This is a genomic window from Acinetobacter sp. YH12236 (assembly GCF_013417645.1).
Classification (GTDB): domain Bacteria; phylum Pseudomonadota; class Gammaproteobacteria; order Pseudomonadales; family Moraxellaceae; genus Acinetobacter.
Genome location: NZ_VPDM01000015.1, coordinates 1 through 82,744, shown reverse-complemented (window position 1 = coordinate 82,744; position 82,744 = coordinate 1). Strand labels below are relative to the sequence as shown.

General features: G+C 44.5%; 78 protein-coding genes and 1 pseudogene. 23 read left to right on the top strand and 56 right to left on the bottom strand.

The window, feature by feature from the left end:
* From FTV14_RS08675 to FTV14_RS08655, 5 genes are all read right to left on the bottom strand, one after another.
* On the bottom strand, positions 1-784 hold a 784-nt coding region (locus FTV14_RS08675), incomplete at its 3' end, for an elongation factor Tu (protein ID WP_180053773.1).
* Between the two features lie 94 nt (positions 785-878).
* Entirely contained in the window at positions 879-3,014 is a 2,136-nt protein-coding gene (gene fusA, locus FTV14_RS08670) for an elongation factor G (protein ID WP_159123545.1), read from the bottom strand.
* Positions 3,015-3,145: 131 nt separating this feature from the next.
* Positions 3,146-3,616, bottom strand: coding sequence for a 30S ribosomal protein S7 (gene rpsG / locus FTV14_RS08665; RefSeq protein WP_004783282.1), 471 nt, complete (start codon positions 3,614-3,616; stop codon positions 3,146-3,148).
* Positions 3,617-3,796: 180 nt separating this feature from the next.
* Positions 3,797-4,171 carry a 30S ribosomal protein S12 gene (gene rpsL, locus FTV14_RS08660; RefSeq protein WP_004783283.1) on the bottom strand — a complete coding sequence of 125 codons (375 nt, stop codon included), beginning with the start codon at positions 4,169-4,171 and terminating at the stop codon, positions 3,797-3,799.
* A gap of 155 nt (positions 4,172-4,326) precedes the next feature.
* Positions 4,327-5,829: an EcsC family protein gene (locus FTV14_RS08655; RefSeq protein ID WP_180053772.1), complete on the bottom strand. Its 1,503-nt coding sequence runs from the start codon at positions 5,827-5,829 to the stop codon at positions 4,327-4,329.
* A 275-nt stretch (positions 5,830-6,104) separates the two neighbouring features.
* Here FTV14_RS08655 and FTV14_RS08650 point away from each other — a divergent pair, with 275 nt between their 5' ends.
* Positions 6,105-7,334 (top strand): beta-ketoacyl synthase N-terminal-like domain-containing protein, encoded by a 1,230-nt coding sequence (locus FTV14_RS08650; RefSeq protein WP_005234293.1) that lies wholly within the window; start codon positions 6,105-6,107, stop codon positions 7,332-7,334.
* A gap of 23 nt (positions 7,335-7,357) precedes the next feature.
* Positions 7,358-7,810: a CopD family protein gene (locus FTV14_RS08645; RefSeq protein ID WP_179992879.1), complete on the top strand. Its 453-nt coding sequence runs from the start codon at positions 7,358-7,360 to the stop codon at positions 7,808-7,810.
* Between the two features lie 54 nt (positions 7,811-7,864).
* On the opposite strand, the gene FTV14_RS08640 is transcribed toward FTV14_RS08645, so the two are convergent.
* From FTV14_RS08640 to FTV14_RS08625, 4 genes are all read right to left on the bottom strand, one after another.
* Positions 7,865-9,304 carry an amino acid permease gene (locus tag FTV14_RS08640; protein WP_180053771.1) on the bottom strand — a complete coding sequence of 480 codons (1,440 nt, stop codon included), beginning with the start codon at positions 9,302-9,304 and terminating at the stop codon, positions 7,865-7,867.
* A gap of 152 nt (positions 9,305-9,456) precedes the next feature.
* The gene (locus tag FTV14_RS08635; protein WP_180053770.1) at positions 9,457-9,819 is read right to left on the bottom strand and encodes a RidA family protein; all 363 of its coding nucleotides are present in this window, start codon (positions 9,817-9,819) and stop codon (positions 9,457-9,459) included.
* Positions 9,820-9,857: 38 nt separating this feature from the next.
* Entirely contained in the window at positions 9,858-10,970 is a 1,113-nt protein-coding gene (gene alr / locus FTV14_RS08630) for an alanine racemase (RefSeq protein WP_180053769.1), read from the bottom strand.
* Between the two features lie 35 nt (positions 10,971-11,005).
* Positions 11,006-12,265: a D-amino acid dehydrogenase gene (locus tag FTV14_RS08625; protein WP_034701616.1), complete on the bottom strand. Its 1,260-nt coding sequence runs from the start codon at positions 12,263-12,265 to the stop codon at positions 11,006-11,008.
* 140 nt (positions 12,266-12,405) lie between these two features.
* On the opposite strand from FTV14_RS08625, the gene FTV14_RS08620 reads away from it, so the two are divergent.
* Positions 12,406-12,873 carry an Lrp/AsnC ligand binding domain-containing protein gene (locus FTV14_RS08620; RefSeq protein WP_180002408.1) on the top strand — a complete coding sequence of 156 codons (468 nt, stop codon included), beginning with the start codon at positions 12,406-12,408 and terminating at the stop codon, positions 12,871-12,873.
* Between the two features lie 124 nt (positions 12,874-12,997).
* Here FTV14_RS08620 and lysM read toward each other — a convergent pair whose 3' ends face one another.
* The 6 genes from lysM to FTV14_RS08590 form a co-directional block, all read right to left on the bottom strand.
* A complete protein-coding gene (gene lysM, locus FTV14_RS08615; protein WP_034701613.1) occupies positions 12,998-13,507 on the bottom strand; it encodes a peptidoglycan-binding protein LysM in 510 nt (169 codons plus the stop codon).
* A gap of 182 nt (positions 13,508-13,689) precedes the next feature.
* Entirely contained in the window at positions 13,690-13,926 is a 237-nt protein-coding gene (acpP, locus tag FTV14_RS08610; protein ID WP_004783299.1) for an acyl carrier protein, read from the bottom strand.
* A gap of 86 nt (positions 13,927-14,012) precedes the next feature.
* Positions 14,013-14,747: a 3-oxoacyl-ACP reductase FabG gene (fabG, locus tag FTV14_RS08605; RefSeq protein WP_159123542.1), complete on the bottom strand. Its 735-nt coding sequence runs from the start codon at positions 14,745-14,747 to the stop codon at positions 14,013-14,015.
* Entirely contained in the window at positions 14,744-15,730 is a 987-nt protein-coding gene (fabD, locus tag FTV14_RS08600) for an ACP S-malonyltransferase (RefSeq protein WP_180053768.1), read from the bottom strand. Before fabD ends, fabG begins: the two co-directional genes overlap by 4 nt.
* A 245-nt stretch (positions 15,731-15,975) precedes the next feature.
* Positions 15,976-16,158, bottom strand: a complete 183-nt coding sequence (gene rpmF, locus FTV14_RS08595; RefSeq protein ID WP_004783304.1) for a 50S ribosomal protein L32 — start codon at positions 16,156-16,158, stop codon at positions 15,976-15,978.
* Between the two features lie 77 nt (positions 16,159-16,235).
* Entirely contained in the window at positions 16,236-16,793 is a 558-nt protein-coding gene (locus FTV14_RS08590; protein ID WP_004783305.1) for a DUF177 domain-containing protein, read from the bottom strand.
* Positions 16,794-16,892: 99 nt separating this feature from the next.
* On the opposite strand from FTV14_RS08590, the gene FTV14_RS08585 reads away from it, so the two are divergent.
* The 3 genes from FTV14_RS08585 (at position 16,893) to FTV14_RS08575 (ending at position 18,568) form a co-directional block, all read left to right on the top strand.
* A complete protein-coding gene (locus FTV14_RS08585; protein WP_125278772.1) occupies positions 16,893-17,555 on the top strand; it encodes an elongation factor P hydroxylase in 663 nt (220 codons plus the stop codon).
* 84 nt (positions 17,556-17,639) lie between these two features.
* A complete protein-coding gene (locus FTV14_RS08580; protein ID WP_004783309.1) occupies positions 17,640-18,257 on the top strand; it encodes an L-threonylcarbamoyladenylate synthase in 618 nt (205 codons plus the stop codon).
* 38 nt (positions 18,258-18,295) lie between these two features.
* Entirely contained in the window at positions 18,296-18,568 is a 273-nt protein-coding gene (locus FTV14_RS08575) for a hypothetical protein (protein WP_125278773.1), read from the top strand.
* A gap of 26 nt (positions 18,569-18,594) precedes the next feature.
* Here FTV14_RS08575 and FTV14_RS08570 read toward each other — a convergent pair whose 3' ends face one another.
* Positions 18,595-19,158, bottom strand: a complete 564-nt coding sequence (locus FTV14_RS08570; RefSeq protein WP_125278774.1) for a hypothetical protein — start codon at positions 19,156-19,158, stop codon at positions 18,595-18,597.
* A gap of 449 nt (positions 19,159-19,607) precedes the next feature.
* Between FTV14_RS08570 and FTV14_RS08565 the strand changes: the two genes are divergently transcribed.
* From FTV14_RS08565 to FTV14_RS08550, 4 genes are all read left to right on the top strand, one after another.
* Entirely contained in the window at positions 19,608-20,402 is a 795-nt protein-coding gene (locus FTV14_RS08565) for a ScpA family protein (RefSeq protein WP_180047965.1), read from the top strand.
* Positions 20,399-20,989, top strand: a complete 591-nt coding sequence (gene scpB, locus FTV14_RS08560; RefSeq protein ID WP_005234269.1) for an SMC-Scp complex subunit ScpB — start codon at positions 20,399-20,401, stop codon at positions 20,987-20,989. The genes FTV14_RS08565 and scpB overlap by 4 nt, the downstream gene beginning before the upstream one ends.
* Before the next feature lie 42 nt (positions 20,990-21,031).
* Positions 21,032-22,075, top strand: a complete 1,044-nt coding sequence (gene rluB / locus FTV14_RS08555) for a 23S rRNA pseudouridine(2605) synthase RluB (protein WP_004783318.1) — start codon at positions 21,032-21,034, stop codon at positions 22,073-22,075.
* A 79-nt stretch (positions 22,076-22,154) separates the two neighbouring features.
* The gene (locus tag FTV14_RS08550; protein ID WP_166136674.1) at positions 22,155-22,655 is read left to right on the top strand and encodes a hypothetical protein; all 501 of its coding nucleotides are present in this window, start codon (positions 22,155-22,157) and stop codon (positions 22,653-22,655) included.
* A 47-nt stretch (positions 22,656-22,702) separates the two neighbouring features.
* Here FTV14_RS08550 and FTV14_RS08545 read toward each other — a convergent pair whose 3' ends face one another.
* Genes FTV14_RS08545 through FTV14_RS08520 form a run of 6 tightly spaced genes read right to left on the bottom strand, consistent with a single transcriptional unit; the run spans position 22,703 to position 32,158 of the window.
* Positions 22,703-24,430: an ABC transporter ATP-binding protein gene (locus FTV14_RS08545; protein WP_180053767.1), complete on the bottom strand. Its 1,728-nt coding sequence runs from the start codon at positions 24,428-24,430 to the stop codon at positions 22,703-22,705.
* A gap of 10 nt (positions 24,431-24,440) precedes the next feature.
* Positions 24,441-25,589, bottom strand: coding sequence for an ABC transporter permease (locus FTV14_RS08540; RefSeq protein WP_180053766.1), 1,149 nt, complete (start codon positions 25,587-25,589; stop codon positions 24,441-24,443).
* Between the two features lie 7 nt (positions 25,590-25,596).
* The gene (locus FTV14_RS08535) at positions 25,597-26,535 is read right to left on the bottom strand and encodes an ABC transporter permease (RefSeq protein WP_004783323.1); all 939 of its coding nucleotides are present in this window, start codon (positions 26,533-26,535) and stop codon (positions 25,597-25,599) included.
* A gap of 17 nt (positions 26,536-26,552) precedes the next feature.
* Positions 26,553-28,556 carry a M3 family metallopeptidase gene (locus FTV14_RS08530; RefSeq protein WP_180053765.1) on the bottom strand — a complete coding sequence of 668 codons (2,004 nt, stop codon included), beginning with the start codon at positions 28,554-28,556 and terminating at the stop codon, positions 26,553-26,555.
* 19 nt (positions 28,557-28,575) lie between these two features.
* On the bottom strand, positions 28,576-30,378 hold the full coding sequence (locus FTV14_RS08525; protein WP_180053764.1) for an ABC transporter substrate-binding protein: 1,803 nt from the start codon (positions 30,376-30,378) through the stop codon (positions 28,576-28,578).
* A gap of 22 nt (positions 30,379-30,400) precedes the next feature.
* Complete coding sequence (locus FTV14_RS08520) at positions 30,401-32,158, bottom strand: ABC transporter substrate-binding protein (protein WP_180053763.1); 1,758 nt, start codon at positions 32,156-32,158, stop codon at positions 30,401-30,403.
* Between the two features lie 725 nt (positions 32,159-32,883).
* Between FTV14_RS08520 and FTV14_RS08515 the strand changes: the two genes are divergently transcribed.
* The 5 genes from FTV14_RS08515 (at position 32,884) to FTV14_RS08495 (ending at position 38,188) form a co-directional block, all read left to right on the top strand.
* Positions 32,884-35,541: a TonB-dependent receptor gene (locus FTV14_RS08515; RefSeq protein WP_180053762.1), complete on the top strand. Its 2,658-nt coding sequence runs from the start codon at positions 32,884-32,886 to the stop codon at positions 35,539-35,541.
* Between the two features lie 137 nt (positions 35,542-35,678).
* The gene (locus tag FTV14_RS08510; RefSeq protein WP_180012860.1) at positions 35,679-36,383 is read left to right on the top strand and encodes an energy transducer TonB; all 705 of its coding nucleotides are present in this window, start codon (positions 35,679-35,681) and stop codon (positions 36,381-36,383) included.
* A 39-nt stretch (positions 36,384-36,422) separates the two neighbouring features.
* Positions 36,423-37,307, top strand: a complete 885-nt coding sequence (locus tag FTV14_RS08505; RefSeq protein ID WP_180053761.1) for a MotA/TolQ/ExbB proton channel family protein — start codon at positions 36,423-36,425, stop codon at positions 37,305-37,307.
* 15 nt (positions 37,308-37,322) lie between these two features.
* The gene (locus tag FTV14_RS08500; protein ID WP_005234255.1) at positions 37,323-37,748 is read left to right on the top strand and encodes a biopolymer transporter ExbD; all 426 of its coding nucleotides are present in this window, start codon (positions 37,323-37,325) and stop codon (positions 37,746-37,748) included.
* A 20-nt stretch (positions 37,749-37,768) separates the two neighbouring features.
* Positions 37,769-38,188: a biopolymer transporter ExbD gene (locus FTV14_RS08495; RefSeq protein WP_004783336.1), complete on the top strand. Its 420-nt coding sequence runs from the start codon at positions 37,769-37,771 to the stop codon at positions 38,186-38,188.
* 53 nt (positions 38,189-38,241) lie between these two features.
* Here the strand turns inward: FTV14_RS08495 and bfr are convergent, their stop codons facing one another.
* Positions 38,242-38,706: a bacterioferritin gene (gene bfr, locus FTV14_RS08490; protein WP_004783337.1), complete on the bottom strand. Its 465-nt coding sequence runs from the start codon at positions 38,704-38,706 to the stop codon at positions 38,242-38,244.
* Between the two features lie 336 nt (positions 38,707-39,042).
* Here bfr and FTV14_RS08485 point away from each other — a divergent pair, with 336 nt between their 5' ends.
* On the top strand, positions 39,043-40,110 hold the full coding sequence (locus FTV14_RS08485; RefSeq protein ID WP_180053760.1) for an aldehyde reductase: 1,068 nt from the start codon (positions 39,043-39,045) through the stop codon (positions 40,108-40,110).
* Positions 40,111-40,230: 120 nt separating this feature from the next.
* On the opposite strand, the gene rlmF is transcribed toward FTV14_RS08485, so the two are convergent.
* From rlmF to FTV14_RS08455, 6 genes are all read right to left on the bottom strand, one after another.
* Positions 40,231-41,205 carry a 23S rRNA (adenine(1618)-N(6))-methyltransferase RlmF gene (rlmF, locus tag FTV14_RS08480; RefSeq protein ID WP_159123532.1) on the bottom strand — a complete coding sequence of 325 codons (975 nt, stop codon included), beginning with the start codon at positions 41,203-41,205 and terminating at the stop codon, positions 40,231-40,233.
* Between the two features lie 222 nt (positions 41,206-41,427).
* Positions 41,428-43,467, bottom strand: coding sequence for an NAD-dependent DNA ligase LigA (gene ligA, locus FTV14_RS08475; RefSeq protein WP_180053759.1), 2,040 nt, complete (start codon positions 43,465-43,467; stop codon positions 41,428-41,430).
* A 96-nt stretch (positions 43,468-43,563) separates the two neighbouring features.
* On the bottom strand, positions 43,564-44,571 hold the full coding sequence (locus FTV14_RS08470) for a cell division protein ZipA C-terminal FtsZ-binding domain-containing protein (protein WP_180053758.1): 1,008 nt from the start codon (positions 44,569-44,571) through the stop codon (positions 43,564-43,566).
* A gap of 1 nt (position 44,572) precedes the next feature.
* Positions 44,573-48,025 carry a chromosome segregation protein SMC gene (smc, locus tag FTV14_RS08465; RefSeq protein WP_180053774.1) on the bottom strand — a complete coding sequence of 1,151 codons (3,453 nt, stop codon included), beginning with the start codon at positions 48,023-48,025 and terminating at the stop codon, positions 44,573-44,575.
* 11 nt (positions 48,026-48,036) lie between these two features.
* The gene (locus FTV14_RS08460) at positions 48,037-48,732 is read right to left on the bottom strand and encodes a GntR family transcriptional regulator (RefSeq protein ID WP_180053757.1); all 696 of its coding nucleotides are present in this window, start codon (positions 48,730-48,732) and stop codon (positions 48,037-48,039) included.
* Positions 48,733-48,926: 194 nt separating this feature from the next.
* Entirely contained in the window at positions 48,927-49,730 is an 804-nt protein-coding gene (locus FTV14_RS08455; protein WP_004783347.1) for a sulfite exporter TauE/SafE family protein, read from the bottom strand.
* Positions 49,731-49,757: 27 nt separating this feature from the next.
* On the opposite strand from FTV14_RS08455, the gene FTV14_RS08450 reads away from it, so the two are divergent.
* Both FTV14_RS08450 and FTV14_RS08445 read left to right on the top strand, forming a co-directional pair.
* Positions 49,758-50,513, top strand: coding sequence for a biotin--[acetyl-CoA-carboxylase] ligase (locus FTV14_RS08450; protein ID WP_004783349.1), 756 nt, complete (start codon positions 49,758-49,760; stop codon positions 50,511-50,513).
* Between the two features lie 14 nt (positions 50,514-50,527).
* Positions 50,528-51,268 (top strand): type III pantothenate kinase, encoded by a 741-nt coding sequence (locus tag FTV14_RS08445; protein ID WP_179992864.1) that lies wholly within the window; start codon positions 50,528-50,530, stop codon positions 51,266-51,268.
* Here the strand turns inward: FTV14_RS08445 and FTV14_RS08440 are convergent.
* The 3 genes from FTV14_RS08440 to ffh all read right to left on the bottom strand — a co-directional run bounded on the left by FTV14_RS08440 (position 51,222) and on the right by ffh (position 54,106).
* The gene (locus tag FTV14_RS08440; protein ID WP_180053756.1) at positions 51,222-51,827 is read right to left on the bottom strand and encodes an alpha/beta hydrolase; all 606 of its coding nucleotides are present in this window, start codon (positions 51,825-51,827) and stop codon (positions 51,222-51,224) included. The genes FTV14_RS08445 and FTV14_RS08440 overlap by 47 nt on opposite strands.
* A gap of 137 nt (positions 51,828-51,964) precedes the next feature.
* A complete protein-coding gene (locus FTV14_RS08435) occupies positions 51,965-52,540 on the bottom strand; it encodes an alpha/beta hydrolase (RefSeq protein WP_179992862.1) in 576 nt (191 codons plus the stop codon).
* A 159-nt stretch (positions 52,541-52,699) separates the two neighbouring features.
* On the bottom strand, positions 52,700-54,106 hold the full coding sequence (gene ffh, locus FTV14_RS08430) for a signal recognition particle protein (RefSeq protein WP_004783356.1): 1,407 nt from the start codon (positions 54,104-54,106) through the stop codon (positions 52,700-52,702).
* A gap of 138 nt (positions 54,107-54,244) precedes the next feature.
* Between ffh and FTV14_RS08425 the strand changes: the two genes are divergently transcribed.
* Positions 54,245-55,054: an inner membrane protein YpjD gene (locus FTV14_RS08425; protein WP_004783358.1), complete on the top strand. Its 810-nt coding sequence runs from the start codon at positions 54,245-54,247 to the stop codon at positions 55,052-55,054.
* A gap of 55 nt (positions 55,055-55,109) precedes the next feature.
* Here the strand turns inward: FTV14_RS08425 and FTV14_RS08420 are convergent, their stop codons facing one another.
* The 11 genes from FTV14_RS08420 to paaA all read right to left on the bottom strand — a co-directional run bounded on the left by FTV14_RS08420 (position 55,110) and on the right by paaA (position 65,219).
* Positions 55,110-55,889 (bottom strand): class I SAM-dependent methyltransferase, encoded by a 780-nt coding sequence (locus tag FTV14_RS08420; RefSeq protein ID WP_180053755.1) that lies wholly within the window; start codon positions 55,887-55,889, stop codon positions 55,110-55,112.
* Positions 55,890-56,029: 140 nt separating this feature from the next.
* Positions 56,030-56,629, bottom strand: coding sequence for a gamma carbonic anhydrase family protein (locus tag FTV14_RS08415; RefSeq protein ID WP_180053754.1), 600 nt, complete (start codon positions 56,627-56,629; stop codon positions 56,030-56,032).
* A 42-nt stretch (positions 56,630-56,671) separates the two neighbouring features.
* Positions 56,672-57,613, bottom strand: a complete 942-nt coding sequence (gene paaX / locus FTV14_RS08410; RefSeq protein ID WP_159123525.1) for a phenylacetic acid degradation operon negative regulatory protein PaaX — start codon at positions 57,611-57,613, stop codon at positions 56,672-56,674.
* A 60-nt stretch (positions 57,614-57,673) separates the two neighbouring features.
* Complete coding sequence (gene paaK / locus FTV14_RS08405; protein ID WP_180053753.1) at positions 57,674-58,966, bottom strand: phenylacetate--CoA ligase PaaK; 1,293 nt, start codon at positions 58,964-58,966, stop codon at positions 57,674-57,676.
* A gap of 58 nt (positions 58,967-59,024) precedes the next feature.
* Entirely contained in the window at positions 59,025-60,236 is a 1,212-nt protein-coding gene (pcaF, locus tag FTV14_RS08400) for a 3-oxoadipyl-CoA thiolase (RefSeq protein WP_180053752.1), read from the bottom strand.
* A gap of 441 nt (positions 60,237-60,677) precedes the next feature.
* Positions 60,678-61,469, bottom strand: coding sequence for a 2-(1,2-epoxy-1,2-dihydrophenyl)acetyl-CoA isomerase PaaG (paaG, locus tag FTV14_RS08395; RefSeq protein WP_180031824.1), 792 nt, complete (start codon positions 61,467-61,469; stop codon positions 60,678-60,680).
* Between the two features lie 64 nt (positions 61,470-61,533).
* Positions 61,534-62,592 (bottom strand): 1,2-phenylacetyl-CoA epoxidase subunit PaaE, encoded by a 1,059-nt coding sequence (gene paaE / locus FTV14_RS08390; protein ID WP_180053751.1) that lies wholly within the window; start codon positions 62,590-62,592, stop codon positions 61,534-61,536.
* Between the two features lie 65 nt (positions 62,593-62,657).
* Entirely contained in the window at positions 62,658-63,158 is a 501-nt protein-coding gene (paaD, locus tag FTV14_RS08385; protein ID WP_180053750.1) for a 1,2-phenylacetyl-CoA epoxidase subunit PaaD, read from the bottom strand.
* Positions 63,159-63,186: 28 nt separating this feature from the next.
* Positions 63,187-63,942 (bottom strand): 1,2-phenylacetyl-CoA epoxidase subunit PaaC, encoded by a 756-nt coding sequence (gene paaC / locus FTV14_RS08380; protein WP_180011960.1) that lies wholly within the window; start codon positions 63,940-63,942, stop codon positions 63,187-63,189.
* A 16-nt stretch (positions 63,943-63,958) separates the two neighbouring features.
* Positions 63,959-64,246, bottom strand: coding sequence for a 1,2-phenylacetyl-CoA epoxidase subunit PaaB (paaB, locus tag FTV14_RS08375; RefSeq protein WP_004783374.1), 288 nt, complete (start codon positions 64,244-64,246; stop codon positions 63,959-63,961).
* A 28-nt stretch (positions 64,247-64,274) separates the two neighbouring features.
* A complete protein-coding gene (gene paaA, locus FTV14_RS08370; RefSeq protein ID WP_180053749.1) occupies positions 64,275-65,219 on the bottom strand; it encodes a 1,2-phenylacetyl-CoA epoxidase subunit PaaA in 945 nt (314 codons plus the stop codon).
* 262 nt (positions 65,220-65,481) lie between these two features.
* Here paaA and paaZ point away from each other — a divergent pair, with 262 nt between their 5' ends.
* The 3 genes from paaZ to FTV14_RS08355 all read left to right on the top strand — a co-directional run bounded on the left by paaZ (position 65,482) and on the right by FTV14_RS08355 (position 70,371).
* Positions 65,482-67,593 (top strand): phenylacetic acid degradation bifunctional protein PaaZ, encoded by a 2,112-nt coding sequence (paaZ, locus tag FTV14_RS08365; protein ID WP_180053748.1) that lies wholly within the window; start codon positions 65,482-65,484, stop codon positions 67,591-67,593.
* A 205-nt stretch (positions 67,594-67,798) separates the two neighbouring features.
* Positions 67,799-69,238: an MFS transporter gene (locus tag FTV14_RS08360; RefSeq protein WP_180052842.1), complete on the top strand. Its 1,440-nt coding sequence runs from the start codon at positions 67,799-67,801 to the stop codon at positions 69,236-69,238.
* 197 nt (positions 69,239-69,435) lie between these two features.
* Positions 69,436-70,371 carry a tRNA-dihydrouridine synthase gene (locus FTV14_RS08355; RefSeq protein ID WP_180053747.1) on the top strand — a complete coding sequence of 312 codons (936 nt, stop codon included), beginning with the start codon at positions 69,436-69,438 and terminating at the stop codon, positions 70,369-70,371.
* Positions 70,372-70,390: 19 nt separating this feature from the next.
* Here FTV14_RS08355 and FTV14_RS08350 read toward each other — a convergent pair whose 3' ends face one another.
* From FTV14_RS08350 to FTV14_RS08290, 13 genes and pseudogenes are all read right to left on the bottom strand, one after another.
* The gene (locus FTV14_RS08350; protein WP_180053746.1) at positions 70,391-71,065 is read right to left on the bottom strand and encodes a nuclease-related domain-containing protein; all 675 of its coding nucleotides are present in this window, start codon (positions 71,063-71,065) and stop codon (positions 70,391-70,393) included.
* 33 nt (positions 71,066-71,098) lie between these two features.
* On the bottom strand, positions 71,099-71,581 hold the full coding sequence (locus FTV14_RS08345) for a methylated-DNA--[protein]-cysteine S-methyltransferase (RefSeq protein ID WP_180053745.1): 483 nt from the start codon (positions 71,579-71,581) through the stop codon (positions 71,099-71,101).
* Between the two features lie 69 nt (positions 71,582-71,650).
* Positions 71,651-71,968: a quaternary ammonium compound efflux SMR transporter SugE gene (sugE, locus tag FTV14_RS08340; RefSeq protein ID WP_034170625.1), complete on the bottom strand. Its 318-nt coding sequence runs from the start codon at positions 71,966-71,968 to the stop codon at positions 71,651-71,653.
* 627 nt (positions 71,969-72,595) lie between these two features.
* Positions 72,596-73,282, bottom strand: a complete 687-nt coding sequence (gene rpe / locus FTV14_RS08335) for a ribulose-phosphate 3-epimerase (protein WP_034170624.1) — start codon at positions 73,280-73,282, stop codon at positions 72,596-72,598.
* Between the two features lie 252 nt (positions 73,283-73,534).
* On the bottom strand, positions 73,535-74,674 hold the full coding sequence (locus FTV14_RS08330; protein WP_180012887.1) for a M48 family metallopeptidase: 1,140 nt from the start codon (positions 74,672-74,674) through the stop codon (positions 73,535-73,537).
* Positions 74,675-74,685: 11 nt separating this feature from the next.
* Positions 74,686-75,732, bottom strand: a pseudogene (locus tag FTV14_RS16190) (YjgN family protein).
* A gap of 160 nt (positions 75,733-75,892) precedes the next feature.
* Complete coding sequence (gene fghA, locus FTV14_RS08320) at positions 75,893-76,729, bottom strand: S-formylglutathione hydrolase (protein ID WP_179993140.1); 837 nt, start codon at positions 76,727-76,729, stop codon at positions 75,893-75,895.
* Between the two features lie 39 nt (positions 76,730-76,768).
* A complete protein-coding gene (locus FTV14_RS08315) occupies positions 76,769-78,169 on the bottom strand; it encodes a C13 family peptidase (RefSeq protein ID WP_166136755.1) in 1,401 nt (466 codons plus the stop codon).
* A gap of 124 nt (positions 78,170-78,293) precedes the next feature.
* Positions 78,294-79,112: a class I SAM-dependent methyltransferase gene (locus tag FTV14_RS08310; protein WP_159124259.1), complete on the bottom strand. Its 819-nt coding sequence runs from the start codon at positions 79,110-79,112 to the stop codon at positions 78,294-78,296.
* The gene (locus FTV14_RS08305) at positions 79,106-79,930 is read right to left on the bottom strand and encodes an undecaprenyl-diphosphate phosphatase (RefSeq protein WP_034705726.1); all 825 of its coding nucleotides are present in this window, start codon (positions 79,928-79,930) and stop codon (positions 79,106-79,108) included. The genes FTV14_RS08310 and FTV14_RS08305 overlap by 7 nt, the downstream gene beginning before the upstream one ends.
* 16 nt (positions 79,931-79,946) lie before the next feature.
* Complete coding sequence (gene tsaB / locus FTV14_RS08300) at positions 79,947-80,612, bottom strand: tRNA (adenosine(37)-N6)-threonylcarbamoyltransferase complex dimerization subunit type 1 TsaB (RefSeq protein ID WP_180053744.1); 666 nt, start codon at positions 80,610-80,612, stop codon at positions 79,947-79,949.
* Positions 80,613-80,752: 140 nt separating this feature from the next.
* Positions 80,753-81,283 carry a gamma carbonic anhydrase family protein gene (locus FTV14_RS08295; protein ID WP_180017106.1) on the bottom strand — a complete coding sequence of 177 codons (531 nt, stop codon included), beginning with the start codon at positions 81,281-81,283 and terminating at the stop codon, positions 80,753-80,755.
* A 14-nt stretch (positions 81,284-81,297) separates the two neighbouring features.
* On the bottom strand, positions 81,298-81,912 hold the full coding sequence (locus FTV14_RS08290; RefSeq protein ID WP_034705731.1) for a CoA pyrophosphatase: 615 nt from the start codon (positions 81,910-81,912) through the stop codon (positions 81,298-81,300).
* A 123-nt stretch (positions 81,913-82,035) separates the two neighbouring features.
* Here FTV14_RS08290 and FTV14_RS08285 point away from each other — a divergent pair, with 123 nt between their 5' ends.
* Positions 82,036-82,584 (top strand): NUDIX hydrolase, encoded by a 549-nt coding sequence (locus FTV14_RS08285; protein ID WP_166136775.1) that lies wholly within the window; start codon positions 82,036-82,038, stop codon positions 82,582-82,584.
* Positions 82,585-82,744 lie beyond the last annotated feature (160 nt).

Here is an 82,744-nt window from a genome sequence, read left to right as displayed (position 1 = left end):
CAACGCCAGTTACAGTAGTCTTAACTGTGTCTTTGATACCCACGATTTCAACTTCTTCACCAACTTTGATGATACCAGTTTCAACACGGCCAGTTACAACTGTACCACGGCCAGAAATTGAGAATACATCTTCGATTGGCATCAAGAATGCTTGGTCGATTGCACGTTCTGGTTCTGGGATGTAAGAGTCAAGCGCTTCAACAAGAGCTACAACTGCGTCTTCACCGTATTGACCAGCTTCACCGTTCAGTGCAGCAAGTGCTGAACCACGGATTACAGGAGTGTCATCACCTGGGAAGTCGTAAGTAGAAAGAAGTTCACGAACTTCCATTTCAACCAGTTCAAGAAGCTCTTCGTCGTCTACAAGGTCGCATTTGTTCAAGAATACAACGATGTAAGGTACACCTACCTGACGAGAAAGCAGGATGTGTTCACGAGTTTGTGGCATTGGACCGTCAGTCGCAGCACATACAAGGATCGCACCGTCCATCTGAGCAGCACCAGTAATCATGTTTTTAACATAATCGGCGTGGCCCGGGCAGTCTACGTGAGCATAGTGACGAGTTGGAGAATCGTATTCTACGTGTGAAGTATTAATTGTAATACCACGTGCTTTTTCTTCTGGTGCAGAGTCGATTGCAGCGTAGTCTTTCGCTTCACCACCGAATTTTTTAGCACATACAGTTGCAATCGCAGCTGTTAAAGTTGTTTTACCATGGTCAACGTGACCGATTGTGCCCACGTTAACGTGTGGCTTATTACGTTCAAACTTAGCCTTAGCCATGTTCATCTTCCTTTGTAGATTACTCATGCAGTAAACCTGCATGAGTATTAGATTTTAACTATAAATTTAGTTAGGCAATATAGTAATCGAAAGATTACTCGTCGTCACCTTTTTTGCCGCCAGCTTGGAACTTAGCAATGATGCCTTCAGCCACGTTACGTGGAGTTTCAGCATATTTAGCAAATTCCATAGAGTAAGTCGCACGACCTTGAGACATAGAACGCATGTGAGTTGCGTAACCAAACATCTCAGAAAGTGGAACTTCAGCACGGATTGCTTTAGTACCGCCAGGAAGATCGTCCATACCTTGAACCATACCACGACGACGGTTTAAGTCACCCATGATATCGCCCATGTAGTCTTCTGGAGTTTCTACTTCAACTTTCATGATTGGTTCAAGAAGAACAGGATCTGCTTTCATGAAACCGTCACGGAAGGCATAAGAACCCGCCATTTTGAACGATAATTCGTCAGAGTCGACATCATGGTAAGAACCGTCGAACAATGTCGCTTTGATGCCAACTACTGGGTAACCAGCAAGGACACCATTCTTCATACGTTCTTGGATACCTTTGTCAACCGCACCGAAGAATTCTTTCGGTACTACACCGCCGACAACTTCTTCAGCGAACTCGTAGTCTTTACCAGATTCAGGGTCCATTGGCTCAAGACGTACGTATACGTGACCAAATTTACCTTTACCACCTGTTTGACGAACGAATTTACCTTCTTGTTCAACAGATTTTTTGATCGTTTCACGGTAAGCAACCATTGGTTTACCAATGTTTGCTTCAACGTTGAACTCACGTTTCATACGGTCAACGATGATGTCAAGGTGAAGCTCACCCATACCAGCAATGATGGTTTGACCAGATTCTTCGTCAGTACGTACGCGGAACGATGGATCTTCTTTCGCCAAACGACCTAAAGCAACTGACATTTTTTCTTGGTCAGCTTTAGTTTTAGGCTCAACTGCAAGTGCAATTACTGGCTCTGGGAATTCCATACGCTCTAGTGTAATTACGTGGTTTTCATCACATAATGTATCACCAGTCGTTGTATCTTTAAGACCTACACATGCCGCGATGTCGCCCGCACGAATTTCTTCGATGTCGTGACGGTCATTTGCGTGCATCTGTACGATACGGCCGATACGCTCACGTTTCATTTTCACTGGGTTATAAACCGGGCTACCCGCTTTAAGAACACCAGAGTAAACACGTACGAACGTTAAGTTACCAACGAATTTGTCGTTCATGATTTTGAACGCTAACGCAGCAAACGGTGCATCATCAGACGCTTCACGAGAACCTTCAGTTTCGTCTTTGTCGTCTAAGATACCTTTGATTGCTTCAACGTCAGTCGGCGCTGGAAGGAATTCAATTACTGCGTCCAACATACGTTGAACACCTTTGTTTTTGAACGCCGAACCACACATCATCGGTTGAATTTCGTTTGCAAGCGTACGCGTACGTAAACCAGCTACGATTTCTTCTTTCGTCAAATCACCTTCTTCAAGGTATTTGTCCATAAGCTCTTCAGATGCTTCCGCAGCTGCTTCAACCATGTTTGTACGCCATTCATTAGCAGTATCAACTAGGTCAGCTGGGATGTCGCCATATTCGAACTTCATACCTTGAGATGCTTCATCCCAGATAATCGCTTTCATTTCGATAAGGTCAACAACACCTTGGAAGTTTTCTTCAGCACCGATTGGAACAACGATTGGCACTGGGTTAGCACCCAAGCGAGTTTTCATTTGTTCAACCGCACGGAAGAAGTTCGCACCAGTACGGTCCATTTTGTTAACGAACGCAATACGTGGAACTTTATATTTGTTCGCTTGACGCCATACAGTTTCAGACTGAGGTTGTACACCACCTACAGCACAGTAAACCATACACGCACCGTCAAGAACACGCATAGAACGCTCAACTTCGATTGTGAAGTCAACGTGTCCTGGGGTGTCAATAACGTTAATACGGTGTTGTTCGAACTGGTTGCCCATACCTTTCCAGAAGCATGTTACAGCTGCTGAAGTAATGGTAATACCACGTTCTTGCTCTTGTTCCATCCAGTCCGTAGTTGCCGAACCTTCGTGAGTTTCACCTAGTTTGTGGCTCTCACCTGTGTAGAACAAAATACGTTCAGAAGTCGTTGTTTTACCAGCGTCAATGTGCGCTGAGATACCAATGTTACGGTAACGAGAAATTGGGGTTTGACGAGCCATGATTTCTTGCATTCCTAAATTTTGTTGTTTAAAACAGGACGCTTTAAGCTGCTGGGCAGCTTAAAGCGATTCGATGACAAAACAGCGAAAACTGGCTCATCATCCTCCTGAATAGGGGCTGTTTTAACCGCTTAGAAGCGATAGTGAGAGAAGGCTTTGTTGGCTTCAGCCATACGGTGCACATCTTCACGTTTTTTAACCGCTGCGCCTTTACCTTCAGCTGCATCAAGCAACTCGCCAGCAAGACGTAAAGCCATAGTTTTTTCAGAACGCTTAGCAGCAGCATCTACTAACCAACGCATAGCCAAGGCAGTACGACGGGATGGGCGCACTTCCATAGGTACCTGGTATGTAGCACCACCAACACGGCGTGCTTTTACTTCGACCATAGGACGAACTTTTTCAAGAGTAGTCTCGAAAAATTCAACTGGATCTACTTTAGATTTTTCTTGAACGCGGTCTAAAGCACCGTAAACGATACTTTCAGCAATAGATTTTTTACCATCTTGCATTACGTGGTTCATGAATTTAGCGATTGTTTGGCTGCTGAACTTAGGATCCGGAAGGATTTCACGAGCAGCGACTACGCGACGTCTTGGCATTTTAAAACTACCTATAAATATGACACTTCAGGTTAATCCAGCAGTAGCACAAAGTGTCGTGTGCATTCGCTGGCCTTACTACACGTCGCTTGAATTTTCACAAAATTAAATGCAGAAATCAGACAAGCGAGACGATAAAGGATTGCAGTTCTAGCGAACTAAGAGCTTAATCTCGAAAGATTATTTCTTAGGACGTTTAGTACCGTATTTAGAACGAGCTTGGTTACGATCTTTAACACCAGCACAGTCTAAAGAACCACGAACGGTATGGTAACGTACACCTGGTAAGTCTTTAACACGACCACCACGGATAAGAACAACACTGTGCTCTTGTAGGTTATGGCCTTCACCACCGATGTAGCTAGAAACTTCGAAACCTGAAGTTAAGCGAACACGGCAAACTTTACGCATTGCTGAGTTAGGTTTTTTAGGTGTAGTTGTGTAAACACGTGTACAAACACCACGGCGCTGTGGACAAGCCTTCAACGCAGGAACTTTAGATTTTTCAACTAAAGTCGTACGACCCTTACGGATCAACTGATTTGTTGTTGCCATGTGGCAATTCTCCCGTTAATAAAAAGCCCCAAAAAAATACTACTTTTTGAGGGCATGCAATTGTATGTCAAGATGCAAAATCGGTCAATATGCCGAAGTCAGGCAAAACACGATCGCATCTCGACTTTAAGCGTTTATTTTATGGCGAAAATCACTTATTTTTTCGATTTCGTGGCAGCATTTTTTGTAACATCTTCCGTAGTTTCCTTAGCTTGCGTTTGTTTGTCTGCAGTCTCGGAGTTTTCTGGATTGTTTGTATCCGTCTCTTCTTCAGCGGCTGCCTGTAACATTTCTGTGTCATTTTCCTGCAAGCCGAGCTCTTCTTCTAGGGCTGCATCTGCATCAAAAGAATCTTTTGGAATAGCCGGTTTTTGTTCCTGTCTAGCGTCGGCATGTTCAACCAGTTTATCGGTCAATTCATCCAGACCTTCACTGACCTTTTCATCTTTTTTCACTTCAGCTTCTTCCGGGCTCAAGCTTTCCTGCTCTTTCTTAACCAGTTTGACTTGCTTGATGGTTTGATTGCCTTCAATTGGGATTTCTTTATCCAGAATTGGCTTATCTTTATCAGCGGCTGAATGATCAAGATTTTCCATCAGCTTCGGGGTCGCCTGCTGGAGCAGGTCAACGGCTTTTTCATAGGCAGCATATGGCGACAAACCTAGATCCTGATGCTGCTGCAAATACTGACGAGCATGCGAGAATACTTCTTGAGCTTTCTGGTTCACATCATTCACAAAGCGATGGCTATAGACTGCACCAATCCCTGCACTTGCCAATGGAGTCAGTTTGGTTAGCTGCTCTAATAAAGACAGTTTCGGAAAATGGTTCATCCATTCCCACTTCATGCTGCCATCCTGATTACTGAGCCATTTTTTCAGTGTTTCTATATCATTGCTTGACCCGAGCATGGTCTGTAGCTGGGACAGGTCATGTGTCTTTAAGGTACTGCTCAGCGCTTTAAGCCCCATTAAGAGCGCCTGCTTTTCTGCAATCAGACTGAGATCAATCTGTCTAAAGATATGCTGTACGATTTCCTGATCGTCTTCCTTGCTCAGATCAAAACCATAAGAACGTCCTACTTGATAGATGGTACGCAGTGCCATCAATAAAGAAGCTGGAATATCAATCGCGGTTCCCAATACGCCAGTGACGCCACTTACAGCACCTTGTACTGTCGCCATCCATTTATTTTGTTCGGCAAACGCCTGAGAAATGCGTTGTGAACGCGTAGTATCCTGAGTCAGTTCTTCTAGATCCTTCGCCCCTGCTTCATTCAGGATGGCATCAACCGAACTCATCTGGTTGCTGAACTGATTCAGGTGATTATAAAAGTAGTCAGATACTTTGTCGGCCAACTGGGGAGAAACAAAATGCGCGACATTATTCACGGTATTAAAACGACGGCCCAGCAGCTGACGGGAAACATTTGGAAGATGTTCGCGTAGCATGTCTTTAGGATTTTCATATTTTTTTGAAGCAAAAGGGCTTTTGACTTTTGCCGAGCCATCAACAGCATGATCGGTATTGAAGGTTTTAGTCACAGAATCTGGTGCAACATGATTTAACAGTTCCAAACCTGTTGAACTGAACTTTTTCGCCACTCCAAAGGCATTCGAAATCAGACCATTAGATTGTTTATTATTAGCATTTACCATTTTTTACCTCAGCATGCACGTGCTTGTATTTGGTATAAATACTAGGTGTAGTCAGCATTTATCTCAACCTTATTCTGTTTCATTTAGTAAAAGCTCTACACAGTACTTTATAAACTCAACCTACTGTCACACGGCATAACATTTGCCATAAGATTTCAAAAATCTTTCTGCTATGATGTTCTGCATTGTGAAATAGGGGTCAGCGCTATATTTTGCTGTCTTATCAACGCCAAATATCTCCCGCTGCCCCAGAGATAAACTATAAGGATCTGTAGATGAAACGTGTTGTCATCACTGGTATGGGTATTAACTCGTGCATTGGTAATACATTAGAGGATGTGAATCACTCTTTACAAAACGGGATTTCAGGAACACGTTTTAATCCGACTTATGCTGAACTGAATTTCAAGAGTCATGTTAGCGCTGCTGCTGAACAGGATTTTGATGGTATTGACCGTAAGCTGAAACGCTTTATGGGCGTGTGCGCGATGTATGCCTATAATGCTGCTGTGGCTGCTGTTGAGCATGCGGGTTTAAAGCAGGAAGATCTGGCGAATAATCCACGTTATGGTATTGCGGGTGGTTCAGGTGGCAACTCGACAGCTTCTGTAGTAGAAATGACAAAATTGCTGGAAGAAAAAGGCGCACGCAAAGTTGGTCCATTCTTCGTACCACGTAACATGTCGAATACCATTACAGCAAACGTCGGTGTGGCATTCAAATTACAAGGGATTGCCCACTCGATTACCAGCGCCTGCGCAACTTCTGCCGATGCCATTGGTTATGCTTATAACCTGATTCAATTAGGCAAACAGGATCTAATGCTTGCCGGTGGTGGCGAAGAAGATCACTGGTCTCAAAGCCTGCTGTTTGATGCGATGGGTGCACTGTGCTCTAAATACAACGACACACCTGAAACAGCTTCTCGTCCATATTCAGCAGACCGTGACGGTTTCGTGATTGCTGGTGGTGGCGGTTTTGTGGTGCTTGAGTCACTGGAACATGCTCAGGCACGTGGCGCGAATATTCTGGCTGAGGTTGTAGCTTATGCAGCCAACTCTGATGGTGCTGACATGGTTGCTCCATCTGGCGAAGGTGCAACACGTTGTATCCTGATGGCTCTAGAAGAAGCCAAACAGCATGGTGTAGATAAAATTGACTATGTGAATACACATGGTACTTCTACTCCAGCAGGTGATGTTACTGAACTTAAAGCCATGGCACGTGCCTTCGGTGAAGGTCAGGTTCCTCCACTCAGCTCGACTAAATCTATGACAGGTCACAGCCTGGGTGCTGCAGGTGTACAGGAAGCGATCTACTCTATCCTGATGATGCAAAATGACTTTATTGCACCAAACATCAACGTGACTGAACTGGATGAAGGCGCAAAACCATTTGATATCGTACTTGAAAAACGTGACGCAAAATTGAATACTGTGATGAGTAACAGTTTCGGTTTCGGCGGCGTAAATGCTTGTCTCGTTTTCAAAAAATGGGAAGGCTAAGCCGCCCATTTTAGGGTGACTTGATGGATGCTCCTTCTGATGCTTTCTTGTGGGTAAAAGCATTACATATTATTGCTGTGGTTTGCTGGTTTGCTGCATTGTTCTATCTGCCACGGCTTTATGTCTACCATGCCATGAGCGAAGATGTCGTAAGTCATCAACGCTTTGAAATTATGGAACGCAAGCTGTATCGCGGGATTATGTGGCCAGCTATGGTCGCCACGCTGATCACAGCACACTTTCTGGTCGATTGGGGTGATGCAACGCGTCATTACCATGAAGCCTTATGGTTCTATCTGAAAGTCGGCTTGGTTGGCTTGCTGGTCATTTACCATTTGGTATGTGGTTATTATCGTAAGAAACTGATGGGAAATGCCCATTACAAGTCACACAAGTTCTGGCGCTTCTTTAATGAAATGCCAACGCTGATTTTATTTGCTGTGGTGATTTTAGTGGTGGTAAAACCTACTTTCTAAAATTCCCTAAAATAAAAAATCCCCGATTGATCGGGGATTTTTTATGTCTGCACTTTATTCTCCGGAGAGAATTTGCTGACGTTTACGAAGACGTGGTTTATACAAAGTATGATAGGTGGTAAACAGAATCACCAACCACAGCGGACTAATCATCAGTGCCTTCATGGTATCTGCTTCCAGACTTAAAATAACTAAGGCAAAGAACAAGAAGATCAACACCAGATAGGACATCCAGATTCCGCCCGGCATCTTGAAGGTCGAAGTGGCATGTTTTTCAGGTTGCTGTTTACGGTAACGGATATAACACACCATAATCAGCCCCCAGATACTGATAAACAGAATCACACAGAGTGAGCTGGCCAGCGTAAAGGCTTCCATCGTGTTCGGCACAAAATACTGGAAAGCTGCACCCGCCATAATAAAGGCACAAGAAAATAACAGACCTTTAGCCGGAACTGCACGACTTGAAAGCTCAGCCAAAGCCTGGGGTGCCTGACCATCACGTGCCAGCCCAAACAGCATCCGGCTGGTAGAGAACACGCCACTGTTCATGGAAGACATTACAGAAGACAGCACCACCAGATTCATGATAATGGCTGATACGGGAATACCCGCATGCAAGAAAAGAGTCACAAAAGGACTTTGATCAGCAGGAATTTCTACCCACGGCGTTACAGACATAATCACCAGCAGAGACAATACATAGAACAAGATGATCCGTGTAGGAATCGCATTCACTGCTTTAGGCAAGTTCTTTTCTGGATCCTTGGTTTCAGCCGCCATCGTACCCAGCAACTCTACCCCTACAAAAGCAAACATCGCAATCTGAAAACCAGCCAGAAAGCCCATTGTGCCCTTAGGGAACATACCATCATAGGCCCAGACATTGGTCAGGCTGGCAGCCGATCCACTTGGTGCCTGGAAGTCGCTGAAGATCATATATCCGCCAATCACAATCAGGCCCAGAATCGCCAGAATTTTAATCAGGGCGAACCAGAACTCGATTTCACCAAACAGCTTCACGGTCAGCAGGTTAATTCCCAGTACCAGCAATACACAGCCCGCACTGATCATGGCCTGTCCCATGGGTGTAAAAGCCATATCGGGTGGCAGCCAGAAATTCAGATAATTGATAATTGCCGCTAAGTCGGCAATACCGACCAGAATCCAGCCCAGCCAGTACGACCAGCCAATATAATAGCCAGCCCCCGGACCAATCAGGTCATGCGCCATATCAATGAAGGATTTATAGTGCAAATTGGATAACAGGATTTCCCCTAATGCACGCATCAGGAAAAAGAACATGGCTCCAATAATCATGTAGATAAACAAGATTGAAGGCCCTGCCAGTGCAATCGTTTTACCAGAACCCATAAACAGGCCTGTACCAATGGCACCACCAATGGCAATTAACTGCAAATGTCGGTTAGAGAGCTTACGCTGTAATTCACGGGGAGATGATGATGCATCATTTTTAGAAGAGGCTGTATTCATATTCAGTTCCTTTTTCACATCAGACCCTCGCTTATCTGATCGGATTTCTTCCTGAAATCCTGACTACAGATGCAGTTTCATTTAATGAATTAAATGATCAGGCCTGATGTGCTTACAAAATCAAGTTGGGAGATATAAAAATCTGAAGCAACTTAAGGGAGTGCTGCAATCACTGCAATTTCAATTAACCAGGCGGGATTCACCAGATCCGCCTGAATGGTTGCGCGTGCTGGTGTGCCACATCCTTCGAGCCATTCAATCCAGAGTGCATTGACGGTTTGAAAGTCTTCCAAGTTTTTAACAAAGAGCTGTGCAGATAACAGACGGCTTTTGTCTGTACCTGCCAGTTTAAGGAGTTGATCAATCTTCATGAGCACTTCACGCGTTTGACCACGAATATCCAGACTGGTGCTGTCTGGCACCTGCCCTGATAAATACACGGTTTGATTATAAATGGTGACAGCACTCATCACCTGATTGCTGTTCAAACGCTGAATATCTGCATGTTCCGTCATAATTTTATCCTCTCTTATTTCTAATATTTGTTTAATCTTTAGCTTTCAATCTGCACGGGCACACGTTGAGTAATGGCACACATCAGCTCATAGCCAACCGTACCCGAACCCGCGGCCACTTCATCAATCGGCAATACTGTGCCGTGTATGGATTGTCCCCACAGCACAACTTCGCTACCAATCTGCGCATCAGGTACAGAACCTAGATCAACCGCCAGCATATCCATACTGACGCGACCGACCGTTTGGGTTCGAATCCCATCTACCAAAACTGGTGTTCCAGTTTGTGTGATTCGCTGATAACCATCCGCATAACCACAGGCCACAATTCCAATCTGCATATCTTGCTCAACTATAAAAGTAGAGCCATAACCAATGCTGTCTCCTGCCCGAACCTGCTGAATCGCGATCAGTTCGCTACGCAGACTCATGGTCGGCTTTAAGTTCCAGTGATCAATCGTATGGGCGGGATAGTCAGGTGAGCTGCCGTAAAGCATGATGCCGCTACGTACAATGTCTGACTGTATATGCTGATGATGACGCAGAATGGCAGCACTATTGCTGAGTGAGGTTTTGCCAGGCAGATTTTGAATGGTTCCGGTAAAGACCAGCTGTTGATGTTCAATACCTTCCTGTCCAAGTCGCATGCCATCCGCATCAGAAAAATGCGTCATATGACTGATAGAGCGCACTTGCTGAATATTTTTTAATTCCTGCAAAGCGGCAGGATACTGCTCAGGTAAAAAACCGAGCCGATTCATTCCGCTATTCATTTTTAAAAAGACATCAAACTGTACGTCTGGTTGTAAGTCGACAAAGGTTTTTAACCATTCCAGTTGATGCTGGGCATGAATTGCAAAACTCATCCCATACTTGGCACAGTCGAATAAATCTTCAAGGCCAAAAATGCCTTCCAGCAACAATAAGGGCTTGTCACAGCCTAATGCACGCAAACGCTTTCCTTCAGTAAGATCCAGAAAGGCAAAACCATCGGCACTTTTTAATGCGGCATAAACTCGCTCAATACCGTGCCCATAAGCATCAGCTTTAACCACTGCAAAGACCTGGCTTTGAGGTGCACAGGAACGTGCAATCTGCAGGTTATGTTGCAATGCCTGTTGATGAATCACCGCATGTATTGGACGTGGCATAAATTTCTTCCCTGAAACTGATAATCCTTAAAAGCTTAAGCAACCTGCTGATAACGATTCAGCGACAAGCCTTCAGTGCTAATCTCAGGTGCTTGGCCCAGTACCAGATCACTGATCAGCTTTCCTGAGCCACATGCCATAGTCCAGCCCAGAGTACCGTGCCCAGTATTCAGGAACAGATTGTTAAAGCGTGTCGGTCCAATAATTGGTGTGCTATCCGGAGTCATTGGACGTAAGCCGGTCCAGAAACTGGCCTGCGCCATATCACCGCCCGGGAACAGGTCACGAGTGACCATTTCCAAGGTTGCACGGCGATCCTCATTCAGGCCCAAATTAAAGCCTGTCAGTTCTGCCATACCACCGACACGGATGCGCTGATCAAATCGAGTCAATGCAATCTTGTAAGTTTCATCCAGCACAGTCGATTGCGGTGCATGAGTCTGATCCACAATTGGAATGGTCAATGAATAACCTTTGACTGGATACACCGGCAGATCTAGATGCAGCGGCTTCAGGAAATCACGGGAATAGCTGCCGAAAGCTAGCACATATTTATCTGCGGTCAACACCTGACCATTGACCAGTACACCTTTGATCTGGTCGCCTTCAAACAGCAGTTTTTCAACATGCTGGTTAAACTTGAATTGTACGCCCATGCCTTTGGCGTAATTGGCCAGCGCATTGGTAAACAAGTAGCAATCACCGGTTTCATCATTTGGCAGATGCAGACCACCCACCAGTTTATCTTTGGCTTCTGCCAGTGCCGGTTCAACTTTGGCTAGCTGCTCACGATCCAGCAACTCAAAATCCACGCCGGTTTCTTTCAGCACTTCGATATCACGTTGCACTGCATCGAGCTGTGCTTCCTTACGGAAAATCTGCAAGGTTCCTTTAGAACGGTTTTCATAAGAGATGCCGATATCACGACGTAGATTACGTAAACAGTCACGGCTATATTCAGCGACCCGCACCATACGTTCTTTATTCACTGCATAATGTTGAGCATTACAGTTTTTGAGCATCTGGGCCATCCACTGTAGCTGCCACAGACTACCATCAACATTAATCGCCAATGGTGCATGATGCTGGAACATCCATTTCACTGCTTTAAATGGAATGCCAGGTGCTGCCCATGGTGTCGAATAACCAGGAGAAATCTGGCCTGCATTGCCAAAACTGGTTTCTTCAGCCGGACCTGCCTGACGGTCAAGGACAGTCACTTCTGCTCCCTGCTGCGCAAGATAGTAGGCACTCGTTACACCAATGACACCACCACCTAATACAATTACGCGCATGACATTACCCTCAATGACATTTATAGTTTATTTCACCAGTATATTTTTGGATCAATAGTGAATTTCACTGTTTTAAACTGATATATTCAGTAAATTCACTAGATTTTTCGCGTCATTTTTAAAAATTAAGGGAATAATAGATGCGCAAATTAGACCGCATTGATCGCATGATTTTAGATATCCTACAGCGCGATGGACGCATTGCAATCAGTGAACTCGCCTCTCAGGTCAACCTCTCCACCACACCCTGTTCCGAGCGAGTGAAGCGGCTAGAACGCGATGGAATCATCATGGGTTACCATGCCCGGCTCAATCCGGAAAAGCTGGAAAAGAACTTACTAGTATTTCTGGAAATCAAACTTTCTGCCAAATCGGGCGATGTATTTGAACAGGTCGCGCGTGACTTAAGTGAAATTCCTGAAGTGCTGGAATGTCATCTGATCTCGGGAGATTTTGATTACCTGGTGAAAGCCCGCCTAAAGGAAATGAGTGCTTACCGGCGTCTGCTTGGGGATTTATTAAAAAAGCTCCCCTCTTCTGCTTCCTCACATAGTTATGTGGTGATGGAAGAAGTAAAGGAAAGTTCATATCTGGATGTAGGAATCTAATTCTGACCCGAGTTCAAGTGGTAGACACAACAAAACCCCATAAGGGGCTTTGTTGTGAACCGTTTATCTGAATCAGATAAGTTTAAAATAAAATTTTATTATTTATATTGATGATTATTTAAAACTAGGCAGGAATACGTAGTACCTGACCCGGGAAAATATCATCCGCATTTTTCAGTAAAGGGCGATTCGCCTCGAAAATCTTGTTGTACTGATTGGCATCACCATAAAACTCTTTCGAAATTTTAGACAAAGTATCACCCGATTTAACCGTATAGAACTTACTTTCAGGTTCCGGATTCGCCACAGTCAGCTGGTCATCCACTTTAGCGACATGATCAACATTTCCTACCGCTAAAATAATCTTTTCACGATCCGCCTGACTTTGTACCTGTCCGCGTACGGTTGCCAGATCTGAGGTTGAGTTATAGCTGATCGACAATCCTGTAATTGGCAGTCCTAGGCTTTTGACATGACCTAACAACTTATTTGCTATTTCCTGTGCAGAAGGTTCAGCCGGTGCTGCCTTAGGTGCAGCTGCAGGCGCTTGCTGAGTTGCTGCAGGTGTTTGTTGTGGCTCCGCAGCTGCAGTGTTCTTTTTACCAATGCCTTTTACAAAATCAAAAAGACCCATAGTGGACTCCATTCTTGTTATTCATCAGATCATTCTTATTTGTACAAGGAAAGCAGCAGATACAAAGTTAGTCATTGGTAAGCAAAAGGTTATCGATTGTAAAATCACCCTATATCTATTCTACAGGCACAAAAAAACCACCTTGCGGTGGTCTTTAGGTTCAGCAAAGCTGAAAATCAGCATTAACCAAGTTTTTTAGTAACATAGTCAATAGCAGATTGAACAGTTGTGATTTCGTTAGAATCTTCATCAGGAATAGTGATGTCGAAGTCATTTTCGAAAGACATAACAAGTTCAACTAGGTCTAGAGAGTCAGCACCTAAGTCATCCATGAAAGATGCTTCGTTTTTAATCTCTTCGACTTTGATACCAAGTTGTTCTGCAACCGCTTGTTTAACGCGTTGTTCGATATCGCTCACAGGAATTCTCCTCATTGCTTGTGGCGTTTTTAATGCCGTTAGTTTAATTGAATCTATAAAATTTGGAAAGTTAATACATGTGCCGTTTAGCTCATGTATAAACCACCATTAACGTGAATGACTGTACCTGTAATGTAACTGGCTTTGTCCGATGCCAGGAAACTTACGGCATTCGCGATATCTTGTGGATCACCTAAACGGTTTAAAGCCACTTGATCACTCATTTTTTTGCGAATTTCTTCACTTAACTGTTCAGTCATTTCAGTTGCGATAAAGCCAGGTGCAACAGCATTGACTGTAATCTGACGACTACCCATTTCTTTAGCCAGACTGCGACCAAATGCTTCAATACCTGCTTTGGCAGCTGAATAGTTCGCCTGACCTGGGTTAGCAAAATGCGCCACCACAGAACTGATATTAATGATACGGCCGAAACGCGCTTTGGTCATACCTTTCAACACACGTTTAGAAAGACGATAAACAGCTTTCAGATGGATATTTAAAATATCATCCCAGTCGTCTTCCGACATACGCAATAACAGATTGTCTTTGGTAATACCGGCATTATTCACCAGTACCAGCACAGGACCATAGTTTTGCTCAATATCGCTGACCAGTGCATCAATCGCAGCACCATCACGTACATCTAAAACTTTACCGGCACCATGTTCAGCAAATTGTACGTTAAGTTTCTCTGCACCCGCTTCAGAAGTTGCAGTACCTACGACAAAATAACCGTCTTGAATTAATTGTTGTGCAATTGCAGCACCAATGCCGCGGCTTGCACCTGTCACCAAGGCAACTTTACGTTCCTGTGTCATGCAATTTTCCCTTCTGCCACCAATACGGTGTTAAGCGCATCTTCCAGACGAGATTGAGTATCTAATGGAAGTGCTTTTTCGATATTTGGTAAACGTTTTGCCATATTGGCCAGTACATTACCTGGGCCACATTCTACAATGTACTCAACGCCTTCATCTTGAAGGAATTGTAGTGTTTTAGTCCATTGTACTGACTCATACAGCTGCTCAGTCAAAGCCTGACGAAGCTCACTCACGTCCGCAGCTGCTTTTGCGCCTACATTTTGTAATACAGGTATGCGTGGCATCTCAATGGCAGTTTGTTCCAAAGCTGTTGCGAACTGCTCAGCGGCAGGTTTCATCAGTGAACAATGTGAAGGAACTGAAACTGGCAGTGCAATCGCTTTACCGCCATTTTCTTTGGCCAGTGCCATCACGGCTTCTACACGTTCTTTATTACCGGCAACTACGACTTGCCCCTGAGCATTATAGTTGGCTGCTTCAACTGAACCTTCGCCTGCTGCTGTTGCTTGTGCACAAAGCTCGATCACTTTGGCATCATCCAGACCCAGAATCGCTGCCATTGCACCTACGCCTTGAGGTACAGCAGTTTGCATCAACTTACCACGCAGGTTCACCAGCTTGACTGCATCACTCAGACTTAAAGCACCCGCTGCAACTAACGCGCTGTATTCACCGAGTGAATGGCCCGCCATATATTTTGGTGCTACCCCACCCAGCTCTAACCATACACGCCATAATGCGATGGATGCTGTTAATAGTACCGGTTGAGTAAATTCGGTTTGATCCAGACCTTCACCCGTCTGTGCAATCTGCCACAGATCAAAACCCACCGCTTCAGATGCTTCAGCAAATGTATCGCGGATACCACTAAACTGTTCTGCAAGTTCAGCGAGCATGCCGACTTTTTGTGAACCCTGACCTGGGAACACAAATGCAGTTTTAGTTGCTTGAGCTGCTTGTTCGAGTTGTTTAGCAGACATAAATAAAATCCTTTCATTCAAGAGGTGCGAATCTTTTCTTAGACCTAAAATTGGCCGATCAGATCACCTTACCCATTGTGGAGCGCAATTTAACACGTAATTTTGGCTTGGGTAATTGCCAAATACAACAAAAACCGCGACTTCACATGATGGCCGCAAAACCTGAACATAAAATCAGGCATAAAAAAAGGGAGCTTAACGCTCCCATTTTTTCTACTAAGCTTTAACGCTTAATACATCATCAATTATTCAGCAGATGCTTTAGCGAATAATTGACGACCACGGTAGATACCATCTTTAGATACGTGGTGACGACGATGAGTTTCACCAGTAGTTTGGTCTACAGTTAATGCATTCTCAGTTAAAGCGTCATGTGAACGGCGCATGTCACGGCGAGAGCGACTTTTACGGTTTTGCTGAACGGCCATGATGGCTCCTTACAAATATCGAAAAAATGGATCAGAACAAATTCGATTGTCTTATACGCATGAGTATAACACAAAAATTAGTTAAGTTTACCCTTCAAAGCTGCCAAAACTTCAAACGGATTATCCCGTTTTTCTTCAACAACTTCTTCTGCGGCAGGTTGATGCTTATGCTCACAAACGTCATGCTTAGGAGACAGCGGCATCAACAATAACAATTCATCTTCTATCAGTGCGAGTAAGTCAGCGGTGGCAGGTGCATCATATGAACCCTTCGTCGTTGCTTCACTTTCACCTAAGACGATGAAATCAGCATCCTCATCCAAGCGCTCTATCAGTGACTCATCATCCACAAGAGCTAGATGAAAATCTGAAACGAGTTCGATTTCAACGGTCTCCAGACAACGCTGGCATTCCATTGGAACTTTCGTTTCAACATGACCATCCAACCATGCAATGCGATGATAGGCATCCATTGATAGCTTACAGTCTATGTTAATCAATTGATCATCAATTGATCCAACAGCTTCACGAGCAATACGAACAAAGCGGGATAAAGGCAGTTGACCTGACCATTTAAAGCCCTGTTCAGCCCATTTAAACGGCTCAATCTGTGCCGGAAAGGTATTTGCTGACATAATTAAGGCGGCAATTCTACAAATTCATCAGAACTCTGTCAAAGATTAAGATACAATTTTGTACTTATTTTTAGACAGACCAATTGGGTAATTTCAGTCATGCATCTGTTGCAGCCGCAAACAGAAGTGAATGTTTCATCACTCGTTAGCACACTTTCAACCTCCGATTCTGACAGCTCACTACAGCAAGTGCAACGCTTACCGTGGGCGAATTTATCCTCAGAAGCGGAACAGGTTGATTGGCTCATCTTACACTTTAATCACTGGTTTTCCCACCTAAATGTCACTTTAGTCCGTGGTGAGTTTGAACCGGAGTATTTCCCGGCAACAAAAGATAGCCCTGCCCGAATTCAGTTTGCGCATGGCTTCTTTAATAGTGCCCTGCATGAAATCAGCCACTGGACCATTGCCGGTGACAAGCGTCGTCTGCTGCCAGATCTGGGCTACTGGTATGCGCCAGATGGTCGCACCAAGGAACAGCAAGCATTATTTGAGCAGGTCGAAATCAAGCCACAAGCGATTGAATGGATGTTTTCCAAAGCATTTGGCCGTAAGTTCCGTGTGTCCCTGGACAATTTAACCGGCGATGGTGGCGATGGCTCCAGCTTTAAAGATAATGTTTATGCTCAGGTACAACGCTATTTTAGTGGTGAAGCCAAACTGCCACGTGATGCCAAACGTTTCATTGATTGTATCTGTGTCTGCACCCGTGCGGGCAAAAGTTTACAATCTGATGAATTTCAACGTGAAATGCTTGATTAAATTACACAAATCTACCTGTTTGTCATTGTTACTTTATACAAAGGCATTTCATAATAAGTTTAGGGCAGGTTGGGAGGAATATTTATGCTGCATTTACGTGTACACCCGGATAATCCGCAAGCTCGTCTGATCAGTCAGGCAGTAGAACGTATTCGTGCCGGTGATGTTGTGGTTTATCCGACCGATGCAGCCTATGCGATTGGCTGCCAGATCGGGAATAAACATGCGATGGAGCGAATCGCACAGATTCGTGGTCTAGGACCTAAGCACCAATATGCCATTATCTGCTGTGACTTATCCGATCTTGCGACTTATGCCAAAGTCGACAATGCCGTCTATCGTTTGCTGAAAAATAATACACCTGCTGTGACCACGTTTATTCTTCCGGCAACCAGCGAAGTGCCTAAACGTTTAATGCATCCAAAGAAAAAAACCATTGGTTTGCGTATCCCTACCAATCCTGTGTGTCAGATGCTGCTTCAAGAGCTGGGCGAACCGCTGCTCACTTCAACGCTCATCCTGCCAGACCAGACGGATCCTTTAGATGATCCTTATGACATTGAAATGCAGCTTGGTAAGCGTATTGATGTGTTTATCGACAGTGGACTAGGCACATTAAGTACGACTTCTATTGTGGATTTATCAGGAGATCAGCCTGAAGTGATTCGTCGTGGTGTTGGTGATGTCAGTGCTTTTGAATAAATAAAGCTGCTTCTAATGAAGTCTCAGAAGAAAATAAAATGGATTTGTTTTATATCCTCCTGAACCTGAATGAATTTCCTGCCGATCATCTGATCTATGCTGAATTGCCTTGGACACTGGAATCCAAGGCAATATCTATCGATAAAAATTCCAAGCCAGAATTAAATCTGAATATCAACAATATTGAATACTCATACTTTCTTGAGATCGCGATGGCAAGAAAACTTCTACAAGTTTATTCAACAAGCAATGTTTGTCTGGCAGCTACCTGCCAACGTATCATCGAATATGTATTGCGAGAGCAGAATTAAAATAACCTTATCACGCATGCCAAGATTTAATAGCTCGCTGCACGCTCCTGAGTAGATGTACTGACCGCTGGTGCAACCGAAGGAACCTGATTATTCAAACTTGGCATTGGGGGTAACGGATCACCTTCTTTATAATGTTTTAACTGCAAGAAGTTTGGACATTCCGACAGTTTTTGCTGATGAGTTGCAAGTTCAGCACCAAACCTGTTTTTGACTGAAACATGAAAAGTGATTTGATCCTCTTCAAGCACATTCAATAACGCAGTCCGGGCTGTGGATTCCATAGTCCTAAAAGAATCAATAGAATTACAGCTCATGGTTTTGACCATTGCAGTAACACCGTCGGGTAAATCTTTGCCCGTATAAAGCGTATTACGCATATAGAAACGAATATGAGGATACTGGTCCAGTACGCTAAAATCCAGTTTCATGGCCTGCATCACTGGTTTGGCCTGCTCGACAAAGCTGGAAAAGCCGCCAGACTTCAGATTGGTACGCATTTCATTTTCAAGCTGCATGAGCTGATATTGAGGATAGCCCCAGAATACCCCTAAGCCGATGACGCCGATTAACACAAGTATGATTGGCATTTTTATAATTAACCTGATCTATGATTGTTATTTATCAATATTTTTTTGGCTATATTAGTTTATTTTTTAGGCGATAGATAACTATTTTTTCTTATTTTTATCACATATTTCCTGATGAGCTTTAACTCAGTCACTATTTAATAGGTGTTGAGAATCTTTTAAAAATTCTCTATATGAAGTTACAGTTTCTTAAGCCACTCAGGCTATATTGTATTTAATTTTAGCTAATATGCTGTTTAATATCAGACTTGTGCGTTTTACCCAATTAAAAAAATAAAATTTCCCCTTAAATAAATATGGATTTTTTGCTTTTGAATGCATATCTATTTTATTTAACGACAATTTTCCAGTACAATGCCAACTACTAAATTATGTGCTTTTTCTCCTGACAAGAGCTCGGGGAATAAGCCATTTCATGCCTTTGAAAATTCGCGTGGCTTATAATTGTAATGACTCAAATGCCCCATAACGCTATGGAATCTGCTCCAAACATCCGGGTTCTGGATGAATGGCAAAATACGATTCCAGAGGATCTGTATATTCCTCCAGCAGCGTTTGAAATTCTGTTAGAACATTTTGAAGGCCCCCTCGACTTTTTAATCTACCTGATCCAGAAAAATGGTTTTGACCTGTTACAGGTTGATATCGCGCCCATTGCCTCCCAATATCTGTCCTATATGGATGCGATGAAATCCCTGAATATTGAACTAACCGCGGATTATATGGTGATGGCTGCTTTACTGGCCGATCTCAAATCTCGTTTATTGTTACCTAAACCGAAAAGCGTGGCTGCGGTTGAACAGGATCCAAAACAAGACCTGATTGAGCGCCTGGAAAATTATTTACGGATCAAGCAGGCTGCAGAACGTCTGGGTCAGATGACGATTCTGGAACGTGATACCTTTGAGACCAATGTTCACTTAGGCGAGTTTATCCAACCCAATGAAGGCCATAGTGCTGATCTGCTGCGTGATGCCTTGCTTTGCGTCTTTAACCGTCCTGAACCGGTCATTCATCAGGTGCAACAGGAGCCTGTTTTACTGGAAGAACGGATTGCCTATATTGAAAGCTGTCTGGAATCCGGTGAAGTCTTGTCTTTTGATAACTTACTCAAGCCAAGTCAGGGACGCATGGGTGTAGTCGTGACCTTTATGGCCGTGCTAGAACTTACCCGCCAGCAAAAAATTCAAATTATTGCCTCAGGCATTGAGGCACCGCTCGCAATTCAAGGAGCACACGTATGAACACAGAACACAATATCTCCTTGTCTGCGGAAGATAATCTGCATGAAATTCTGATGCAGCTGGAAGCCATTATTTTTGCCAGTGACTCCCCAGTTTCCTTAGCTCGACTGAAAGAAGCATTTCAGGATCGCTATAGCAAGCAGGAGCTGCGCCAGTATTTACAACAGCTTTCCATGCTGATGCATGGCCGTTCTATTGAACTGGTTGAAACTGTGCAAGGTTACCGTTTTCAAGTGCGTGTAAAATATCGTAATATTATTGCACAGACCTGGCCCGAGCGACCGACACGCCTGTCACCTTCATTACTGGAGATGCTTGCGGTGATTGCTTATCATCAGCCAGTGACCCGAGCTGATATTGAACAAATTCGTGGTGTCACGAATAACAGTCAGATTTTGCGTACGCTGTTTGACTGGAACTGGATTAAAGAATCCGGCTTTCGTGAACTCCCTGGAAGACCTGCGTTGTTAGTGACAACGCCACAATTTTTAAATGCGTTTGGCTTAAATTCTTTAGGCCAATTGCCTCCCCTGCAGGATGCCAAGGAAGCTTTTATGGCGCTCGATGCGAATGCACCGAAGTCATAAATAGGTGAACTGTTGAATAATTATTTCTAAGGTTATGCTGTCATGAGTGAAAAGTTGCAAAAGGTGCTTGCACGTGTTGGTTTGGGTTCTCGCCGTTATATGGAAGAAGTCATTGCCGCAGGTCGTGTGAGTGTGAATGGGCAGATTGCCCAAGTGGGTGAACGAATCGAACCGGGTGATGAGCTTCGCATCGATGGTCGTAAAGTGCAGTTCCAGATCGAAGACGAAATCCGTCGTCGTGTCCTGATTTACTATAAGCCAGAAGGCGAAATCTGTTCACGTAATGATCCTGAACAGCGTCCAACAGTATTTGACAACCTGCCATCAATTCAAGGCGATCGCTGGGTAATGGTCGGCCGTCTGGATATTAACTCGACCGGTCTGTTACTGTTCACAAATGACGGTGAACTAGCGAATCGTTTAATGCACCCATCAAATGAAATCGAACGTGAATATGCGGTTCGTGTCATGGGTGAAGTGACTCCACAACTGAAAAACAACATGCTGAAAGGCGTGGTGCTAGATGATGGTCCTGCGAAGTTTGAATCATTCTCTGAACTGGGTGGTGACGGGATCAACCGTTGGTATCAAGTTGTCGTGAAAGAAGGTCGTAACCGTGAGGTTCGTCGTATCTTTGAATCACAAGGCCTGAAAGTCAGCCGTTTATTACGTACCCGTTACGGTACCGTGATTCTGCCACGTGAACTTCGTACAGGTCGCTGGATTGAACTGGATAAACAGGATATCGATAACCTGACCAAATCAGTTGAGCTGAAACCGCGTCAAGGTACCGGCTTATTCGGCATGGCGAAACGTCGTAATGAGCGTATGCAGGAAAAACCAATGGCAGCGCGCCGTGGTGGTTACTTGCGTCAGCAACGCCGTGATACCGATGAGCAGCAGCCGCAATACAACAACCGTGAACGTCGCGATGATCAAGGCTTTGGTCGTCGTGAAAACCAGAATGGCACCCAGTTTGCACGTCGTGACAACCGTGAAGACAACCAGTTTGGCCGCCGCGAAAACCGTGAAGGTAATGCACCACGCGGTTTATATGGTGCGAATAAAGGCTTTAAAAAGTTCTAAGCTTTGAATAAGATAGAGTCACTTCGGTGGCTCTTTTTTTGCAAGAACAATAATAATGACAAACCAATATTATAAACCTATGTCTACTAAGACTAACCGGCTTTACGGCTTCTATATATTGATGCTGATCCATTTTATGCTGGTTCATTACAACATCTGGCAAAGAGCTGATCCAGAGCGCAGCCCTATCCCTTTTAGTGATTTTCATTTTATTCGTGATTTTAGTACGCATCCTTTGCAAGTGCTGGATCTATGGACCTGTATCCTAATCGGTTCCTCCCTCTTATTGGTTCTTGTCATCCATCTTATAAAAACATACCGGGCACTGGTCATTTCTGAGCATAGTATCTACTGGTTTCTCTTTGAGCATCCTTACCGCAAGGTATGTAAATTGAGTGAAGTTCAGCAGCTTGAATATATTGCAATTCCTCCCAATGACCAGCATCAAATGGTATTGCTCCGCTTACATACAGCGGCACAAAACTATGATCTTAATCTCAGTCAATTTAATATGCTAGACCAAAAATTAATATATGAGCAGTTGGCTCAGCGATTTCCTGAAAGTGAATTCCCATCATAAAAAATGCCCAGCAATGTGGACATTTTTTTATTTCGTGCTTTAGCAAGTTACTGCGGAATACCCTGGGGAATCGCACTTAGCAGACGCTTGGTATAGTCGTGTTGCGGAGACTGATACAGGTCATCTGAGTTGGCAATTTCCACCAGATCACCATGATTTAGCACCATGATCCGATCAGCAATATATTTCACTACTGACAAATCATGCGAAATAAAGATATAACTCAGACTAAACTCATCCTGTAAATCCTGCAATAAGTTCAGTACCTGCGCCTGTACGGATACATCCAGTGCGGACACTGATTCATCACAGATCAAAATCTCAGGCTTTAAGGTCAGACAGCGTGCAATTGCAATCCGCTGACGCTGGCCACCTGAAAACTCATGTGGATAGCGATAGAAGGCCTGAGCCGGTAAGCTGACCCTTTCTAATAAATCAAGTGCCATCTGTTTACGTTCTGCATCATCCTTGCCAATATGATGAATCTGCATCGGCTCCATCAGGATTTGTCCCACGGTAAAACGCGGATTCAGCGAAGCATACGGATTCTGGAAAATGATCTGAATTTTACGTTGATAGGCCGTAAACTCTTTTTCCGTCATCGACAAGATATCTTTACCCTGAAACAACGCCTTGCCGCCTGTGGCCTGCTGTAAACGCATCAATAGCAAACCGATTGTAGTTTTGCCAGAGCCTGATTCACCAACCAGTCCTAAGGTTTTACCTTTAGCCAGCTGAAAAGACACCCCTTTCACGGCCTGAAATTCATCTTTGCCAAATAGGCCTTTACGGCTATAGAAAGATTTTTTCAGATCGCGCACATCCAGAATAATCTCTTCATTACCTTTTAAACCACGAGAACGCTCCTGTTGTAGCGGAGCGTTCGCATGCAGGTCATGCGCCAGACTATCCTGTTTCATAAAGTCGCTAATCACCGGCAAACGCAAAGGACGGTGCGACAGCTGTGGACGGCAATGCAACAAGGCTTGGGTATAAATATCCTGAGGATTGTTCAGGACTTCTGTCACCGAACCTTGCTCACGAATCTCGCCATAACGCATTACAATGACCTGATCCGCAATTTCACCAACTACCGCTAGGTCATGACTGATGAATAACATCGACATTTGACGGCGCTGACGCAAGGATTCAAGCAGGTCCAGAATCTGTTTCTGGATAGTCACATCTAATGCCGTCGTTGGTTCATCAGCAATCAAGAGTTTCGGTTCACAGGCAATGGCCATGGCAATCATGACCCGTTGCTGCTGTCCACCAGATAACTGACTCGGATAAGCATCAATCTTGGTTTCCGGTGAAGGAATACCGACTTCCTGCAAAAGTTCCAGTGTTCTTTGACGGGCCTGCTTTTTATTCATGCCCAAATGCAGGCGTAGAATTTCAGAAATCTGCATGCCTACGGTAAACACCGGATTTAATGAGGACATCGGTTCCTGGAAGATCATGGCAATTTCTTTGCCACAGATCTGACGCATTTCACTCGACTTAAGTTTCAATAAGTCCCGACCTTCAAACAGGATCTGACTGTCTTCAGCGACCTTAGAATTTTCTGGCGCCAAAAGTCCCATCACTGCTAATGAAGTCACAGATTTACCACTTCCGGATTCACCGACTAACGCCACTGTGGTATTGGCCGGAATTTCAAATGAAATTCCTTTGACCGTTTCCACATACTGTTTATTTTCACCTTTAAAACTGACACGTAAGTTATCTACGCGAAGTAACGCGGGTGCTGTGCTTGGATTCATTTCAGACATCGCTGCGCTCCTATTTCAGTTTTGGATCTAATGCATCACGTAATGCATCAGTAAACATTGAGAAAGCTGTCACCAGTACCGCCATCGCCACCGATGCCGCAGTCAACTGCCACCATTTGCCTAAAATCAGCTCGCTTTGCGCTTCATTCAGCATACTACCCCATGACACCACACCAATCGGTACGCCAAAGCCTAAGAAGCTGAGAATGACTTCGGACTTGATAAAGGCCACTGCAAGAATGGACATTTGAACCAAAGCGATATGACTGACATTCGGAAAAATATGCACGAAGATACGGCGCATATTGCTTACCCCAATGGCTTTCGCTGCCAGTACATATTCACGTGCAGTATGCTTCATATATTCCGCACGAACCAGGCGGAATACCCCGGTCCAGCCGGTCAGACCCAAAATCAGGATAATCGATAAGATCCCTTTTTGTTGCAGTACTGCTGCAATCGCTAACACCAGCAACAGATAAGGAATAGAAGTAAAGATATTGTAGAACCAGTTCAGCACATCATCGACCCAACCACCGAAATAGCCAGCAATCGCACCAAGTACTGTACCAATCACCACCGCAACCAGCGCAGCAATCAGGCCAACCAAGATTGAAGTTTCTGCACCTTTAATGGTTTTCAGTAGTACATCCTGACCCCATTTATCTGCGCCAAAGAACAGGCTCTGTTTAAGCTCACTACTCTGATCCAGTAACTGACCCCCTAATTCCTGATCAATGGCTTTCATATCTTCAGCCAGTGGATCGACTACACCATAATAATCAATCACACCTGCGCCCTGTTCAGCAGCAATTTCTGCTTCCAGTTCTGCAATCACATCTTTTAAAGGATCAACTGGATTAACTGGTACTACGGCAGATTCAGTACTTTGATCTTCACCTGCCGCTCCAGGCATAGACGGTGTATAGATAAAGCTTGGGGGTGCATAACTCACCGCTACTTCTTTATTCCAGTCCTTGGCAATCATACCGGTCATGGAAAGCAGCAACATCAGCAGATAAAACAGCACCACAAATAGGGAGAACATCGCAATACGGTCACGTTTCAGACGACGCAACGCCAGCTGCCATAATCCGGTTGAAGCAGACTCAGGCACTGCTGAAGCATGTTGCTCTTTTTTAAATATCGCACTCAGCATAATTCACCTACTTCAACTGTACACGTGGATCGACCCATTTATAGATCAGATCGGCAATCAGGTTAAATAACATGGTCGCAGCCGCAACATAGACCGTAATCGCTTTAATTACCGGAAAGTCAGAACGTTCAACTGCGATAATCACTTCACGGCCAATGCCAGGAATACCGAAGAAACGTTCAATCAGGAAAGCACCGATCAGTAAAGCCGGAAGTCCCGCCATGACATCAGTAATGATTGGAATCGAAGCATTGCGCAGTACGTGCACGCCCAGAATGCGGCTTTCGCCCAGACCTTTGGCACGTGCGGTACGGACATAATCCTGATTGACTTCATCCAGAACAAAACTGCGGTAGAGACGTAAAGTCGGTGCAATACTCACCACCAGCATGATTAATACTGGCAATAGTGCATATTTGAATAAATTTTCAGTAAAGTTATCGCTCCAGCCCTGTACCGGGAACCAGCTCAGTTCATAAGCCAAGACGTACTGGAATACGATGATATAGACCAGAATACTGATCGACATACCGATGGTACACAGCATCATGATCATGCGGTCAGTCAGTGAACCGCGCACTGAAGCTACCCCAAGTGCCAAAATGATTGAAACAATCGTTTGCAGAATCGTGAGTGGAATCAAAATGGTCAGTGATGGCCCCAAACGCGTGGTAATAATCTGGGATACCGACTCACCGGTACTCCAGCTCACGCCATAATCAAAGGTCAAAATCTGCTGGATGAAAATCCACAGTTGTACGTAATAAGGCTGATCGACCCCGAGCTGTTGGCGGATATTTTCAATCTGCTCAGCATTGGCCATTTTACCGGCCAGGATATAGGCCGGATCTCCCCCGACCCAGTTAAATAACAGGAATATCAGCAGAATCACCCCCAGCATGGTGGGGATCATTTGCCAAATCCTTCGAATAATATATGCCAGCATCGCTTTCCTTCCTTGACTTAATGTCCTGAAATTTCATTAAAGAAAGCTTTGCTGTCCGGATCACGGCCCAGAAAATCCTTAACCATCTGATCGCCCGGCTTTTGTCCGCCTTGTGCCAGTACAGTCTCACGATAGTGCATGCCGACTTTTGGATCCATCAGATGGTCACCATAAGCAGACAACATATCGAGTGCCAGCACTTCAGACCACATATAGCTGTAATAACCCGCCTGATAGCCACCCATCAAATGTCCGAACTGACCCGGGAATTGCTGACCTGGAACAGAGCCCAACGCAGTTTTACTTTCCATATCCTGCCAGAGTTTTAATGGATCAATACTTTTCGCATCTTTACCGTGCAGGGCCATGTCGTACTGAGCATATAAAGTCTGACGGGCATAATGCAGACCGCGACCATAATTTTTCACATTCTTTAAGCGCTCGGTCATGGCTTCATCGACACGAGGACAAGCAGGTTCACAGTAATCCGCTACTTTAGATAAAGTCTCGAAACGGCGCGCCCACTCTTCATACATTTGCGAAGGTGCTTCAACAAAGTCACGCTCTACCGATGTACCTGACTGCTCGGTATAACGGGTCTTCGATAATATTCCGTGTAGCGCATGACCCATTTCATGTACAAAAGTCTCCAGCTCATTACTGTTCAGACCTTTACGGTTGAAGTTGGTCACCAAAACAGAGACCGGACGGCGATGATTTAAACGGCTGCCACCATAAACGCCCCAGACTGCAGCATGGCCATATTTGCCTTCACGTGGATATTTATCGACATAAAGTCCGCCCATAAACTCACCGGTGGCTTTGTCATGCACGGCATAGTATTCAACTTCATCGTGCCAGGCTTTGACTTTTACCGGCTTGAATTCAATCCCATATAATTCGGAGGATACGGCAAATAACCATTTTTGCGCCGCTTCAGTCGGGAAATAATTACGCAGTTTTTCCTGATCCACCTTATATTTGGCCTGACGCAGTTTTTCACTCCAGTAGCCTTGGCTCCAGCGCTCAATCTCTGCTTTTTCCAGCGGAATTTTTAAGGTTTCTGCCTTGAACTGACGTAATTCTTCAACATCCTGCTTTTCTAATGGCGCAACTTTGGCATAGACCTCATCCAGAAAACTATTGACTGCTTCTGGGGTTTTGGCCATGCGATCTTTTAAGGCAACATACGCATAGCTATCTTTATCAAACAGCTGGGCCAGTTCATAACGCAGATCAATAGCCTTTTTCATGTATTCGAGGTTTTTCTCAGTCCCTCGGCGGGTATAGGCAGTCTGATAACGTTTACGAGCTTCATCACTCTCTGCCAGCTCCATAAATGGCTGATATTCCGGATAGTCGAAGCCGAGCAGATAATTGCCCTTTTCATTTTTCTTTAAACCGGCGATATAGCTCTCAGGTAAACCTTTCAGCTCTGCAACAGTGAATTCAACTTTTTCAGGGTTATCACGTACATTCTTGGAATAGTCCTGCCCCAGTTTGGTACTTTCTTCAATAATTTCCTTCAGACGCTTCTGTTTCTCTGCGCTGAGTTGTACCCCGGTTTTTTCAAATTGATTCAGAATATCTTTCAGGAATTTCTCATCGACCGGATCTGTGGCTTTCAGTTTCTTGAATTGGGCATACAGTTTTGGACTCTGATACATGGAAGTCAGGTATTTACTGATTTTCAGCTCACAGTCATCTGCTGCCTGACGCAAGGCCGGATCAGGATCGACATTACTATATAAACCGATAGGTGAAACAAAATCACCAATCGATGCCTGCAATGTATCCCAAGCTGCCAGATAAGGACGGGCTTCAGCCTTATTTTTGATTTTCTGGCTTTCAAATTTCTGGATATCTTTTTGCATTTTATCCAGATTGGCATCGCACAATGCCGGAATTTCTGCAGCCTTGAATAAAGGCAAAAGCTGGGTTTGGGTCTCTGCCATGACGGTTTGAGATCCCCCGATCATCGCCAGACAGAGTGTGGTAAATTTCAAGTGTTTTAATGTCATCATCATCTCCAGCTTTTTCTTACTTTTTAGTATCAATATCGATATACATCCATTCTGTAGACAGAATCGGATGGGACTTGTGTCCAATAACATGAGGTTGCGCTAATGCATTACGGTAGGTGCTATACAGCATCATGGTTGGCATATTGACCTCTAGAATACGGGTCATTTTGCGATAAACCAGATCCCGTTCAGGACCCGGTGGCATGCTCTGACTCTGTTCATATAAACGGTCATATTCCGCATGCTTGAAACAGGCATTATTGGTGACATTGACGTTTTTGCCATAGAACAGCTGCATGAAGTTGTCAGCATCCGGATAGTCGGCAATCCATGCAGAGCTTTTAAACATGGTTTTACATTGCTTTTCCAGCTTAATGCCTTCAGCAAATGGCATGGCCTTACTGGTCAGTTTGATATGAATATTATCTAAGGTCTTTTTCCAGAATTCGCCCTGTTGCTGACCACGACTGGTATTGGCCGTAATCAGTTCAATCACCAGAGGTTTACCTTCAGGAGTTCTCCGCCAGCCATCCGCACCGATCTTATAGTTATAGCGATCCAGCAACATGTTGGCTGCCTTGACCGAATATGGTGTACTGGTTTTATAAGCGGGTGAATAGCCTGCAACTCCTGGCGGAATAGGCATGTGCAGTTTTGCACCATCTCCTTTAAGGAGTACGCTAATCATATTTTCAACAGAAAAAGCCATTGCCATCGCACGACGTAAGGCTATTTTTTCTGGCGTAAAACCACCCACTACCGGATCTTGCATATTCCAGTAATGGTAGTTAATCGATGGCTCCAACATGCGTGACAGCTTGATGCCTTGCTTGACCAGCTCAGGTTTTAACTTGTCACCATCCAATGCCTGCACGACCAGATCGCCGTCGATTTCAACCAGATCCAGTTCATTTTTCTTGAATGACAACATCCGTGATTGGGCTTCTTCAATGACACGCACATCAATGGTGCCGATTTGAGGCATTTTTTTGCCCTGCATCGCACTGACAATCGCCTGGTCTTCTGCACTATTGGCTTTATAATTCCAGACAAAACCACGGTAAGCCGGATTTGGCTTTAAGATAATGCGTGATCCCGGTGTCCAGCGACTAAGTACATAAGGCCCTGTACCGACCGGCTTACTCATTACCCAGCCAGCTTTGTCTTTATACTTTTCAATGACTTCGCGTGCAACTGCGGCAGCTGGACCGTGGGCCAGCAACATCGGAAAGTTCTGATCCGGATTATTCAGCTTGAGTACCAAGGTATAGCGATCTGGAGTCTGAATACCTTCAAATAGATTTTCATAGACTTTGCCATTTTTTTTCGCCATGGCTGTCCATGCTTCCAGCCCTTTGATCCGACCATCCAGCAACCAGCTATTTGGTGAATTAAGTTTTGGATCTAAGAGACGCTTTAGAGAATAGGCATAGTCATAGGCGGTCAGTTCACGTTTTTTACCGCCAAAGACCGGATCATCTGCAAAGTAAATGCCCTTTTTAACTTTAATGGTATAAGTCAAACCGTCTGCACTGATTTGAGGCATATCTACCGCAGTCAATGGCACCAGTTTCGCTGGTGAGGCCAGATAATCATAGGTATATAAGGTTTCGAAAATTGCCGAGTTAATCTTGGCCGAATAACGGTCATGGATATAACCGGGATCGAAACCGGTTTCAGCCGCAGGAAAGACCGTTTTTAAGACTTTATTCGGATTGGCAGGATTGGCAGCCCATGTGGGTGCAGCACCTGCCATCATTAAACTGGCCATTAAAACCCCACTGGCCAGCTTTTTTAAAGTGTTTGTATTCACATTCATACTGGTTCTTAATCTTCTCAAGTTATTTTTTAACAGGTTCAATATCCAGATATTGCCAAACTGCCCTGGTCACCGGATGTGCCTTAAAGCCCTGTACCTGTGGGTGAATCAGCCAGTTGCGTACCCGGGTATTGTGCAAAATCCACGGATTATCTGCCTCCATCTGGCGGTTCATCTGCTCATAATATGGAGTACGTTGCTGAGGCGGCAGTTTCATCGCAGTTTGATACAGCGCGTCATAGGCTTTAGAGGTATAGCAGCTCAGGTTACCTTGCTGGGCATTTGGGCCATACAGCAACTGGGCAAAGTTTTCCCCTTCCGGATAATCTGCAATCCAGGCACCACCCCACATCATGTGTTTGCACTGGGTGGCTTCTTTTAAATTGTCGGCAAAGTTACTGACTTTAAATTCAACTTTTACTCCAATTGCATCCAGGTTCTTTTTCCATAGCTCCGCAGAAATAACGGAAGAGCTTGAACTGGTCGAGTTCATTTTCAAAACCAATGGTTTGCCATCAGGCAAGGTGCGGTAACCGTCGGCGCCTTTCTTGTAGCCAAAACGATCGAGCAGTTTATTGGCGAGTAATGGGTTATAGGCAATACTGCTTCTATAATTCGGGTTATATCCGCCCACGCCTTCAGGAAGAATCATTTCAGCTTTAACAGCATGCCCCTTATATAGCTGCTGGATGGCTTCTTTCTGGTTATAGGACAAGGCAATGGCACGGCGTAGTGCAATTTTTTCCAGTGAGTTCCCACCAATCACCGGATCACGCATATTCATGATGGTATAGGTGATTTCCGGTTCTTTATTCGGATAATGCAGGATGCCTTTTTTCTTGTATTCACTTTTCAGCTGCTTATTTTCCAGTGCCTGTTCAGCACCGCTCGCAGTCAGTTTGTCATAGTCTAATTGTCCAGATTTTAAAGCCAGCCAGCGTGACTGTTCTTCTTCAATAATGCTGATCTTGACCTTGCCGATTTGCGGCATCTGCTTGCCTTGCATGGCTTTGACAATCCGTTGATCCCACTCTGAACCATCCCCCTTAAAGTTCCAGACAAAACCGCGATAATTTGGATTAGCCGTCAGCTCAATACGGCTACGCGGCACATATTTGTGTAATTGGTATGCCCCTGTTCCGACTGGGTGCTGACCTACCCGATCGCCATAATGTTCGATGACTTCGCGTGCAGTGCCAGCAAAAGCGACATAGGCCAGAATGTAAGGAAAGTTCAGGTCTGAACGGGTCAGGGTAATTTGTAAGGTATATTTATCTAGGGCTTTTAAACCGGCAATCGGAGCATCATAGTTAAATTTGCCCGTTTTTTTGGCCTGCTGGATGACTTGATCCGAGCCAAGAATTTTGCCTTCGATAAAGGAAAAAGAAGGCGAATGGTTTTTCGGATCCATTACCCTTTGCATGGAATAAACATAATCCCGGGCAACCAGTTCACGCTTCTTGCCCTGAAAGGCTGGATCCGGACTGAAATAAATTCCTGGCTTGATTTTAAAGGTATAAACTTTGCCATCCTGTTCAACGACGGGTAAAGACTCGGCTGTATTGGGGGCCAAAATTGCAGGCCGGGCCAGATAGTCATAACGCAACAAAGGCTCGAAAATGGCCTCAGCCACGCTACCACTATAAAAATTATAGGTTTTGACCATATCAAAACCGTCATCAGGTGCTTCGAAAGCCAGGTTTAAAACTTTATCCGGATGTGCAGATGATTTTGCCCAGGCAGTTTGCCCCGAGCTCATAGCCAAGGCCAAAATCGTCATGCTAAAAAGTGCTGATTTCAAATTTGTACCTATTCTTTATCTTGAAGTTTTATTGCTATAGGAAGTTTTAAATACATCATCCCATATTTGCTTCAATGGATGGGTCAAAGCTGGACAGATGGAATACACTGAACAAAGCGAATTTCATGCCATCCTTGCAAAAAATAGGGATTTCTTCCTGTTTTTAACTGAAAAAAGTTTATTTTTATTAATTATTTAAAACATTATGAATAACATAATATTTTCCATGAATCATTAATTAAATTTTTATCCTCAAAATTCTTACTGAAGTTCATTTCGCACAAAAATAACTCAACCCTGTTTCATCTTATTGCACTATTGTATACCTTTAGGTAAACAATAAATAAACACAAGTAATTGTATTATAAATAATTTATTTTAAAAAAATATTGTATATTTTATGTAAAAATTATGCACCATGATTAAACTTTATTCAATTTCCCTCTCATTTTTGGACTACTTTCTTATTCATTAAATATTTATTTATTGCTTTCACAGGGTTCTCTCTTCCTTCTTTCTTCAGATTCGATACACAGACTTCTTAATTTTTCTTCAGTATAACTCGACTAAATCAAACCAAATTCAATTAAATTAATATTTTTCAATAACTTAAAAATATAAAAATATAAAATTTTATAAGTTGGCATTCGCCTTGCTTAGATCAACCCAGCACTACTTCACATAACAAAAGGGTGAAATTTACGATGAAAAAAAATAAATTGGTCGGATCTATGGGGGCTCCAACCGTCAGCAAAAGACTACTCAAGTTAAGCGCACTCAGCTTAAGTATGATGTGTCTGCCGCTGGCCCATGCCGAAGAAGCTGCATCTGCTGAACAGCCAACTAAAGTTCAGAAAGTGACAGTGACGGGTTCATCAATCAAGGGGGTTGCTGCACAAAGTTCTTCACCAATCACCGTCATCAAAGGTGAAGATCTTGCGAACCAGGGTGTAACTACTGTTGAAGAAGCTTTAGTAAAAGTCAGCGCCAACCAGGCTGGTTTCTCTACTGCTCAAAACGTAGGTGCAAGTAATACTTCAGGTTCTACAGCCAACTTACGTGGTCTAGGCTCAGACAAAACGCTTGTGCTTTTAAATGGCCGCCGTCTTGCCTATAGTGCATTCAGTACAGATAGTACCAACTTAAACATCATCCCTATGGCGATGATTGACCGTATTGAGATTTTACGTGATGGTGCTTCTGCAGTTTATGGTGCAGATGCGATTGCGGGGGTAATCAACTTCATCACCAAATCTGAATACAATGGCTTAGGCGTTACCGGAGCCTTACATGAAACTGAACATTCAGGTGGTGAGAAACAACAAGCTGCGATCTTCGGTGGTTTCGGTGACCTGGATGAAAATGGCTTTAACGTCATGGGTGTCTTGGACTACCGTAAATCTAACCAGATCCATGCTCAACAGCGTAAAGTCAGCCGCCGTGGTGGTGTAATTCCTGAATTAGGTATTGATGCCGGCTCTGCAAGCGGCTTCCCGGCAAACATCTATGATCCAACCACTGGTTACTTAGGTAACCCATATCCAGATGACTGTAATAATGTTCCATGGTCTTCTCCAGATGACGGCTTCTGTTACCTGAATACGCAGGCTTTGATTGCTATCAAACCACAGGTTGAAACACTGTCTGCATTAGGTAAAGGGACATTCAAGCTTAATGATTCATTAAATGCGGTTGGTGAATACGTGTTTACACGTTCTGAAGTATCCACTTCAATTGCACCAGACGTTTATGGCCGTACCGTGACTTTACCTTCAAGCAGCCAATACTATCCAGGTAATGGTATTACTCCAGCTATTACAGATGGCGAGTTAAGCGGTGACCCACTTCAACTTTACCTCCGTTCTCAGGCAGGCAACCGTCAAAGTATGTCAACCAATGACTCTCACCGCTTCTTTGCAGGTATTGAAGGTGAGGCATTAGGCTGGGATATCAACGCAGGCGTGTCATACGCGAAAAGTGAAGCAATTGATGAGTTTACAGGGGGTTACTTACATCGTAGCAACCTGCAAACTGCATTGAATGAAGGTCGTATTAACCCATTCGGTCCAGCACGTCCAGGCGATACCCCTTGGGAATCATTTGTGATTAATGGCGAAACTAACACCGCCTCTTTAGAGTCTACAACTGCAGACTTTACAATCAGCCGTCCAATTTTTGAATTACCTGCAGGTGATGTTGGCTTTGCCTTCGGTGGTAGCTTCACGACTCAAGACTGGGAAGCAAAAGTAAACTCTGAAATCGTGGCTCAAGTACCAGGTTCTGGTATTGATCCGAGCAAACCAATCAGTAAGGGTGATCGTGACATCACAGCATTCTTTACTGAATTCCAGATCCCAATCTTGCCAAGCCTGGAAGCTCAAATTGCTGCCCGTTATGATGACTACAGCGACTTCGGTGATACCTTCAACCCGAAAGTTGGTCTTCGTTGGGAACCAATGAAGGAAGTCATGTTCCGTGCATCTTATAGCACCGGTTTCCGTGCACCAAGCTTGTACGAAATCAACGCGCCAATCAGTGAAACCTGGACAGGTGCGAAATACAATGACCCTGTGTTATGTCCAGGTGGCACGCCAGTCGAACCTAAATATCAGGTTGAATGTAATACCCAGTTTAAGCGTACCCAAGGTGGTTCACCTGACCTGCAACCAGAAGAATCTACATCATTCACTGCTGGTTTAGTATTTGAACCAATCAAAAACCTGGTCTTCACTGCTGACTACTTCAATATCGAGATCGATGGTCTGGTAGGTACAGTGGGTGAATCATCAATCTTTGATGATCCAGACCTTTATGCTGACCGTTTCGTACGTGATAGCGAAGGCCGTATCCAGCACATCCGTACTACCCTGATGAACTCTGGCGGTTTAAAAACTTCTGGTGTAGACCTGAGCCTGAACTACCTGACACCTAAAACATCTACTGGTCGTTTCGGTTTCGGTATTGATGGTACTTACGTGATCAATCTGGACTACCAAAGTGAACCAGGCGGTGAATGGTCTGGTCTGGTAGGCAAATATGAAGACCCGGCAGTAGTTCGCTGGAAACATGTTGCCAACCTGAACTGGTCTTATGAAGACTGGAAAATGATCTTTGAACAACAGTTCACTCGTGGTTATGAAGACTACTCTGGCGAACGTGATGTGGGTGACTACACACTTTATAACTTCGCGACAACTTATAAAGGCTTCAAAAACCTGGAGTTGACTGGCGGTATCCTCAACATCTTTGATGAAGAGCCTGCTGCATCTGATGTTCTGGATAACTTCCAATACGGTTATGACCCTCGTTACTCAGATCCTACAGGTCGTACTTACTATATCCGTGGTACTTACAAATTCTAAGACAAGCTTTCTGCAAATACAGCGCCATGCTGTATTTGCAGTATTCATATCATTTTAGCCAAACAAAAAATAATGCAGCTACATCAGCTTTGAAATAAACCGTTATTTCTTGTTTGTCTTAAATTCCAGGAGTCATGATGAGCACAACGTTTGAAGACATAGAAAAAAGCTCCGCCAAAAAGTTGACTGGAATTGGTGTCGTGATTTTCTTGCATATCCTGGTGGGCCTGGTGCTAATGGCAGGTATGGCAAAAGACATCATCAAACCGTCAGAAGAACCGGTTGAATTGATGATTATTCAGGATATTAAACCACCAGAACCAGAGCCACCCAAGGAAACCCCACCTGAGCCACCTAAAATTGTAGAAAAAGTGGCACAGGTTCCTGAGGTTAAACCGGTAGAAAAAGTGGTTCCAGTACAGAAAACACAACCTACACCAACAGTCACTCAACCGGTTGCAGAACCAACACCTGTAGCTGCAGCAACACCATCCCCAAGTCCAGTGGCTGCACCAGCCCCAGTTGTTGCAGCGGCGCCTGCTGCTCCACCGCAACCAACTGGCGTTACACGTGGCGTATCTCAAGGCGAAGCTGGCTGTAAGAGTCCGGAATATCCACGTGATGCATCAATGAAGGAAGAGCAAGGTAATGTGCTGATCTCTGTCTTTGTGAATACCGACGGCAAAGTGAAAGAGGCCAAAGTAAAAAAATCCAGTGGCAGTCGTTCACTCGACCGTGCAGCGTCCAAGGCTTTCAGCTTATGTACCTTTAAACCTGCAATGAAAAATGGTGAACCACAAGAATCTTGGTACGACATTCCCTACGAATTTATCTTGGACTGATCCAGACAACAGATTAAAAACAAAATGAGGAGATTCATTATGAAAAACGCACGACACACTTTAAAAAATATCACTGCTGCAAGTGTCATTGCGGCAAGTACTTTACTCCCTTTGCAAACCGTATTTGCTGAAGAATCCCCTACACCTGCAACGACAGTCACTGAAACTGCAGAAACCACACCAGCGACTGTCGCTGGGCCTACACCGCCAGCACCTGCTGCAGCTGAAAAACCTGCCAGCAACCCTTATGGTCTGGAAGCCATGTGGAAAGAAGGTGACATGGTGTCTAAAGTGACCCTGTTCATTCTGGTGATCATGTCAATCGGTACCTGGTACATCATGATCACCAAGTGCTTGCAACAAGGCAAGATTCGCAAACAAGCCAAAGAAGCAGAGCATCAGTTCTGGGAATCTTCTTCACTGGACAATGCAGCACAAAATCTGGATGAAGCCAGCGTATATCGTTTTATCGCTGAAAAAGGCATCAAGTCAACCAAAAACCATGGCGGCACTTTACTTGAACGTATCGACTTTAATACCTGGGTTACGATTTCTATTTCACGCGCAGTCGACAAGATTCAAAGCCATCTGAGTGGTGGTCTGGCATTCCTTGCTACAGTCGGTTCTACTGCACCTTTCGTAGGTCTGTTTGGTACTGTTTGGGGCATTTACCATGCACTGACTGCAATTGGTATTTCAGGACAGGCATCAATCGATAAAGTTGCTGGTCCTGTCGGTGAAGCACTGATCATGACTGCAATCGGTCTGGCTGTGGCAGTTCCGGCAGTACTTGGTTACAACTGGTTAACTCGTCGTAATAAAGCGGTGATGGAAGAAGTTCGTACCTTCGGTTCTGACCTGCATGCTGTACTACTGAGCGGCGAAATCAGCTCAAACAATCCTGTTCACCGCGACACAAAATAAAAATGGGGGTCAACCATGGGAATGATGGTCAATTCAAACGACAGCGATGATGAGGTCATTGGTACCATTAATACCACGCCTCTGGTTGATGTGATGCTGGTACTGCTGATTATCTTTCTGATTACAGTACCGGTTGCAATTCATACCGTACCGGTCGATCTGCCTGAAGAACGTAATGTCCCGTATGAAACCAAGCCGGAAAATATCCAGCTGGCAGTCAATAAAAATGGCGATATTTTCTGGAATGAATCCTATATTCCGGACAAGGCAATTTTACTGACCCGTTTACAGGCAGAAGCCCAGAAACGTCCTCAGCCTGAGGTGCATATTCGCGGTGATCAAAGAACAGCTTTTGAAGCGATTGATCAGGTCATCAGTACTACCCAGCAAGCAGGTATTGGCAAGATTGCATTTGTCACGACCCCGCCCGCTTCACCTTAAGATTGAGGGAGAATCCAGTTATGGGAATGAATGTTGGCTCAAATCAGGATGATGATGTAATGCTGGACGTCAACATGACACCATTGATTGATGTCATGCTGGTCTTGTTGATTATGTTTATTATCACTATTCCGTTGCCGAATAATTCGATTAATATCAACCTGCCGAATGGTACACCACCACCGACTGAGGAAAAACCGCCAGAGATTGTGAATTTGCGTCTCGATGCTCAAGGCCAGATCTTCTGGAATGATCAGCCGGTGGCCAATGCTCAAGCGCTGGAAGCCTTATTCAAGACCGTGGCGCAAAAAGCCGATCAGGATCAGATTAAAATCAAGGCTGATCGTGCAACTGAATACAAGCATATCGCGATGGTGATGGCTGCGGCTCAGCGTCTGGAAGTGAAAAAAATCGGAATTGTCAGTAACAACAATTCTTAAGTCTATAGAATCAAAAAACCCAGCATCTGCTGGGTTTTTTATTGTTCAATATCTTACATTTGTGACTGGATATAGTTTTGTAGACCAATCAGCTCGATCAAACGTAACTGTTTTTCTAACCAGTAAGTATGATCTTCTTCCGTATCCGACATTTGCTGGCGCAGCATGTCACGGGTCACATAATCGCCCTTCTCTTCACAAAGTTTGACCCCTTGAGCCAGCTTTTCACGGACATGATACTCAAGCTTCAGGTCAGCTTTCAGGCAGGTCACCACATCTTCACCAACTTCGATGTCATCACGCTGCATATTTGGCGTACCTTCAAGGAACAGGACACGACGGATCAGGGCATCTGCATGCTGTGCTTCTTCCTGCATTTCATGGTCGATGCGTTCAAAGATTTTCGTCAGACCCCAATCTTCATACATACGAGAGTGAATCAGGTATTGATCACGAGCAGCCAGTTCGCCACCGATCAGCATATTTAAATAATCTACGACTTCTGGATTACCGCGCATTTGAATTACTCCCTGCTTTTATCATCCTATTATGGAGAAAAGATGTTTGTTTTGCAAAAGCAAAATTATGGTAAATATCTGATTTTTATATAATTAAAATGAGAAGCACTTGCATTTACGCTCTCTGTTCGGAGAAATCCCATTTATAAAACAACATCTTGCATTTTTCATTCCGTTTTTATTCAATCCAGCAAGCTGGAATATTCAAACGTTAATTTTTGTAAATATTAATAAGCACTTATCTTGTTGCTTATTTTTATCTTGGACTCACCTGTTTGGTCTGGTTCGTGCATAATTGTGACGATGATGCGAAGTTAAAACAACAATGGTTAAAATATGACATTACAACACAGTACAGCACCCGTTCTGATGACCGGTGCATCTGGCTATATCGCCAGCTGGGTGATCCAGAAACTTCTGACACAAGGTTATACCGTACATGCCACTGTACGCGATCTGAATAAAACCCAGAGTTATACGCACCTTGAACAAATTGCAAACAGCAGTCCGGGCACACTTAAACTGTTTGAAGCCAATCTGCTCAAGCCGGGTTCTTTTGATGCGGCCATGGAAGGGTGTGAAATTGTCTTTCATATGGCCTCGCCTTTTGTGGTCACCAATTATAAAGATGCGCTCAAAGACATTATTGAACCGGCAATTCTGGGTACACAAAATGTACTGAATAGTGTCAATAAAACTGAATCTGTCAAACGTGTGATTGTCACCTCAAGTATTGCTTCAACGTATGGCGATGCGATTGATATTTTGCAAACCGAGCATACCAGTTTTGATGAATCTCACTGGAATACCACCAGTTCAGAAACCCATCAGCCTTATCCATATTCCAAAGTCATGGCAGAACGCAAAGCTTGGGAAATGGCGGAAGCACAGGATCGCTGGGACCTGATCTGTATCAATCCGGCACTGGTCTTTGGGGAATCCTTAACGCCTAATACTCAATCAGGCAGTGTGGAAGTTCTGCAACAGTTTGCCAATGGCATGACTTTACTCGGCGTTCCACCGATGTGGAATGGTGTGGTCGATGTTCAGGATGTTGCGGAAGCCCATATCCGTGCCGCCTTTAATCCGGAAGCGCATGGCCGCTATATTATCTGTAGTGAAACTTTGAGCCTGCTAGAAATGGGGAAAATCCTGCGTGAAGCCTTTGGTCCTAAATTCCCGTTCCCGCGCAACCAGTTGCCAAAAACGGCTTTCAAGATTTTTGGTCCTCTGGCCGGCTTTAGCCGTAAATTTGTTGAACTCAATATGGGTTATCCAATTTTCTTTAATGCACAAAAAAGTAAGGATGAACTCGGTCTGGAATATCGTCCAGTAAAAGAAAGCTTGGTCGAACATTTCCAGCAATTGCTGGATGATGGTGTGGTGAAGAAATATATTCCTTAATCGTACTCGCTCAAACCTGATCTGACAGTGACCGATTTTTTATGGTGTCTGTCAGATTAAATTTGAGCTACTACACCGACTTATGCGCCCACAAGCTCACTATTCCTGCATAAAAACAAGCTAAGCAGAAGTCCAACGCGCATTTTTCCACGCTTGCTGTTGCTTTGTATCTAGAAAAGTCCAAGCCACAAAACGACTCTCTTTTTGCCCCTGCGTCATTTTAATAGTTTTTACATCCACTGCACCGCACTTACGCAAGGTATTTAACAGCATAGGTAATGTGGTTTTCTTAGAAACCAGTGTACTAAACCAAAGACATTGCTCAGCAAACTGTGTGCTCTCTTGTACCATCTGGCAAACAAAGCGTTCTTCTCCACCGTCACACCACAGCTCGTTCTTTTGTCCGCCAAAGTTTAACACCACCTTAGAGCGATCAACCGGTTTGCCAAGTTTGCGTAATTTTTGCGTTGCTGTGGCATTTGCCTCATCTTGCGAAGCATGAAATGGTGGGTTACACAGGGTCAAATCAAAACGATCTGAAGGTTTAATCACACCTTTGAAGATATTGCTCGGTGTCTTCTGCAATCGAATCTGAATCCCCTTCCTGAGATTCGGATTTGCCTCCACGATAAATTGAGCGCTTTTAACCGATGCAGAATGAATGTCTGAGCCGACAAATTTCCAACCATAACTACGATGCCCAATGATCGGATAAATACAGTTCGCCCCTACCCCAATATCTAATACGTGAACGGCGTGTCCTGTTGGAATCTGACCGTTATTATTGAGACTTAACAGGTCAGCCAAATAGTGAATATAGTCGGCTCTACCCGGAATCGGTGGGCAAAGATAATCTTGAGGAATATCCCAATATTGAATGCCGTAAAAATGCTTGAGCAATGCTTTATTGAGCATTTTCACAGCCAGTGGATCAGAAAAATTGACTGAAAGATCGTTATATTGATTCGGGCTGACAAAAGGCGCAAGTTCCGGACAAGTCTTGATCAGCTGAGGAAAATCATAACGACTGCGATGCAGATTTCGTGCATGTAATTGCGATTTTTGTTGCGGAAAAGATTTCTTTGCTTGCGCCATGTGTATGCCAATCATCAAAGGGAGAACAGAATCAATCAGGCAGGATCTATACCTGCAAATGAATCTATTGTACGTGAATTCAACTTACATTACCGAACCCGTCCTTGTATTTGTCTATCCTCCCCTCTCATTCACCTATAGTTTTGAACTAGCAATAAAAAAGACACCTTAAGATTCATCATCCTGGGTGTCTTTTTTATTTGAGTCATTGTTTAGAGCTAATTATTCTTCGATTTGCCCATGCTCCTTCATCAAAGCAATAAATTGCGCTTCATTGATCACGGGCACACCGAGTTTTTCTGCTTTATCGAGCTTAGAACCGGCTTTTTCACCCGCCACCACGCATTTGGTCTTGCTAGAGACACTGCCACTGACCCGTGCACCTAAGGCTTGCAGTAATTGCGTCGCTTCATCACGTCCCATAGAGCTTAAAGTTCCAGTCACTACCCAGCTTTCGCCATTCAGTGGTTGGCGCGTTGGTGCAATTGGCGCATCCCAATGAATACCGGCAGCCAACAAGCGATCCAATACTTCCAGATTATGCGGTGCCTGGAAGAAATCAACAATCCACTCTGCTGTAATATCACCAACATCCGGTGTTTTCTTTAAAGCGTCTACATCAGCACTACGTAAAGCGTCGAGAGTCTGGAAAGTATTGGCCAGCATACGTGCTGTCGTTTCACCTACGCCACGAATCCCGAGCGCATAAATAAACGCTGCCAATGTAGTTTTCTTGCTGTTCTCAATCGAATCAATGAGATTCTGAACGGACTTTTCACCCATTTTTTCGATTTGCAGTAATTGCTCACGATGCTCATGCAAGTGATAAATATCCGAGACATCTTTTAAAAGATTGAGATGTAGCAATGACTCCACCCAGCGATCGCCCAGACCTTCAATGTCCATGGCCTTACGTGAAACAAAGTGACGGATGGTCTCGATGCGCTGCGCCGCACAATACAGCTCACCTGAACAGCGTGCCAGTGCTTCACCTTCTGGCATGACCACAGGAGAATCACACACTGGACAGTTCTCTGGCAAATACACTTCTACCGCATCGGCAGGACGGAATTCTGGCCAGACTTTTTCAACCTTAGGAATCACGTCACCACTACGATAAACGCTGACGGTATCACCAATACGCACATCCAGACGATGAATTTCACCAATATTATGCAGGGTCACATTGGAAACGGTCACGCCGCCCACAGCAACCGGATTCAATCGTGCCACAGGCGTTAGAGTCCCAGTACGGCCCACTTGCCAGTCAATATTTTCAACGGTGGTCAGTGCAGCCACTGCCGGGAATTTATAAGCAGTTGCCCAACGTGGTTCCCGGCTCAAGAAACCCAGTTTCTGTTGCTGTTTCAGGTCATTGACCTTAATGACCATACCATCAATTTCGACACTGAGTTTAGAACGTTCTTCAATGATCTGCTCGTAAACCTTTTGCACTTCCTGGATGCTACTGCAGATGAAATGGCGCTCACCAACAGCAAAGCCAAACTGCTGTAGCCATTCCAGACTGCCTGACATTGTGGTTTGACCATGATGAGGAACACACTGGGCAATTCCATAAGCATAAAAAGCCAAAGGTCGAGAAGCTGCAATATTCGGATCAAGCTGGCGTAAACTGCCGGCCGCGGCATTACGTGGATTGGCAAAAGTTTTTTCGCCTTTCGCAGCATTGGCTGCATTCAGGCGTTCAAAGCCGGATTTCGGCATCAGCACTTCGCCACGCACTTCCAGTAATTCTGGAATCACGCCATTCACTGGAGACAGGAATTTCGGCAGGTTACGGATGGTTTTGACATTCTGGGTAATATCTTCTCCAGTTTCCCCATCACCACGGGTGACACCACGAACCAGTACGCCATGTTCATACCAGAGGGAAATTGCCAGACCGTCAAATTTCAGCTCAACATCGTATTCAATCTTTTGATTGGGTAAGCGTTCTTCAATACGGCGCGCAAAAGCAAACAGATCATCCTGATTAAACACGTTGCCCAAAGACAGCATTGGCACCGCATGCGTTACGGTCAGAAATTTGGAAAGTGCCTGACCACCTACTTTGACTGTCGGTGTGTCTGGCTGCTGTAAATGTGGATATTGTTCTTCTAAAGCTTTGAGCTGATGAAAGAGCTGATCATATTCACTGTCTTCAATCGTAGGTTGATCCATCACATAATAAGCATGATTATGCTTGGCAATCAGTTGAATCAATTGACGCATTTGCGCAATGACAGTGGCATCTTGGGTCATAATTTCACCATAAAAAAGGGCGGAAAATCCGCCCTATACAATATTCAGCTTTTCGCTATTATAAAAATCGGATTCTGCAGATTCAATATTGGAATATTAAACTTCTGCAGTCTGTCCAGCACGATAATCAATCGCCTGATGACGCCAGAATTCACGTAATTGTGGGGTCATTTCCTGCTGGTTCTGATCATAAACCAGACCATCCACTTCACGCGCAATCAGACGTGAAATGCTGTCCATGGTATCGAAGGCATTCTGTACATCGCTATGCGGTAAAGCCAGGAAGAACGCCAGACCTTTCACTTCTTCAGTCGACAGAGTTTCTAAGTCAAAACCTTCCATACCGGTATCTGCCATACGTAATACTGAAAATAGCAGTTTCGAGCCATCTTCACTATAACGATGGAAACATGCCAGCTCACCATAACGCAGACCATATTTCAGTAAAACTTTTAAAGTTTTCTCGCCTGAAAGAGCTCGGCCTTGGGGATAAACATGCAATGAAATAATCGTTTCAGCATTAGCCAGCGAACATTCTTCATCCACAATTTTTTGCTCATGTAGATGTGCATCGAGAATACTGCTTTCATCATTGAAGTCAGAAATTTCAGCTTTCTCAATATTGCTATTCAGGCTAAATTCGGCGGCTTTAGGCTCTTTTGCTGTTTCTGCTACTTCTACTGTTTCAGGCTTGCTTTCTTGTTCAGTAGATGTTGTAGTTTCTTCAGCGTTGGTTACTTCCGGTTCTGCTTCCTCTGCAACCACCGGTGTATCAAGTGGACTTGCTGCTTTGCTTTCTGGCTGGGCGGTTTCAGTCAAAGTTGGCTCTACTTTGGCTGCTTCTTGTTGTTCTGCCGCAGGTGCAATGTTGTCTACCGCTTCTTCATTCAGGCTCGGTTCAACACGTGTAGCTGCCGGACTTTCTATTTTAGACAGTTGAGATCGTACATGCCTTGGAATAACCGGAGTCTGGCTGTCAGGATCAATATGCAGATCCGCATCCAGTGACGGTACAGCCTCCGCAGGTTTTTTCAAGATCAGTCTTATGCCGAATAGCATAATCACAATTGCAATAACAATCCCGATAATTGTGGTGATTTCCATGTTATACCTCCGCAGCTAAGCCGTATTCTTTTGCCTGTTCCAAATTTACTGTCACTAATTTTGAGGTTCCCGGTTCAGGCATGGTTACACCTAAAAGATCAGTCGCCATCATCATTGCAAGTTTGTTATGGGTAATATAAATAAATTGCACTTGTTCAGAAAGCTCTTTGACTAAATTACAAAAACGCCCCACATTGGCATCGTCCAGCGGTGCATCCACTTCATCCAGTACACAAAACGGCGCCGGATTTAGTCGGAAAATTGCAAAGACTAGTGCTAATGCGGTTAAAGCCTTTTCACCACCAGAAAGCAGTGCCAGTGAGCTGTTACGCTTGCCTGGTGGGCGTGCCATCAGTTTTACACCCGATTGCCATCCATCTTCAAGACTTAAACTCGCTTCACCGCCCTCAAATACTTTCGGAAACAGGTTTTGCAGCTCAGCATTGACCTGATCGAAGGTATTCATAAACAGCTTGCGGGTTTCCTGATCAATACTTTTCATTGCTGCCTGCAGCTGTTCAACGGTATTTTCCAGATCCTGAATCTGATGGCTGAGTTCGTCATAACGTTTCGAAACTTCTTCATACTCTTCAGAAGCTGCCAGATTCACCGCACCCAATTTATCAAATTGAGCCTGGGCTTTTTCCAGTTTGGCCTGATGTACTTTTACATCAATATTCAGCCCTGAAATTACTTCACTATTCAACTCTTTCAGTTGTTCTGAATAATGCTGTAAATCAGATCTGGCAGCTTGCCAAGCCAGACGTTTGGCTTCAAGTTCAGTACGCAGTTGTTCATCCTGCTGCTGGAAAGTATGGCGCTGCTCAGTCAGGTGCTGCTGCTTGCTCTGGATCTGGTTCAGCTCGATCTGCCAGTCTGCCCAGGTTTTTTGCAGTTTTTCCGTGATCAGTGCCTGTTCATTGAACTGGCTCTGTAAAGCAGGCAATTCTAGCTGTACCGGATCGACAAACTTTTTAGCCTGTTCAATCTGCGCAATAATCTGCTGATATTGTTCTTTCAAAAACAGCTGATCTTTTTCCAGCAGTTCAGCCTGTTGCTGACTTTGTACCGTTTGACGGCGCAGTACTTCTAATTCCTGCTGCGCCTGCTGAGTGACTAGCTGTGAGTCTTCAAGTTGAGCATTGAGTTCTTCCAACTGAAATTGCAAGGTCTTGTAATTGGGCAGTGCCTGTTCCAGTTTCAGATTCAGTGCATGCAGATCAATTTCCAGATCATCTTTCTGCATCGCATCTTCTTCCAGCTGCTCATCCAGTTGCTGTAACTGGTTCTGCAATTGCTGTTTCTGTACCGCAAAGGCCTGCGTCGCACTCTGAACTTTGGCAATGTTCAGATCAAGCTGTTGTAACTGCTTTTGTGCCTGCTTCTGCTGCTCATTGATGCTTTGAATCTGGCTTTGCAAAGCTTTTACTTGAGCAGTGAGTTCAGGAAGCTGTTGCTCTAGATCTGCGAATTTCGGTTCAAGCTGAGCCAGTTGCTGCTCGATTTCATCCAGACGGATACGATGACTCAGTGCCCCTTGTCCCGCCTGACTGGCTTCATCATAATCCAGTGCAATCATCCAGTCGGGACCGACATGATAGCCATCCAGACTTAGGATCGACTGGCCTGTATGCAACTGCGTTTGTAAACCAAGTGCCTGTTTAAAGTTCTCAGCTACGGCCACCTGTTGCCAGAGTGAGTATTGAGGCGCTTCAATCCAGTCTGCTAAACAAGGGAGTCCATCAAGCTGAATATTATCCTGTATCATCTGAGCTTTGAGCTGGCGTGCACTATTTTTCAAAAAATGCTCAGTTTCTTCTAATACTTGTGCAGAAAGCCATTTCGCCAGGAACTTTTCAATCAGGCTGGCATGAGCTTTGGCCTGTGGATTCAGCTTCAACACCTGCATTAACTGCACCGCATCCGCTTTGGCGTTTGGATTGGCTTTGGTCAGTAACTGGCTCAGGTTTTTCCGTTCTGAATGCAGTACCTGAATTTCTGATTTCATCTGTATGAGCAATTGCTGCTGACCTGTCTGTTCTGCCTGTAGCTGCTCAAGCTCAGTTTTCAGTGTTTTGAGCTGAGTCTCAAAGCCAGTGATTTGCTGTTCAGTTTCAGCTCTATCAGTCTGATACTGTTCCAGCTCATCTTGCTGCGCCTGCTGCTGAATTTGTGCTGCCTGCTGTTGCAAGGTTTCTTTTTGCTGTTCAATCCGGACAATATTTTTAGCCAGCTGTTCACTTTGCGCCAGCATTTGCTGTTTACGTTGTTGCTGTTGCTCAACCTGGGTTTTAATTTGAGCAAACTGGGCAGCAATTGTGCCTTGCTGGGATTTCAGATCAGTCAGACCCTGGTTTTGTTCCTGACTTTGACCTTCTTGCTGCTGCAATTGTGCAGTCTGATCTTCGAGTTGTTGATGCAGGGTGTCCAGTTGCAATTCAATCAGCTGTAAACGTTCTTTGGTTTGTGCTTTTTGTTCTTCCAGCTTCACCAGACTGCTTGAGTTCTGCTGCAATAAGGACTGCTTTTGCTGCAGGGTCATTTCCAGTTCGCTGAGCTTTTTCTCAGCCTGTTGCCATTCAGTTTGTAGCGGTGTGGACTGTTGAATCAAGCGTTGGAACAGTTCACTGGTCGCTCCCAGATCATGCTCAACAGTAGTCAATTCAGAACGTACCAGCTTAAAATTCTCGCCCAGCGTATTCATCTGCACAGTATATTCTTCTTGCAGACGCTGGCTCTGCTCACACTGGAACGACAGGATTTCAATCTTGATGGTACGGATCTGGCCTTCCAGTTCCTTATATTGAATGGCAGTTTCTGACTGGCGTTTCAAGGTTTTAAGCTGAGACTTGAGTTCAGAGGCAATATCTTCCAGACGCGACAGGTTCTGCGTCGTGTGATCCAGATGCAGCATGGTCTCGCGGCGACGTGCCTGATAACGGGAAACCCCGGCAGCTTCTTCAATAAAAACCCGCATTTCTTCCGGCTTGGCATCTACCAGACGGTTAATCATGCCCTGTTCAATAATTGCATAAGAACGCGGCCCCAGACCGGTTCCCAAGAAAATATCGGTAATATCACGACGTCGGCATTTAGTGCCATTCAGGAAATATTCAGACTTGCCATCACGGTTGACCTGACGACGCACTGCCAGCTCATTATAGGCATTATACGCACCGCCCAGCTTGCCATAAGTATTATCAAAACGCAGTTCTACACTGGCGATGCCCACCGGTTTGCGCTTGGCTGTTCCGGTAAAAATCACATCCTGCATGCTGCCACCACGTAGTTGGCGCGCACTGGACTCACCCATCACCCAGCGTATGGCATCAATCACATTTGATTTACCACAACCATTGGGTCCCACCACTGCAGTCCGGTTATCCTTGAAGTGTAAGGTAGTACTGTCAGCAAAAGATTTGAAGCCTGAAAGTTTTAAACTGCTTAAACGCATAGTGTCCTGATTTAACGTCGTGAGCGTCTGGCCCACGCGAGTTCAATTTGTTTCATCCGTATCAGAGATTCCAACACAAGGTTGCGCAAGTGTCGACAAAAATCTTCCATAAATAACGTCGCCTGATGGGATTTACGAATTAAAATCGCTTCCGTCACCAGTTTAAATAATTCAAAAGATTCCTGTAGCTCACGTCTTGAAATATTCAGGGTCAGAAAATAGCTACGGCGTAAAGATGGCAGCAGTTCCTGATAGTAGCGCATCAGGTAAAGATTACCGACCATCTCCTGTTGCTGGGCCATTCCCTGAAAGATCAAATCATAAAACTTTTCGATATGGCCTTGGCAGGTTTCGGCTTCCAATTGTTCTAATAGTAGCTGAATGCGCTCTGCCTCATGACTGCGCCAGGTCTCTGCCATGCGATGTACCATCTGCCCCAGCAATAAAGAGGTCAGGTCAAACAGGGCACGAACCTGCATGGCCGACATTTCCGAAACAATGGCGCCACGACGCGGGAAGATTTCAATCAGCTGGGTACGTTCAAGCAAGAGCAAGGCTTCACGGACTGATCCCCGACTGACGTCAAGTTCCGATGCAATTCTGAGTTCCTGGATGCGTTCGCCTTCAACCAGTTCACCCCGGATAATCTGTTCACTGATATGCTTGGCAATCTGTTCAGACAAACTGTGTGCTTCTTGTTGTTGCATACTGTTCCTGTCTTATTTTTATTGATGCAAGTGCAGTCATTCTGGATGACTTTTCAGTTATTAAACGGCTTTTTTGCAGAAAATACTTTGACATTGTCAGACAATCTTGTGTCTATACAGCCAACCCAGTCAAAGAAAAAGGAGAATAGTGACCTATTCTCCTCAAAAAATTTAGCTGATAAAAAATGAGTAGTTCAGGCAGTAAAGCCTTGATAGATAAAATACAGACCAACTGTAGTCAATAAGGCCGCAAAACATTTTTTTAATAGAACTGGTGATAATAAATGCGCCACTTTTGCACCAAATTTTGCAGTGATAAAACTCATCACACTAATACCAATAAACGCATAAATATGAATATAACCAATCGTATTTGGTACTTCGACTTCAGCTTTCTGACCAAACCAGATGAAACCTAAGGCACCAGCCACTGCGATCGGCAAACCGCAGGCAGCAGAAGTGGCTACTGCTTTCTGGATGACGACACCACAACGATTCAGGAAAGGCACAGTCAAACTGCCGCCACCAATCCCGAATATGGCCGATGCCACGCCAATGCCACCACCCGCTGCCAACTGTAATGCGGCTGAAGGCAATTTCTGATTCGGATCAACCTGATAATGCGCGCCTCTAAACATTCTGAATGCAATCCAGACTGCAAAGAAGCCAATCAGCAATTGCAGGCCTTGGCCCGATAAATAATCTGCAATTCCAGCTCCCAAGAATGAGCCAATGACCAGGCCGGGTGCCAGATTACGCACTACATCCCATAACACTGCCCCTCTCTGATGATGTGCCATCACCGAACTGATTGAGGTCACAATAATTGTGGCCAGAGAAGTTCCGACTGCCATATGCATAATCACGCTTGGATCGTACTGGAGCTGGGTAAAAACAATGTACAGAATTGGCACGATAATCAGACCACCACCCACGCCAAACAGGCCTGCGGCAAATCCTGCAATTGCACCAATCAATAAATATATGATTAACTCCATAACGACATTTACCACGTTTAGATTCAAATGGATGTAGAAACTCGCGAACTGCAGCAACGTTTAAGTCAAGCAGGCCAACTCCCTGAAGTGTTGCTGATCAAGCCGATCACCACATCGACCAATGACGATGTCCGGGAACTGGCAACCAAAGGGGTACAACAGGTACTAGTGTGTAGCCGCGTGCAAACCCAGGGACGTGGACAGCGTCAACGTCAGTGGATTTCTCCTGAGGGGAACATCTATTTAAGCACATTGCTGCATACACAAAAAGTAATCGATGGTCGCCTGGCACTGGAAATTGCATTAAATATCCTGCAAATGCCAAGCCTAAAAGGACTGGACTTGCAGGTGAAATGGCCCAATGACCTGTACAGCCTGCAGGGGAAATGGGGTGGCATTCTGATTGAACCGATTTCGACTCAACAGGTGGTGGTTGGTGTCGGGATCAATATCAGCCCACTCATGGAAAGCATTCCAGACCAGCAGGTCACCTCTCTGACTGAATTGGGACTACCACATACTTCACGTGTAGATCTGATTGCCGAGTTGTATCTGGCTATTCAGCAAGCGGGGGAATGGTTTAATTATGGCAGTCAGAATCTGCCGGCACGGTTTAACCAATATGCTGCATTTTTCCAGCAAACAGTTGAATTTACCGATATTCAAGGCCAATATTCCGGAACTTTCCTCGGCATTCAAGACGATGGTGCGGTCATTATCGAAACGAATGCAGGTACGCAGACATTTTATCAGGGGCAACTCCGTCTTAAAAACGGTGGCTGAACAGGCATCATTCAATGAAAAAACTATGGTTGGATATCGGCAATACACGGCTCAAGTACTGGATTACGGAGCAGAACCAGATCATTGAACATGCCGCGGAAATGCATTTGCAATCCCCTGCCGACTTACTTCTTGGCTTGATTCAGCACTTTAAGAGTTTAGGCTTGCATCAGGTCGGGATTTCTTCCGTGCTGGACAAAGCAAATAATACCCGAATTCAATCGATTCTGACCTGCCTGAACATTCCTGTAGTTTTTGCCAAGGTACAGGCACGCTATGCCGGTTTGATCTGTGGCTATGATGATCCTTCCCAGCTTGGGATTGACCGCTGGTTGCAGGTGCTGGCCGTTGCCAAGTCGACCGAGCAAAATTACTGTGTCATCAGCTGCGGGACTGCCCTGACCATTGATCTAGCCCAAGGTCAGAAACATCTCGGCGGTTATATCCTGCCGAATCTGTATTTACAACGCGATTCCCTGATCCAGAATACCAAAGGCATTAAAATCCCGGATGCAGCTTTCGAGGAACTCAGTCCTGGGCGCAATACCATTGATGCCGTACATCATGGCATTTTATTCGGTCTGCTCAGTACCATTGAAAAAGTACTGCAAGATTTTCCGGCACAGCTGATCCTGACCGGTGGAGATGCTGCACTCTTTGCCCAGCATCTCGAACGGTTTCAGCCTATTATTGAACCCGATTTATTGCTTAAAGGCCTGCAGCATTTTGCAGATCATTTGCCAAACACAGTTTGAGCAGCTCGAGCAACTTTGAAAAATCTGCATAGCCATCCAGCTTGTTAAAATGCCCTGCATTTTTGATTTCAAAAATCTGTGCATTCAGGCTATGGCCCAAACGCAGTGAAATCGGTGCAGGCACATAAGGATTATTGCTGGAAAGCAGCATTACAAAACGTTTGGCGCCAAGTGATAAATTGTTCAGATCTAGCTTTACTGCCTGCACCATTTTGTTTAGTTCCGACCAGGCCACCAGTGGTGTATCAAAAGCTGCGACCAGCATTAGCCCGCCAATTTTCAACTGTGTACGGTTATAGTGTTCTTCGAGAAACTTTAGAGCACTTAAGCCACCCAAGCCATGCGCAACAATGAAACTATGCTCATCCAGGTACGGAATCTGTAGTTTCAGGTTGTGCTGCCATTCTTCCAGATCGGGTTGAAAAGGATTGGCCAGCATGATCCGTTTGGCCTCGAACCCGGCGTCTTTGATCTGCCGGCTTAACCACGGATACCAGTGGTCATTTGAGGTCGCCTGATAGTCAGGCACGATATAGACTTTCTTCGTTATATTTTTCATAGCATTGTACTTATTATATTGAGAGCAAAATGCTCCGACAAAAATTAAGTTTTTAATTATTTATTAGCGGATGAAATTCAATATTCCTTATTTAATTTCATCCTGTCATCATTGAACCAATCTGTTCATCATCCTCCCTATTTAGTTGAAGATTGGATCAGATAAGGCTGAATCACTCGCCAGACTTCCGGCAGTTCAGTACAACCCTGCGAATTAATGAAATGCCCTTGATGTTCGGCACAGACTACGATTGCATCCAGACTTTCCGCTTGCTCCAGACTGAAGTCAGGCTGAACCCGATCATCACCTTCCGAATAAATCACTACACGTTCATCAATCTGACGTTTTAGTAAATCAAAATCTACTTCAGCAGCGTCAATGAACGGATTAACTTCTTCCAGACGTCCCAGTCGGCCATTGAAACCGGCCACCAAAACCAGTTGTTTGATTCTCTGATTTTTTAATTCGCGACTTAAATAATGTAATGCAGCCAGACAACCCAGACTATGCGCAATAAAAATACTGTTTTCGTCAATCCCGTCAATCTGTTCACGCATTTGCTGTTCCCAGACCTCCAGTTTTGGCGTAGTTGACGGGTCAAGTCTGAGTACTTTCAAGCTGACATGTTCCTGCTGGGCTTTTTCCTGAATCCATGGAAACCAGTTTTCTTCAGGACTTGCGGTATAGCCATGCACCACAATCACTTGAGTCATTAGAAACATCCTTCTGTATTATTTTATTTCGAATGTTTTCGAGTCTGCCTGATTTTTCTAGAAATTTGGGTAAGCAAATGTTGTTTTGTTTAAACTGGATATAAAAGAAAATACAGACAATAAAAAAGGCGCTGTACGCGCCTTTTTTATTTAAAACAGTTATTTTTTGTCGTTGCCGCCGAACAGTGGGCCCATACCACCGCCACCGCCAAACTGTTTTTGCAGACCGCTCAGTGATTTCATCATTTTTGCCATACCCGACGGATTAGCAAATTTCTTCATCATCTTCGCCATTTGCGCATGCTGTTTAATCAGCTTGTTGACTTCTGAGACTTCCATACCGCAACCTGCTGCAATACGCTTTTTACGGCTTGGATTCATCAGGTCAGGGTTACGGCGCTCCTTGATAGTCATCGACTGGATAATCGCTTCCATTTTCTTCACTTGCTTTTCAGGATTCGCCTGCGCAATTGCATCTTGAATACCAGAATTGCTCATGCCTGGAAGTTTGTCCAGGAAGCCCATCATGCCGCCCATCTTGTTCATCTGCTCGAATTGCATCAGCATATCTTCAAAGTTGAAGCTACCGCCTTTTTGCAATTTCTTCGCCATTTTCTCGGCTTTTTCTTTGTCGATTTTGCGTTCAACTTCTTCGACCAAAGAAAGCACGTCACCCATGCCCAGAATACGCTGTGCCACACGTTCCGGATGGAATGGCTCAAGAGCATCCAGTTTTTCACCCATACCGAGGAACTTGATTGGCTTGCCAGTAATCGCACGAACAGACAGTGCTGCACCACCACGCGCATCACCATCAGTTTTAGTCAGGATCACACCCGTCAAAGGAAGCGCATCGTTAAATGCTTTGGCTGTATTTGCCGCATCCTGACCGGTCATGGCATCAACCACGAACAGGGTTTCAGTCGGATTAATCGCTGCATGCAGCTCTTTAATCTCTTCCATCATATCGTCATCGATATGCAGACGACCTGCAGTATCGACAATCAGTACATCGGCAAACTGGATTTTTGCCTGTTCAATTGCACGATTAACGATGCTGATCGGTTTTTCAGTAGCACTCGATTCAAGGAAAATCGCGCCAACTTCGCCAGCCACTGTCTGTAACTGCTTGATCGCAGCCGGACGATAAACGTCGGCAGACACCATAGCTACTTTTTTCTTTTGACGCTCTTGCAGGAAGCGCGCAAGTTTGGCTGCAGTCGTGGTTTTACCCGCACCCTGCAAACCGGCAAGCAGTACCACCACCGGTGGTTTTGCTGCAAGGTCAAGGCTTTCATTAGCCTCGCCCATCATTTTGGTCAATTCGTCATAGACGATTTTGACGAAGGCTTGCCCTGGTGATAACTGAGTCATCACTTCCTGGCCTAATGCTTCTTCCTTAACTTTCGCGATAAATTCACGAGTTACAGGTAACGCAACGTCGGCTTCAAGAAGTGCCATACGTACTTCACGTAACGTATCTTTAATATTGTCTTCGGTTAGCTGCCCTGAGCCAGTAACATTTCTTAAACTCTGCGTGAGTCGTTCTGTTAAGGTATCAAACATTGCAAAATCCGCTTAAAATAGCCAGTAGCAAAAAATTGTTTCTTAAAATAGAAAATTTATGCATAGAATGCTATAGGATACTGTAGTTCGCACTGAATTTATATAAATGAATATTCATCACCCTTAAAAAGGTTTGACATGCTTAGCCTACCCTTGGTTTACACGATCTTAGCATTAATCGCTTATACCTCCTCTTTTTGGTATCTGTTCATTCATTTAATGACTAAACGTACTCCAAATCAATGGTTTGTCGGCTTAACAGCTTTAGTTGGACTGGTACTGCATGCTTTGGTTTTATCAGGTGACATGTATACCCCAATGGGGATGAATTATGATGTATTTGCCTTACTTTCCTTTACGTCAGGGCTAATGCTGCTGCTAAGCATCATTTACAGTACCTATCGGCCGATTATTGCGCTAAACCTGATTGGTATTCCCGTCGCTGCGACCGGCCTGATTCTCGGTTTCAGTTTCACCCAGCCAGCGAAAGTTATTGCACAAAATTCCCTAGGTCTGGATATTCATATTATCTTGTCCCTATCCGCTTATGCTGTGTTATTGATGGCGACGATTCAGGCCGTCATTTTGCGGTTTCAGGATCGTGAACTGAAGAAAAAACAGAAACGTCGGGTTTGGGTGAATCTGTTGCCCTCCTATCAGGATATGGAATCTTTGTTGTTCGATATGCTGATGACCGGTTTCATTTTACTGACACTGGCATTGGGTTTCGGCTTCTTTACCATCGATAATTTCTTTGCCCAGCATCTGGCCCATAAGACTGCCTTTAGTATTGTGTCCTGGCTGGTTTATGGTGCATTACTGATCGGCCACTGGAAATTTGGCTGGCGTGGTCAGAAAGCAGTGCGCTTTACCCTGCTCGGGTTTGGCCTGCTGGCGCTCGGCTTTATCGGTTCCAAATTTGTGCTGGAAATGCTGTTAAACAAATAAGCTGATTGATCTTCGATCGGTATTATAAAAGCCCAGCTAAGACTGGGCTTTTTATTTAATTATCCATTCCTTTATCTGGATTTATCCTTCCCACTCGTAGCGATAGCGGCCAACTCACCACCCGGGGCAATTCTGGATCTTCCCATTCTGGCAATAAGGCATCTGCCAGTACATTCAGCGGATTATGTCCGAGTGCCTGGGTGGCTGCTTTTACAGCTGACCAGGTACTCATATAGCCTATCAGTTGGTAAAAGTTCCACTCGACTTGTAATACCGGCGGCTGTACAGAAATTTCCTGAAATGGAAATGGCAGATTTTTGTATCCTTCATCGACATGGCGACGTTCAGGTGCCCAATAGGGTGCGATCGTCACTTCATAAAAATGTCTGAAATAATGATTCAGATGTTCTTCATCAATGCTGAATACCCCATAACTAATAAGAGCCAGAATGGCATTGGATTTTGCAATACGGCGAACTTCCGCATAGAACTTGTCCAGATCCAGCCAATGGGCAGCCTGCGCGACTGAAATCAGATCTACACTCTGGTCAATACATAGGATTTCTTCGGCTAAGGCCTGATGATATTGAATTTTCGGATGAGGTTTGGCCTGTGCGATTTGTTCGCTACTCGCATCAATGGCAATGATCTGATCAAAATAATGCGCCAAAACCTCTGAAAACTGTCCTGAGCCACAGCCGACGTCTAAAGCCAATTTGGTACTCGTTGATAGCTCTGCCAGCATCTTCCCCAAAGTGTCCGGATAATGCGGGCGAAACAAGGCATAATCTTGAGACTGCTGGGAGAAATGGTCTTTAAATTCCCGACTTTTCATCTGCACTTTCCTGACCTGCATTCTAACAGCTTAGCTTGATCCGGAAAGGCGACAATAGTAATTTGGTTTCATTTCCAATAATTTTAAAACTAAAAAATTAGCGTATTTTAATTATCTAAAATTATTAGAAATCAGCGAGTTTAACTATTTTGCTTGATCTGATAATCGGCTTTAAAGTTCTGATAATCACGTCGCTCTGCGGAATCTTCAGTTAAAGCTTCTACTTCCTGCAAGGTATTCAAACAACGTGCAGTGAGCTGGATATATTGCTCGGTGCCATGGCTTTTCCAGACAATTTCTTTTTCTTCTAAAGGACGGATGACTTTTGCCGGACTGCCAAGTACCAGATTATTCGCTGGCACTTTGAATTTGGCCTTAACTGTACTGTTGGCCCCAACAATGACATTCTCCCCGATCTCGGCCTCATCCAGAATTACGCTGTTCATACCGATCAAGGCATTTTTTCGTACCACGCAGCCATGCAGAATGGCACCATGACCAACATGGCCATATTCTTCAACCAAGGTCACACTGTCCGGAAATCCATGAATGGTACAGGAATCTTGGACATTGGCATTTTTCTGGATATGAATCCGACCAAAATCGGCCCGCAGCGAAGCGAACGGACCAATATAAACTCCGGCTTCAATGATCACATCACCGATCAGCACAGCCGTAGGATGGACATAAGCTTCAGGGCTGACGACAGGAATCACCCCATCAATCGCATAACATGGCATAGACTCCTCCTTGAGCTATTACATTCATGATTTTTTTAAATATTAAAAGGTCAATTCCGGCTGCTTTAAACCACCAAAACGTTTATAAAATTGTGGATGTGCCGGTGGCATAAGGCCTTCCGCGGTCCGGGCAGTCTCCAGGAAAAACTCATCTCCTGCTGCAAATACCGCCTGATATAGATTGGTACTTAAGTTACGTGCAATCAGTGACAACCAGTCTGTTGGCAATAGTTCAAATGGCAGATTCGGGTCTTTCAATAAAATACGGCGATACTGGTGGATCAGCAGGATACGGATCTGAAAGGCTTGTACCGGATCCAGTTCCTCTTCATTTTCCACCAGATAGAAAAACTCGCGGAAATCGCTAATAAATTTTTCATAACGCTGATGCAGTTCCGGGATTGGCCAGTTAGTCTCAACCATGCGTTTAATGGTTGGATAAGATTCCTGCCAAAGCTGTAAAGTTTCAGCACGAAACACTACGACCTGATCGGTCATCTTGTTATTCAGTAACAGGTTTTGCAGTTTCTGCTGATCACACCCCGGATAGGCCATGACATTGGTCGCGATATTGGCAAAGCCTAACCATTCCAGTTCTTTTTTCAGTGTCTGTTTATTTTCCAGTTCAACTGAACTGAGTAGAACCAGATCCCATTTCTGGTCCCATTCATTATGCTGGAAGCTGTAAATCTTTTGGTCTGCGGTAATAAAACGCTGACGGCTGCTTTCGGTAATCCGGTAATAACTGGTGCGGCCAATTTTTTCAGAACTCAGCCAGCCATTTTGTACCAGACGGAATACGGCGGTACGCACAGAACGCTCATTGAAGCCGAATACATCCATCAGCTGAATCAGGCTGGCAAGACTAATGACTCCCCCGCGGTGATAAATACTGTCACCAAAAATCGTCATTACCAATGAGGTTCCACTGAGGGTCTCATTCTGAATGAAATCATCAATTACTTGTTTTAATTTCGGATTCATTACGTTCAATTTACCTTGTTAAAGCCGGATGACAGACCTGAGCCTGTCATCCAGACGTATTTAAGCGGACTTTCGGATATCAAACACCCGCTGAGCCTTACCTTCAGAAAGTGGCAAGCTACCTTCCGGTAAAACTTCCACACTGACACTAATCCCGACCATGGTCTTGATTTGTACTTTCAGCTGATTTGCCAATTGGTGTGTCATATTTATAGCACTATCTTTACGCATTTCGGTACGAATATGCAATGTATCCAGATGACCCTGTTTACAAATCTGAATCTGATAATTTGGAATAAGCTGCGGAATATGCAGGATTTGCTCTTCAATTTGTGATGGGAACACATTCACGCCACGAATAATCATCATGTCATCACTGCGACCGACAATCTTGTCCATACGACGCATGGTACGCGCTGTACCTGGCAATAAGCGTGTCAGATCACGGGTACGGTAACGAATTACCGGCATACCTTCTTTGGTAATGGTGGTAAATACCAGTTCACCCAGCTCACCATCAGGTAATACTTCACCAGTTTCCGGATGGATAATTTCAGGATAGAAGTGATCTTCCCAGATGGTAGGACCATCTTTGGATTCCAGACATTCCATCGCCACACCCGGCCCCATCACTTCAGAAAGGCCATAAATATCCAGTGCATCAATACCCAGACGTTCTTCGATTTCACGGCGCATTTCATTGGTCCAAGGCTCTGCACCAAAGATCCCGGTCTTGATTGAACAGTCCTTGGCAGTTCCGAATTTTTTCTCCAGACATTCAATAATGTTCAGACAGTATGATGGAGTGACCATTAAAGCTGTTGGCTTGAAATCATGAATCAGCTGGGCCTGCTTGTCGGTCTGGCCACCTGACATTGGAATTACGGTAGCGCCCAGACGTTCTACACCATAATGTGCACCTAGACCACCAGTAAACAGGCCGTAACCATAAGATACCTGAATCGTATCTTTACTACTGAGTCCTGCTGCACGTAACGAGCGTGCCACCACATCTGACCAGGTATTAATGTCATTCTGGGTATAACCAACTACAGTCGGCTGACCTGTAGTACCTGAAGAAGCATGTACACGGACAATCTGCTCCTGAGGCACAGAAAACATGCCAAATGGATAGTTTTCGCGAAGATCCTGCTTGGTGGTGAACGGGAATTTTGCCAGGTCTTCCAGTGATTTTAAGTCATCCGGATGGACACCGGCTTCATCAAACTTTTTCTTGTAAACCGTACTGTTCTGATAGGCATGCTGCAGTGTTTTTTTCATACGTTCCAATTGCAGGCTACGTAATTCATCTACTGAAGCGGTTTCAATCTGTTCCATTGCATTGTTATTCATATTCTTGCTCCTGCTGCAGTCATCCTGACTGCTGATGATTTCTCTTTTGATTCAGTCCTTAAGCCACATTTTCCAGAATCAGTGCGACACCCTGTCCAACACCGACACACATGGTACAAAGGGCATATTTTCCTTGCTTGCGCTGTAATTCTTTCATGGCAGTAATCACGAGTCGTGTACCGCTCATTCCGAGTGGATGGCCAAGGGCAATAGCACCCCCGTTTGGATTGACTCGTGGATCATCATCCTGAAGGCCTAGCTCACGTAGCACTGCAAGTGCCTGTGCGGCAAAGGCTTCATTCAGTTCGATCACATCCATCTGTTCCAGACTTAAGTTTGTCTGTTTTAATACTTTCTGTATCGCTGGTACTGGTCCAATCCCCATATAGCGTGGCTCTACACCTGCACTGGCAATTCCTACCACCCGTACTAGCGGTTTCAGTCCATATTGTTCTGCGAAATATTTATTACCCAGTAGCACACAGGCTGCACCGTCATTGACACCAGACGCATTACCCGCAGTTACCGAACCACCTTCCTTTCGAAATGGTGCTTTTAAAGAAGATAACTTTTCTAAAGTAGTATCGGCACGTGGATGCTCATCTTCAGTAATCACCTGAGTAGAACCTTTAGCACCTTTGATTTCTACTGGCAGGATTTCTGCCTGAAAAATGCCATTCTGCTGTGCCTGTGCAGTTTTTTGCTGGCTGCGATAAGCAAACAGATCCTGATCTTCACGATTAATCTGATATTTTTCAGCTACGTTTTCTGCCGTTTCCGGCATGCTATCTACGCCGAAACCTGCCTTGAATTTTGGATTGATAAAACGCCAGCCAATGGTGGTGTCATAAATTTCCGGAGTACGGCTAAATGCTGTGGTTGGCTTGGATTGTACAAATGGCGCACGGCTCATGGATTCTACCCCACCGGCCACTACAAACTGCGCTTCACCCGATTTAATTGCACGTGCTGCCAGGCCGACCGCATCCAGACCGGAAGCACAGAGACGATTTACAGTAATAGCAGGTACGCTTTCCGGCAGGCCCGCTAAAAGTGCTGCCATACGCGCGACATTACGATTATCTTCACCGGCCTGATTGGCACAGCCTAAAATCACTTCATCAACTTCTGCCCATGGCAGATTAGGATGCTGCTGTTTTAAATACTGGATCGGTAAAGCAGCCAGATCATCAGCACGAATACTGCTCAAACCACCTGCGTAACGACCAATTGGGGTACGAATACCGTCAAAAATATAAACATGTTCCATCGTTCTTGTTCCTTAGCTCGCCATACCTTAGTCTGTTGGCGATACTTGTTGCGCCTGTCCTAGCGCTGTCTGCTTAGTTCAATATATACCAGGTTGTATCACTCTTCACCAAAAATACGATACATATTTTTTAATATTTGTAAATTCCTGACATATTAAATTCCATTTACTCATCCAAATCATTTTTTTGAATAAATAAAATAAAAAATAATTCAAAAATCAACAGCTTGAGTAGAAAAGTAGTGCATAAATCTATATTTTCAGATTTCATTTACTATCAGGGTACTACTACATATAACATAGGACCTAACTAACCATCAGACCAAATAGGTATCATATTCATACCTGTCAGGAATAATTCAACTCGACCAAGTGGCTAAGCGACAACTGAAAGGAAAAATCGCACAACTTTGAGCCGAGTCAAATCCATCTCCGGCAGATTTAGCAGCCCTTATATTGTGGTGTGCGTTTTTGCATAAAGGCCTGAACGCCCTCACGATAATCATTAGAACGGCCCGCCAGACGTTGCAGATCCCGCTCCAGAATCAGTTGCTCATCCAGATTATTGTCTGCAGCGGCATGAATCGCTTTCTTGATCAGGGATAGACCATAAGTCGGCTGAGTCGCCAGATGTTCAGCCATTTTTTCAGCTTCTGCTTTTAACTGATCATCTTCAACTACCTGCCAGATCATGCCGAGTTGCAGTGCACGTTCAGCCGAGATTTTGTCACCCAGCATCGCCAGACCCATCGCTTGGGCACGGCCAACCAGGCGTGGTAGGAACCAGGTACCCCCTGAATCTGGCACCAGACCGAGACGGCAAAAAGCCTGAATAAATGAAGCAGATTTGGCAGCTACCACGATGTCACAAGCCAGTGCAATATTGGCACCTGCACCCGCTGCTACACCATTTACGGCACAGATCACCGGTTTTGGCATTTCAGTAATCAGTTTAATCAGCGGGTTGTAGTATTTTTCAATGGATAAACCTAAATCTGGAGCATCAGCATTTGGATCTACTACACGGTCGTTCAGGTCCTGACCAGCGCAGAAACCACGACCTTCTGCAGAAATCACCACTGCGCGAATTGCTGAATCTTGCGCCCAGCGTTTTACGACAGAAGATACTTCCTGATGCATGGTTTCATTAAAACTGTTGAGCTGTTTAGGACGATTAAAAGTCAGGTAGCCCACTGCATTTTTTTCTTCAACAATAATTGTTTGGTAATCCATTACACACCTTTTAAGTTTCTATTTCGTTCATGCATTTATCTGCATGGTGCTTAATTTAAAATCTTTACTCGTCGAAACTGAGACGAACATTTCGAGTGGTTGGACGCGCCTGACAGCTCAGCACATAACCTTTCTGGATTTCTTCTTCTTCCAGGCTATAGTTGATTGCCATTTCCACTTCACCTTGCAGCACCTTACATTTACAGGTTGCGCATACCCCGCCCTTGCAGGCATATGGCAGATCTGCACCAGCACGTAAAGCCGCATCCAGAATGCTGTCATCCTGTTTGGACACTTCAATGATCAGCTCACGACCATCCAGAATGATGTTGACCTTTTCCTCGGTACGGCTTTCGATCTGCTGTGTAGAGGCTTTTGGTGCAGTACCGGTATTAAAGCGTTCGGTGTGAATTTTGCTGCGTTCGATCCCAAGGGTTGGCAAAACGGTTTCTACTGCATTCATCATTTCTTCAGGGCCACAGGCAAAGCAGTGATCGGTTTCTGCTGGAATCAGGCCTGCCTGGAACAGCTGCTGCAGTTTTTCTGCATCAATACGACCATTGAAAATCTCGCTGTCATTTAGCTCACGCGAGAAAATATTGATCAGTTGCAAACGCTCTTTAAAGCGGTCTTTCAGATCCATGATCTGTTCAGAGAACATGGTCTGTTTCCAGGAACGGTTACCATAAACCAGTGTAAAAGTGGCATCTTGTTGACGGTTCAAAACTGCTTTGACAATAGAGAGGATTGGCGTAATACCACTACCTGCAGCAAAACCCAGATAATGTTTACCACCAGTCTTGGCCGCTTTCTGGAAAAACACACCTTGTGGTGGCATCACTTCCAGTACATCGCCCACTTTCAGGTTTTCATTGGCCCAGGTTGAGAACTGGCCTTGATCAATTTTCTTGATCGCAATACTCATGTCTTCATCACTATCGCTACAGATCGAATAGCAACGGCGCAATTCTTCCTGTTCAGTCAGATGACGGATCGTTAGGTGTTGGCCCGGCTGATACTGAAAGCTCTCGGCATGTTCCGGACTCAGTTCAAAAGCAATGCAAATTGCCTGTTCAGTCTGAGGCTGAATAGATTTAATGGTTAACGGAATAAACTGGCTCATTTCAAAATCCTTCTTAAGCTGTGGCGATCTCACGCTTTATTGTTATGGCTTGTGCGCTTAAGCCCTTAAATACATTTAAAATAGTCAAACGGCTCCAGGCATTCCTGACATTTGTACAGCGCCTTGCAAGCGGTTGAACTGAATTCACTGAGTAATCGGGTGTGGTGGCTATGACAATGTGGACACTGGATGCCATCGCTGAGTGCGACATGGGTACCGCAGCTGTTTGAACCACCTTTGGGTGGAGCAATGCCATATTGCTGCAGTTTCTGTTTGCCTTCCTCACTCATCCAGTCAGTGGTCCAGGCTTCTGACAGATCGACCACGACTTTGACTGGCGTCAGCTCATGTGCTGTGAATGCCTGGGTGATTTCCGCCTTGAGCAGATCGGTTGCCGGACAGCCACTATAAGTGGGTGTCAATCGGACGACGATCTCATCCTGCGGATTAATCTCCACCCCGCGAATCATGCCCAGGTCAAGGATCGACAGGACTGGAATTTCCGGATCGGAAACCTGTGCCAGAACCTCCCAGCATTGATCTTCTACATGTCTAATCAAGTTCATGCCACTCACTCCCTGTGATGTGCTGGATTTACCAGTTCATGCCTGGATAGCTGCGCTGCATATATTGCAGTTCCGCCAGTACATAACCCAGATGTTCGGTATGTAGTCCCTGCTTGGCGCCACTACGGTAAGCACCACTTTCTGGCAAGCTCAGTTCAAAACGTTGCAACTCAGCAGATATGCTTTCCAACCATTTCGGTTTCAGCAGTTCCACATCCGGAATCAGGTGAGCATCAACCAGCTGACGTTCATCTGCAGTCAGGCTGAACAGCTCTTCAGTAAAGCGCCATAGCTGGTTCAGACCATTCTGGATCTTTTCATGTGCTTCTGCAGTACCTAAGCTCAGACGTTCCATCCATGAGGTTGAAAAACGCAAATGGTATTTCACCTCTTTCAGCGACTTGATGGCGAATGAAGAAATGTCTTCATTCTTGCTATTGCTGAGTGCCGCAAACAGCAAAGCATGGTAATGATCCATCAACCACTGACGTACGATGGTTTGACCAAAGTCACCATTTGGCTGTTCACTCAACAGCAAATTGCGGTATTCACGCTCGGTACGAAAATAAGCCAGTTTGTCTTCATCACGACCTTGCCCTTCAATTTCACCGGCGAGACTCAGTGCTGTACGTGCCTGACCCAGTAAGTCCAAACCGATATTTGCCAATGCAATATCCAGCTCTAGCTCCGGTGCGTGACCGCACCACTCTGCCAGACGGTGTGAAAGGATGAGTTGGCTGTCGCCAACATGCAGTAAAAATTGTGCCAATACCTGATTCGTCATTGCTCTTTCCTCCACCTTACATGTGTTCGATGCCATCTGGAATGTGATAGAAGGTCGGATGACGGTAGACCTTATTCAATGAAGGATCAAAAAACTCCGATTTTTCATCTGGTTGAGATGAGGTAATCAGTTCAGATTTCACGACCCAGATACTTACACCTTCATTGCGACGGGTATAGACGTCACGGGCATTTTGCAGGGCAATTTCATCATCAGGGGCGCGCAGGCTGCCGACATGACGGTGGCTCAGACCCTGTTTGCTGCGAATAAATACTTCGTATAAAGACCAGTTATTCTTGTTCATTTGCATATCCTTGTGCTATTCCGTTGCCTTAAGCGATTTTTCGTTGATCTGACTGCTGCTGTTGCTTGCTGGCATAAACTGCTGCTGATTCACGCACCCATTTGCCGTCTTCCCAAGCCTTGCGACGTGCTTCAATACGTTCGTGGTTGCATGGACCTTTGCCTGCCAGTACATCGAAAAACTCATCCCAGTTCACTTCGCCAAATTCATAGTGGCCTGTTTCTTCATTAAACTTCAGGTCTGGATCCGGTACAGTTAGGCCAAGCTGCAATACTTGCGGCACAGTATTATCGACAAATTTCTGACGCAATGCATCATTACTGAATAATTTGATTTTCCACTGCATGCTTTGCGCACTGTTTGGAGAATTGTCATCACTTGGACCAAACATCATTAATGCCGGCCACCAGAAACGATTCACTGCATCCTGTGCCATTTGTTTCTGTTCTGGTGTACCTTCTGCCAGTTGCATCATGGCTTCAAAACCTTGACGCTGATGGAAACTTTCTTCTTTACAGATACGCACCATGGCACGTGCATAAGGACCATAAGAAGTACGACACAGCGCCACCTGGTTGACGATTGCCGCCCCATCCACCAGCCAGCCAATCGCCGCTACATCTGCCCAGGTCAAAGTTGGATAGTTAAAAATGGATGAGTATTTCATGCGGCCAGCAATCAGCTTTTCCATCATGTCATCACGGTCTGCACCAAGCGTTTCTGCTGCACTGTACAGGTACAGGCCATGCCCGGCTTCATCTTGTACTTTAGCCAGCAATACCGCTTTACGTTTCAAAGTCGGTGCGCGGGTAATCCAGTTACCTTCTGGCAGCATGCCAATCACTTCTGAATGTCCGTGCTGACCAATCTGGCGAATCAGGGTCTTTCTATAGGCATCCGGCATCCAGTCCTTCGCTTCAATCGAAATGTCCTGCTCTATCTTCTGATCGAATGTTTGTTGTTGCTTATTCATGTTTGTCTCACTTATCCCAAGTGCTGATACAATCAAATTAAAACGATACAAATATAAAATCAATACTATTTTTTAAGTATCATATATTTTTTAAAAGCATTTTCTATTAAGATATTGTTTTTATTGTTTTTAAATTTTTAATTACATCAAAGTTACTTTTTTGTTTGCGGATTATGATTGACATTTAAGCTTTTTGATTGCAATTTATGAAACATCAAAAGTAAAAATAAACTCAATAACGTATCATAAATGGAGTTATACAATGTTGGAACTGGACAGCACTACCCAGAGCACAGATCTTCAGGACGACACACAGGCGCATTACGCAGCTAAAGTTAAAGTATTGAGTTCACTGGTTTTAGGTGGTGAACATAGCGCACAAAATGACTTGCGTACGGTCTATCACGCCATTAGCGGTGAAGCGATTTATCAGGTCAGCAGTCACGGCATCGACATGTATAACGTAGTGCAATATGCCAAACAGAAAGGTGCTGCCATTGCCCATTGGACCTTCCACCAGCGTGCCAATGCCCTGAAACAGGTTGCACAATATTTACTAGAACGTAAGGAAGATTATTACCGCCTGGCAGCCGCAACCGGCTGTACCCGCAAAGATGCCTGGATTGATATTGAAGGTGGGATCGGCACCCTGTTTGCCTATTCAAGCCTGGTTCGCCGTGAACTCAGCGATGAAACGGCACTGGTGGAAGATGCCTGGATTCCATTATCCAAACACGGCAGCTTTGGTGCCAAACATATTCTGAGCCCGAAAGCCGGTGTAGCAGTGCATATCAATGCATTTAACTTCCCAATCTGGGGCATGCTGGAAAAAATTGCACCTACTCTACTAGCCGGTGTGCCATGTATTGTTAAGCCGGCAACAGAAGGCGCAGAACTGACACATGCAGTCGTTAAAGACATTTTAGCCAGTAATTTATTGCCAGAAGGTGCTCTGCAGCTGATCTGCGGGCAGACTTACGACCTGTTTGATCACCTGAATGCACAGGATACGGTAACCTTCACAGGTTCGGCTGCTACCGGCCAGAAACTGCGTGCGCATCCGCACCTGAATGCCCACTCTATTCCATTCAGCATGGAAGCCGACTCGGTAAACAGTGCCATCCTGACCCAGCAAGCCAACGATGAAACCATTGACCTGTTTGTGCGTGAAGTCTTCCGTGAAATGACAACCAAGGCCGGACAAAAATGTACTGCAATTCGTCGTGCCTTTGTGCCAGCAGCATTGCTCGATACCGTACAGCAACGCCTGACTGAGAAACTACAGAAAGTGGTCATGGGTGATCCTGCACAGGACGGCGTAACCATGGGTGCTCTGGCCAGCGTTAAACAGAAGCATGATGTTGCTGCCAAGGTAGAACAGCTGGCACAGGAAGCTGAAATCATCATGGGTAGCCACCTGCGCCAGGACTTTGCCATCCAGGTCGCACATCCAGAAAAATCTGCTTTCTATCCGCCAACAGTGCTTTTATGTAAAGATCCGGTTCAGGCCCAGCAGATTCATAATATCGAAGCCTTTGGCCCAGTGGTTACATTGATGCCCTATAGTAACCTACCACAACTGGCAACATTAGTAGCTCGTGGTGAAGGCAGTCTGGTCGCTTCAATCGTGCGTAACCATGATGAAAATATTGAACAGCTACTCAGCAAGATCGCGCCTTGGCATGGTCGTGTGCATATTCTGGATCGTGAAAGCGCTAAGGAAAGTACCGGTCATGGTTCACCACTGCCATTGTTAGTGCATGGTGGTCCGGGGCGTGCTGGCGGTGGTGAGGAACTCGGTGGTCTGCGTGCAGTGAAACACTATATGCAGCGTACTGCTATTCAAGGCTCACCAAATGTGCTGACTCAGGTCGGTCATAGCTGGACTGCGGGTGCGGAGGTATTTGAAGACCGCGTGCATCCATTCAAGAAATCCTTTGATGAACTGCGGATCGGTGAACGCCTGCTGACTGCACGCCGTACCATTACTGAAGCTGATATTGTCAACTTTGGTGGTTTAAGTGGTGATTACTTCTATGCACATATGGATAAGATTGCGGCTGCGGAATCCCTGTTCGGTGAACGCGTCGCACATGGTTACTTCATTGTCTCTGCCGCTGCTGGTCTGTTTGTTGATGCCGCTCCGGGTCCTGTCATTGCTAACTACGGTATGGATAACCTTCGCTTCGTAGAACCGGTGAAAATTGGCGATACCATTCAGGTAGAACTGACCTGCAAGCAGAAAACCCCTAAACCACTGCGTGATGAGCAAAAACCGCATGGTGTCGTGGTTTGGGACATCAAAGTGAAAAACCAGCACAATGAACTGGTCGCGACTTATGACATCCTGACTCTCGTGGAAAAAGCCGCTTAAGCACTATTTTCAGATATTTAAAGCAAAAGGGAATCTATTTGATTCCCTTTTTTATTCATTTAAAAATAATTGTATCTTTTTAATCCCGACATATTGACGGCTATGCAAATTACTCCTAGATTAGATTAATTGATACACATTAAAAATAAAAATAATTAATTTTGTATCAAATAAACCAATCACTATAACTTGCACAGGATGTTGCATGATGAATGAAAAAACATTAGTCATAGACAAGGTTGACAATGACGTCCAACCACTCGATTCTCATCTAAAAATTACTACGCCTATCCCTGAACAGGTGGCTACAGAAATTCCACCAGCAACTCCGGAACGTAGCAGCTATCAATGGTATGTGGTAATCATCTGTATGGTGGCCTACATTCTGTCTTTCGTAGACCGTCAGATTTTATCCCTGATGATTGAGCCGATTAAGGCCGACTTGATGCTCAGTGATACCCAGTTCAGCCTGTTGCAGGGGCTGGCCTTTTCGCTGTTTTATGCCTTTATGGGCGTACCGATCGCCGCACTGGCCGACAAGAAATCACGTGTGAAAATTATTTCGGTTGGGATCGCTTTCTGGAGTCTGGCCACTGCAGCCTGTGGCCTCAGTAAAAACTTTATCCAGATGTTCCTGGCTCGCCTTAGTGTCGGTGCAGGTGAAGCAGCCCTATCTCCTGCTTTTTACTCAATCGTGGCGGATCTGTTTCCTAAACATAAACTAGGCCGTGCGCTAGGCGTATATGCGATTGGTGCTTTTATCGGTTCAGGACTGGCTTTCCTGATCGGCGGTTATGTCATCGGTCTGCTCAAGGATGTTAGTTTCGTTACTTTACCGGTAATTGGTGAGATCAAGACTTGGCAACTGACCTTTATGATTGTCGGTTTACCGGGTGTATTGCTGGCGCTGCTCATGATTTTGACCGTACGGGAACCCGAGCGTAAAGGCCTCAAAATGGATGCGAATGGTGTCGCCGTTAAAGCATCTTTTAAGAATTCCATCGGTTTTATTAAAACCCATAAAAAGACTTTCTTCTGTCATTTTATTGGCTTCTCTTTCTATACTATGATGCTGTATTCCCTGCTCGGCTGGGCACCGGCCTACTACATGCGTCACTTTGGCCTGGATGCAAGCCAGACCGGATATATCCTTGGAAGTATTATTCTTGTTGCAAATACTTCAGGTGCCTTATTCTGTGGCTGGCTCATCGACTTCTTTTCTAAACGTGGCTATAGCGATGCAGCAATCCGTGCCGGTGCAATTGGCTGTGCTGCCCTGATCATTCCAAGCGTGCTGTTTACCCAAGTCGACAATATGCAGCTTTCATTCGCACTGATCTTTGTCGCGATGTTCTTCTCCACCTTCCCGATTCCAGCATCAGCCGCTGCTACCCAGATGTTGACACCAAACCAGTTGCGCTCTCAGGTATCAGCCAAATTCCTGTTGATTTCTAACCTGATTGCACTCGGTGTGGGTACAACTGCGGTGGCGCTGATTACAGACCGATATTATGAAAATACCCTAATGGTGGGGAATTCAATTTCTATCGTCAATGCGATAGCCGGCCTGATTGGTGTATTCCTACTGTATAAAGGCTGTCAGTATTATCGTGAAAGCATGAAAGTTGAAAAGCTGGTCGATTAAGACAATATTAGATTTTCAAGCTTTAAATCCAAACCTTAAATCAGCCGATTTAAGGTTTTTTATTTAGATAGCAAAAGATCAATAGATACTCATTCACACTCAATCTTTTTCTGCAATTCATATGAAAATTAAACTGCCTGGACTTTCCCACCAAAAAGCCGTATAACACCGTTTTTCGAATTAACAGGTGTTGACCGTTGAAACTTGTTCTTGCACCCATGGAAGGCTTAACTGACCCGATTATGCGTGATGTACTGACATCCGTTGGGAGCTTCGACTGGTGTGTAACCGAGTTTATTCGTGTCACGGATTCGGTGCTACCAGATCATATCTATCACACCTACTGCCCTGAACTGTTAAATGAGGGCAAAACTGCTGCCGGTACGCCGGTGCATGTACAGTTTCTGGGAAATAATCCGGAAATGCTGGCAGCCAATGCAGTGAAGGTCGCTGCCATGGGCGCGCCTGCAATTGATATGAATTTCGGTTGCCCAGCTAAAACCGTGAATCGTCACCGTGGTGGTTCAGTGCTGCTAGATGAACCTGAAGTCGTCTATGAATTGGTCAAAGCTGTTCGTGATGCAGTGCCTGCACATATCCCGGTTTCGGCGAAAATGCGTCTGGGTTATATGGATCGCAACTTCATGATGGAAAATGCCCATGCCATTGAAGATGCTGGAGCGGCCTGGGTCACTGTCCATGCACGAACCAAAGCCGATGGCTATACTCCGCCAGCCTTCTGGGACCAACTGCAACCGATTCGTGAAGCACTAAAAATCAATGTGATTGCCAATGGTGAAATCTGGACCAATACCGATGCCAAGCAATGTCAGCTAGAATCAGGCTGTGAAGACCTGATGATTGGCCGTGGTGCGGTCACTACACCTGATCTGACCCAATGTATTCGCCAGAATTCTGATGAGCCGCTCATCACCTGGAATGAACTACTGGAACTGCAAATCCGTTTCCTGAATGGTTCCTATAAAAAGGAAATGAATATGGTCGGCCGTTACAAACAATGGCTGGGGATGATGTCCAAGCATTATCCTGAAGCTAAAGCACTCTGGGATGAGGTTAAACGGATTAAACAGCTGGTTGAAATTACTGAAAAATTAAAAGCCTCGAAAAATTAAGAAAAAGCCTTTGAATAATTCAAAGGCTTTTCTGTTCGGATTGCCGCCTGTTTAAATTTGCGACATGTTCACGGTTGGTTTTCCAGGATTTTTCTAGTACTTCCTTCTCCAAGCGAATCTGGATATGTTTAATCTTGGTGTCAGAAATAACTCGCTGATTAAAGCTTTTTACATAATCTGTCCAACCTGCACCTCGAAATACATAATTTGGCATTGGGGTTTTGAATACCGCATCTGGCATAAATACAATCACAGAATGCAGCTGGTCTGGCTCAATAATATCAGCCAGCACCTGCTCCAGAACTTTGATGTGCTTATAATTCTGATGAATCGGATTTTGAAATTTATAGCTATTTTTATAAAGTTTTTGCGTCCAGGTCTTTTGTCGCTCGCCACCAAAGATCCAGCCTTTATAGTTTTTGGTTTCAATCACAAACAGGCCATAAGGACTTAATAAGAGATGATCAATTTGTGTTGTGCTCCCTTCTCCATCAGGAAGAGTCAAATCGTTTAATAACCGATACTCAAGGTCTTTCAGATAAAGTTTGACATGCGTGGCAACAGCGAATTCTCCCAGCTTTCCTTTTAAAAATGGTTTAAATAACTTAAAAACGATCAAACCAATAAAAAGTAGAAGAACCCACCATAAACTCGACCAGAGTTGGCCTAAGATTAGTGTTACGAACTGATCCATATTTTAATTTTCATTAATTTTATGATTTTGATCTTAATGGGTTCTCTCAATATTTAACAGAATTTCTTTTTTATCCAGACCGCCTGCAAAGCCTATCAACTTACCGCTACTGCCAATCACCCGATGACAAGGTGCAATAATCGAGATCGGGTTTTTACCATTGGCAGCACCCACGGCGCGTACTGCTTTAACATTACCGACCTGCTCAGCGATTTCCCGGTAACTTCGGGTCTGTCCATAAGGAATATTCAGCAAAGCCTGCCAGACTTTTTTCTGGAAATCTGTACCAGCAAAGTCCAAAGGCAACTCAAAAACATTGCGCTGACCGGCAAAATATTCCTGAAGCTGACGCCGAGCTTCTATCAATACAGGATGCTGTGGATCTTCAACCAGAGTTGCCAACCTGACCCGATTAGGTTTTTCACAATCCCAGAGTACAGCTACCAGTGCCGTTTCATTGGCGACCAGCTGCAACTGTCCTACAGGCGAGTCCATATAAATATAACTGAGTTGCATGGCCCTACTCCTACAGAATCAAGCTTGGCAGTTTTTATTTTACTCGAAATCAGAACTGCTCAACAGCTCTTAGGAGGAGGATAATTTCATCAAAACAAGTCCGGAAATAATCAGCACCGCAGCCAGCATACGCATAGCAGAAGCAGGTTCACCTAAAACTATAACACCGACCAGAAATGAGCCGACTGCGCCAATGCCCGTCCAGATGGTATAGGCAGTTCCTAGAGGCAAAGTACGCATGGCATAGGCCAGTAATACAAAACTGAGCACCATAAAAACAATCGTAAAAATACTCGGTGTGAGTTTAGTAAAACCCTCTGAGAGCTTCATGGAATAGGCCCAGACAATCTCAAATAGTCCAGCAAATACAAGTATAATCCAGGCCATATTGCCCTCCTCCTAATTAACAGAGTCAGGCCGTCCTGACGATTTTTCTTGTTGAATTTTATAAATTTAATCAACAAGGGAGGTTGTTCCCCCTAAAAAAATAAACATCTTATAAAACAGATGACAAAACCAAACTGCCGTTTACAAAATTTGACTGAATGAGAATTAACTTAACCATGTCTTACTCAAATGCTCAGGACAACTTGAAGATTTCAGCCTATCTTAAGGAACGCCAACATGGGACATCGTGTTATGGCATTACAGAGACTTGAGTAAGAAAAACAAACAAGGAATAAGTCCATATTATTAAGTTATGCACATGAATTAAATTTAAAAATAGCGTGGAGATCTTACACAATGAAACACAAAACTAAGACCTATTGATCACTTTTTGTTTGGCTTGATTATTAACCTTTGATGAATAAACGACCACTAAAATCAAGGGCTGACATATGTAAAAAGAACTCCAATTGAGTTCTTTTTATACAAATTTTGTCTAAGATACAATCAATCAGGCTACAAACGATTACAAAATATGCAACATATCCATATGGTTATCAACATAGATATCTACACACTTATCCATAAAGTTATCCACAGATTTATGCACCTTAAACATTTTAGAGATTAAAGCTGGATTTGACCCACTTTAGCCAGCTCACTACGCATTTCATCAATCACAGCTTTATAATCCGGCTTACCAAAAATCGCTGAACCAGCCACAAACATATCTGCACCAGCTTCTGCAATTTCACGAATATTTGCTGGTCCTACACCGCCATCTACTTCTAAGCGGATATCACGACCTGAAGCATCAATAATCTTGCGCGCCTGACGTAATTTATCCAAAGTCATTGGAATGAATTTCTGTCCGCCAAAGCCAGGGTTCACACTCATTAGCAATACCTGATCAACCTTATCCAGTACATAATCCAGATAATGCAATGGTGTCGCTGGATTAAATACCAGACCGGCTTTAGCACCACCCGATTTGATCAACTGTAAAGAACGGTCAATATGATCAGATGCTTCCGGATGAAACGTAATAATATCTGCGCCTGCTTCCAGAAAGTCACCAATCATGCGATCTACAGGTTTCACCATAAGATGTACATCAATAGGTGCCTGAATACCATATTTTTTCAATGCCTTACATACACCTGCGCCAAAGGTTAAATTGGGTACATAGTGATTATCCATAACATCGAAATGCACAACGTCTGCACCAGCCTGAAGTACATTTTCAACTTCTTCACCTAAACGGGCAAAGTCGGCAGACAAAATAGAAGGTGCAATTAAATAAGGCTTGGACATGAAAGGACCTGGCTAACTGAAATTGGATTTTTCTCATTATACCAAATCCAGTCCTGCTACTGTGACTTGGATGTTATGTGAATACAATGCTATGTAACGCTGGACAGTATTTATGCTTAATATCACTTGGCCTGGATGAAAATGATTGATTAAAGACAGGAAAACTCGCATATCCATCAATAAAAAATCGAGGCTAAACACGCCTCGATCCTCAGGATATAGAGATATGAATTTTTATACTCAATATCAGGGCTAAACAGGTTGGCTCATTTTTTCTTCGAATGCATGAATCCGTTCAATTCTTTTGTCCAGCTCGGGATGCGATTCCAGATATTTTTTGAGTTTTCCAATCAAACGCAACCATTTCAGTTCAGACTCGGTAATTTGCCGTTCTTTTCCATCAATATTCAGGGTAAAGTTTTTCATTTTTATCGTTTTACTCTGCTCTGCCAAGATTCTAGCGTTTTCAACCCGCTGCAAAAAGTTCGACAAATGAATACTGGAGATCTGCTGTTGATGTAAATGTTGCATGGCATAATCATCCGCAGCAAGTTCAAGCGCCTGTGAATATCCCGCATCGGCGAGTACCGCTATAGATGCCGCCACGACATCACTTAAGTCTCCCGTTACCAAGGCAAATAATCCTGCTGCACCCAGGTTGGAAATCACTTTTTGCATGCTATGTTTTTGTACCAGATGACCTTGTTCATGCGCCAGTACTGCAAGAACTTCTTCATCTGCGCCACTGAGCTTGACCAGTTCATCGGTGACAATAATGGTATTGTTCGGAATCGCAGCTGCATTAAGTCTCATGATTTCTCCGCCTTGACGGAAAATAATCTTAGCGGGTTTCCCTACTGCAATTTTTTGTTCATACAATTTTTTTAGATGTGCTTGATGCTCTGCGGAGAGCTTGGATGGCTCAGTTTGCTCAATTAATTTCTGCTCAGTTTGATTTCCTACCTCGATCAAGGTCTGTTCGGGAAGTAATTGAGCGAGCTGCTGAGCCGTATATGGAATTCCCCATTTAAGAATAAAAATTACCGCACATATCACGATAATCATCGAGAAGAAAATCAGGAGTGGAGAACGTTCAAATTTCCATATGGCATGATAGATTTCTTTGGATTTAATCTTCAGCCAATGCGGTGCTTTGGTCAAAAATTCAATCCGACGATCTTCAGGTAATTCGATAATCGGTTTACGTCCCCCGACCCCGCCAATATACGCCATATCGGGATAAGTAAAATAAAAGTCAGCCTCGCTCACTTGCTTGGGTGTTTCTTCACTGAGTTTCAAGGCAATCCCGCGTTGCTGATCAGGGACAATCCATGCACGCTGGGCTTCGGCCAAAACCCCATCATAAAATCTGACTTCAACAGGTCGCTTCATCCTACTTGCCTCTATAACGATGCATCGAAATCAAAGATATCCAGTACTTCATTGGCTATAGCATTTGGATCACGCTGCAAGATATTTTTTAGATTAGTTTCGTCCTCTGCTAGATAGAGTTCTAGGTTAGCCAGTTGATATTCATATAAACGGATGCTCGCCCAAGGGGTCATGAGTCCCAAACTGAGTGCACGCACTATCCAGTTACTGAGTACAATCCAGCTATAGCGCCATGTCGTTACCCGGGTTTTAAAATAGCTTTGACCAAGCTCTACATGATTCCAGGTATACATATATAAGCGTGCAGAGATCATCGGCCAGACCAAGGCCAGGCAAAACAGATAGCTCAACACAACACCTAAGGTAAACAGTGTTGTACCGATCAAATCGACCCAGTAAACGATTGCTGCGATCCATGCAATGCCAATCAGCAGACACAGACATAAGGGGATATAGACTGCCGACATAAATTTAGATCACTGAATCCCCAGCCTGAACTGAAGTTGTCCGATCGATAAATGATTAAAGCAGTAACGTTTGTATAGCCAGATCACCACTGGGCTGAAAAGAAACAGGGTAAAAATGTTGACCAATATCGCGAGCCATAAGACTCTATAGGCTTCTCGATTACTTCCACTAAAATGAAACCGGACATTACCATATTTGCTATTCCGAGCCTTAAATTTCAGAGTCATCCGAATTAACCAGGGTAGGCAGATCGCAGCAATCAGAAATAATGAACTGGTGGCCAAGATGGAGTAATTGGTCAAGATCACTGTCACCACATACAACTCCAATGCCAATAGACGACCTAGCAGAATTCGGCTTGGCATGGCAATGAAGTCAAAGCGATGTTTTAACAATTGGGTATTACCGTAGAAATAGCGGATACGGCGTGCCTTTGCCCAAGGGCTACACAAAGTAAGCGTAATGATGGTTAACATCAGATTCACCATCCAGATTCTAAAATATTCCGTGGCACTGCCATGAAATCGGAAGTTATGTTTTTCTAGTGAAGGTGATGGCTGGTCAATCTCTGGTTCAGGCTTATTGTGCATCGTGTTCTTAACTGCAACTGGTTCTACCTGATTTTTGAATAGCAACTTATATGCCATTTTTATTATATTTATTTGATATTCATATAAAAAACTCCAAAAACATGACCTATTTTTGGAGCTTCATTGTACTTTTAAGTTTGCTTCGCTTTTACTGCTTGGCTTATGGATTTAATTGCACAGCATGGAATTGTAGATGGTCATCTACAAAGCTTTGAATAAAATAGTAACCATGATCATAACCCTGATGTTCACGTAAAGTTAATTTCTGGTTCACGGCATCACAAGCTTGCTGAAATAACGCCGGATTCAGCTGGCTATAGAACTGGTCAGAAAAGCCCTGATCAATCAGGATATCGCTAAACAGTGCACCTTTTTCCTGAACCAGCGCAGTTGCATCATGCTTCAACCATTCTTTGCGGTTTTCGCCCAGATAATTTGAGAATGCTTTTTCACCCCATGGACATTGGCTTGGTGCACAAATCGGTGCAAATGCCGAAACTGAACAGAATTTTTCCGGATATTTAAAAGCCAAAGTTAAAGCGCCATGTCCACCCATGGAATGACCGAAAATCCCGATCTTATCTGCCTGAACTACGAACTCTTCACACACCAGTTCATACAACTCATCGACGATAAAGCTTTCCATCTGATAATGTTCAGCCCACGGTGCTTGAGTGGCATTAATATAGAATCCGGCACCTTGCCCAATATCCCAGTGATCCCCTTTGGCAACATCATCTCCACGCGGAGAAGTGTCTGGTGTAATCAGAATAAGACCAAGCTGGGCCGCCAGACGCTGGGCATGTGCCTTGATTGCAAAAGTTTCTTCAGTACAGGTCAGGCCAGCTAAATAAAACAAAGCAGGACAACTTTGGCCTTCCAGAGCTTGTGGCGGCAGGAAGATTCCAAATCTGGTTGGTTTTTTTAATATTTTAGACTCAAAGCTATAAATCCGCTGTTCACCCTCAAAGCTTCGATTATTCTGTACCAGTTCCATCATCATTCCTTTTTCTATTTTCTAAAGTTGTAGATTGGTTTATGGAGTCAAAGCGACAGACGGAGATGCTGAAGTGGTCGTCGCTGGAGGGAAAAGACGCTGTTCCAGTTGTGGCAACATCAATTCCATGTTTTTGCCAATCACCCATTGTGGTTCTGACGGTTCAAATCCCTGAGCTGCTTCCCATTTAGCCACTGTAGTCTTGGCCTGCTCAAAAGAGGCTTTCAGGCTGTTATTTTCACGCATGGCCTCATCAAAGAAAGCACGGCCGAAATAGGTATAATCAGCTTCGTTTGAACAACCGAAAGACTGACGGTCAGCAGCAGAGGCTGTGATAATTAAAGTATTATCATTCTGCAAAGCCGAAGCGAAACTACCTGAGAAACAGGCAGAAATAACAATCACTCGCCAGCGTACACCTGAGGCATCCAGAGTATCACGCAACCATTTTGGATCGACTGATGCCAGATCTAGCGGTGCATTTTCCATTTCAAATTCATTTGGCAAGCCATGTGAGGTCATATACAGGAACAGTACATCACTTTCCCGGTTCATCTGCTGGCCAATACGGCGCAAGGCCAATTCCATGCTGGTTTTGGAAGCAAGTGGAATCTCAGTCCGTGTTGCCGGATGATTGACTAGCATAATCGAACGGCCAAAAGTCCCAAACCGGGTATCAAACTGCTTTTTAATCCGCTCTATTTCTGAATAGAACACATCCTGATAACTCGCGCCAGCCACACCCATAAAGTACCAATGCGACTGTGCAAATTCACCATATTCAATTGCATCCAGCGCCTTATTCAGCAAGATCGGCTGAGCATAGAAAGCATCTTCAGCAAAACTTGGTGGAATTTCTTCAACTTTCCAGATGGGCTGATCTTTCACCGAAATCTGCCACACCACCAAGGTAAACAAGGTGGCCAGCATAATCAGTGCCCGTTCCCACCACGGCCATTTTAATTCACGTGAAATCACCCACACCACAGCCAGACTTTGCCAGACAAACAGCATGACAAATAGGGTCGGAATATAGGCATAGAAAATATAGGGTAGATAATCCAGATCACCCAGATACTGGATCAAGCTCTGGAACAGCATGATATGCGTATCCAGCACCAGCCAGAGCAATGCGGGTACCAGCATCAGACGAGGATTATTCACTCGCTGGGACAAGAAAATCCCGACAATCAAGGCAATAAAGGGCCAAAGTGCATAACTGATCAAACCTTGAGAGTTAAAATCTCCCATGCGGCCGGAACTGAGCCAGCTAAACAGGCTATTAGCACAGCCGCCCAAAATGCCCCAGAACACCAGTTGTAGAATAGAGGGACGCACCAGTTGCAGCGAACGCCGAGATCCCAGAAATAACCACATCCCGGCAATTTGGTTGCTTTTAAAATCGTGCCAAAAATTGATGGAGGGTTTAAAGTCGATCATATGATTTCAGGGAGATGAGTGGCTCGCTAATGTGCCCAATAAGTTTATGCTTGATATAAGTTTTATCAATGCCAATTTTTAAATATATAACAAATCCTTGATCTATTTTGAAGCAATTCTCATATTAAGTAACCAGTTCATGCTGAAAATAGGCATCAAAACGGCAAGCATCACCAGACCATTGATGATTTGGCTCTTTTCCAGCTAAAAATACGGCCAGACGAGGACGTTTCACCACCACCCGCTTGCCAATTTTTTGTGCTAATTCTAAGAGATTATCCCCCAGATCCATTTCACCATCTTCCGGTAAAAGCAAATGTAATAACTGCATTTGTTTTTTCACCTGTGCCTGCTTTTTCGGTGCCTGCTGATTCTGGTCACGTTGTGGAAACATCGGGTCCAGATAAACCACATCGACGACCGCATTCTGCTCAGCCTGTGATTTCAGATAGTCTGCAGAATCTGAAAAAACCAGATGAATCCGGTTAACCACCGAACTTAGAAAAGTATCCTTTTTCGCTCGGTGATGACTGTCTTCAAGCAGGGTAAATAAAATAGGATGTCGTTCGACCAAGGTGACCTGAGCACCCAAATGTGCCATCAACAGACTGTCATGACCTAGCCCAGCTGTCGCATCGATAAGAGTCGGCTTTTCTCCGAGGTTACAAGCACGAGCAATCATTTCCGATTTTAAAGAGGCACGTTTTAAACGCCCTACTTCTGCTTGCCAATCTGGTTGCATTTTCATGCCATTGGCACAGAGCCATAGGCCGTCAGCATCAACACACAGGGCCAGTTCGGGATGTAAACGCAAGAAACGTGCATTCAGCTTTTCAATAACCTCAATACTAACCTCTACACCACGAGAAGAAAGCACAGCCTCGAAGTGCTGTGCTTTCTCTTGATACTCAGATTCGGTATATAAGCGAATCGTGCTTACCATAATCTCCAACCTGTAAAGGCAAATAATAAAATCAGTAAACCTGAGGCTATGCGATACCAGGCAAAAACCATGAAATCACGTTTTGCCACATAGGCTACCAAGGCACGGATTAATAAAAGCGCTGAGATGAACGATACGATGATACCGACTGCCAGAACCGTCCAGTCTTCTGTGGTACTGTAAACATCATAGCTTTGATACAGATCGAGCAGGCCTGCACCGATAATAACCGGAATCCCCAAGAAGAATGAAAATTCAGTTGCAGCCTTACGTGATACGCCAAGGAACATCGCCCCGATAATGGTCGCACCTGAACGTGAAGTTCCCGGTATCAGGGATAAGACCTGAATCAGACCAATCCAGATCGCATCTTTTACGGTTAGATCTTCAACTTCCTGGGCACGTACCTTAGGTGGATTCTTTTCAATCCAGATAATGATCAGACCACCGACGATCAAGCCAATGGCAATTGCAATATTATTGAATAGCAGTTCTTTTACAGTTTGCCCTAGGGTCAGACCAATCAGCACAATGGGAATAGAGGCCAGAATCAGGCCAATCCCTAAACGGCGTCCTTGCGGTTCACCACTTACGATCCCGGTTGCTGCACCCCAAAGCCGTGCCCAATATTCATAAATAACCGCGGCAATTGCCCCCATCTGAATTGCGACGACAAAAACATCGCTTTTTTGTTTAGTCCAGAAATTCATTAATTCTGAAGCCAAAATCAGATGCCCAGTACTGGAAATAGGCAAAAACTCAGTAATACCTTCAACAATACCCATAATTGCTGCTTTCAGCAGCAGTAAAAGATCCATGCTTAATCCTGATTAATTATGCTTTGCCTTGTTCTGGAATTTTTTTCCATGCGTTATCACGTAAATATACCGGAAGTGCCAATTCTGCACTGACCCAATTTTCTGTTTTTGCTGCTGCACGCGCAATCATGGCAATATCCTGCGCTGTTGCACTGACATTTTTATATTCAGATGCTGTTTCTTGAACTAGATTGGCACCTGAACCCACCACAGTAAATTTTACTGCTTCAGCACTTTGTTCATAACTCAAAAGCTGTTCTTCATCAACAGCCTGCATAATCCCTTGAGCATCTAACTGATAACTGGCCACGTAGACTTCATTCATCCGTGCATCCAGTACGGCAGTTACTGTAGTTAAACCATGCAAACGATATGCCGCTTGCGCCAAAGCTTGTAAAGTGGATACCGGAATTACAGGCAGATCATTTGACCAAGCCAAAGCTTGGGTCACAGCCGCATTGATACGAACACCACTAAACGATCCCGGGCCACGACTAAAGGCAATCGCTGTCAGATCAGATACAGCCAAGCCCAGATCATTGAGGCCTTGTTCAATCATTGGGAGAATGGTTTGCGTTTGTGCCTTGGCACGCGCATCAAGCTGAAAAAATAGTTCTTGAGTATCATCGATCACAGAGACGGAACACTGCTCATTGGCAGTCTCCAATGCCAGCACTTTCATGCACAACCTTAATTCAGAGAATATAAAAAACGTTGAATATAATACTCCACTCATATCTTCTAGGCGAGATTTTCCCAAGCCAGATACAAAAATGCCTAGAAAATTCTAGGCTTAACTGAGGACATCATTCAGATAACAGCCTAAAGCTGTACTTCTTCCAGATTTTGAAATTTCTGGAAATGCTCGGCATAGTGCATGGCACTCATTTTCAGTTTCTGAATACTGGCTTCATCTAAAGTTTTCACGACTTTGCCTGGTGAGCCCATTACCACCGAATTATCAGGAATCACCTTCCCTTCTGGAATCAGAGCATTGGCACCAATAATACAATTCTTGCCAATCACGGCATGATTCAAGATCACTGCCTGAATTCCAATCAGGCTATTATCGCCAATGGTACAGCCATGCAGCATGGCCTGATGACCAATGGTCACATAATTCCCGATGTTCATTTCAATTCCGGCATCAGTATGTAGCACTGCATTTTCCTGAACATTAGTGAAGTCACCTAACCGAATTTTGCTGTTATCTGCACGAACGACGGCGCCAAACCAGACACTCACCTGCTTGCCTAATTCAACCTGCCCAATGACCGTCGCTGTAGGTGCCACCCAACCATCCCATGGCTGATATGTTGCTTTTGGTGTATGTCCCTGAAACTGATATAACATGGCTGAAATCCTGTTCAACGGTTAAAAAATTTTGAGCGTTTAAACGCAGGTGAATTAAGTAAAAATGGCCAGTCTTTTTTATAGTCAAGCCCGTACTGAAATAGTGAGATCAGCATACGTGCGGTCAGTCCCCAGACAATCTCATTTTCCACCCGCATACTTGGAAAATATAAAGACTGTTGGGCAAACCGTACTTCATAAGGCATCGGCTGGGCTTCCAGCAAATGCTGTAAGGAAGCAAAGAAAATCCGGTCAATTTCCGTCGGCTGAGGAATGAGTTGAATGGTAGGCGGAATTATACCTACCACAGGTTTGACCAGCATTCCATTACGTGCCTTTTGCATCGGGAGATCCCCGATCAGATGCACATCAAATGGGTTAAGCGCCGTTTCCTCATACGCCTCTCTCAAAGCCACTACAATATTACTGGTATCTTGCGGGTCGCGTTTACCCCCTGGAAAAGAGACTTCCCCTGCATGATTATTCATATAAGCTGAACGACGTGTCAGCAAAACTTTGGGATCAGCTTCATCTGTGATCGCAATTAATACAGCAGCCTGTGCAGTTTGAATCCGTTTGGAAAATCGTAAATGTTTCTGCAAGCGTTGTATTAATCCCAGCTCATCCATTCATTCAGCTCCCTATGCGACTATAATTTCATCATAGCTGATTTTTGATTTGGCGGGATAGAAATGATGCCAAATTTTGATTTTTCAGTTATCCTGACCTTACTGTTATCATTGATGATGAATATGAACTTCTGTGTGAACTGTGGACATAAAACAACAGAGAAAATTCCTTTAGGCGATCAGAAGGTTCGCAAGGTTTGTACTACATGCGGATATATTCATTACATTAATCCAAAAGTGATTTGCGGTGCATTGGTGCTCTGGGAAGATAAAGTTCTGCTCTGCCGCCGTGCGATTGAACCACGTTATGGACTGTGGACCCTCCCTGCCGGTTATATGGAACTGTTTGAAACCATGGAACAGGGCGCAGCACGTGAAACCCGTGAAGAAGCCGAAGCTGAAGTAGATATTGAACAGCTGTACTGCATGTACAATATTCCGCGGATTGGCCAGATTTATGTCCTGTTTAAATCTCAACTGATTGATGGAAAATTTGGTGCAGGTGAAGAAACCATTGAAGCACGTTTATTTGATGAAGATGAAATTCCCTGGAGTGAACTGGCTTTCCCGAGTGTAGAACATACACTCCGTCATTATTTTGAAGACCGTAAAACCAATAATTTCCCGATGCACCTAGAGACCTTGGGCACTCGTTTGGATCATACAGGTTAAAATGTCTTTTTATAAAAAAGCCCATCATTTGATGTAATGCCAGTCAGTTAAGAAATTGACTGGCATTTTCTTGGGTATTTCAGTGGTTTACCTTTCACAACTCTTGGGCAACTTCTAACCCTCCTCTCAGGCAAAACATACCTCCTAGATTTCTCCAGTA

Bases quoted from the DNA above. Each gene is read 5' to 3' on its own strand.
- fusA (WP_159123545.1), bottom strand. From the start codon at position 3,014: ATGGCTCGTCAAACCCCAATTTCTCGTTACCGTAACATTGGTATCTCA.
- rpsG (WP_004783282.1), bottom strand. From the start codon at position 3,616: ATGCCAAGACGTCGCGTAGTCGCTGCTCGTGAAATCCTTCCGGATCCT.
- rpsL (WP_004783283.1), bottom strand. From the start codon at position 4,171: ATGGCAACAACAAATCAGTTGATCCGTAAGGGTCGTACGACTTTAGTT.
- FTV14_RS08655 (WP_180053772.1), bottom strand. From the start codon at position 5,829: ATGGTAAATGCTAATAATAAACAATCTAATGGTCTGATTTCGAATGCC.
- FTV14_RS08650 (WP_005234293.1), top strand. From the start codon at position 6,105: ATGAAACGTGTTGTCATCACTGGTATGGGTATTAACTCGTGCATTGGT.
- FTV14_RS08645 (WP_179992879.1), top strand. From the start codon at position 7,358: ATGGATGCTCCTTCTGATGCTTTCTTGTGGGTAAAAGCATTACATATT.
- FTV14_RS08640 (WP_180053771.1), bottom strand. From the start codon at position 9,304: ATGAATACAGCCTCTTCTAAAAATGATGCATCATCATCTCCCCGTGAA.
- FTV14_RS08635 (WP_180053770.1), bottom strand. From the start codon at position 9,819: ATGACGGAACATGCAGATATTCAGCGTTTGAACAGCAATCAGGTGATG.
- alr (WP_180053769.1), bottom strand. From the start codon at position 10,970: ATGCCACGTCCAATACATGCGGTGATTCATCAACAGGCATTGCAACAT.
- FTV14_RS08625 (WP_034701616.1), bottom strand. From the start codon at position 12,265: ATGCGCGTAATTGTATTAGGTGGTGGTGTCATTGGTGTAACGAGTGCC.
- FTV14_RS08620 (WP_180002408.1), top strand. From the start codon at position 12,406: ATGCGCAAATTAGACCGCATTGATCGCATGATTTTAGATATCCTACAG.
- lysM (WP_034701613.1), bottom strand. From the start codon at position 13,507: ATGGGTCTTTTTGATTTTGTAAAAGGCATTGGTAAAAAGAACACTGCA.
- fabG (WP_159123542.1), bottom strand. From the start codon at position 14,747: ATGACACAGGAACGTAAAGTTGCCTTGGTGACAGGTGCAAGCCGCGGC.
- fabD (WP_180053768.1), bottom strand. From the start codon at position 15,730: ATGTCTGCTAAACAACTCGAACAAGCAGCTCAAGCAACTAAAACTGCA.
- rpmF (WP_004783304.1), bottom strand. From the start codon at position 16,158: ATGGCCGTTCAGCAAAACCGTAAAAGTCGCTCTCGCCGTGACATGCGC.
- FTV14_RS08590 (WP_004783305.1), bottom strand. From the start codon at position 16,793: ATGTCAGCAAATACCTTTCCGGCACAGATTGAGCCGTTTAAATGGGCT.
- FTV14_RS08585 (WP_125278772.1), top strand. From the start codon at position 16,893: ATGCATCTGTTGCAGCCGCAAACAGAAGTGAATGTTTCATCACTCGTT.
- FTV14_RS08580 (WP_004783309.1), top strand. From the start codon at position 17,640: ATGCTGCATTTACGTGTACACCCGGATAATCCGCAAGCTCGTCTGATC.
- FTV14_RS08575 (WP_125278773.1), top strand. From the start codon at position 18,296: ATGGATTTGTTTTATATCCTCCTGAACCTGAATGAATTTCCTGCCGAT.
- FTV14_RS08570 (WP_125278774.1), bottom strand. From the start codon at position 19,158: ATGCCAATCATACTTGTGTTAATCGGCGTCATCGGCTTAGGGGTATTC.
- FTV14_RS08565 (WP_180047965.1), top strand. From the start codon at position 19,608: ATGACTCAAATGCCCCATAACGCTATGGAATCTGCTCCAAACATCCGG.
- scpB (WP_005234269.1), top strand. From the start codon at position 20,399: ATGAACACAGAACACAATATCTCCTTGTCTGCGGAAGATAATCTGCAT.
- rluB (WP_004783318.1), top strand. From the start codon at position 21,032: ATGAGTGAAAAGTTGCAAAAGGTGCTTGCACGTGTTGGTTTGGGTTCT.
- FTV14_RS08550 (WP_166136674.1), top strand. From the start codon at position 22,155: ATGTCTACTAAGACTAACCGGCTTTACGGCTTCTATATATTGATGCTG.
- FTV14_RS08545 (WP_180053767.1), bottom strand. From the start codon at position 24,430: ATGTCTGAAATGAATCCAAGCACAGCACCCGCGTTACTTCGCGTAGAT.
- FTV14_RS08540 (WP_180053766.1), bottom strand. From the start codon at position 25,589: ATGCTGAGTGCGATATTTAAAAAAGAGCAACATGCTTCAGCAGTGCCT.
- FTV14_RS08535 (WP_004783323.1), bottom strand. From the start codon at position 26,535: ATGCTGGCATATATTATTCGAAGGATTTGGCAAATGATCCCCACCATG.
- FTV14_RS08530 (WP_180053765.1), bottom strand. From the start codon at position 28,556: ATGACATTAAAACACTTGAAATTTACCACACTCTGTCTGGCGATGATC.
- FTV14_RS08525 (WP_180053764.1), bottom strand. From the start codon at position 30,378: ATGAATGTGAATACAAACACTTTAAAAAAGCTGGCCAGTGGGGTTTTA.
- FTV14_RS08520 (WP_180053763.1), bottom strand. From the start codon at position 32,158: ATGACGATTTTGGCCTTGGCTATGAGCTCGGGGCAAACTGCCTGGGCA.
- FTV14_RS08515 (WP_180053762.1), top strand. From the start codon at position 32,884: ATGAAAAAAAATAAATTGGTCGGATCTATGGGGGCTCCAACCGTCAGC.
- FTV14_RS08510 (WP_180012860.1), top strand. From the start codon at position 35,679: ATGAGCACAACGTTTGAAGACATAGAAAAAAGCTCCGCCAAAAAGTTG.
- FTV14_RS08505 (WP_180053761.1), top strand. From the start codon at position 36,423: ATGAAAAACGCACGACACACTTTAAAAAATATCACTGCTGCAAGTGTC.
- FTV14_RS08500 (WP_005234255.1), top strand. From the start codon at position 37,323: ATGGGAATGATGGTCAATTCAAACGACAGCGATGATGAGGTCATTGGT.
- FTV14_RS08495 (WP_004783336.1), top strand. From the start codon at position 37,769: ATGGGAATGAATGTTGGCTCAAATCAGGATGATGATGTAATGCTGGAC.
- bfr (WP_004783337.1), bottom strand. From the start codon at position 38,706: ATGCGCGGTAATCCAGAAGTCGTAGATTATTTAAATATGCTGATCGGT.
- FTV14_RS08485 (WP_180053760.1), top strand. From the start codon at position 39,043: ATGACATTACAACACAGTACAGCACCCGTTCTGATGACCGGTGCATCT.
- rlmF (WP_159123532.1), bottom strand. From the start codon at position 41,205: ATGGCGCAAGCAAAGAAATCTTTTCCGCAACAAAAATCGCAATTACAT.
- ligA (WP_180053759.1), bottom strand. From the start codon at position 43,467: ATGACCCAAGATGCCACTGTCATTGCGCAAATGCGTCAATTGATTCAA.
- FTV14_RS08470 (WP_180053758.1), bottom strand. From the start codon at position 44,571: ATGGAAATCACCACAATTATCGGGATTGTTATTGCAATTGTGATTATG.
- smc (WP_180053774.1), bottom strand. From the start codon at position 48,025: ATGCGTTTAAGCAGTTTAAAACTTTCAGGCTTCAAATCTTTTGCTGAC.
- FTV14_RS08460 (WP_180053757.1), bottom strand. From the start codon at position 48,732: ATGCAACAACAAGAAGCACACAGTTTGTCTGAACAGATTGCCAAGCAT.
- FTV14_RS08455 (WP_004783347.1), bottom strand. From the start codon at position 49,730: ATGGAGTTAATCATATATTTATTGATTGGTGCAATTGCAGGATTTGCC.
- FTV14_RS08450 (WP_004783349.1), top strand. From the start codon at position 49,758: ATGGATGTAGAAACTCGCGAACTGCAGCAACGTTTAAGTCAAGCAGGC.
- FTV14_RS08445 (WP_179992864.1), top strand. From the start codon at position 50,528: ATGAAAAAACTATGGTTGGATATCGGCAATACACGGCTCAAGTACTGG.
- FTV14_RS08440 (WP_180053756.1), bottom strand. From the start codon at position 51,827: ATGAAAAATATAACGAAGAAAGTCTATATCGTGCCTGACTATCAGGCG.
- FTV14_RS08435 (WP_179992862.1), bottom strand. From the start codon at position 52,540: ATGACTCAAGTGATTGTGGTGCATGGCTATACCGCAAGTCCTGAAGAA.
- ffh (WP_004783356.1), bottom strand. From the start codon at position 54,106: ATGTTTGATACCTTAACAGAACGACTCACGCAGAGTTTAAGAAATGTT.
- FTV14_RS08425 (WP_004783358.1), top strand. From the start codon at position 54,245: ATGCTTAGCCTACCCTTGGTTTACACGATCTTAGCATTAATCGCTTAT.
- FTV14_RS08420 (WP_180053755.1), bottom strand. From the start codon at position 55,889: ATGAAAAGTCGGGAATTTAAAGACCATTTCTCCCAGCAGTCTCAAGAT.
- FTV14_RS08415 (WP_180053754.1), bottom strand. From the start codon at position 56,629: ATGCCATGTTATGCGATTGATGGGGTGATTCCTGTCGTCAGCCCTGAA.
- paaX (WP_159123525.1), bottom strand. From the start codon at position 57,613: ATGAATCCGAAATTAAAACAAGTAATTGATGATTTCATTCAGAATGAG.
- paaK (WP_180053753.1), bottom strand. From the start codon at position 58,966: ATGAATAACAATGCAATGGAACAGATTGAAACCGCTTCAGTAGATGAA.
- pcaF (WP_180053752.1), bottom strand. From the start codon at position 60,236: ATGGAACATGTTTATATTTTTGACGGTATTCGTACCCCAATTGGTCGT.
- paaG (WP_180031824.1), bottom strand. From the start codon at position 61,469: ATGGATTACCAAACAATTATTGTTGAAGAAAAAAATGCAGTGGGCTAC.
- paaE (WP_180053751.1), bottom strand. From the start codon at position 62,592: ATGAGCCAGTTTATTCCGTTAACCATTAAATCTATTCAGCCTCAGACT.
- paaD (WP_180053750.1), bottom strand. From the start codon at position 63,158: ATGAACTTGATTAGACATGTAGAAGATCAATGCTGGGAGGTTCTGGCA.
- paaC (WP_180011960.1), bottom strand. From the start codon at position 63,942: ATGACGAATCAGGTATTGGCACAATTTTTACTGCATGTTGGCGACAGC.
- paaB (WP_004783374.1), bottom strand. From the start codon at position 64,246: ATGAACAAGAATAACTGGTCTTTATACGAAGTATTTATTCGCAGCAAA.
- paaA (WP_180053749.1), bottom strand. From the start codon at position 65,219: ATGAATAAGCAACAACAAACATTCGATCAGAAGATAGAGCAGGACATT.
- paaZ (WP_180053748.1), top strand. From the start codon at position 65,482: ATGTTGGAACTGGACAGCACTACCCAGAGCACAGATCTTCAGGACGAC.
- FTV14_RS08360 (WP_180052842.1), top strand. From the start codon at position 67,799: ATGATGAATGAAAAAACATTAGTCATAGACAAGGTTGACAATGACGTC.
- FTV14_RS08350 (WP_180053746.1), bottom strand. From the start codon at position 71,065: ATGGATCAGTTCGTAACACTAATCTTAGGCCAACTCTGGTCGAGTTTA.
- FTV14_RS08345 (WP_180053745.1), bottom strand. From the start codon at position 71,581: ATGCAACTCAGTTATATTTATATGGACTCGCCTGTAGGACAGTTGCAG.
- sugE (WP_034170625.1), bottom strand. From the start codon at position 71,968: ATGGCCTGGATTATACTTGTATTTGCTGGACTATTTGAGATTGTCTGG.
- rpe (WP_034170624.1), bottom strand. From the start codon at position 73,282: ATGTCCAAGCCTTATTTAATTGCACCTTCTATTTTGTCTGCCGACTTT.
- FTV14_RS08330 (WP_180012887.1), bottom strand. From the start codon at position 74,674: ATGAAGCGACCTGTTGAAGTCAGATTTTATGATGGGGTTTTGGCCGAA.
- fghA (WP_179993140.1), bottom strand. From the start codon at position 76,729: ATGGAACTGGTACAGAATAATCGAAGCTTTGAGGGTGAACAGCGGATT.
- FTV14_RS08315 (WP_166136755.1), bottom strand. From the start codon at position 78,169: ATGATCGACTTTAAACCCTCCATCAATTTTTGGCACGATTTTAAAAGC.
- FTV14_RS08310 (WP_159124259.1), bottom strand. From the start codon at position 79,112: ATGGTAAGCACGATTCGCTTATATACCGAATCTGAGTATCAAGAGAAA.
- FTV14_RS08305 (WP_034705726.1), bottom strand. From the start codon at position 79,930: ATGGATCTTTTACTGCTGCTGAAAGCAGCAATTATGGGTATTGTTGAA.
- tsaB (WP_180053744.1), bottom strand. From the start codon at position 80,612: ATGAAAGTGCTGGCATTGGAGACTGCCAATGAGCAGTGTTCCGTCTCT.
- FTV14_RS08295 (WP_180017106.1), bottom strand. From the start codon at position 81,283: ATGTTATATCAGTTTCAGGGACATACACCAAAAGCAACATATCAGCCA.
- FTV14_RS08290 (WP_034705731.1), bottom strand. From the start codon at position 81,912: ATGGATGAGCTGGGATTAATACAACGCTTGCAGAAACATTTACGATTT.
- FTV14_RS08285 (WP_166136775.1), top strand. From the start codon at position 82,036: ATGAACTTCTGTGTGAACTGTGGACATAAAACAACAGAGAAAATTCCT.